The sequence below is a fragment of the Paenibacillus sp. FSL H8-0537 genome, assembly GCF_038051995.1.
Lineage (GTDB): Bacteria > Bacillota > Bacilli > Paenibacillales > Paenibacillaceae > Pristimantibacillus.
In genome coordinates this window covers 4,407,280-4,522,622 of record NZ_CP150290.1, presented here as the reverse complement: position 1 = coordinate 4,522,622, position 115,343 = coordinate 4,407,280, and the positions used below count along the sequence as shown (strand labels likewise).

General features: G+C 49.0%; 92 protein-coding genes and 1 other RNA gene (2 of these 93 only partly in view). 81 read left to right on the top strand and 12 right to left on the bottom strand.

The annotated features are described in order from the left end of the window. From MHB80_RS18995 to MHB80_RS18925, 15 genes are all read left to right on the top strand, one after another. Positions 1 to 733, top strand: partial view of a stage II sporulation protein P gene (locus MHB80_RS18995; protein ID WP_341278436.1) — the 3' portion only. The gene continues 494 nt to the left of window position 1, outside the view; 733 of the gene's 1,227 nt are visible here — the last part of the coding sequence; its start codon lies beyond the left edge, outside the window; the stop codon is at positions 731 to 733. A 34-nt stretch (positions 734 to 767) separates the two neighbouring features. Continuing rightward, positions 768 to 1,223 (top strand): hypothetical protein, encoded by a 456-nt coding sequence (locus tag MHB80_RS18990; protein ID WP_341278435.1) that lies wholly within the window; start codon positions 768 to 770, stop codon positions 1,221 to 1,223. Between the two features lie 104 nt (positions 1,224 to 1,327). Continuing rightward, positions 1,328 to 3,145 (top strand): translation elongation factor 4, encoded by a 1,818-nt coding sequence (gene lepA, locus MHB80_RS18985; RefSeq protein WP_341278434.1) that lies wholly within the window; start codon positions 1,328 to 1,330, stop codon positions 3,143 to 3,145. A gap of 115 nt (positions 3,146 to 3,260) precedes the next feature. Next, the gene (gene hemW, locus MHB80_RS18980; RefSeq protein WP_341278433.1) at positions 3,261 to 4,430 is read left to right on the top strand and encodes a radical SAM family heme chaperone HemW; all 1,170 of its coding nucleotides are present in this window, start codon (positions 3,261 to 3,263) and stop codon (positions 4,428 to 4,430) included. A 143-nt stretch (positions 4,431 to 4,573) separates the two neighbouring features. Beyond that, positions 4,574 to 5,044 carry an N-acetyltransferase gene (locus MHB80_RS18975; RefSeq protein ID WP_046230305.1) on the top strand — a complete coding sequence of 157 codons (471 nt, stop codon included), beginning with the start codon at positions 4,574 to 4,576 and terminating at the stop codon, positions 5,042 to 5,044. An 838-nt stretch (positions 5,045 to 5,882) separates the two neighbouring features. Next, entirely contained in the window at positions 5,883 to 6,908 is a 1,026-nt protein-coding gene (hrcA, locus tag MHB80_RS18970) for a heat-inducible transcriptional repressor HrcA (protein ID WP_341278432.1), read from the top strand. 39 nt (positions 6,909 to 6,947) lie between these two features. Next, positions 6,948 to 7,502 carry a nucleotide exchange factor GrpE gene (grpE, locus tag MHB80_RS18965; protein ID WP_341278431.1) on the top strand — a complete coding sequence of 185 codons (555 nt, stop codon included), beginning with the start codon at positions 6,948 to 6,950 and terminating at the stop codon, positions 7,500 to 7,502. A gap of 64 nt (positions 7,503 to 7,566) precedes the next feature. Next, positions 7,567 to 9,393: a molecular chaperone DnaK gene (gene dnaK, locus MHB80_RS18960; RefSeq protein WP_341278430.1), complete on the top strand. Its 1,827-nt coding sequence runs from the start codon at positions 7,567 to 7,569 to the stop codon at positions 9,391 to 9,393. Between the two features lie 357 nt (positions 9,394 to 9,750). After that, entirely contained in the window at positions 9,751 to 10,878 is a 1,128-nt protein-coding gene (dnaJ, locus tag MHB80_RS18955; protein ID WP_341278429.1) for a molecular chaperone DnaJ, read from the top strand. Between the two features lie 133 nt (positions 10,879 to 11,011). Continuing rightward, the gene (locus MHB80_RS18950; protein WP_341278428.1) at positions 11,012 to 11,200 is read left to right on the top strand and encodes a hypothetical protein; all 189 of its coding nucleotides are present in this window, start codon (positions 11,012 to 11,014) and stop codon (positions 11,198 to 11,200) included. A 218-nt stretch (positions 11,201 to 11,418) separates the two neighbouring features. Next, a complete protein-coding gene (gene prmA / locus MHB80_RS18945) occupies positions 11,419 to 12,417 on the top strand; it encodes a 50S ribosomal protein L11 methyltransferase (protein ID WP_341278427.1) in 999 nt (332 codons plus the stop codon). Continuing rightward, a complete protein-coding gene (locus tag MHB80_RS18940; RefSeq protein WP_341278426.1) occupies positions 12,414 to 13,088 on the top strand; it encodes a site-2 protease family protein in 675 nt (224 codons plus the stop codon). Before prmA ends, MHB80_RS18940 begins: the two co-directional genes overlap by 4 nt. A 231-nt stretch (positions 13,089 to 13,319) precedes the next feature. Continuing rightward, positions 13,320 to 14,099, top strand: coding sequence for an RsmE family RNA methyltransferase (locus tag MHB80_RS18935; protein ID WP_341283028.1), 780 nt, complete (start codon positions 13,320 to 13,322; stop codon positions 14,097 to 14,099). A 4-nt stretch (positions 14,100 to 14,103) separates the two neighbouring features. Beyond that, positions 14,104 to 15,534: a tRNA (N(6)-L-threonylcarbamoyladenosine(37)-C(2))-methylthiotransferase MtaB gene (gene mtaB / locus MHB80_RS18930; RefSeq protein ID WP_341278425.1), complete on the top strand. Its 1,431-nt coding sequence runs from the start codon at positions 14,104 to 14,106 to the stop codon at positions 15,532 to 15,534. A gap of 110 nt (positions 15,535 to 15,644) precedes the next feature. After that, positions 15,645 to 16,076 (top strand): NUDIX domain-containing protein, encoded by a 432-nt coding sequence (locus MHB80_RS18925; RefSeq protein ID WP_341278424.1) that lies wholly within the window; start codon positions 15,645 to 15,647, stop codon positions 16,074 to 16,076. A gap of 22 nt (positions 16,077 to 16,098) precedes the next feature. Here the strand turns inward: MHB80_RS18925 and MHB80_RS18920 are convergent, their stop codons facing one another. After that, positions 16,099 to 17,073: a Na/Pi symporter gene (locus tag MHB80_RS18920; protein ID WP_341278423.1), complete on the bottom strand. Its 975-nt coding sequence runs from the start codon at positions 17,071 to 17,073 to the stop codon at positions 16,099 to 16,101. A gap of 103 nt (positions 17,074 to 17,176) precedes the next feature. Between MHB80_RS18920 and MHB80_RS18915 the strand changes: the two genes are divergently transcribed. The 40 genes from MHB80_RS18915 to MHB80_RS18720 all read left to right on the top strand — a co-directional run bounded on the left by MHB80_RS18915 (position 17,177) and on the right by MHB80_RS18720 (position 63,897). After that, the gene (locus MHB80_RS18915) at positions 17,177 to 18,556 is read left to right on the top strand and encodes a class I SAM-dependent rRNA methyltransferase (RefSeq protein WP_341278422.1); all 1,380 of its coding nucleotides are present in this window, start codon (positions 17,177 to 17,179) and stop codon (positions 18,554 to 18,556) included. Between the two features lie 152 nt (positions 18,557 to 18,708). Continuing rightward, on the top strand, positions 18,709 to 22,296 hold the full coding sequence (addB, locus tag MHB80_RS18910; RefSeq protein ID WP_341278421.1) for a helicase-exonuclease AddAB subunit AddB: 3,588 nt from the start codon (positions 18,709 to 18,711) through the stop codon (positions 22,294 to 22,296). Further along, positions 22,271 to 26,263 carry a helicase-exonuclease AddAB subunit AddA gene (gene addA / locus MHB80_RS18905; RefSeq protein ID WP_341278420.1) on the top strand — a complete coding sequence of 1,331 codons (3,993 nt, stop codon included), beginning with the start codon at positions 22,271 to 22,273 and terminating at the stop codon, positions 26,261 to 26,263. Before addB ends, addA begins: the two co-directional genes overlap by 26 nt. Before the next feature lie 86 nt (positions 26,264 to 26,349). Beyond that, a complete protein-coding gene (locus tag MHB80_RS18900; RefSeq protein WP_341278419.1) occupies positions 26,350 to 26,967 on the top strand; it encodes a hypothetical protein in 618 nt (205 codons plus the stop codon). A 132-nt stretch (positions 26,968 to 27,099) separates the two neighbouring features. Continuing rightward, the gene (locus MHB80_RS18895) at positions 27,100 to 27,444 is read left to right on the top strand and encodes a histidine triad nucleotide-binding protein (protein WP_341278418.1); all 345 of its coding nucleotides are present in this window, start codon (positions 27,100 to 27,102) and stop codon (positions 27,442 to 27,444) included. Positions 27,445 to 27,487: 43 nt separating this feature from the next. Further along, a complete protein-coding gene (locus MHB80_RS18890) occupies positions 27,488 to 28,417 on the top strand; it encodes a polysaccharide deacetylase family protein (RefSeq protein ID WP_341278417.1) in 930 nt (309 codons plus the stop codon). 143 nt (positions 28,418 to 28,560) lie between these two features. Continuing rightward, complete coding sequence (locus MHB80_RS18885; protein WP_341278416.1) at positions 28,561 to 30,495, top strand: FAD-dependent oxidoreductase; 1,935 nt, start codon at positions 28,561 to 28,563, stop codon at positions 30,493 to 30,495. A 100-nt stretch (positions 30,496 to 30,595) separates the two neighbouring features. Further along, positions 30,596 to 30,769, top strand: a complete 174-nt coding sequence (gene rpsU / locus MHB80_RS18880) for a 30S ribosomal protein S21 (protein WP_046230300.1) — start codon at positions 30,596 to 30,598, stop codon at positions 30,767 to 30,769. Positions 30,770 to 30,784: 15 nt separating this feature from the next. Then, positions 30,785 to 31,228 (top strand): GatB/YqeY domain-containing protein, encoded by a 444-nt coding sequence (locus MHB80_RS18875; protein WP_046229920.1) that lies wholly within the window; start codon positions 30,785 to 30,787, stop codon positions 31,226 to 31,228. Between the two features lie 314 nt (positions 31,229 to 31,542). Beyond that, a complete protein-coding gene (locus MHB80_RS18870) occupies positions 31,543 to 32,931 on the top strand; it encodes a nodulation protein NfeD (protein WP_341278415.1) in 1,389 nt (462 codons plus the stop codon). A 47-nt stretch (positions 32,932 to 32,978) separates the two neighbouring features. Then, positions 32,979 to 33,971 (top strand): flotillin-like protein FloA, encoded by a 993-nt coding sequence (floA, locus tag MHB80_RS18865; protein WP_341278414.1) that lies wholly within the window; start codon positions 32,979 to 32,981, stop codon positions 33,969 to 33,971. A gap of 55 nt (positions 33,972 to 34,026) precedes the next feature. Next, positions 34,027 to 34,566: a hypothetical protein gene (locus tag MHB80_RS18860; RefSeq protein ID WP_341278413.1), complete on the top strand. Its 540-nt coding sequence runs from the start codon at positions 34,027 to 34,029 to the stop codon at positions 34,564 to 34,566. A gap of 173 nt (positions 34,567 to 34,739) precedes the next feature. Then, a complete protein-coding gene (yqfC, locus tag MHB80_RS18855) occupies positions 34,740 to 35,018 on the top strand; it encodes a sporulation protein YqfC (RefSeq protein ID WP_341278412.1) in 279 nt (92 codons plus the stop codon). A 12-nt stretch (positions 35,019 to 35,030) separates the two neighbouring features. After that, positions 35,031 to 36,224, top strand: a complete 1,194-nt coding sequence (gene yqfD, locus MHB80_RS18850) for a sporulation protein YqfD (protein WP_341278411.1) — start codon at positions 35,031 to 35,033, stop codon at positions 36,222 to 36,224. A 6-nt stretch (positions 36,225 to 36,230) separates the two neighbouring features. Continuing rightward, the gene (locus MHB80_RS18845) at positions 36,231 to 37,202 is read left to right on the top strand and encodes a PhoH family protein (RefSeq protein ID WP_338551966.1); all 972 of its coding nucleotides are present in this window, start codon (positions 36,231 to 36,233) and stop codon (positions 37,200 to 37,202) included. 17 nt (positions 37,203 to 37,219) lie between these two features. Next, positions 37,220 to 39,478, top strand: coding sequence for an HDIG domain-containing metalloprotein (locus MHB80_RS18840; RefSeq protein WP_341278410.1), 2,259 nt, complete (start codon positions 37,220 to 37,222; stop codon positions 39,476 to 39,478). Further along, a complete protein-coding gene (gene ybeY / locus MHB80_RS18835) occupies positions 39,475 to 39,972 on the top strand; it encodes an rRNA maturation RNase YbeY (protein ID WP_341278409.1) in 498 nt (165 codons plus the stop codon). The genes MHB80_RS18840 and ybeY overlap by 4 nt, the downstream gene beginning before the upstream one ends. After that, positions 39,972 to 40,343 (top strand): diacylglycerol kinase family protein, encoded by a 372-nt coding sequence (locus MHB80_RS18830; protein ID WP_341278408.1) that lies wholly within the window; start codon positions 39,972 to 39,974, stop codon positions 40,341 to 40,343. Before ybeY ends, MHB80_RS18830 begins: the two co-directional genes overlap by 1 nt. Before the next feature lie 21 nt (positions 40,344 to 40,364). Beyond that, positions 40,365 to 40,811: a cytidine deaminase gene (gene cdd, locus MHB80_RS18825; RefSeq protein ID WP_341278407.1), complete on the top strand. Its 447-nt coding sequence runs from the start codon at positions 40,365 to 40,367 to the stop codon at positions 40,809 to 40,811. Next, positions 40,811 to 41,734, top strand: coding sequence for a GTPase Era (era, locus tag MHB80_RS18820; RefSeq protein WP_341278406.1), 924 nt, complete (start codon positions 40,811 to 40,813; stop codon positions 41,732 to 41,734). Before cdd ends, era begins: the two co-directional genes overlap by 1 nt. 107 nt (positions 41,735 to 41,841) lie before the next feature. Next, on the top strand, positions 41,842 to 42,000 hold the full coding sequence (locus MHB80_RS18815; RefSeq protein WP_338556873.1) for a YqzL family protein: 159 nt from the start codon (positions 41,842 to 41,844) through the stop codon (positions 41,998 to 42,000). A 53-nt stretch (positions 42,001 to 42,053) separates the two neighbouring features. Further along, positions 42,054 to 42,800 (top strand): DNA repair protein RecO, encoded by a 747-nt coding sequence (recO, locus tag MHB80_RS18810; protein WP_341278405.1) that lies wholly within the window; start codon positions 42,054 to 42,056, stop codon positions 42,798 to 42,800. Between the two features lie 160 nt (positions 42,801 to 42,960). Continuing rightward, positions 42,961 to 44,499, top strand: a complete 1,539-nt coding sequence (locus tag MHB80_RS18805; RefSeq protein WP_341278404.1) for an MDR family MFS transporter — start codon at positions 42,961 to 42,963, stop codon at positions 44,497 to 44,499. 372 nt (positions 44,500 to 44,871) lie between these two features. Beyond that, on the top strand, positions 44,872 to 46,032 hold the full coding sequence (locus tag MHB80_RS18800) for a hypothetical protein (RefSeq protein ID WP_341278403.1): 1,161 nt from the start codon (positions 44,872 to 44,874) through the stop codon (positions 46,030 to 46,032). Positions 46,033 to 46,298: 266 nt separating this feature from the next. Further along, complete coding sequence (locus MHB80_RS18795; protein ID WP_341278402.1) at positions 46,299 to 47,216, top strand: ABC transporter permease subunit; 918 nt, start codon at positions 46,299 to 46,301, stop codon at positions 47,214 to 47,216. A 40-nt stretch (positions 47,217 to 47,256) separates the two neighbouring features. Then, entirely contained in the window at positions 47,257 to 48,138 is an 882-nt protein-coding gene (locus MHB80_RS18790; protein WP_341278401.1) for a carbohydrate ABC transporter permease, read from the top strand. 44 nt (positions 48,139 to 48,182) lie between these two features. Then, a complete protein-coding gene (locus MHB80_RS18785) occupies positions 48,183 to 49,796 on the top strand; it encodes an extracellular solute-binding protein (protein WP_341278400.1) in 1,614 nt (537 codons plus the stop codon). Between the two features lie 60 nt (positions 49,797 to 49,856). Then, positions 49,857 to 50,831 carry a LacI family DNA-binding transcriptional regulator gene (locus MHB80_RS18780; RefSeq protein ID WP_341278399.1) on the top strand — a complete coding sequence of 325 codons (975 nt, stop codon included), beginning with the start codon at positions 49,857 to 49,859 and terminating at the stop codon, positions 50,829 to 50,831. Positions 50,832 to 50,960: 129 nt separating this feature from the next. Further along, on the top strand, positions 50,961 to 51,989 hold the full coding sequence (locus MHB80_RS18775) for a pectinesterase family protein (protein WP_341278398.1): 1,029 nt from the start codon (positions 50,961 to 50,963) through the stop codon (positions 51,987 to 51,989). A 390-nt stretch (positions 51,990 to 52,379) separates the two neighbouring features. Continuing rightward, positions 52,380 to 53,261: a glycine--tRNA ligase subunit alpha gene (gene glyQ / locus MHB80_RS18770; protein WP_341278397.1), complete on the top strand. Its 882-nt coding sequence runs from the start codon at positions 52,380 to 52,382 to the stop codon at positions 53,259 to 53,261. After that, the gene (gene glyS / locus MHB80_RS18765; RefSeq protein WP_341278396.1) at positions 53,261 to 55,345 is read left to right on the top strand and encodes a glycine--tRNA ligase subunit beta; all 2,085 of its coding nucleotides are present in this window, start codon (positions 53,261 to 53,263) and stop codon (positions 55,343 to 55,345) included. Before glyQ ends, glyS begins: the two co-directional genes overlap by 1 nt. Positions 55,346 to 55,429: 84 nt before the next feature. After that, positions 55,430 to 56,245 carry a pyruvate, water dikinase regulatory protein gene (locus MHB80_RS18760; RefSeq protein ID WP_341278395.1) on the top strand — a complete coding sequence of 272 codons (816 nt, stop codon included), beginning with the start codon at positions 55,430 to 55,432 and terminating at the stop codon, positions 56,243 to 56,245. Positions 56,246 to 56,282: 37 nt separating this feature from the next. Next, the gene (locus MHB80_RS18755) at positions 56,283 to 56,753 is read left to right on the top strand and encodes a YaiI/YqxD family protein (RefSeq protein WP_341283027.1); all 471 of its coding nucleotides are present in this window, start codon (positions 56,283 to 56,285) and stop codon (positions 56,751 to 56,753) included. 42 nt (positions 56,754 to 56,795) lie between these two features. Next, positions 56,796 to 58,631: a DNA primase gene (gene dnaG, locus MHB80_RS18750; RefSeq protein ID WP_341278394.1), complete on the top strand. Its 1,836-nt coding sequence runs from the start codon at positions 56,796 to 56,798 to the stop codon at positions 58,629 to 58,631. A 34-nt stretch (positions 58,632 to 58,665) separates the two neighbouring features. Next, on the top strand, positions 58,666 to 59,802 hold the full coding sequence (gene rpoD, locus MHB80_RS18745; protein ID WP_341278393.1) for an RNA polymerase sigma factor RpoD: 1,137 nt from the start codon (positions 58,666 to 58,668) through the stop codon (positions 59,800 to 59,802). A 149-nt stretch (positions 59,803 to 59,951) separates the two neighbouring features. After that, complete coding sequence (locus MHB80_RS18740; protein WP_341278392.1) at positions 59,952 to 60,797, top strand: hypothetical protein; 846 nt, start codon at positions 59,952 to 59,954, stop codon at positions 60,795 to 60,797. Beyond that, positions 60,797 to 61,585: a tRNA (adenine(22)-N(1))-methyltransferase TrmK gene (locus MHB80_RS18735; RefSeq protein WP_341278391.1), complete on the top strand. Its 789-nt coding sequence runs from the start codon at positions 60,797 to 60,799 to the stop codon at positions 61,583 to 61,585. The genes MHB80_RS18740 and MHB80_RS18735 overlap by 1 nt, the downstream gene beginning before the upstream one ends. Then, on the top strand, positions 61,552 to 62,673 hold the full coding sequence (locus MHB80_RS18730; protein WP_341278390.1) for a Nif3-like dinuclear metal center hexameric protein: 1,122 nt from the start codon (positions 61,552 to 61,554) through the stop codon (positions 62,671 to 62,673). Before MHB80_RS18735 ends, MHB80_RS18730 begins: the two co-directional genes overlap by 34 nt. Before the next feature lie 75 nt (positions 62,674 to 62,748). Then, an RNA gene (rnpB, locus tag MHB80_RS18725) (RNase P RNA component class A) lies at positions 62,749 to 63,155 on the top strand. 316 nt (positions 63,156 to 63,471) lie between these two features. After that, positions 63,472 to 63,897 carry a DUF488 domain-containing protein gene (locus tag MHB80_RS18720; protein ID WP_341278389.1) on the top strand — a complete coding sequence of 142 codons (426 nt, stop codon included), beginning with the start codon at positions 63,472 to 63,474 and terminating at the stop codon, positions 63,895 to 63,897. A gap of 111 nt (positions 63,898 to 64,008) precedes the next feature. Here the strand turns inward: MHB80_RS18720 and MHB80_RS18715 are convergent, their stop codons facing one another. Further along, positions 64,009 to 65,889: a S8 family peptidase gene (locus MHB80_RS18715; protein WP_341278388.1), complete on the bottom strand. Its 1,881-nt coding sequence runs from the start codon at positions 65,887 to 65,889 to the stop codon at positions 64,009 to 64,011. 207 nt (positions 65,890 to 66,096) lie between these two features. Here MHB80_RS18715 and MHB80_RS18710 point away from each other — a divergent pair, with 207 nt between their 5' ends. The 3 genes from MHB80_RS18710 to MHB80_RS18700 all read left to right on the top strand — a co-directional run bounded on the left by MHB80_RS18710 (position 66,097) and on the right by MHB80_RS18700 (position 67,399). Beyond that, a complete protein-coding gene (locus tag MHB80_RS18710) occupies positions 66,097 to 66,597 on the top strand; it encodes a YpuI family protein (RefSeq protein ID WP_338551943.1) in 501 nt (166 codons plus the stop codon). 54 nt (positions 66,598 to 66,651) lie between these two features. Then, positions 66,652 to 66,861, top strand: a complete 210-nt coding sequence (locus tag MHB80_RS18705; protein ID WP_056029269.1) for a DUF1540 domain-containing protein — start codon at positions 66,652 to 66,654, stop codon at positions 66,859 to 66,861. Between the two features lie 88 nt (positions 66,862 to 66,949). After that, a complete protein-coding gene (locus MHB80_RS18700) occupies positions 66,950 to 67,399 on the top strand; it encodes a hypothetical protein (protein ID WP_341278387.1) in 450 nt (149 codons plus the stop codon). 59 nt (positions 67,400 to 67,458) lie between these two features. On the opposite strand, the gene MHB80_RS18695 is transcribed toward MHB80_RS18700, so the two are convergent. Further along, on the bottom strand, positions 67,459 to 68,088 hold the full coding sequence (locus MHB80_RS18695; RefSeq protein WP_341278386.1) for a GTP pyrophosphokinase family protein: 630 nt from the start codon (positions 68,086 to 68,088) through the stop codon (positions 67,459 to 67,461). Positions 68,089 to 68,262: 174 nt separating this feature from the next. On the opposite strand from MHB80_RS18695, the gene MHB80_RS18690 reads away from it, so the two are divergent. Continuing rightward, positions 68,263 to 69,051, top strand: a complete 789-nt coding sequence (locus MHB80_RS18690; protein WP_341278385.1) for an ABC transporter ATP-binding protein — start codon at positions 68,263 to 68,265, stop codon at positions 69,049 to 69,051. A 59-nt stretch (positions 69,052 to 69,110) separates the two neighbouring features. Beyond that, a complete protein-coding gene (locus MHB80_RS18685) occupies positions 69,111 to 71,354 on the top strand; it encodes an alpha/beta hydrolase (RefSeq protein ID WP_341278384.1) in 2,244 nt (747 codons plus the stop codon). A 154-nt stretch (positions 71,355 to 71,508) separates the two neighbouring features. Here the strand turns inward: MHB80_RS18685 and MHB80_RS18680 are convergent, their stop codons facing one another. Further along, on the bottom strand, positions 71,509 to 72,210 hold the full coding sequence (locus MHB80_RS18680) for a queuosine precursor transporter (RefSeq protein ID WP_341278383.1): 702 nt from the start codon (positions 72,208 to 72,210) through the stop codon (positions 71,509 to 71,511). Between the two features lie 286 nt (positions 72,211 to 72,496). Here MHB80_RS18680 and helD point away from each other — a divergent pair, with 286 nt between their 5' ends. Next, positions 72,497 to 74,839 carry an RNA polymerase recycling motor HelD gene (helD, locus tag MHB80_RS18675; protein WP_341278382.1) on the top strand — a complete coding sequence of 781 codons (2,343 nt, stop codon included), beginning with the start codon at positions 72,497 to 72,499 and terminating at the stop codon, positions 74,837 to 74,839. A gap of 37 nt (positions 74,840 to 74,876) precedes the next feature. Here helD and MHB80_RS18670 read toward each other — a convergent pair whose 3' ends face one another. Further along, the gene (locus tag MHB80_RS18670; RefSeq protein WP_341278381.1) at positions 74,877 to 75,773 is read right to left on the bottom strand and encodes a PAS domain-containing protein; all 897 of its coding nucleotides are present in this window, start codon (positions 75,771 to 75,773) and stop codon (positions 74,877 to 74,879) included. Positions 75,774 to 76,915: 1,142 nt separating this feature from the next. Here MHB80_RS18670 and MHB80_RS18665 point away from each other — a divergent pair. The 10 genes from MHB80_RS18665 (at position 76,916) to MHB80_RS18620 (ending at position 92,240) form a co-directional block, all read left to right on the top strand. Further along, positions 76,916 to 78,082: a glucose-1-phosphate adenylyltransferase gene (locus MHB80_RS18665; RefSeq protein ID WP_341283026.1), complete on the top strand. Its 1,167-nt coding sequence runs from the start codon at positions 76,916 to 76,918 to the stop codon at positions 78,080 to 78,082. Next, the gene (gene glgD / locus MHB80_RS18660) at positions 78,079 to 79,188 is read left to right on the top strand and encodes a glucose-1-phosphate adenylyltransferase subunit GlgD (RefSeq protein WP_341278380.1); all 1,110 of its coding nucleotides are present in this window, start codon (positions 78,079 to 78,081) and stop codon (positions 79,186 to 79,188) included. The genes MHB80_RS18665 and glgD overlap by 4 nt, the downstream gene beginning before the upstream one ends. Before the next feature lie 104 nt (positions 79,189 to 79,292). Then, positions 79,293 to 80,750, top strand: a complete 1,458-nt coding sequence (glgA, locus tag MHB80_RS18655) for a glycogen synthase GlgA (RefSeq protein ID WP_341278379.1) — start codon at positions 79,293 to 79,295, stop codon at positions 80,748 to 80,750. After that, on the top strand, positions 80,732 to 82,693 hold the full coding sequence (locus MHB80_RS18650; RefSeq protein ID WP_341278378.1) for a glycoside hydrolase family 15 protein: 1,962 nt from the start codon (positions 80,732 to 80,734) through the stop codon (positions 82,691 to 82,693). The genes glgA and MHB80_RS18650 overlap by 19 nt, the downstream gene beginning before the upstream one ends. A gap of 534 nt (positions 82,694 to 83,227) precedes the next feature. Next, a complete protein-coding gene (locus MHB80_RS18645; RefSeq protein WP_341278377.1) occupies positions 83,228 to 84,181 on the top strand; it encodes an ABC transporter permease subunit in 954 nt (317 codons plus the stop codon). 27 nt (positions 84,182 to 84,208) lie between these two features. Continuing rightward, positions 84,209 to 85,108, top strand: a complete 900-nt coding sequence (locus MHB80_RS18640) for a carbohydrate ABC transporter permease (protein WP_341278376.1) — start codon at positions 84,209 to 84,211, stop codon at positions 85,106 to 85,108. A 207-nt stretch (positions 85,109 to 85,315) separates the two neighbouring features. Then, on the top strand, positions 85,316 to 87,103 hold the full coding sequence (locus MHB80_RS18635; RefSeq protein WP_341278375.1) for an ABC transporter substrate-binding protein: 1,788 nt from the start codon (positions 85,316 to 85,318) through the stop codon (positions 87,101 to 87,103). 261 nt (positions 87,104 to 87,364) lie between these two features. Beyond that, positions 87,365 to 89,119 (top strand): histidine kinase, encoded by a 1,755-nt coding sequence (locus tag MHB80_RS18630; RefSeq protein WP_341278374.1) that lies wholly within the window; start codon positions 87,365 to 87,367, stop codon positions 89,117 to 89,119. Further along, on the top strand, positions 89,112 to 90,527 hold the full coding sequence (locus tag MHB80_RS18625; protein WP_341278373.1) for a response regulator: 1,416 nt from the start codon (positions 89,112 to 89,114) through the stop codon (positions 90,525 to 90,527). Before MHB80_RS18630 ends, MHB80_RS18625 begins: the two co-directional genes overlap by 8 nt. A gap of 36 nt (positions 90,528 to 90,563) precedes the next feature. Next, complete coding sequence (locus MHB80_RS18620) at positions 90,564 to 92,240, top strand: extracellular solute-binding protein (RefSeq protein ID WP_341278372.1); 1,677 nt, start codon at positions 90,564 to 90,566, stop codon at positions 92,238 to 92,240. 160 nt (positions 92,241 to 92,400) lie between these two features. Here the strand turns inward: MHB80_RS18620 and MHB80_RS18615 are convergent, their stop codons facing one another. From MHB80_RS18615 to MHB80_RS18590, 6 genes are all read right to left on the bottom strand, one after another. Next, positions 92,401 to 92,493: a dihydroorotate dehydrogenase gene (locus MHB80_RS18615; protein WP_099521728.1), complete on the bottom strand. Its 93-nt coding sequence runs from the start codon at positions 92,491 to 92,493 to the stop codon at positions 92,401 to 92,403. A 244-nt stretch (positions 92,494 to 92,737) separates the two neighbouring features. Then, positions 92,738 to 93,196: a spore germination protein GerPE gene (locus MHB80_RS18610; RefSeq protein WP_341278371.1), complete on the bottom strand. Its 459-nt coding sequence runs from the start codon at positions 93,194 to 93,196 to the stop codon at positions 92,738 to 92,740. Beyond that, positions 93,193 to 93,408, bottom strand: a complete 216-nt coding sequence (locus MHB80_RS18605; RefSeq protein WP_341278370.1) for a hypothetical protein — start codon at positions 93,406 to 93,408, stop codon at positions 93,193 to 93,195. Before MHB80_RS18605 ends, MHB80_RS18610 begins: the two co-directional genes overlap by 4 nt. Continuing rightward, positions 93,401 to 94,060 (bottom strand): spore germination protein GerPC, encoded by a 660-nt coding sequence (gerPC, locus tag MHB80_RS18600; RefSeq protein ID WP_341278369.1) that lies wholly within the window; start codon positions 94,058 to 94,060, stop codon positions 93,401 to 93,403. The genes MHB80_RS18605 and gerPC overlap by 8 nt, the downstream gene beginning before the upstream one ends. Positions 94,061 to 94,077: 17 nt before the next feature. Further along, positions 94,078 to 94,281, bottom strand: a complete 204-nt coding sequence (locus tag MHB80_RS18595; protein WP_046229874.1) for a spore germination protein GerPB — start codon at positions 94,279 to 94,281, stop codon at positions 94,078 to 94,080. Then, positions 94,278 to 94,517 carry a spore germination protein gene (locus MHB80_RS18590; protein ID WP_046229873.1) on the bottom strand — a complete coding sequence of 80 codons (240 nt, stop codon included), beginning with the start codon at positions 94,515 to 94,517 and terminating at the stop codon, positions 94,278 to 94,280. Before MHB80_RS18590 ends, MHB80_RS18595 begins: the two co-directional genes overlap by 4 nt. 210 nt (positions 94,518 to 94,727) lie before the next feature. Here MHB80_RS18590 and MHB80_RS18585 point away from each other — a divergent pair, with 210 nt between their 5' ends. The 9 genes from MHB80_RS18585 (at position 94,728) to MHB80_RS18545 (ending at position 113,950) form a co-directional block, all read left to right on the top strand. Continuing rightward, positions 94,728 to 95,162, top strand: a complete 435-nt coding sequence (locus MHB80_RS18585) for an Hsp20/alpha crystallin family protein (RefSeq protein ID WP_338551915.1) — start codon at positions 94,728 to 94,730, stop codon at positions 95,160 to 95,162. A gap of 425 nt (positions 95,163 to 95,587) precedes the next feature. Further along, the gene (locus MHB80_RS18580) at positions 95,588 to 101,845 is read left to right on the top strand and encodes a family 43 glycosylhydrolase (RefSeq protein ID WP_341278368.1); all 6,258 of its coding nucleotides are present in this window, start codon (positions 95,588 to 95,590) and stop codon (positions 101,843 to 101,845) included. A 188-nt stretch (positions 101,846 to 102,033) separates the two neighbouring features. Further along, entirely contained in the window at positions 102,034 to 103,707 is a 1,674-nt protein-coding gene (locus tag MHB80_RS18575; RefSeq protein ID WP_341283025.1) for an extracellular solute-binding protein, read from the top strand. Positions 103,708 to 103,788: 81 nt separating this feature from the next. Then, on the top strand, positions 103,789 to 105,531 hold the full coding sequence (locus MHB80_RS18570) for a histidine kinase (RefSeq protein ID WP_341278367.1): 1,743 nt from the start codon (positions 103,789 to 103,791) through the stop codon (positions 105,529 to 105,531). After that, the gene (locus MHB80_RS18565) at positions 105,524 to 107,185 is read left to right on the top strand and encodes a response regulator (RefSeq protein ID WP_341278366.1); all 1,662 of its coding nucleotides are present in this window, start codon (positions 105,524 to 105,526) and stop codon (positions 107,183 to 107,185) included. Before MHB80_RS18570 ends, MHB80_RS18565 begins: the two co-directional genes overlap by 8 nt. Position 107,186: 1 nt before the next feature. Further along, complete coding sequence (locus tag MHB80_RS18560) at positions 107,187 to 108,626, top strand: glycoside hydrolase family 43 protein (protein ID WP_341278365.1); 1,440 nt, start codon at positions 107,187 to 107,189, stop codon at positions 108,624 to 108,626. A gap of 45 nt (positions 108,627 to 108,671) precedes the next feature. Continuing rightward, positions 108,672 to 109,661, top strand: coding sequence for a glycoside hydrolase family 43 protein (locus tag MHB80_RS18555; protein WP_341278364.1), 990 nt, complete (start codon positions 108,672 to 108,674; stop codon positions 109,659 to 109,661). Between the two features lie 519 nt (positions 109,662 to 110,180). After that, positions 110,181 to 112,880 carry an endo-1,4-beta-xylanase gene (locus MHB80_RS18550; RefSeq protein ID WP_341278363.1) on the top strand — a complete coding sequence of 900 codons (2,700 nt, stop codon included), beginning with the start codon at positions 110,181 to 110,183 and terminating at the stop codon, positions 112,878 to 112,880. Between the two features lie 53 nt (positions 112,881 to 112,933). Continuing rightward, positions 112,934 to 113,950 carry an endo-1,4-beta-xylanase gene (locus tag MHB80_RS18545; protein ID WP_341283024.1) on the top strand — a complete coding sequence of 339 codons (1,017 nt, stop codon included), beginning with the start codon at positions 112,934 to 112,936 and terminating at the stop codon, positions 113,948 to 113,950. 121 nt (positions 113,951 to 114,071) lie between these two features. Here the strand turns inward: MHB80_RS18545 and MHB80_RS18540 are convergent, their stop codons facing one another. Then, complete coding sequence (locus tag MHB80_RS18540) at positions 114,072 to 114,824, bottom strand: helix-turn-helix domain-containing protein (RefSeq protein ID WP_341278362.1); 753 nt, start codon at positions 114,822 to 114,824, stop codon at positions 114,072 to 114,074. 283 nt (positions 114,825 to 115,107) lie between these two features. Here MHB80_RS18540 and MHB80_RS18535 point away from each other — a divergent pair, with 283 nt between their 5' ends. Continuing rightward, a protein-coding gene (locus MHB80_RS18535; RefSeq protein ID WP_341278361.1) for an extracellular solute-binding protein crosses the window boundary here: on the top strand, positions 115,108 to 115,343 show its 5' portion. The gene runs 1,177 nt beyond the window's last position; 236 of the gene's 1,413 nt are visible here — the first part of the coding sequence; it begins with the start codon at positions 115,108 to 115,110; the stop codon falls past the right edge of the window.

The window sequence follows — 115,343 nt, the reverse complement described above, 5'->3', positions numbered from 1 at the left end:
GCCGCCGCCATCGCTGCCGCCAAGCGCTGTTGACCCAGCGGACAAGCCAGGGCAAAGCGGCAGCGGAAATACGAAGCCATCGACGGGAGAAGCCAAGGTCGCATTCATCTATCATTCCCATAATCGGGAATCGTGGTACCCGGAATTGAAGGATGGCGCCAAGGACCCGAATTCCAGCACAACGAATATTACGCTGGTTGGCAAGCGGCTCGCAGAGCAGCTGGAGAAGCGCGGGGTAGGCGCCTTGCATTCAGAAACGGATTATCCGACCGCCATGAAAAATTACAAATGGGAGCTGTCCTATAAATATTCTATGAAGACGGTAAAAGAGGCGCTGGCGAGCAGCATGGATTTGAAATTATTATTCGATCTGCATCGCGATTCGCAGAAGCGCAAATATACGACGACCGAGATTAAGGGCAAAAGCTATGCACAGGTTTATTTTATAATCGGCCATAAAAATCCGAACTGGAAGGAAAACGAGGCATTTGCTACTAAAATTCACGAAGCGCTGGAGAAGCAGTATCCGGGCATTTCAAGGGGAATATGGGGCAAAACAGCTGCCACAGGCAATGGGGAATACAATCAATCACTCGCCTCAGACAGCGTGCTGATCGAGGTAGGCGGTGTAGACAATACGCTGGTAGAGTCGTATCGCACCGCAGATGTGCTTGCTAAGGTGATCGCGGATATTTATTGGCAGGATGAGAAGGTTACAGCTCCACAAAGCTAATTGGCGAATCTAGTGCAGAAAGGATAGGGTCGGTATGAGAAAGCGGCGTGATGCGTTTAAATGGGCGATCATCGGCGGGGTACTCGTTTTTGTTATCTTGTATGGCATAGAAATGTCCTCCTCGGGCATTGAACGGATTTATGGGCCGATTGAGGAGACCGGAGCGTCCTCTGTCATGCCGGCAGATGCAATCATTAGGCAAGGTGCGGAAACGGGAGTCAGCGGAACAGCTGTACCTGAAACACAGTCGATTGCCGGCATGTCGGATGCCGCTTCGCGCAAAATATCCGAGCTTGAGAGGGAGCTGGCAGAGGTGCGGGAGCTTGCCGAGCAAAATGCGCTCTATGGCGACCGGCTGCCGGGCATGCCCTATGAAAATCAGGAGCCTTCGGTCAATAAGCTGGCTGATGGCACGGCAGGCTTGCTGCAATCTTTTTCGACCGGAAGCATGGAGTTTATTGTGGATTTGTTTGAAAAGGTGACGAAATAACAAAGGTGCTCTGCCGGAATTTCGGCAACCGCATTGCTGGCGCTCTCCATTGCTGATATAATGGAAAGAATGATTAGCAATAATGGATGGTGTGGGGGTTAGGCATGGCTGACGTACGTGACCGACAAAAGAAAATTAGAAACTTCTCGATTATCGCGCATATTGACCACGGGAAGTCTACGCTTGCGGATCGCATTTTGGAATACACAGGAGCGCTTTCTTCGCGAGAAATGCAAGCTCAAGTGCTGGACCAAATGGATTTGGAGCGGGAGCGCGGAATTACAATTAAGCTGCAGGCTGTTCGTCTGACCTATAAGGCTGATGACGGTGTGGAATATTTGCTCAATTTGATTGATACGCCTGGACACGTCGATTTTACATATGAAGTTTCCCGCAGCCTTGCTGCTTGCGAAGGCGCGCTGCTCGTTGTAGACGCTGCGCAAGGGATTGAGGCGCAGACGCTTGCCAATGTTTATTTGGCACTCGACAACAACCTCGAAATTCTTCCGGTCATTAATAAAATCGACTTGCCAAGCGCAGAGCCAGATCGCGTCAAGCAGGAGATTGAAGATGTTATCGGGCTGGATGCAAGCGAGGCGGTTCATGCTTCGGCGAAGGCAGGCATTGGCATTAAGGAGATTTTGGAGCAGGTCGTTGCAAAGGTTCCAGCTCCTACAGGAGATCCTGATATGCCGCTTAAGGCACTGATTTTTGACTCTCACTACGATGCATACAAAGGCGTTATCGTTTACGTCCGAGTTATGGACGGCAGCATTAAAGCGGGCAAGAAAATTCGTTTTATGGCGACTGGTGCTGAATTTGAGGTTATTGAGGTTGGAGCGTTCATGCCGCGTATGGGCATTGTGGACGAGCTGGCTGTTGGTGACGTAGGTTTTGTCGTTGCTGGCATCAAAAATGTAAAAGACACGCGTGTCGGTGATACCGTAACCGATGCGAAGCGTCCAGCACCGGAAGCACTTCCGGGCTACCGCCGAATTAATCCGATGGTATTTTGCGGACTTTATCCGATCGAAACACAGGATTATAACGATCTGCGCGAAGCGCTTGAGAAGCTGGAGCTGAATGATGCTTCGCTGCGCTACGAGCCGGAAACGTCGACAGCATTAGGCTTCGGCTTCCGCTGCGGGTTCCTGGGACTCCTGCATATGGAAATTATTCAGGAGCGTATTGAACGCGAGTTCAACATTCCGCTTATTACGACGGCGCCAAGCGTTATTTATCAGGTGACGCTGACGGATGGAACGGTCATGAGCATCGACAATCCGTCCAACCTGCCAGAGCAGGGCAAGCTTGATTTTATCGAGGAGCCTTATGTTAAAGCAGGCATTATCGTACCGAATGATTATGTCGGCGCGATTATGGAGCTGTGCCAGAATAAACGCGGCGAATTCGTTAATATGGAATATTTGGATACGAACCGCGTCACGATTACGTATGAAATTCCGCTTTCGGAAATTGTATATGATTTCTTCGACCAGTTGAAATCAAGCACGAAGGGTTATGCTTCGTTCGACTATGAAGTGTCCGGCTATCGGAAGTCCAATCTTGTGAAGATGGATATTATGTTGAACAGCGAGCAGGTCGATGCGCTGTCCGTCATCGTTCACCGCGACCGGGCGTTCTTCCGTGGACGGATTATTTGCCAGAAGATGAAGGAGCTTATCCCGCGTCAAATGTTCGAGGTTCCGATACAGGCATCGATTGGCACCAAGGTTATTGCTCGTGAGACCGTTAAGGCGATGCGTAAAAACGTACTTGCCAAATGTTACGGCGGTGACATTAGCCGGAAGCGCAAGCTGCTTGAGAAGCAAAAAGAAGGCAAGAAGCGCATGAAGCAGGTCGGCAGCGTTGAGGTGCCGCAGGAAGCGTTCATGGCTGTGCTCAAGATCGACGAAAGCTAGAGGGAGAAGGAGAGCCGGAGGCTCTCCTTTTTATCATGAGAGAGGCAAGAAGCCGGCCGCACTATGACGGACTGGCGCTTGAAGAGAGCTTGCCACAGGAAAGCAGGTATACAGCATGACGATTCATTACGCGCCGCGGGCGCTTTATATTCATATCCCTTTTTGTACGAATAAGTGCCATTACTGCGATTTTACGTCCTATGTGCTGAAAGGACAGCCGGTGGACGATTATTTGGATGCGCTGGAGCGCGAAATGGAGCGGACAATCAGCGTGCTGCCGCCTGAGCAAATCGATACGGTATTCGTAGGCGGAGGTACGCCGACGGTGCTTACACCGCCGCAGATGGAGCGATTTCTCGCAGCTGTTCGCAAGCATTTTCCGCTGTCTCCAGATGTCGAGTTTTCGATGGAGGCAAATCCGGGCACGACGGATGCTGATAAGCTGGCGGCGATGTATGCTGGTGGGGTGAACCGGATCAGTTTTGGCGTGCAATCGTTTAATAATACGCTGCTGGAGCGTATTGGGCGCATTCACAATGTGGAGGATGTGTATCGCAGCCTGGAGAACGCTAGAGCCGCAGGATTTACGAATTTGTCGATCGACCTGATGTTTGGCCTGCCAGGGCAGACGGTTGAGCTGCTCGCGGACAGCGTGCAGAAGGCGCTTGCGCTTGAGCTGCCGCATTATTCGCTGTACAGCCTTAAAGTGGAGGAAAACACGCTGTTCCACAAGCTGTATGAGCGCAATGAGCTACCGCTGCCGACAGAGGATGAGGATTTAAATATGTATTTGCTGCTAATTGAGCAGCTTAAGGCTGGCGGCTATCAGCACTATGAAATAAGTAATTTTGCCCGCCCCGGCTATGAAAGCAAGCATAATTCAACGTACTGGCGCAATGAGCCTTATTATGGTCTTGGAGCCGGTGCCCATGGGTACGCAAATCGCGAGCGCCATGTTAATATCAAGGGGGTACAGCCTTATATTGACGCTACGCTGTCGCGCTTGCCTCGGCTTGATGCGGAGACGATTTCCGAGCTTGAGGCGATGGAGGACTTTATGATGGTTGGCCTGCGTCTGCTGGATGGCATTCGTACAGCTGATTTTACCCGCCAGTTTGACGGGAAGATGCTCGGCAGCTATTTTGGCCCGATTATTGACAAGCATTTGAATGACGGCTTGATGGAGCGTCTGGAGGATGAGCGTGGCGCAGGCTATCGGCTGACGGATAAAGGCGTGTTGCTCGGCAACGAAGTGTTTGGTTCGTTTATTGGTTTGGAAGTTTAGCTGGAGCTGGGCAGTTTTGAAAATTTATATGAAGCGTTTTTTAAATTGCCTATTGAGAAAACATGCGTGATGTTGTATATTTATTCAATGATATGAATAGGGTGATGAAACAAGCACCGGATGGGGGGAGCAGCATGAAACTAATGGACAGCTTGCAGGCAGTGTGCAGAAAAGCAACCAAAGATGATGTTGACGTATTGTTTGATTTAATTCAAGGCTATGCAGAGAAAGGGATCATGCTGCCCCGTACCCGGTATATGCTTGAGTATTCGATAAATTCTTTTATTGTAGCGGAAGTAGGCGACCAGGTTGTTGGCTGCGGCTCGCTGACGAAGCTCGGCGATAATTTGGTGGAGATCCGGTCACTTGGCATGTCGGATGGCTACAAGGGTCTGGGCATAGGCAGCAAGCTCGTTGACGGCTTGCTTGCTGCGGCGAAGGAACAGGGCATTACGAAGGTAATGGCGCTGACGTACGAGGTCGCTTTTTTTCTGCGGAATGGGTTTACGGTCGTAGATAAAGAAATCTTTCCAGAAAAGGTATGGACCGATTGCGTCAACTGTCCGAAGCAGAATGCTTGCGATGAAATTGCCGTTTTGAAAGTGCTGGAGTAAAGGTTTTTAAATCATATTAATGCTTTCATGCAAGCCTGATGAAAAAGAATATTTCCAAAATGGGAATATTCTTTTTTTATCGGGTTTTTTTACGAGTTATGAAGGAACTAGGACGTGTATGCAAACGCAAGCGAGTTGGATTCCGATGGAAGCCAGTGTTCAAAGGCCTTCCATCTACTACCGGGAATGGCACAACTCATAAATGTGAATAATATGAACCTACTTACCAAAAGGCAGCTTATTGCTGCTCGTTTTAGGGGTTTGCTCCCTTCGCGAAGACACAAACATAGATTTGGAGGACACAGCAGTCGCTATTTCAACTGAATCGCAGGTTTTGGCAAAGGTTGCGGACTCAGGAGCCGCTAATGCGCTGCCCATCGTCATTTTGAGAGGATTATGAAGGCAATAGCGGATCTCCTGTCCGCTTAAGGCCCGAAATGGGAGCGAAATCCAGAATAGCGGAACCTCAGTCCACAAAAAAGGAATCCGAATACGCACTAAGCAGGGAGCAGCAGGGGCTCTCGTTTGCATACACATCCTAACAGATAATAGTGTAGTGGGAACTGCGGCAGGTACAGTAGAATTAACTTTGGTACCTAACTACGGTGATTGGGACAATGCAAAGGTATTGATTATAAAAGTGACTAAGTAATCCTTTTTTTAACGTATCAATAGATGGATACTTAGTGTTAACAAGTGGCTGAAAATAAAATAGGCTAACTAAAAATGCCAAACTCACTTGACAATGCTCAAGCGGGTTTGGTATTTTTGTATTAACGATTAGCACTCAATCAAGACGAGTGCTAATGACAAAGCCGATGACTTGGAGGGAATGCGCATGTTGACGGATAGACAGCGAATGATTTTAACAGCTATCGTAGATGATTATATCCGCTCGGCCGAGCCGGTCGGTTCACGCAGTATTTCTAAGCGCGGTGATGTTGGCTTCAGCCCAGCTACCATTCGTAATGAAATGGCGGATTTGGAGGAGCTTGGTTTTCTGGAGCAGCCACATACGTCGGCAGGTCGGATTCCTTCTACTAAAGGCTATCGCTATTACGTCGATCATCTGATGCGGATGGAAGAATTGAACGATGCCGATATGACGAAGGTTCGTTCTTTTTTCAGCGAGCAGATGAGCCAGATGGAGCAGGCTATTCAGCATGCAGCATCGATATTGTCCAGCCTGACGAACTACACGTCGATTTTGCTGGGCCCGGAGCTGTTCAATACATCGCTGAAGCATTTCAGCCTCGTGCCGCTGGATGAGCGTTCTGCGGTCGCCATCATTGTCACCAATACAGGGCGCGTCGAGAATCGCACGATTACGCTGCCGTCTGAGGTGAAGATGGAGGAGCTGGAGAAGGTCGTTCATATTTTGAATACGAAGCTTGTCGGCATTCCGTTAGTCCGCTTGAAATCCAAGCTTTATCTGGAGGTCGGTCAGGAGCTTGAGCGTTACGTCGATCATTGCGAGGAAGTGCTGAGCGTACTGGATCAGGCGCTGCAGCCTGATAACGATCATCGCCTGTTCCTAAGTGGAACGACGAACATGCTGACGCAGCCGGAATTCAAAGATGTTGACAAGGTAAAAACGATTTTGGATTTGCTGGAAGAAACGCCAGCCGTGATGAAAATGTTTTCCTCCTTGCCTTCAGGCATACAAGTGCGCATCGGGACGGAAAATGATAATCTGGCGATTGCCAGCTGCAGCTTGATTACTGCTTCTTATTCGGTTGACGGGCAGCCGCTCGGAACAATCGGCATCCTTGGTCCCACGCGGATGGAGTATGGCAAGGTAATGAGTTTGGTAGATATGATTTCTAAAGATATGGCTGCATTTTTGGCCCGTTGGTATAAATGATGAAGCCATGTTTAGCGGCATTTGAAGGAGGTGAATAGGGTGAGTAAAGAGCAACAAAATGATGTGGTTGAGGAGCTAGTGGCAGACGAGACTGTCGAATCGCAAGAAACGGCTGAAGCTGGGCAAAATGAAGCTGAAGTAGTTGATGCGCGTTATGCAGAGCTTGAGAAGCAGCTTGAAGAGAGCCAGCAGCGCTACCTTCGCACACAAGCGGACTTTGACAATTTCCGTCGTCGTTCCACTAAGGAAAGAGAAGAGCTGGCGCGTTATGCGTCGATGAAGCTCGTTACAGAGCTGCTGCCGGTTGTCGACAACTTCGATCGGGCTACAGCTGCTGTTTCCGTTAATGGTGACGTAGAGGCGCTTGCGAAAGGCGTAGACATGATTTTCCGCCAATTGACACAAACGCTTGAGCAGGAAGGTCTCACGGCGATGAATGTCGTTGGAGAAGCTTTTAACCCTGACTTCCATCAGGCGATTATGACGGTGGAATCCGATGAATATGAAGAAGGAATTATTGTGGAGGAAGTTCAAAAAGGCTACATGCTGAAGGAGAAGGTTCTCCGTCCGGCAATGGTTAAAGTGAGCGGCTAACCGATATTTTCCTTTGATAATAGAATGTATGGAATGAAGAACCATTATAAGGAGGAAATTCACGATGAGTAAAGTAATCGGTATCGACCTTGGTACAACAAACTCTTGCGTTGCAGTAATGGAGGGCGGCGAAGCTGTCGTTATTCCTAACCCGGAAGGCAGCCGTACAACCCCTTCGGTCGTTGGTTTCAAAAAAGACGGCGAGCGTATCGTTGGCGAAAGCGCGAAGCGCCAAGCGATCACTAACCCTGACCGCACGATTATTTCGATCAAGCGCCACATTGGTACAAACCATAAGGAAAGCATTGATGGCAAAGATTATTCGCCACAAGAAATTTCCGCAATCATTTTGCAAAAGCTGAAGTCTGATGCAGAAGCTTATTTAGGCCAAACCGTAACGCAAGCCGTTATTACGGTTCCTGCCTACTTCAATGACAGCCAGCGTCAAGCGACGAAAGATGCTGGTAAAATCGCAGGTCTGGAAGTTCTTCGTATCGTCAACGAGCCGACAGCAGCAGCTCTTGCTTACGGCCTTGAGAAAACAGAAGATCAAACGATCCTCGTTTATGACCTTGGCGGCGGTACATTTGACGTATCGATCCTTGAGCTTGGCGATGGCTTCTTCGAAGTTAAAGCAACAAGCGGCGACAACAAGCTGGGCGGCGACGATTTTGACCAAGTCATTATCGATCACCTTGTAGCTGAATTCAAAAAAGAGCAAGGCGCAGACCTTTCCAAAGATAAAGCGGCTGTACAACGTCTGAAAGATGCTGCTGAAAAAGCGAAAAAAGAACTGTCCGGCGTTATGTCGACAACGATTTCGCTGCCGTTTATTACGATGGTAGATGGCGTTCCTCAGCATATGGAAACGAACCTGACTCGTGCAAAATTTGAAGAACTGGCAGCTGACCTCGTAGAGCGTACGCTGAAACCAACTCGTCAAGCGCTGAGCGATTCCGGCCTGTCCGCAAGCCAAATCGACAAGGTTGTTCTTGTTGGTGGTTCAACGCGTATTCCTGCCGTACAAGAAGCCGTTAAAAAGCTGATCGGCAAAGATCCGCACAAAGGCGTTAACCCGGATGAGGTTGTTGCCTTGGGCGCAGCCGTTCAAGCAGGCGTATTGACTGGCGACGTTAAAGACGTTGTATTGCTTGACGTTACTCCGCTTTCCCTTGGTATTGAAACAGCAGGCGGCGTCTTCACGAAGATGATTGACCGCAACACAACGATTCCAACAAGCAAATCGCAAGTGTATTCGACGTATGCTGACAATCAGCCTGGCGTTGAAATTCACGTCCTGCAAGGCGAGCGCGAAATGGCAGCGGGCAACAAAACGCTGGGCCGTTTCACCCTGAGCGATATTCCTCTTGCACCGCGCGGCGTACCGCAAATTGAAGTTACTTTTGACATCGATGCGAACGGTATCGTTAACGTATCTGCACTGGATAAAGGCACAGGCAAAAGCCAAAAAATCACAATCACTTCTTCCAGCGGCCTAAGCGACGCGGAAATTGAACAAATGATGAAGGATGCCGAGCTGAATGCGGAAGAAGACCGCAAACGCCGTGAGCTGGTAGAAGCGAAAAACAACGCTGACCAACTCGTATACTCGGTAGACAAAACGATTAAAGATCTTGGCGATAAAGTAGCTCCAGAAGAAATCGAAAAAGCAAACGTTGCGAAAGAAAAAGTAACGGCTTCGCTTGCAACCGACAATCTGGAGGAAATCAAAGCAGCTTCTGATGAGCTGACTGAAATTGTACAGCAGCTATCCGTGAAGCTGTATGAGCAAGCGGCTGGACAGCCAGGCGCAGAAGGCGAGCAGCCGGAAGCAAAAGGCAAAGACAATGTGGTTGACGCTGACTACGAAGTAGTTGACGACAAAAACTAAGCTTGTAGCGCGGAAGAGGTCAAAGACAGGGCTTCCCCTGTCTTTGACCTTGTTCCATGATTATGTCATCATAAAAGCTTCGACGAATAATTGAGGCGAAGCTATACTTTCTTTAAAGGATAAGTTGAACAAAAGAGATATATGTAGCATGGGAGTAACGGAGAGAAAGGGTGGAACTGTAGGAGCGGCAGCGTCCGCCTTTGTTTTCGGATTTTTTCCTCAAGAGGAATAATTCAAGAAATCAGAAAACAACAGCGGCCGAAAGTCCACCCTTTCTCGCAGTTACGACCTTGGCGCACATACCCAATTGTTTTGTCCCAGCTTATCCAACACATTTATGGGCGGAGGTGATACCGTTTGTCAAAAAGAGATTATTATGAGGTTCTGGGTGTAGGTAAAGACGCTTCAGCGGATGACATTAAGAAATCGTATCGTCAGCTCGCGCGAAAGTATCATCCGGACGTCAATAAGGCAGCTGATGCCGAAACGCAATTTAAGGAAGTTAAGGAAGCTTACGACGTGCTGAGTGACGATGGCAAACGCTCAACCTACGACCGATACGGACATGTTGACCCGAATCAAGGCATGGGCGGCGGAGCTGGCGGTTTCGACGGCGGTGGCTTTGGCGATATTTTCGATATGTTCTTTGGCGGCGGCGGTGGCCGTCGTGATCCGAATGCGCCACAGCGCGGCAGCGATTTGCAATATACGATGACGATTGATTTCAAGGAAGCGGTATTCGGCAAGGAAACGGAAATTACGATTCCCCGTACCGAGACATGTGATACTTGCACAGGCTCTGGAGCGAAACCAGGAACGAAGCCGGACACTTGCTCCGTATGTAGCGGTACTGGTCAGCAGGAGGTTGTGCAAAATACGCCGTTCGGCCGAATGGTCAATCGTCGTGCTTGCTCCAACTGTAGCGGAACAGGCCGCGTAATCAAAGACAAATGCGGAACTTGTCATGGCGCAGGCAAAGTGAAGAAGCAGCGCAAAATTACTGTGAAAATCCCAGCTGGCGTTGATGAAGGCGCACAAATCCGTTTGTCCGGCGAAGGTGAAGCTGGCCAACGCGGCGGTCCTGCGGGCGATTTATACATCGTTATTCGCGTAAGAGCACATGAGTTTTTCGAGCGTGAAAACGACGATATTTATTGTGAGGTTCCTCTTTCCTTCGTACAGGCGGCACTCGGTGATGAAATCGAAATTCCGACGCTGACGGAGAAAATCAAGCTGAAAATCCCAGCCGGCACACAGACGGGCACGTATTTCCGCCTAAAAGGCAAAGGTGTACCAAAGCTGCGCGGATATGGACAGGGCGACCAGCATGTTAAAGTAACGATCGTTACGCCACAGAAGCTGACGGATGAACAGAAAGAGCTGCTTCGCCAGTTTGGCGGCGTTACAGGCTCAGTTCCGACAGAAACGGCAGAAAATCATGAATCGATTTTTGATCGGATGAAAAAGGCGTTCCGCGGCGAATAAGCGCGGATCGTCTTTTTTTCTGAAAGCTTGCGAAAAAATGAATAATAATGGCGCTGGTTTTCCATTCTATCGAAGTAGGAAGCGGGGCGGTGGAATGCCGCTTATCTATACGAAGAGGGAGGCTTGGCCCATAATGGCTGATCAACACGTACGTGCTGTCTTTGAACATTCTGAGGCGGCACAGGGAGCGCTGCGCAAGCTGCAGGCGCTTCGTGTAGATGGACAGGCAGACAGTACAGCACTTACCGCGACGCTTGAAGAGCATGTCAAGGACAGGGTACTGCGCCTAATTGAGGATGCAGGCGGAAGTATTAGCTATTGATGTAAACGGGCCATGTAAAGCCAGCACTGGCATTTGCAGGCGGAGAGGACAGGGGAAAGCAGCCTGCCCTCTCTTTTTGCTATGCGCAAAAGATGATTTAATGGCTGGAAAGGCTGTAAAATAGCAGGTTTATCACATTTTCAAATACATATTTTGTGCATCAATGCGGATTGGTGTACAATAGATGTTAGTTTTTCACACTGGAGGCGTAGAAGCAAATGAAATGGCATGAACTTACAATCTCGACGACGGAGCAAGCGATTGAGATGATTTCTAACTTTTTGCATGAACGGGATGCGGACGGGGTTTCCATTGAAGAATCCGGTACGCTGAACAAAGAACGGGACACGTCCCTCGGTCAGTGGTATGAGACACCGCTGAATGATATTCCGGAAGGACATGCGGTTATAAAGGGGTATTTTTCGGAAGGAACAGATATCGCCGCTTTGAAAGCAGAGCTTGTAGCACCGATCGAACAGCTGCGTGAATTCGGCATTGATCCAGGCGATTATGAAATTACTTCGCAAATGGTAGATGAAGAGGACTGGGCAACGGCTTGGAAGCAATATTTTAAGCCGCTTAAAGTATCGGAAACACTGACTATAAAGCCGACGTGGGAAGAGTACGAAGCTGCGCCGAATGAGAAAATTATTGAGCTTGATCCTGGCATGGCTTTTGGGACAGGTACACATCCAACAACCTCCCTCTGCCTGCAGACGCTGGAATCCGTCATTAAGGGCGGCGAGGAAATCATTGATGTTGGTACAGGCTCAGGCATTTTGGCGATTGGGGCTTGCAGATTGGGTGCCAGCCGTGTGCTTGCGCTTGATCTGGATCCAATTGCTGTCACAAGTGCGACGGAAAATGTGCGTCTGAACGGTCTGGAGGAGCAAGTCGAGGTTAAGCTCAGCGATCTGCTTGGCGTATTAGGCGGCAAAGGGGCACGCGGAGCTGTTGGTTCTAATGAGTCCACGACGGTCTCGGTGCCAGTCGATCTGGTCGTTGCAAATATTTTAGCGGAAATTATTTTGCTATTTATTGATGAGGTTTATCAGGCGCTGAAGCCGGGCGGGCTGTATATTTCCTCCGGCATTTATAAAAACAAGGAAGAGCTTGTGGAGCAAGGGCTTGTGAAAGCCGGCTTTAACGTGGAGGAAATACGCCGCGATGAAGACTGGGTTGTATTCGTAGCACGCAAGCCGCAGGTAACCCAATGAGTATGGAAGGTTGGTTTGCTTATCCGACCGCTGAATTGCCGTTTGCTGTGCTTGTGCTTATTATTGCTTTCACCGTTCACGAGTTTGCGCATGCTTACACGGCGTACAAGTTCGGTGACAATACAGCTTATGATGCCGGCAGGGTAACGCTGAATCCGCGCGTTCATTTGGATGTGCTAGGGATGATTTTAATTTTGCTTGCAGGCTTTGGCTGGGCCAAGCCTGTACCGGTAAACCAAAATCGCTTTAAGCATCCGCGCTTAATGGGCGTTATTGTGACGGCGGCAGGTCCGCTTAGCAACTTTGTGCTCGGACTGCTTGGCATTATTCTTTATTATATCAGCATCAAGTCGGGACTGTACCATATGGGCTCCATTGGCGTACAGGATGCTTTGCAAGTATTTTTCTCTTATTTCATTTCGCTTAACTTTTTGCTGTTTATTTTCAATTTGATTCCATTGCCGCCGCTTGACGGTTACCGGATCATTCAAAATCTCGTACCGCTTAAAGTCGGGTATAAAATGGAGCAGAACATGCAATGGGGCATTATTATTTTCCTGCTGCTGTTGTTCATTCCACCGCTTCGCGCGGTGACCATTAGCCCGATTCTTAATTTTTCGCAGGAATTGGCAGCCAATTTTATGAGCCTGATCGGCGGACTGTTTATTTAATATTTCTCGGATTGAAACGCGCTGCGCCGCCAAAGGGCGAAGGGCAGCCGTTTCACCTTGAAATATAAGAATTTATAAGTTTGACACATATAAATAGGCTTATATTTCTCGGATTGAAACGCGCTGCGCCGCCAAAGGATGGCGCCTGCCGTTTCACCTTGTTTGGCACGGTTTGGTCGTGGATTTTCGACATGAAAACATGCTATTATGAAGGATGGTTATGTAGACAATATGCAGCGGTATTTTATAGCGAAAGAGCAGTTTGCAGATGATAAGGTCCGCTTGCTTGGCGAGGATGCTTTCCACGCTGTGCGCGTCATGCGGATGAAGGCAGGCGATACGTTTATAGCAAGCGACGGCGAGCAGCGGGTCGTGCTTGCTTCGGTGCGTGAAGCGGCGTCCACTGAAGTTGTGGCGGATATTGCAGAGGAGCTTCCCCAAAATAGCGAGCCGAGCTGGCTCGTTACGATTGCCCAAAGCTTGCCGAAGGGCGACAAGATGGAGCTGGTCATCCAGAAGGGCACCGAAATTGGCGCCTATTCGTTTGTCCCGTTCCAGTCGGAGCGCATGATTGTGCAATATGACGGCAAGAAGGAAGCAAAGCGTCTGGAGCGCTGGGGCAAAATCGCCAAGGAAGCGGCGGAGCAGTCACATCGCTGCCGCGTACCGGCTGTAGAGCCGGTACGAAGCTGGCGCGAGCTGGTCAAATCGATTGCTTCCTATGATTTAGTTTTGTTTTGTTACGAACGAGAAGGCGATGCAGCGGAAGGCGTGGGCATTAGGCAGGCGCTATCTAGCTGGCGCTCTAACAGGGGAAACGATACTTCCGCTCCGAGCGTATTGCTTATGGTGGGGCCGGAGGGCGGCTTTACCGAGCGTGAAGCAGATGAGGCAGAAGCAGCAGGAGCCATTATTGTCGGCCTCGGCAAAAGGATATTGCGGACGGAAACCGCAGGTATCGTCGGATTGACATGCTTGCTGTATGAAGCTGGAGAAATGGGAGGAGTATAACAACATGCCATCGGTTGCATTTTATACATTAGGCTGCAAAGTGAATTTTTATGACACGGAAGCGATATGGCAGCTTTTCAAAAATGAAGGCTACGAGCAGGTCGATTTCGAAGCGACCGCTGATGTTTATTTAATCAACACCTGTACGGTGACCAATACAGGCGACAAGAAGAGCCGCCAAATCATTCGCCGCGCAGTGCGCCGCAATCCGGATGCCGTTATAGCGGTAACAGGCTGCTACGCACAGACGTCCCCAGCCGAAATTATGGCGATTCCCGGCGTCGATCTTGTTATCGGTACGCAGGATCGCGAGAAAATCATGACATTTGTCGATCAAATTCATGCGGACCGCCAGCCAGTCAACGCTGTTCGCAACATTATGAAGACGCGCGAATTCGAGGAGCTGGATGTGCCGGATTTTGCCGAGCGCACGCGGGCATTTCTGAAAATTCAGGAGGGCTGCAACAACTTCTGTACCTTCTGTATCATTCCATGGTCGCGCGGCTTGTCCCGCAGCCGGGATGCGCATAGCGTCGTTGAGCAGGCGAAGCAGCTGGTTACGGCAGGCTACAAGGAAATCGTGCTTACGGGCATTCACACTGGCGGCTATGGCGACGATTTGGATAACTACCGTCTGAGCGATCTGCTGTGGGATCTGGATCATATCGAAGGGCTGGAGCGTATCCGTATCAGCTCGATTGAAGCAAGCCAGATCGATGAGGCGATGATTGATGTGCTGAATCGTTCTACGAAAATGTGCCGTCATCTCCATATTCCACTGCAGGCCGGCGAAAACTCCGTGCTGAAGCGGATGCGCCGCAAATATACGACCGAGGAATTCGCGGCGAAAATCAAGCGTATCCGCGAGGTTATGCCGGGTGTTGCCATTACCACGGACGTTATCGTTGGATTCCCTGGCGAAACGAATGAAATGTTCGAGGAAGGCTTCCGCTTTATGGAGGAGCTGGGCTTCTCGGAAATGCACGTGTTCCCTTACTCCAAACGGACGGGTACACCGGCAGCGCGCATGGAAGATCAAGTGGATGATGAAATTAAAAATGAGCGCGTCCACAAGCTGATCGACTTGTCCGAGCGCATGCAGCTTGCTTATGCAGAAAAGTATGTAGGCGCTGTGCTTGATATTATTCCAGAGCGCGACTACAAGGGAGCTCCAGGAACGGGACTCGTTATGGGCTATTCCGACAACTACATTCAAGTTGTATTCAACGGCTCCGAAGAATTAATCGGGAAGCTGTGCCGCGTTAAGGTTACCGAAGCTGGCGTCAATGAATGCCGTGGCCAGCTCGTGCGAGTGCTGGAAGGCGAAGCGCCGGCACTTCGCGGCTCTGAGACACATAGCTTTGTGCTGGAGCTGGGTAGTGAGCAGGATCAGGAAGCTGCTGTTCATACAAAAGCAGAAGCATTAAGAGCATAACAAAAGGCCATTCAATGTGTGCGAATTTCGGCCGCTGGCTTCACTAGGAGGCAGCGGCTGCAATTTTCGCTATTGCGATATGATGTCAATCAGGCAAGGGGGAAACAGGTGTGAAGGAAATATCAGCAGGAGGCGTCGTCTACCGCCGCACGGAAGAAGGCAAGCTGCAAATTCAGCTTATTCAAGATCGTTATGGCAAAGTATCGCTTCCCAAAGGCAAGATGGAGGCAGGCGAAACCGTTGAGCAGACCGCATTGCGGGAAATTGCTGAGGAAACGGGGCTTCGGGGCAATATCATAGCACCTATTGACCAAATTAAATATCAGTACCAGCATGATACCTATGGTACGGTCGATAAAGAGGTTCACTATTACCTGGTTGAAGCCATCGGCGGCGATTTGCAAGCTCAAGTAGAAGAAATTCGCGGAGTGGATTGGTTCGAGCCGCTTGATGCATGGAGACGCCAGAAGCAATCCGGCTATGACAACAACAATCGGATTGTCTCCGGCGCATTAGAGCTCCTCGGCATACCATTTACATAGCTTATAGTGCAGGGTTGGAAGTTTAGTTTGGGTGCGGTGCCCGACGCAGAGCTGGCAAATAGCAAAGCGGCAGGGCAAGCAGCGAGCTGAAAATATTAAACAGCGTTTGCGCATGAGCAATTTGCGCTGCTGGAGCTGCGGTCAGCCAAGCAGATATTTCAGCGAGCAGGCCAACAAACGGCATGAAAAGCAGCGCGCCACCGACATTCAGTGTGATATGAGCGAGCGCAACGAATTGTCCCGCGCGCGATCCGCCAATGGAGGCGAGCAGTGCTGTGACGCAGGTGCCAACGTTTGCGCCTAGTACAACGGCAATGCCAACCTCTAGCGGCACCGCTCCGATTGCCGCAAAACCCATAATAATGGCAATGACAGCCGTGCTGCTATGCACGGCTGCGGTTAGCACCGCACCGGCGGCCAGCCCCCACCAGAGGCTGTCCGCCGTTTTGCTCATAAACCAGTCAAACATGGCGCTTTGCTGAATGTCTGGGCCGACGCTTTGCATCATCGCCATGCCGGCGAGCAAAATGCTAAAACCGAGCGTAGCAACGGAGGCGGAACGAATCGTGTTTAGCCAGCCGCCCGTCCTTAAGGCGGGAATAAGCTGCAGCTCGCCGAGCAGTGCGGTCAGCAGCCAGGCGGAGACGGAGAGAATGAGCAGCGGCATTGTGAGACGCTCAAGGCTCAGCCCAAGCAGCTCCGTCGTCAGGCAGGTGCCGATGTTGGTGCCAAGAATGATGCCGAGCGTTCGCCGAAAGGTGAGCAGCCCGGCATTGACGAGGCCTATAGAGATGACGGTAACGGCTGTGCTGCTCTGAAGAAAAGCAGTAGAGATGGCGCCAGCCGCCAGTCCGTGAATGGGCGTAGCGGTAAACCGCTGCAAAATACGATTCAATTGTGTGCCGGCAAGGCGATGCAGCGCCAGCTCCATCAGCTTCATGCCGCTCAAGAATAATGCAAAGCCGATTACAATCGGCAAAATAATAGAATGAAGCATGGGCTGAATCTCCTTTTCTAAAAACGAGTGACAGATGTACCCATACATATATGCAGCAAACAAGACAAGCATGACAAGCATGAGAGAGGTTGGTTTTGCCATAATGACGAGAGCAAGGATAGCGCTGCAGCGCGGGCGCAAAAAACGGTTGGAGCAGGGCCACCCATGGGTATATGCAAGCGAGATTGATAAAATGGAAGGCACCGCGGAGCCGGGCGGCTTGGTTGACGTAGTCAGTCACCAAGGACGTTATCTGGCAACGGGCTATTGGAATCCTAAATCGCAAATTACGGTGCGTATTATTTCGTATAAACCGCTGGAGGCGATGGATGCTGCGTTTTTCCACGAGCGTTTCCAGCAGGCGAAGGAGCACCGCAGCCGTTTTGTGCCGGATCAGGATTGCAGGCTCGTATACGGAGAAGCTGATTTTTTGCCAGGCCTGACCGTTGACCGCTTTAATGATGTGCTAGTCATCCAATTGCTTACACTCGGCATGGACATTCACCGCGATGCGATCATTGAAGCGCTTATCCAGGTGTTTGAGCCTCGCGGCATCTATGAGCGCAGCGATGTCGGCGTTAGACAGCTGGAGGGCTTAGAGAAGCGTACAGGCGTGCTGTACGGGGAATGCCCGGCGATTTTGGAAATCGAAGAAAATGGGCTTAAGCTTGAGGTTGATATTGTGGAGGGCCAGAAGACAGGCTATTTCTATGATCAGCGTGAAAATCGCGCCTCCATCGCTCCGCTGATGAAGGGCTGGGGCCTGCGCAGCGGCATTAAGCTAATGCCGAAGCCTGCCGAGGACAGCAGCGCGAGTGCAGAGACAACAGGGGAACTCGTTCCAGTCAATGCAAATGGCAAAGAGGTCACCTTCCCCTACTGGGACGGTGCTACGGTGCTGGAATGCTTTGCGCATACGGGCAGCTTTACGTTGCACGCTTGTAAATACGGGGCGAAGAAAGTGACCTGCTTGGACATTTCCGAGCATGCCATTGATACGGCGCGCCGCAATGTGGAACGCAACGGTTTTACCGATCGCGTACAATTTGTTGTAACCGATGCTTTTGATTACTTGAGACTGCAAACGAAGGGGCTGGAGGAGCGTCTGGAGCGCAGCCGTGCAGGCACGGATACGTCTAAGCCGATCAGCGGCGGAGGCCAAACCTGGGACGTTGTCATTTTGGACCCTCCGGCGTTCGCCAAAACAAAAAATGCGGTAGCAGGTGCTGTCCGCGGCTATAAAGATATTAACTTGCATGGCATGAAGCTGGTGAATGAAGGCGGCTATCTGGTAACGGCGAGCTGCTCCTACCATATGCGTCCTGATTTGTTTCTGGAGACGATCCAGGAGGCCGCAGCTGATGCAGGCAAGCTGCTTAGGCTTGTGGAATGGCGGGCGGCAGGCAAGGATCATCCGCAGCTGCTTGGCGTAACAGAAGGGCATTACTTGAAATTTGCCATCTTTGAGGTGCGCAGCAAATAACGGAAACCTCTTGAACGGCGAGTATGCTTTTTGCTCGTTCAAGAGGTTTTTTTGCCAAATATTTAAGAACGTATGTTTGAAGAGCTCGTGAAAAGTGGCTGCGGGTATGGTAGTATGGTTGATAATAGAACCGTAACGGAAGGTAGGGCTGCATGATGCCGCTTCAATTAGTGCTGGGCCGCTCGGGAGCGGGAAAAACGACATATTGCCTGGATGCGATTCGCGGCAGGCTGAGCGCAGACCCGGACGGGGCTCCGCTTATTTTGCTTGTGCCTGAACAGGCGACCTTTCAGTCCGAGTATACGCTGCTTCGAGGCAGCGGCTTGCAGGGAATGATTCGGGCGCAGGTGCTGAGCCTGCGCAGGCTTGCTCTTCGCGTCATGCAGGAAACCGGAGGAACAGCGCTTATTCCAATTGGCGACGAGGGCAAGAATATGCTGCTCTACAAAATCGTACAGCGGCTGGGCAATCAGCTGGAGCTATTCGAGCATGGAGCGGGAAAGCCGGGCTTCATTGAGCGACTTGGGGAGCTGTTGACCGAATGGAAGCGTTATGGCATTAATTCGGCGATGATTGCAGAGCGCAGGGAAGAGGCAGCTTCTGCCCTGCAGGACTCAGCCTTGCTGAAGCGCAAGCTGCATGACCTGCAGCTTGTATACGAGAAGCTGGAGACCGAGCTCGCTGGGCAATATTTGGATTCGGAGGATTATTTGGCTCATCTGTCAACAGGGCTGTCCGAATTTTCAACGATTCGAGACACGGAAATTTGGATAGACGGGTTTAATGGCTTTACGCCAAAAGAATATGTCGCGCTTAGCTCGCTTATTAGCACGGCGAAGAAAGTGACGATTACACTTAAGCTGAATCGAACCTATGCGGATGGAGAGCGGCCAGGAGAGCTGGATTTGTTTCATCCTACAGCGGATGCTTATGTATTGCTGAGGGAGCTGGCGGAGGGCTTAGGCGTTGAAATGCTGGAGCCTATTATGCTCGGCATGCATGGGCGTACAGTAAACGATGGCGGTGAAGCGGCGGGCAGGTTCAGCAGCAGCCCTATGCTGGCTCATTTGGAGCGCCACTACGGGGGCCGGACGCAAATGGCGCTTTCTAATCCGGCTATGCTGGATGCAGCCAGTCCATTATGCGGCTTGTCGCTGCATGCGGCAGCAAACCGGCGAACCGAGGTGGAGCTGCTGGCGCGCGATATGCTGCGCCGGGTAAGGGAAGATAGAACGAACTGGCGCGATATGACGGTTATGGTGCGGAATACGGGAGATTATAGCGACTATATCGAAGCTGTTTTTCAAGAATACAATATCCCCTATTTCCTTGATCAGAGGCACACGACCGTTCATCATCCGCTGGTCGAGTTCATCCGCTCCGCGCTGGAGACGGTGCTGCATAATTGGAGCTATGAAGCGGTGTTCCGCTGCATTAAGACGGAGCTGCTGTTTCCGCTTGACGGAAGCATTCCCCGTGATCAATTTGATTGGCTGGAAAACTTCGTTTTGGCGGCGGGCATTGATGGCTGGAAGTGGCTGGATGAAAAAAGATGGCGTCCATTCATTGTCGAGTCGCTTGAGGAAGAACAGGATGCTGCGGTCAATGCGCCATCCATGCGTGCGAAGGCGGAGTTCGAAGCAGTCATGGCGGCGCGCGGCGTAATCGTCCCGCCATTGCAGCAGTTTGGCAAAGAGCTGGAGAAGGCTTCAAATGTCACTATGATGTGTGAAGCTTTATACCGCTTGCTTGAGCATACGGGGGCGGCGGATCGGCTGGAGCGCTGGAGCCGCGAGGACAGCGAGGCTGGGCGTGTGCAGCGCTCACGCGGTCATCGCCAGCTGTGGGATGGGGTCATGAATTTGCTTGACCAATTGGTCGAGCTCGTCGGAAATGAACCGCTGCCTCCCGATATATTCGTTGGCATGCTTGAGACAGGACTGGAAAGCCTGAAATTAGGAGCCATTCCGCCTGCTCTCGATCAGGTGCTGGTAGGCAGCATGGACCGGACGCGTTCCGGACAGGTACAGATCTGTTATGTGTTGGGAGCCAATGATGGCGTCATGCCGATGCGTTTTCAGGAGGATGGCGTACTGACGGACCAGGAGCGGGAGCGGCTGGCTGAGGAAGGCTTGGTCATGGCACCTGGCGTCAAGCGAAGGCTGCTCGATGAGCGCTTTCTGATTTATAGTGCGCTCACAACGCCGAGCCAACATTTGTGGATGAGCTGGTCAGAGGCAGATGAAGAAGGGAAAAGCCTGCTCCCATCCGAAATTATCAGGCAGGTAAGACAGCTGTTTCATGGGCTGCCGATACAGCAAGTGCAGGCGGAGCCTACGCCGGCTATGTCTGTAAAGGAGCAAAGGGAATATATCCAGCATCCAGAGCGAGCCTTGTCTTACTTAATAACGGAGCTGCGCTCTTGGAAGCAGGGGAGCGAGATTGCTCCTTTTTGGTGGGAGCTTTACAATTGGTTCGCAGTACGTCCAGAATGGCAGGCGAAGCTTGCGTTGCTTACGAAATCGCTTGGATATGTGAATCAGGAGGAGCTGTTGACCGCTGATACGGCACAGCAGCTTTATGGCGTTCGCTTGAGGGCGAGTGTCTCGAGAATGGAGCGCTTCGTGTCCTGCCCTTTTCAGCATTTTGCCATTCATGGGCTGAAGCTGCGCGAGCGTAAAATGAACCGGCTGGAAGCGCCGGATGTGGGACAACTATTTCACGCCGCGCTCAGCCGATTGGCCGGAGAAGAAGGGCTTGGCCACGCTTTCGGCTCGGCTTCCGAGCGTGAAATCCGCGCGGCGGCGGTTCATACGGTGGACGAGCTAGCACCAAGGCTGCAATCGCAAATATTGCTGAGCAGCGGCCGCTATCGCTATATTGCCCGCAAGCTTAAGGAAATTGTAGCGCAGGCGGCCATTATGCTCAGTGAGCATGCCCGCCGGGCGGCGTTCCAGCCAGTCGGTCTGGAGGTTGATTTTGGGCCTGGAGGAACGCTGCCGCCGCTTATCATTCCCTTGCAGGATGGACAGTCCATGGAAATAATCGGGCGGATCGACCGGGTTGATGCTGCGGATACGGAGCAGGGCCTGCTGCTGCGCGTGCTGGATTACAAGTCTAGCGTGACCCAGCTGCGTCTTGAGGAAGTGGCCTTTGGACTTTCCCTGCAAATGCTGACGTATTTGGACGTATTGGTGACGCATTCTTCCGGCTGGCTTGGAAAGCAGGCATCGCCCGCGGGGGTGCTTTATTTTCACGTGCATAATCCTCTGCTTGCGCTGTCGAATCAAATGCCGGAAGCGAAAATCAAGGCAGAGCTGCGCAAGCGCTTCAAGCTGAGAGGGCTCGTTACGGCGGAAGCAGAGGCGGTGCGCCTCATGGATAATCAGCTGGAAACGGGCCACTCCGAACTATTGCCTGTAGCGCTTAAGAAGGATGGAGCTTTCTATAGCAGCTCTTCCGTCGTGACGGACAAGCAGTGGGACATTTTGCGGGATTCCGTCAGGAGGACGATTAGCGGAATTGGCTCGGAAATCAGCTGTGGCAAGGTATCGATTGAGCCTTACAAGCTTGGGACAAAAATACCATGCCAATATTGTGATTATAAAGCGGTTTGCCAGTTCGATCCGCTGTTTGACGGCAATGAATATGTGCGGCTTCGCAAGCCTTCAACGGAAGAGCTATGGCAGCGGCTGGAGAAAGGAGAAAGCATCGATGATGGAAATGATAAAGGCCATTAAGCCAGAAGGCAGCACCTGGACCGATGAGCAGTGGAGCGCCATTGTAACGGAAGGATCCAACATCCTTGTAGCTGCTGCTGCTGGCTCTGGCAAAACGGCTGTGCTGGTGGAGCGCATCATTCGCAAAATTTCATCCTCGACCGATGTGGACCGCTTGCTCGTTGCGACTTTTACGAAAGCGGCAGCTGCGGAAATGAAGGAGCGGATTCGCCTTGCGCTGGAGAAGGAGCTGGACCGCCAGCCTGAATCTGAGCATTTGCGGCGCCAGCTTGCGCTGATGAACAGATCGTCGATCACGACACTTCATTCTTTTTGTCTCGATGTTATTCGCCGTTATTATCCGCTGATTGGGCTTGATCCCGGCTTTCGCATCGCCAATGAGACAGAGAGCGAGCTGCTGCGGATGGAGGTGCTGGATCAGCTTTTTGAGGAAAAATATGACGAGGCTGATGCCGATTCTGGCGCCGGTGGCGCTTTTCTGGCGCTTGCGGACCGGCTGGGCGGAGAACGCGGCGATGAGCCGCTGTACAAGCTTGTACAGGATTTGTATGCTTTCGCACAAAGTCATCCGTGGCCCAAAGAATGGCTGCGTGAAACGGCTCAAAGCTTTAATGTGCAAAATGCAGCCGAGCTTCAGCACAGCAAATGGGTTGCCAGCTTGCGGGCCGATGTGGAGCTGGCGCTTGCCGGAGCGGAGGCGCTGCTGCGGAAGGGGCTTGATTTAACGCGCGAGCCTGCTGGGCCAGCGCCTTATGCTGCCAATTTCGAGAACGATCTGGCACTTGTCCTTATGCTCAAGACTGCCGTACAGGAAAGCCCTTGGGAGCAATGGTTTGAGCCGTTCCATACGGTGGGGTTTGGAAAATTAAAGGCGATGCGCGGCGACGAATATGACAAATCGCTGCAGGAGCAGGCGAAAGATTTGCGGGACGGTGCCAAAAAGCTGCTCGCCACATTAGCCGATGAGCTGTTCGGGCGTACGCCGGAACAGTTTTTGGAGGAGCTGCAGGAGCTGGCTCCATTAATGGCGGCGCTGAGCGAGCTCATTATTGATTTTGGCAAAAGGTATGAAGCAGCGAAACGGGAGAAGGGGCTGCTGGATTTTGGCGATCTGGAGCATTATTGCCTGCGCATATTGCGCACGGAAGACTCGTCCGTAGAGCAGACACTGCCTTCGAATGCGGCGCTGGAATACCAGAACCAATTCGATGAAATTTTGCTTGATGAATATCAGGACATGAATATGGTGCAGGAAGCGATTGTAACGCTAATATCAAGACCGGGAGCGGGGAACCGTTTTATGGTTGGCGATGTGAAGCAAAGCATTTACCGCTTCCGGCTTGCGGAGCCAAATCTATTTATGCATAAATACAAAAGCTACGCAGTACAGATTGCCCTACACGACATGGACGAAGCGGATAAAGAAGCTGCCACTCATGCATCTTCAATAGCTCAAGCTGCTTCTTCCGATGAACAATCAGCAGGCTTGCGCATTGATCTGGCGCGCAACTTCCGCAGCCGTCAAGAGGTAGTTGACGGCGTGAATGATGTATTTCGCGGCATTATGCGGGAATCCGTAGCCGAAATGGATTATGATCAGCGCGCAGAGCTTGTGTGCGGCGCTTCTTATCCAGCAGCAGAGGAAACGGGCGCATACGAAGTAGAGCTGATTGTCATCGATAAGGCCGGCTCTGTCATCGCGGACGATAAAGTGCAGCCAGAGGATGAGGATGAGGAGCAAGACGCTGCTGAGTCGGCGGAGGATTTGCAGACAGCGCAGCTGGAAGGCCGGCTGATTGCGCGTAAAATCCAATCGCTTATGGACAGCGGCTACCGCGTTTATGATGGCAAAAATAAACGGAGCCGTCCGTTGGAATGGCGTGATATCGTTATTTTGCTGCGCGCGACATCGCAGTGGGCACCTATTATCATCGAGGAGCTGCAGGCTGATGGGGTACCCGCTTATGCCGAGCTGAGCAGCGGCTATTTTGATGCCATTGAAGTGCAGACGATATTGTCCCTGCTTCGTGTCATTGACAATCCGTATCAGGATATCCCGCTCGCAGGTACGCTGCGATCTCCTATTTTCGGCTTGGACGCCGAGGAACTGGCGCTCATAAGGATAGAAAAGTCCGGCGTCAGCTATTTTGAAGCGCTGCTAGCTGCCGAAGGCAGCCTAACGCTTCCAGAGGCGCTGCGCCAGAAGCTGACCCATTTTCTCGCGCAGCTTGAGCGCTGGCGCAGTGAGGCCAGACAGGGCGCTTTGGCTGACCTCATTTGGCGTATATACCGTGAAACCGCTTATTATGATTTTGCCGGCGGTCTTCCTGGCGGCACGCAGCGCCAAGCGAATTTACGCGCTTTGCATGACCGCGCTCGCGGTTACGAGGCAACCTCTTTCCGGGGCTTGTTCCGGTTTTTGCGTTTTGTAGAGCGAATGCGCGATAGCGGAGGGGATCTTGGAACGGCACGGGCGCTCGGCGAGCAGGAAAATGTCGTCCGTATTATGTCGATCCACAAGAGCAAAGGGCTGGAGTTTCCTGTCGTGTTCACGGCAGGTCTTGGCAAGTCATTTAACCAGCAGGATTTGCGGAGTGCTTTTCTGCGCCATAAGCAGCTCGGATTCGGACCGCGGTTTGTGGACCCACAGCAGCGTGTCAGCTATCCGACATTGCCATTTCTAGCGATTCGCCGCAGGCTGCGCATGGAAATGCTGGCCGAGGAAATGCGGATTTTATATGTGGCTCTCACCCGCCCAAAGGAAAAAATGTTTCTGGTCGGTACGGTTTCAGATGCAGCTAAGAAGCTGCCGGGCTGGCTGGCAGCTGTTGATGCAAGCGGCAGCATACCGGATTTTAAACTGGCATCGGCATCGACTTTTTTAGATTGGCTTGGACCGCTCGCTGCATCAAGCTTTGAGCAGCAGGATGCAGAGGAAATAGATCAGCTATCCGGCATGAGAAGGCTGGAATGGCGATCAGGCTTCGTTGCAGCGGCGGTATTCAGCAGTGAAGCAGCAGCAGCGCTCCAGCCAAATGAGGGCCTTGAGGAGAGGGAGCTGCGGCTGCAAGGCATTCTTTCGCTGGCGCAGCTTGAGCTGCAGCCAGAGGAGCAGGACAGCGAGCTGCGCGAGCGATTGGATTTTCATTATTCTCATCAAGCTGCAACTCTTTTGCCGGCCAAAACGTCTGTTACTGAGATTAAACGTCTTCATGGGGAAGCTCTTGCTGACCGCGAAGCCGCTCCTTTGTTTGACACTGGAGCCGCAGTGATGAAAGATGTTAATGCAAGCGGCAGTTACTCATCGTCGGAGCCGTTAGAACATCCGAAGCAGTCGGGTGTCGCAAGGGAGCATGGAGAAGCGAATAATAGCAATGACAGCCAGCCAGCGCCTATAGGCTCCTTCCGCTTGCGCCGTCCGCGGTTTATGGAGCAGATTTCACTTACAGCGGCGGAGAAAGGCTCTGTCAATCACCTTGTCATGCAGCATATACCGCTTAATGGCACAGTTGACGAGGACGTCGTTATTAAGACGGTCCACGGCATGGTAGAACGCAAGCTCTTGACACCGCGTCAGGCGGAGGTTATCGATGCCATGAACATTGCTGCTTTTTTCGCAAGCCCTCTCGGCTTGCGTCTGCTGGCAGCCGGTGAGGTCAAACGCGAGGTGCCATTCAGCTGCATGCTGTCTGCCTCGCGGGTGCACCCTTTCGTTGCTGACGATGCAAAGGACGAGCAGATTTTAATTCAAGGCGTGGTGGACTGTGTGTTCGAGGATCAGCATGGATTGGTGCTGGTCGATTATAAAACGGACCGGATCATTAATCAGCAATGGGAGCAGGCAGCAGAGCGCCATCGGTTTCAGCTAGAGCTTTATGCGGAAGCGATCGAAGCCGTTTTGCTGCGTAAAGTAGCGCAGTGCCACGTATTCTTTTTTGATGGCGGGCAGTCGGTGCGACTTCGTTGAAGCTGGAGCAGCACCTTTATGGCGAAGAGTAAGCAATAGCTGTAATTATATACAGTAAGGCGATTTAATTTTAGGGGGAAGAAAGCGTGTCAGTAGAGCAACAACCGCCGAAGAAAAAACCGATTGCATTGGCAATCACTATCGTGCTGCTGGTGTGCAGCCTTAATGGAAATATGTTTTTATATTCGCAATATTTGTCCAACATTCAAGAGAAGAAATATGAGACTGGACAGCGTGTCGCTTCCGATGCCATCGGCGCCGCAGCATTTTATAATGCGGTATTGCCTGAGCTTGAGAAGCTGGGGAAATCAGCGGAGCTTTTGGAACGCAATGAGGCCAAATTCAGTGCTGGCGCGGCTTTCCGTCACGTTGATCATGTGATGGGTTATCTGAAAGAAGCGCATCAATATAAGGGCACGGAGTTTGCTAGCGGCAAGCTGGAAGCTTATTTTAACGCGGTGCAGCAGTCGCTGGCCAAAGTCGGCGGCCATGAGGGTGCCCTAACGGCAGCCGAGCAGGCATACCTAACGAAGCTTCAGCAGGCATTCAGCAAGCAGCTGGAAGCTGTAATGGCTTTTAATACAGATGCATTGGAAAGCAGAAGCTTATCCATTCAAATCGGCAATGGCTACAACAATTGGCTGGAAATTGCGGATAAGCTGGAGCAGGCGATAGACGAACACACAGATGCCCGGTTGCACTAGCAGCTGCGAGCCGTCAAAAACCTATGCCGATCCATCTTTTAACCTATAGGAAGACTGATGGGATTGGACGAGCTTTGCTCATTCCGTTATGATGGAATAAGGTTGTATAACATAATTTAGGGGGAGTTTTGAATGGATTGCATTTTTTGTAAAATTGTCGAAGGTACATTGCCGTCAACTAAAGTGTATGAGTCGGATACAGTCATTGCTTTTAAAGATATTAAGCCGGAAGCTTCCGTACATATTTTAATCATTCCTAAAAAGCATATTGCCACAATGAATGATGTGACCGCAGACGACGATGCTGTAATGGCTGAGCTGTTCACAGCAGCACGTCAAATTGCGATCGAGCAGGGCATTGCCGAATCTGGCTACCGTTTAATTAACAATGTGAATAGCGATGGCGGTCAATTGGTGTATCATTTGCATTTCCATTTGCTCGGAGGCGAGAAGCTGGGCCCGCTAAATGCGTTATAAGGCAAAGCTGAACATGCAATAAAGGTTTTTGAAAGGAGTTTGTATGTCCCGTTCCAAAAAAAATATCGCTGCCGGTCTATTGTCAATCGTCCTTCTAATCGCTGTCTATGCTACAGCAGTAGCCCATCCAGGGACGGTTGTTACGAAAAAAATCTGCACCTCTTGGGAATTAGCCAAAAATAGAGCGTTTATTATGACGCACAAACAAGCAAATCAACCGCAGCTGGATTCAAAAGCGTTGACGCTGGCGGACAATGCTGATCGGGTACCTGTATTGATGTACCACTACATTGCTCCAAAAGCTGACATTAGCGAGCCGGACAACAATTCCATGATTAGTTTGGAATCGTTTGAGCAGGGGATGGAATATTTGCACACGAATGGCTACAAGACAGCGACGATGGAGCAGCTTGAGAAATATATTAATGGCGAAGGTGCTTTGCCGGATAAGTCGGTCGTTATTACGTTCGATGATGGGTATCAAAACAATATTATTTATGCTTATCCTATTTTGAAAAAATATGGCTTTCACGCGACGATGTTTGTTGTTGGAATACATATTCAACAAAAGACGGCAGCATTCGATTCGAAAAAAACAAGCTTTCTTTCCACTGAGGAAATGAAAGCGTCGAGCGACGTATTTGAATATCACAGCCACACCTATGATTTGCACAAAAAAGGGACAGCGGTTTGCGGCATTGCCTATTCTTCGCTTGCAGACGCCAGCCTGATTACGAATGATATTCACCAAATAAAAGAGCTTGGCATTGACTCGCCTTATTTTGCTTACCCGTACGGCGAGGCGAACACACAGATTATTTATCATTTGCGTGAAAATGGTTATCGGATGGCGTTCTCCGTACGCAGTGGTTTTGCTGTGCCGGGAACCGATCCAATGCTGGTTCCGAGGTTGACCGTTACTTCTTCTACGGATATGCATACGCTGCTTCATCCGGAAGCTATTGTGCATTGATGCAGTTTAGGCGCAGCATTCGCATGATACGCTGGCTCCTAATGAGAAGCGGGAGCCTGCCCTTTTTCGGCCAATGAAGTCTATTAATCTAGTAATGAAAGCTTTGCTGCTTGGCGGCATTCATAATTCGGAGGTTATTTTAGTTGTTGAAGAAGAAATATAAAATGTTGACGATCGTTGCTCTCGCTTTTTTGATGCTGGTCGGTTGCTATTATTTATATAAATTTAAAGCAGCTTCTATCGATCGTTTGTCCATTGACCGTGTTCAAGCTCCCTTTACGAAGGTCGAATCGGTTGAGGCCGTAAAGTCGAGCTATGATTTAATTGTTGTCGGTACCGATCCGGAAGGAATAATGGCTGCTGTGTCTGGAGCTAGAAATGGGCTGAGCGTGCTGCTGCTTGAAGGCAGAGACCGCGATATTTTGGGCGGTTTAATGACGCTGGGCGGGCTGAATACGCTCGATTTGAATTATTCCCCAAATCAGCCGTGGTATTATCGCTATTTGCACAAATCGAAGTTTTTGAATGAAGGGTTATTTCAGGAGTGGTTTGATCAGGTAGAAGGCAGCTCGGTTGATACACATACGGCGGCCAACGTCTTTTACAAAATGATTAAACAGGAGCAAAACATTGATTTGCTCATGCATGTGCAGAAGATGGAGCCGATTTTGCAGCAGTCCGGCGAGAATATGCAGCTAACGGGGCTGTCGATTATTAAACCGGATGGCAGGGCCGAGAAGGTTGCGGCAAAAGTAGTCATTGATGCTTCGCAGGATGCTGATATCGCTGCCGCCTCTGGCGTTCCTTACTCTATTGGACGCCAAGATATTGGCGAAGGCAAGGCGAAGATGGCAGCAACGCTCGTGTTTAGAATGGACAATGTGACGAACGAGGCTTGGCGGAATTTCAAAGGGCTGGAAGGCTTAGGCTTAGACAGCACGAGCATATGGGGATTTGGCGATGCCAGAAAATATCCGCCAAGCGATCCCGAGAAGGTGAAAATTCGCAGTCTTAATATAGGCAGGGAAAACAATGAAACGATGTTGTTTAACACGATGCAGATTTATGGAGTTGACCCGCTAGATCCGAAATCCGTGGCTCGCGGCATGGAAGTCGGCAAAAAAGAGTCGCCGCTCATCGTCGACTATTTAAAAAAGACATACCCACAGTTCGCCAATATGAACTACGCGGGTACTGCATCAGAGCTGTATATAAGAGAATCACGGCATATATATGGCGAGTACAGGCTGACGCTGGCCGATGTGCTGGAAAATCGGGATAAATGGGATGCAATCGCTTATGGCTCTTACGATATTGATATTCAAAGCATCAACTACAGCGATGTGGGAACAATTATGCTAAGCCCGATGCAATATGGCGTTCCGTTCCGCAGCTTGGTTCCACTTAAAGTCGATGGGCTGCTCGTAGTAGGACGCTCAGCCAGCTTTGACACCATTCCTCATGGCAGTGCAAGGGTCATTCCGCTAGGCATGGCGACGGCAGAAGCTGCAGGAGCGGCGGCGAGCCTTGCCATTAGCAACGACATCACGGTCAGAGAGCTGTCCCAATCGACGGAGCTCATCAGCAAGCTGCGCAAGAAGCTCGTTAAGCAGGGCATGGACTTGACCTATGAAAAGTTCGAACAGCCTGCTTACATGAAACACAAGGACTATAAGGGCCTTGTGGCAGCAGCCAGCATGTATATGACGTCTGGAAGCTATTCGAATGAGGCATGGGACCTTGATGGCTCGATGAGCATTGGGCGCTATTTGAACAAGCTTAGAACGCTCAAAAAAGCGCATCCTGACCAGTTCCCCGGTTTTCCTGACGGTGCGGTCAAGGATATGAAGGATTTATTGACTGGACCATTGACATTGGAGCAGTCGGCCTATATGCTGGCACTGACGGCTGGACTCGATACGACGAGAGAAACGGCGCTTAAGGATCTCATTTCCCGCGGCTGGATCAGCGAGGAAATCATTGGTCAAATGCTCAATGTAAAAGAGCTGACGAATGGGGATACTTACATGATGTTCTACGATATTTTGAAAAATGGCTTTGGCATTGTTTACGAGTGAAATTAGTGAGTTGACACTGTATTTTGTTTTGACTTATAATGGAGTTTGATAAACCGTGTTTAATGCTCTGGACGGTCTGTTTCGGAGGGAGGGAAAACTTGTGTCTGAAACTAAGGTTAAGAAAAATGAAACCATTGACTCTGCACTTCGCCGCTTTAAACGTTCTATCGCTAAAGATGGCGTGTTGGCTGAGGTTAAGAAACGCAAACATTATGAAAAGCCGAGTGTAAAGCGTAAGAAGAAGTCCGAGGCTGCTCGTAAGAGAAAGTTTTAGGAGGCTCTTAGTATAATGAACCTGAGCGAAAGATTGAACGACGATATGAAGCAGGCCATGAGGAATCAGGACAAGTTCCGGCTTACAACCATTCGTATGATGCGTGCGTCAGCTAAAAACTTGGAAATTGATTTGAAGCGTCCTCTGGACGACAGTGAAATGCTTGATATCCTAAGTCGTGAGATCAAACAACGTAAAGATTCCCTCCAAGAATTTAGCAAAGCCGGCCGTGAGGACCTGGTAACAGGTCTTAACGCAGAAATTGAAATTATTAGTCAATACCTTCCCACGCAGCTGACCGAAGAAGAGATAAAAGCGATAGTAACGCAGACCATCCATGAACTCGGTGCTTCTTCCAAAGCCGAGATGGGGAAAGTCATGGGCGCCTTGTTGCCTAAAACAAAAGGGCGCGCTGACGGTAAACTAGTAAATCAGCTCGTACAACAATTTCTGCAATAACGATATGTTCGGACGAAAACATCCCTTCCGAGGGGTGTTTTTTGCTTTTTAAAATATAAGAATTTATAAGTTTCACACTTATAAATTCTTATATTTCACCCTTGAAACGGTAGCTTGGCGCCAGAGGACGGCGACAGCCGTTTACACTTGATTCAGTTATTCATAGGTGGATGCGTATAAAAAAAGGACTCTGTTTTCTTATCAAATAGGTCAGTTGGCGTAAGTTGGTGTAAGCTATTTAAGCTTATTTTGCAACGTTTCAGGGTAATCCTTCGTAATAACGAATATAATGGCTATAGAGGAGGGGTGGAAGGTTGAATATAAAAAAATGGCGCCAAACCGCTTTCTGGGCGAGATTAGCTGTTTTTTCATCATTGGTTGTCGCCTTAGGCAGCGGCCTGCTGGTCGGTATGCAGCCTGTAAAGGCACAGCAGCTTGCCGCGGATGAAGCTGGTGGAGCGGTCTACATTGTTCCAGTCAAACAGACGATTGAGAGCGGGCTTAAATCATTTTTGGAGCGCGCTTACAAAGAAGCGGCCGAAGCAAAGGCGGAACGTGTAGTTCTCGTTATTAACACGTTCGGCGGAGAAGTAACCAGCGCAGAGGAGATCGGGGAGGTCATCCGCAAAAGCGCAATTCCTACAACTGCCTATATTGAAGGCAAAGCGGTGTCGGCAGGTACTTACATTGCGCTCAATGCGCAAAATATTGTAATGGAGCCGGGAAGTACAATTGGCGCAGCAGCTGTCGTTGATGGCGGAGGCCAATTGATTGATAACCCGAAAATCGTCTCCTATTGGACGAAGACGATGATGGAGGCTGCAAAGCTGAATGGCCGGGATGCGAATATAGCAGCTGCTATGGTTGATACGACAGTGGCGGTTAGCTTGCCGAAAGCAGGCATAGAGAAGCCGGCAGGGGAAATATTATCCCTATCCGCCGACGAGGCGCTGGCTAGCGGCTACGCGGAGCATATCGCAGCCTCTGTAGGGGAAGCTATTACATGGCTGAAGCTTGATCATAAGCAGCTCATTTCGTTTGAGCCGTCGCTGGCTGAGAAAGTATCACGCTGGCTCGTTAATCCGTATGTGATGACCGTGCTGCTCATCCTTGGTATTGCGGGCATCGTAGTTGAGCTTCTGATGCCAGGCTTTGGTGTGCCGGGCATTCTGGGAATAATTTCTTTCAGCTTGTATTTCTTCGGTCATTATGTTGCCGGATTTGCAGGCATGGAATCGATTGTTCTCTTCGTTATAGGCTTGGCTTTGCTCATTATCGAGGTATTCGTTCCAAGCTTCGGCATTTTGGGACTGTTAGGCGGCGCAGCACTCGTTGCTGGTGTAGTTACCGCAGCATCCGATCCGATGACGGCGTTTATCTCGCTCGTCACAGCGCTCGTTGTGGCTGTTCTTGTGATGTATTATATTTTCAGAAAATATAGACATAGAGGCATTTGGAATAAATTCATTCTTCGCGATAAGCTGACGAAGGAAGAAGGTTATGTATCCGCAGATGAGAAAGACAGCCTATTGGGACTTGAGGGGATTACGCTTACTCCGCTAAGACCTTCCGGAACGGTACAAATCGGCGATGAGCGGATTGATGTCGTAACGTCAGGTGAGTTTATTTCAACTGGGGCAAGCGTTGTCGTCGTCAAAGCGGAAGGTACTTGGGTAGTTGTGAAAGAGACAATGAAAGCATAACATAAGCGCGAATCAGCGCTTAACTAAAGCAATGGAGGTATTTATAAATGGGTCTGGATCCGATAGTTTCTATATTGATTATTGCGGTTATTGTTATTATTGCACTGTCTGTCTTCCTGAGCTTTTTTCCAATTATGCTCTGGATTTCCGCACTTGCGTCGGGTGTTCGTATCGGTATTATTACACTTGTTGCCATGCGCTTGCGCCGAGTTGTCCCGAGCCGGATTGTTAATCCACTCATTAAAGCTACGAAAGCCGGCCTTGGGCTGAATATTAATCAGCTGGAAAGCCATTTTCTCGCTGGCGGTAACGTTGACCGCGTTGTCAATGCATTGATTGCGGCACAGCGTGCCAATATCCCGCTCGTGTTCGAGCGTGCGGCTGCCATTGATCTTGCTGGCCGTGATGTGCTTCAAGCGGTGCAAATGAGCGTTAATCCACGCGTCATTGAGACACCAACGGTTGCAGCAGTAGCGAAGGACGGTATTGAGGTTAAAGTTAAAGCGCGTGTTACTGTACGTGCCAACATTGAGCGACTTGTCGGTGGTGCCGGTGAAGAGACCATTATCGCCCGGGTCGGCGAAGGTATCGTTACGACGGTTGGTTCGGCAAATTCCCATAAAGACGTTCTTGAAAATCCAGACATGATTTCCCGTACAGTTCTCGGCAAAGGGCTTGATGCCGGTACAGCTTTCGAAATCTTGTCCATTGATATCGCGGACGTAGACGTAGGCAAAAACATTGGTGCCCATCTCCAAACGGAGCAAGCTGAGGCCGACAAACGGATTGCCCAAGCGAAAGCAGAGGAACGCCGTGCAATGGCAGTAGCGCAGGAGCAGGAGATGAAGGCGCGCGTTATTGAAATGCGGGCGAAAGTTGTGGAATCCGAATCGCAAGTGCCAGTTGCTATGGCTGAAGCGCTCAAAAACGGAAAAATCGGCGTCATGGATTATTTGAACCTGAAAAACCTGGAGTCGGATACACAAATGCGTAATTCCATTGGCAAGAGCGACGCCCCAACCGAAAAAAATGACAATTAATAATGGAGAATAAAGTGCGGGCGTAGCTGCTTACCCTGGAGGTGAATCTGAACCAGTGGAACATGTATTTGAGTTTATTACAAAAAATATTTATTTCGTCGTTATTGTCGGCGGCTTTCTCCTGTCGATCTTCAATCGGGTCAGTGCAAAAAAACGGAACAATCCGCGGATGCCGGACTTTAACGGTCAAAGCGCTTCTGATACTGCCTATCCGCAGCAAGGAACAGCTGTGCAGCAGCAGTCTGGCCGTTATGATCAGGAAGAGGCTTACCAGGAATGGGATGACGACGCTGATTATGAGGAACGGTCAATTTCCTATCGCCAAGCGGAGGAGGAGGCTGAGCGTGAGAAGCAACACCACCTGTCAGAGCTCGCCAGAGCGCTTGAGCGCACGCAGCAGCAGCAAGCAGCTGTAACAGCGTCACAGCAGCGTGAAGCTGCCTCAAGGCGCAGCAATCGGGCTAGCAGCGAGGCTGAGGTTGTTCCTGACACGCGTTTAGCGCCTTTGAGCGCTGATGAGCTTCGCAAGGCGGTTATCTGGTCAGAAATATTGGGCCCGCCGAAATCGAAGCGGCCTTATGGCAAGGTCAGATAATATTAGCTTTACTTTTAAATAGCGCAGCTTTCAGAAATCCATTACGGATGACTGAAGGCTGCGCTATTTTTCATAAAACCAGCACCCCGCGCATAGCTTGATATAGTACGATAATGGGCCTTGTGTCATATTTAACGTCTGGCGAGCGTGATAAGGGGGACGATCCTTTACCTATGAACCGTTTAAAACGCAAACTTCGCAAAATGACAGCGGATATTCTGGATTTGCCCCAGGATGTCGTCTATGATCTTCCCCGGCTGACGATGATCGGCGATCGCCAGTTATATATTGAGAACCATCGCGGTGTCATACATTTTTCCAGCGAGCAGCTTAGGCTTGCGCTCAGCAAGGGCGAGCTTGAGGTGACGGGAAACTCGCTCGTTATTCGAACGATTTGGACAGAAGAGGTTTTTATTGAAGGTCAAATTACAGGCATAGCCTTGCGGGAGTAGGAGGGGAGCGGCTTGAAGCTGAAATGGTCGGACTGGGTACTCGGCGTCGTTACGGTTAATATCAGGGGCGGACAACCTGAGCGGCTTGTGAATCGTGCATTGGAAGGGGGGCTGCAGCTTGCGTCCATCGGTTGGACGGGCGATGGCAAGCTGCAGTTTGATGTGTCTGTGAGCGATTATTTTCGCTTAAAGCCTTTTTTAAAGGAGACAGGCTGTAGGGCGCATGTCGTAAAGCGGCAAGGGATGCCGTTTTGGTTGGTAAGGCTGGAAAAACGTAAATTTTTCATCGCAGGCATTGCGTTATTTTTCATTGGCATCTACTTGCTTTCCTCGCTTATATGGTCGGTTGAGGTTAAGGGCAACTTGAAATTAACGGAAGAGGAAATTATAGAGGCGGCAAGGCAGGAGGGGATTTTTCCGCTCCAATGGTCGTTCCGTTTGGAGGATACGGATATTATATCCAAGAGGCTCGTCAACAAGCTGCCGAAAGCAACGTGGATTGGGGTGGAGAAGAAAGGAACGAGAATCATCATTCAAGTGGCGGAAACGACAGAACCGGATCATCGGGAATTGGAAAATCCCCGCCACCTCATTGCGTCAGCCGATGCGGTCATTACGGAAATTTATACGGAACGCGGTCGTGCTGTCGTAAAGAAAAATGCGAAGGTCAAAAAAGGGCAAACGTTGATTTCGGGCACGCTGGGCGGCGGCGCTTATACGCAAACGGTTGTGGCAAAGGGCTCGGTACGTGGGCTAGTCTGGTATGAGTTTAATATTGCTTCACCGATGTCGCAGCAGGTAAAAGTATATACGGGGGAAAAAAAGCAGAAGTGGTACGTCGTCATTGGCGGCAGAGCGCTGCAGGTGAGCGGCTACGGCAAAAATCCGTACGAGCAGTCGGAGACAATCGTGGAGGAGGATAAAGCGAACTTTAAAAGCATAAGCCTGCCCTTCGGTCGGATGAAGCAGACGGTAATGGAAGTACATACGGAAGAGCTGAAACTATCAGCGGATGAAGCGCGCGAGGGTGGAATTTTGCAGGCGAAAGCGAATGTTATGACGAAAGCGGGCAGCGATGCGGTCATCCGGGATGAAATTGTTTTGCATGAAAAGACGGAGAATGGTAAAGTTTATATGAAAGTTCTTTTTGAAGTAGAGCAATCGATTGTGAAAGAGATGCCCCTAGTCCAGATGCAAGGAGATTGAGGTTGTTTGCAAAATGAAACAATAGTCGTCAGAATTCCGCTGGAAAACGCGGGAGAAGGATTAGCGGTATTTGGTCCACAGGACAAGTTCCTAAGACTGGTAGAGGCGCAGTGCGAGTCCTCAATCACATCTCGTGAGGCAGAAATCGTCATTTCTGGTGCTGTGCAGGAGGTACGCTCGCTTGAGCAGTTGTTCAGCGTCATGCTGCAGCTTGTAAGAGGCGGCTACATGCCTTCAGAGCGGGACATGATGTATGCGCTTGATTTGGCCCGTACGATGCAGGCAGAAGAGCTTCTTGATTTATTCAAGGCTGAAATTACAACTACGTTTCGCGGCAAGCCCATCCGGGTGAAGACAATCGGCCAGCGCCATTATGTAAAGACCATTCACAAGCATGATGTCGTATTCGGTATTGGCCCAGCCGGCACAGGAAAAACCTACTTGGCTGTCGTGCTCGCTGTAGCCGCCTTAAAGCAGGGCTTGGTGAAGCGAATCATACTGACAAGGCCAGCTGTCGAGGCAGGCGAAAATCTCGGCTTTCTGCCTGGCGATTTACAGGAGAAGGTCGATCCTTACTTGCGTCCGCTTTATGATGCCCTGCATGATGTGCTGGGACCTGAGCAGACGGTAAAGGCTTTTGAACGCGGCACCATTGAGGTTGCCCCGCTTGCTTACATGCGTGGACGAACCCTTGATGATTCCTTTATTATTTTGGATGAAGCCCAGAACACGACGCCGGAGCAAATGAAGATGTTTTTGACACGGCTAGGCTTTGGCTCCAAGATGGTTATTACCGGCGACGTGACACAGATTGATTTGCCAAGAGGGAAAAACTCAGGTTTAATAGAGGCACAGCGGATTTTGCAAAATATAGACGAACTTGGCTTTATCTTTTTTTCCGAGCAGGATGTTGTCCGTCACTCCTTAGTGCAGAAAATCATTGTCGCCTACAATCAGGACGCTGAGAACAAAGCATAGAGAGGAATGTCCGCTCCATGAACCAGAACCAGAATCATTCCGGTAAACAGGGGAACCTGCAGAGCACCAAGGCTGCGGGGTGGAAACAGAGCGTAGCTGTCCGCTTCGTGCTCATGTTATTATTTGTGTTGCTGTTTTATTTCAGTCTCGCTCCGCATCTCGTTCCCGAAACCTATGATATTCAAGAGGGCGTTGCCAGCGAGAAGGATATCGTCGCTCCCCATCAAATACCGGATAGCAAGGCGACGCTGCAGGCGCAGGAGGAAGCGGCTAACCGCGTAGATGCGATCTATTCGAACGTTGCGCTGCGCAGCGAGCTGCTGCTGGGCGAGATATTTTCGCGCATGGAGCAGTTGAACCAGGACGATCAGGTAACGACGCAAAATAAAATCGATATATACCGCAATGAAATTCCTGGTCGGTATCCCGATTTTGTCGATAATTACGTCAAGGTGAACAAAGGCAATGGCACTTATAGCGATACGCTGCTCGATGAGATGGCGGTCGTTATTAAAGAGCAGGAATATGCGATTCCAGAGGAAACGTTTTATAAAATGCCACGGATGTCGGTAGAGTCAATCACGGAAATGCGCCAGGTTGCGCAGGAGATCGTGCGCAAGCTAATGAGCGAGCAGCTCCGCAGCGCCGATGCTGCGCGTACCCGTGTGGCGGAGCTGGTGAACGCAAGCTCCCTCTCCGACCGGACTAGCCGTGAAATCGTGCAGGAGCTGGCACGTTTCTCGATTATGCCGAACCGCTTTCTGGATAAGGAAGCAACGGATGAAGCGAAAATCCAAGCGAAGAAGAACACGCCTCAGGTTGTCATCAAGGAAGGCGATGTTCTCGTCAAGCGGGGCCAAGTCATTACGCCGGAAATGTATGAGCTGCTGAAGGATTCGGCGCTGCTGCAGGATAAACGCAATTATTGGCCGCAGCTCGGCTTGCTTATTTTGTCCATTTTGTTCATCGCGGCAATGTACAGCTATTTACATCAGTCGGGCGGCATTTCCGGCTTGAAGCCGAAATATAATAATGCGCAAATTTTAATGCTGTGGCTCATTTATTTGATCAACATCGTTGTGATGATCATTATTTCATTGATCCAGACGGATGAGATCCCGTATGTCGGCTTCCTCGCTCCTGCGGCGCTGGGGACGATGCTGATTACGCTGCTGCTGGATATGCATTTGGCGTTGATTAGCTCGATTCTGTTTGCGATTATCGGCAGCATTGTGCTGAATTCGGGCACGGGGCAAAATCAAATTTTCGATTTCCAATACGGCTTTGTTATTATCGTCGTATCTGTCGCGGCTATCTTCTCGATTCATCGAGCGAGCCAGCGGTCGACGATTTTAAAGGCGGGCATTATGGTCAGCCTGTTCGGCACGTTTTCCGTTCTTACGCTTATGCTGCTGACGGAGCGGCTGGATCAAGGGCCACTTGTGTATTCGCTTTGCTTTGCCTTTGCGAGCGGCTTGCTTACAGCTGTGCTTGTTATTGGCCTTATGCCGTTTTTTGAAGTGACATTTGGCATTTTATCGGCGCTCAAGCTAGTCGAGCTGTCTAACCCGAACCATCCGCTGCTGCGCAAGCTGCTCACGGAGACGCCGGGAACGTATCATCACAGCGTCATGGTTGGCAATTTGTCGGAGGCTGCGGCTGAGTCCATCGGGGCGGACGGGCTGCTCTGCCGTGTAGGCTCGTTCTACCATGACATAGGGAAGACGAAGCGGCCGAATTATTTTATTGAAAATCAGACGAATATGGAAAATCCGCATGATTCGATTGATCCAAAGCTTAGCCGGTCGATCATTTGCGCCCATGCGCGGGACGGCGTCGATATGCTCAAGGCGCATAATATACCTAAGCCTATTCGTGATATTGCCGAGCAGCATCATGGCACGACGTCGCTGAAATTCTTTTATTACAAGGCGCTTAAGCAGGCTGAGGAGCAGGGGGAGGAGCCTTCATTTACGGAGGATGACTTCCGCTATCCTGGCCCGAAAGCGCAGTCGAAGGAAGCCGCCGTTGTCGGCATCGCCGATTGCGTGGAAGCGGCTGTCCGCAGCCTGCGCAGCCCTACGGTTGAGCAGGTGGAAGCGATGATCAACAAAATCATCAAAAGCAGGTTGGATGACAACCAATACAACGAATGCGATTTGACGCTCAAGGAGCTGGATAAGATCGCACAGTCGCTCAAGGAAAGCGTCATCGGGATTTTTCATTCCCGCATTGAGTACCCTGAGGATGTTAAGTCAAAGGAGCGTTTAGCATGAGTTTGCAGCTGGATTATAGCAATGAGCAGAATAAGGTAGACATTCCCGAGGCTTGGATCGCCCGCTTGGAGCAGCTGCTTGAGCTGGCTGGCGAAGCGGAAGGGATGACAACGGGCGAAGTGACGCTGACTTTTACCGATAATGAGCAAATTCATCAGTTGAATCGCGACTACCGCAATATAGATCGTCCTACTGATGTTCTGTCGTTTGCAATGCAGGATGACGGCACGGATGAGCTGGATATCATTTTTGAAGTGGAAAGCGAAGATGAGCTTGATCCTATATCGGGTATGCTGGGCGATATCGTCATTTCCGTTGAGAAAGCGGTTGAGCAAAGCGAGGAGTATGGCCACTCGCTGGAGCGGGAAATCGGCTTCCTGTTCGTTCATGGCTTTCTGCATTTAATCGGTTATGATCACGAGACGGAAAGCGATGAGGCCGTGATGACGAGCAAGCAGGAAGCTGTGCTTTCGAAGGCAGGCTTGTCGCGTTAATGAAGAAATTCATACGCAGTTTAGGATTTGCGTGGGCGGGCATAGCATTTGGCGTGCAAAATGAGCGCCATATGCGCATTCATGTGCTGGTCGCTGCTGCCGTCACTCTGCTCGGTGCTTTTCTATCGCTTTCAGGTATGGAATGGGCACTGCTGCTGCTCACGATGGCACTCGTAATCGTAGCAGAAATGATTAATACTGCAGTGGAAAAGGTTGTAGATCTTGCAAGCCCGGAGCGCCATGCGCTCGCTAAGACGGCAAAAGATGTTGCTGCTGGCGCTGTACTGCTGGCAGCATGCTTTGCCGTCTTCATTGGTTTTATTATTCTTGGCCCGCCATTATGGCAGGTAATAACGGCGGGAAGCCAGTAATTTTAAGGGAGCTAATAATAAATGACAGTTACTTATGAAGGTTTACAGGAGAATTATGCTGCGCTGCTTAATCAGGCAGGTGAGGCGATGACGCGGGCATACACCCCGTATTCCAAGTTTAATGTTGGAGCTGCTCTGCTGGATAACGACGGGCATGTCCACTTTGGCTGCAATGTTGAAAATGCCGCTTATGGTCCTGGCAACTGCGCGGAGCGCACAGCTATGTTTCGGGCCATCGCCGACGGCAAGCAGCCAGGTCAATTTCAGGCAATAGCGGTTATTGGAAATACGGAAGAACCTATTACGCCATGCGGAATTTGCCGCCAGGTGCTCGTTGAGCTGCTTTACCCGGATACGCCAGTCATTATGGGCAATCTGCGGGGCAACTGGTCGATTTCGACCGTCTCGGACTTGCTGCCTGGAGCATTTACACCAATGGTATTGAAAAAGGGGCAAGCTGAAGCCTAATGAGTACACCTACAACTGACAACCGTACAAACGGCAAATTTCGTTCCGGCTTTGTAGCCATCATCGGCCGACCTAATGTGGGCAAGTCTACGCTGATGAATCATCTGATCGGGCAAAAAATTGCCATTATGTCGGACAAGCCGCAAACGACACGCAACAAAATCCATGGCGTATACACGAAAGACAATACGCAAATCGTATTTCTAGACACGCCTGGCATTCACAAGCCGCAGTCCAAGCTTGGCGATTACATGATGAAAACCGCGCAAAGCGCGCTTCAGGAAGTCGAAGCTGCCCTGTTTCTTGTTGATGCAGCCGATGGCATTGGCGGCGGCGACCGTTTTATTATCGAGCAGTTGAAAAAGGTTAAGACGCCGATTTTTCTCGTGCTGAACAAAATCGACAAAATCGATCCAGAGCAGCTGCTGCCGATTATTACGAAATATAAAGATTTATATGATTTTGCGGAAATCATTCCAATTTCTGCGCTGCAGGGCAATAATGTGGAGACACTAATGAATCAGCTGATCCGCTATTTGCCAGAAGGGCCGCAATATTACCCTGCCGATCAAATTACGGATCATCCGGAGCAGTTCGTTGTAACGGAGCTGGTGCGCGAGAAGATTTTGCATATGACGCGTGAGGAGATTCCACATTCCATTGCGGTTGCGATTGAGGACATGAAGGTGCAGGAGAATGGCGTTGTCTACATTGGCTGTGTCATCTATGTCGAGCGCGACTCCCAGAAGGGCATTATTATCGGCAAGAAGGGTGCCTTGCTCAAGGAAGTTGGCAAGCTTGCGCGCCGCGATATTGAAGCGCTTCTTGGCTCCCGTACGTTCCTTGAGCTATGGGTTAAGGTCAAGAAGGATTGGCGCAACCAAGAGAGAGTGCTTAAAGATTTAGGCTTTAGAAACGACTAACGGGCCGCTTCTAATTTGACGGAAATTGCTAAGGATAACATTCATTCGATCAACGCAATCTAATACCGTCTGGAGCAGCATTTCCGAGGCGGAAAGGGTTGATACGATTGCGGAATTTTTCGTGGAAGTATTTTACATTGACCGGTGATGTGGAGTCTTATATGCTCTACAAGGAAATGGATCAGCTTGGAGAAGCGGATCATCCTAATGCATTGCTCGGTGATGACCAGCAGTGGGCATCCGAGCTAGAAGAAGCTTCTCCTTAGTACAGTGGGCGCGCAGCCTGACTGTCTTAAGCAGGTTATGGGGGAGTTTCATTATGCTGTATCGTGTGGAAGGCATCGTTATTCGAAGCATGGATTACGGGGAAAATAATAAAATAATTAATGTGCTGACGAATACGAATGGCAAGGTAGGGATATTGATACGCGGCGCGAAGAAGGCTCGGAGCAGGCATGCTTCTCTCGCGCAGCCCTTTACATATGCGGAATTCACTTTTTTTCGCACAAGCGGACTTGGTACGCTGAATCATGGCGAGATTTTAGCATCCAACCATCTACTTCGCGAACAGCTGGAGCTGACTGCTTATGCATCCTATGCGGCAGAATTAACGGATAGGGCCATGCAGGAGGAGGATACCAGTTCTTTTCTATTCGAGCAGCTGAAAGCTTATTTAAGCGGCTTAGTAGAAGGGAAGGACCCGCAAATTGTGTCTCATCTTTACGAGATGAGAGTACTGGATATGTCGGGCTATGCGCCTGTACTGGATCATTGTGTAGAATGCGGCGGAGAGGATACTCCCTTCCGCATTAGTGCGGCCGCAGGCGGTGTATTATGCCGTCGCTGTGGTCACAAAGACCCCCAAGGCATCGTATTGTCTGAAGCAGCGTATAAGCTGCTGCGGTTATTTGTCCGAATGGATTTGCGCAGGCTTGGTTCTATACAAGTCAAGCCAGAAACGAAGCAAGAGCTTAAGAAGGTAATGCGTATGCTGATGGATCTGCATATTGGCATTCCACTGAAGTCGCGCGGCTTTCTGGATCAGCTTGATAAATATAGCTTATAAGGAATAGCGTTCGGTCCCAGGACCGAGCGTTTATTCGTTCTCTCGTCTAATAGGACGCTAGGACGAGATTGTTTATAATAACAAAGCTAAGCTGCGCAAGGCAATACGCTACAACTAGAGCTTTTCAAGTACAACACATCACTTCAAGGGGGGATTTTTCATGTCTGCGAGTCAAAGTAGACTTGGCTTCGTCGTAGCAGGGTTATTGCTGGCCATCTTCGTTGCATCGATCGATAATACGATTGTTTCAACGGCTATGGCAACGATTGTGAGCGATCTAGGCGGTATGGACAAATTTGTATGGGTCACCTCTGCATATTTGGTAACGGAGATGGCGGGAATGCCGATTTTCGGCAAGCTGTCCGACATGTACGGCAGGAAACGTTTTTTTATATTAGGCATTTTCTTATTTTTACTTGGATCGGTACTTTGCGGAACCGCAGAGTCCATCACACAGCTCAGTATTTACCGGGCTATTCAAGGTATCGGTGGCGGCGCCATGTTGCCGATTGCCTTCACGATTGTCTTTGATGTGTTTCCAGCTGAAAAACGGGGCAAAATGGGCGGCTTGTTTGGAGCCGTATTCGGCACATCGAGCTTATTCGGTCCGCTGGTTGGCGCCTATTTTACCGACTACATCAACTGGCGCTGGATTTTTTATATTAATATTCCGTTTGGAATTGTAGCTTTGCTGTTTATTTTATTGTTTTACAAGGAATCGATGGAGCACTCTAAGCAGAAAATTGACTGGTGGGGAGCCGCAACACTTGTGGGCTCGATTGTCAGCTTAATGTTCGCTCTTGAGCTTGGCGGTAATGAATACGCTTGGGATTCGGCCCAAATTTTAGGGCTGTTCGCGACTTTCGCTATTTTGTTTATTATTTTCATTTTTGTTGAACGCAAGGCGGCTGAGCCGATTATTTCGTTCAAGATGTTCCGTGTGCGCCTGTATGGCGCAAGCACGGGAGCTGCCCTATTTTATGGCGCAGCCTTTATTACAGCGGCTTTGTACATTCCGATTTTTGTACAGGGAGTATACGGAGGTACGGCTACTAGCTCTGGCCTGATGCTGCTGCCGATGACGTTAGGCTCGGTATTTGCAGCGCAAATGGGCGGTGTTCTCGCTAATAAAATGCCATATCGCAATGTTATGGTGCTGTCCGCCATTATTTTTATTGCAGGCATTGTATTGCTCTCAACGATCAGTCCGGAAACGACTAAATGGACGCTTGCCTTCTATATGTTCATTACCGGCTTTGGGATTGGCTTCTCGTTCTCGGTGCTTGGAATGTCCACCATCCACAGCTTCGATATGAGGCAGCGTGGTTCAGCGAATGCCACGATGTCGTTTATACGTTCGTTCGGGATGACAGTGGGCATTACCGTGTTTGGGATTATTCAGCGCAACAGCTTTACGAATGGCATGACCGACGCTTTTTCAGGCGGCAGTGGCGGAGCGGCGCTTCCTACTGAAAATGTCCGGCAAATTTTAACCCCTGAAAAAAGGGAGTCGATTCCCGCGGAAATAATGGATAATATCATTGGCGCGCTGTCGCATTCGATTTCTACAACGTTTATGTGGTCGATTGTGCCGGCTGTGCTGGCGCTTGCTTGTGTACTGCTGATGGGTAATTCCTCGATGAAAGAACTGATCGAGAGGGAACGGATGCAGGCGGGAAAATTGGCAAAGGGAAAATAAGGAATGGTGAGGGAAGGGAGCAGGCCGTGAGCCCGCTCCCTTTTTTTTGCAGTAAAAGTCGGTTGCCTCAAAAGGGCCCCAGCGCACTGCTTGGCTTTTTCTTCGATAACCGCTATCCTCAGCACTCCCTTGGTCATTGGTAACTAGAAATGTCGCTGCATGGGCTGCTTTTTGTATGACCCCTGTTACGAAGCTGCTTCTCACAGCTTGCAAAAAATAAAGTACTATCCAAAATTTGCAAAAGGATGTATAATCAATTCCATCTTGTAAGCGCTTACTATTAGATTATTAGATTGCTAGCTTTCAGGATAGAAAGGAGGATTCGATTGTTCAGCAGCACCGCTTCACCAAAACCCAAGAGGAGGTAAGGCAATGCTTTTGAAAAAATGGTCTATGGTTTTACTTAGTACGTTAATGGTGAGTGCTTGTTTAGTATCAGCGCCCGTTTCCGATTTTGGTGTGTCTCGAGCAGAGGCGGCTTCGACAGGCGGATATGGCACGACAAACGGCTCTACGGCTGCAGCGGTTACGGTGACCAACCTAGCTGAGCTGCAAGCTGCCTTTAACAGCGGGAAGCATCACATTATTGTTAGAGGAAACATTTACGGCGGTTCGCAATTAACGACGCTGACATTTGCAAGCACCAGCTGGAACAATGTTACGATTGAAGGGGCGGCGGGTGGACAAGCGGTTCTGCAAAATATTCAGCTCAAGTTCAGCGGCGAGCTGCTTGCAGCAGGAACGAATATTGAAAATATCGTCATTAAGAACATTACCTTTTACGGAAAAATTCAGGATTTGCAAAATCTTTCGGGCGCAGCGACACAGCCAGGCGGCAGCGGCACCAACTATTTGGGCGTATCCTTCCGCCGGGTGACGAACGCACTCGTTGACCATTGCACCTTCTACAACATTAGTGACGATTTGCTGCTCGTTTCGCAAAAGTCGGATAATGTAACGCTCTCCTACAACCATTTCTACTTCACAGATAGCTGGGTAAATATGAATCCGAATCCGCTTTGGAATTGGGTGGGCGTTAATCAGGATCTCGCCTCCGAGCGTCTCGCGCTCATTATTGGCTCGAATGCCAGCGATTCATACACCTATGGCGGCGGCAAGCTGCATGTCACGATGCATCACAACTGGTTCGGCCCGAACATGAAAGGCCGTCCGCTGATGAGAGGCTTTGTTCATCTGTACAACAATTATTTTGATAACAGCACAACGCCGAGCGGCAACAATTCAGCTGGATTTAACCAGCAGCAATACAATGCGAACCAGATTGGCAGCGGCAGCGTCATTTTTTCCGAACGCAATTATTTTTACAAAACGAATCAAAGCAACCAGGTTGGACTAGACAGCTCATCACATGCCTATACGTTTTATGAGCGCAACAATGTTTATAACCAGACAACTGGAACATCGGCTACTGGAGCTGCATTCCCAACATCGCTGCCGTTCCCATACAGCTATTCGCTTGATGCGGTTCAGAATGTTCCCAATATCGTGCAAGCGAATGCGGGACCCCATTGATCTGACGAATCAAACGAACGTTGAAACCGAGTGCTGGCGGGACTTAAAAATTTTCTAAATCGTTTTCATTGCCAAAACGAAAATAAACTGCTAGAATGATAAAAACGTAATGAAAACGCATTCATTTATTTTAAAATTACAACGTTGTAAATTTTGGTTAGGGGGAATGATGAGTAGATAATTTGCCTGTTTATGGTCGATTGGAGTCAGCGTCATATTCAATTTTTCAAACGTTGTAAATTTAAACCTGAGGGGAGTGGATTTAATTGAATAGCCGCACTGCGACTCTGATTAGGCTAATCAAACGGGACAAATATTTACTGCTCATGTTTTCCCCTATTTTTATTTATTATTTAGTCATTATGTACTTTCCAATGCCGGGCGTCATCATGGCTTTCAAAAACTTTACGCCGGGAAATGGCATCTTCAGCGGGGATTGGGTGGGGTTTAAATGGTTCATCCAATTTTATGACTCGATATATTTTTGGAGATTGCTGCGCAACACCTTCTTGCTTGCTTTTCTGCCGTTGCTGTTCGGATTTCCGATTCCGATTTTGTTCGCGATTTGCGTAGTCGAAATTAAAAACAGGGCATTTAAGCGCTTCGCCCAAACGATTACGTATTTGCCGCATTTTATTTCAACCGTTGTCATCGCCGGCATGCTGATTAACTTCCTGTCGCCGACGGATGGCATCATCAACATTTTGCTAGGGAAGATAGGGATTGAGCCAATTAATTTCATGATGGAGCCGGGATGGTTCCGAACGATTTTCACCAGCTCGGACATTTGGCAAAGCTTCGGCTTTAGCTCCATCATCTACATTGCAGCGATCATGAGTATTGATCCGGAAATGTATGATTCAGGAAAAATCGACGGGGTCAACAAATTTCAAGAATTATGGCATTTAACGCTTCCGAGCATTAAACCTACAATAATTATTTTACTGCTGCTTTCACTTGGCGGCATTATGAGCGTAGGCTTCGAGAAAGTATATCTGCTTTATAACGCAGCAACATATGAAACAGGAGATGTGCTTTCGACCTATGTGTACCGGATGGGTATCATCGGGCAAAACTACAGCTTCGCAACAGCCATTGGCGTATTCAATTCCATCATTACTTTTATTCTCGTTTTTGCGGCGAATCAATTGACCCGGCGGGCAACGAACATGTCGCTATGGTAAAAGCGCACACCTATACAAGTCGCTGGAAAAGGAGTCTGGAATGAAAAAATCTAGTACAGATCTGATTTTTTATGGCCTCGTGTATTTCATAACTTGTGTGGCCATTCTTGTAACCTTATATCCTTTCCTTTATGTCGTCAGCGTATCATTCAGCTCCGTTAGCGCGATTGACAAGCAGCAGGTGTTTTTATATCCAGTCGATTTCACGATTTCGGGGTATAAAATGGTGCTTCAATACAAGGAAATGTGGGTTTCCTTTTACAATACGGTATGGTACACCGTTGTCGGTACGACGCTGAACATTGTCGCCACCTGCCTGGCAGCGTTCCCGCTGTCCAGAGCACAATTTTTTCTAAGACGAAAGCTGAATTTCTTCATTGCCTTTACGATGTATTTTTCCGGCGGATTAATTCCGCTCTACATGCTGCTGACGACACTTGGCCTATACAATACGCGATGGGTTATGGTTGTTCCAGTGCTCGTCATTACGTTCAACGTCATGATTTGCCGTTCGGCCTTTGAAGGCATCCCGAAGGAAATATTCGAGAGCGCCTCCATCGACGGAGCGAATGATATTACAATGCTGTTCCGGCTCGCCGTACCGATTGTCAAGCCAACGCTTGCGGTGCTGACCTTGTATTACGCGGTGTTTCACTGGAACAATTTTTTCTCGGCGCTGCTTTATTTAGGCAATCAGGAGCTGCAGCCGCTGCAAATTTTTCTGCGAAGGGTGCTCATTATGGCATCACCGGAAATTATGCAGCGTATGGGAGGTGCGACGTCGACAGCCTCGCTTGCGGTATCCTCTCTGCAGGTCAGATATGTATCTATCGTCGTAAGCATCTTACCTATTATTATGATTTACCCCTTTATCCAGCGTTATTTCGTTAAAGGCATTACGCTTGGAGCAGTAAAAGGCTAGTGACCGCTTTTAAACTCGGCATCTACTAATGGAGGGAACATTAAATGGCACAACAGTTAACAGGGACGAAAAAAGTATTGTCGGTCATGATTTTGGCAACAGCTTTGGCGGGATGCAGCAATAGTGGGGCGCCGGCGGCAACAGATGGCAATGCCGCACCAGCGGCAAGCGCAGCAGTAGAGACAGGACCAGCCTACAATGGATCAGGGCCAATAACCGACCAAGCTAATCAGGAGCTGTCCTTTCTAGGAACGAATGCATGGACGACGAATGTGGACCTGGCAACGGCGGAAATCGTCAAGGAAATTGAGAAAAATGCCAACGTTAAAGTAAATTGGCAGCTGCTGCCTCCGCAAAACTACTCGGATTCTGTAGGGCCGAGGCTTGCAGCGGGTACGGATTTGCCTGACATTGTATATTTGCCTGACAAGGATCAGACGATGAAATACTTGAGCAGCGGCATGTTTTTGCCTCTTAATGAGCTGTATGAGAAATATGGCGTCAATATGAAGAAGCTTTATGAAAAATCGCCTGATATTAAGGCCAGCCTGACAACCCCAGATGGTAAAATATATTATGTCCCACAACAAACGCTGACGAAAAATTACATGCCGGAGTTTATGGTAAATGAAAGATGGCTGAAAAAGCTAGGCCTAGAGGAGCCGACCACGCTCGACGAATTTACAGAAATGCTTAAAAAATTCAAAACGGATGATCCGAATGGCAATGGCAAGCAGGATGAAATTCCAATGTCTATGGATCCGAAGTTTATACCGATGGCTTTTGGACCGGTGTTTGGCATGGATTTGTCGAGTAATTTTTACGCCGATGACAGCGGTAAAGTGCATTATGGCTACTACGAGCCGGTATACAAGGAGTATTTGACTTATCTGAACGGCTTGTACAACGAAGGTTTGCTGGGCGTTGATTTTGCCAGTACGACAGCGGATCAAGTGACATCGAGATTTTCACAAAATGTAACCGGAACGACGTTCAACTTCAGCTGGTATACATCCATGGTTTACAGCCCGCTGTTCGCGGACTACAATCCGGAGGAGCCGCTCATCCAAGGCATTTTACCGCTGAAGGGGCCGCATGGTGACCAGTTTTATGTAGGCCGTACGCCAGTAAGCGGAATTTTCGGCATTTCCAAAAATGCAAAAAACCCTGAGCTGGCCTTCAAATTTCTGGACTATGCTATTGGCGAAGAAGCTCAAACGTACTACACTTGGGGTATTAAAGGCGTTACGTATGAAGAGAAGGACGGCAAGAAGCAGTTCACCGAAAAGGGCAAGGACAATGACTTCATTCAAAAATACGGCATTGGCCCAGTTAACCTGCCTAGCGCGCAATCGACGGATTCTGCAGATTCCATTGTAGCGCCTTGGCACAAGGAGCGTGACAAGGAGCTTGAGCAATACATCCGTCCTCCATTCCCGAACGTATATGCGCTGCCAGAAGAAGCAAGCGTTGAGAATATGTCGATGCCGGACATCCAAACGTATGTAGATGAAATGAATTTGAAATTCATTACAGGAAAAGAAAGTCTTGATCAATTCGATGCTTATATTGCAAACTTGAAAAATATGAATATTGAACAAATCATTGCGGGCAGGCAGGCTCAGTATGACCGGTACTTGGCTGCCTCGAAATCCTAGCTTTCACAGCATAGGGCAAGAGGGCCGCAAGCGGTTGACGGGAAAGGTGTGGGCTTAGGAATGGTTACTATAAAGGACATCGCCAAGCTTGCAGGAGTAAGCTACAGCACAGTTTCCAAGGCATTGAACAATGATCCGCTAATTAAACCGGCAACTAGACAGAAGGTGCTGGAGATCGCGGAAAAATATCAATACCGAAAAAATATTATGGCGCAGCAGCTTTCTTCGGGCAAAAGCAATATTATTGGCTTTGTTCTGGATGAACTCAGCAACCCGCTCTTTTCCAATATCTCGAAAAATTTGCATAGCGAGCTGAAAAGCCGCGGCTATCAAATGATTTTGGTCATAGCGGGCGATGGAGTAGACATCTTTAGTCAGCTGCGAGTGGATGGATGTATTTTTTGGGAGTATATGCTGGATGATCGGGAGGCGTTCTGGAAGCTCGTCTCCTCGATGCCAATGCCATGCTTCGTACTCGGCGCTGATGAAAACCCGAATTCGCCTTATATTAAAATCGACCGCAAAGAAGGTATCTTCAAAGCGGTCGAGCATTTGAAAGCGCATGGCCATGAGCGTATTGGGTTTATCGGTAACTCCCAGAACATTAAAATTGAAGGATATAAGGAAGCGCTGCAGCGGACGGGCTTGGAATTTTGTCCAGAAAGCGTGCTTCCGGCTTATTCCTCTTGGGAAGACGGTTATTTTGCCGTACGCAATTATACGTTCACGAGCAGCTCGCCAACCGCATTCATCGGCCTCAACAACTTGGTCACACGCGGGGCGCTGCGTGCTTTCATTGAAGCGGGCTTCCAAGTGCCGCAGGACATCTCCTTAATCGGTTACGATGATTTGCCGGATATGCAGTATGCCGAGGTCGCATTGACGACGATCGGCCCACCGCTTGGCGAGCTGGCTGTTCAGGCGGCTGAGCTGATCGTTGCGCTTATACGGGGTGAAGACGCTAAATATCCGGTCGTCATCCAGCCGCAGCTGTATTTGCGGAATTCGGTAGCAGCGTGCAAGGAGAGAATGTAGCTTGAAGGAGGACATTGCAATGCAACAGATAAAGAAGCTTGCCTGGACGCTACGGACAGCGGAAGCGATTTTTCAGGAGACGGACGAAAGCAGGCAGCAGGCTTTTCCGGCGGAGGTGTAGCGGCTAGAATGAAAGCAGAAGAAGCTAAGGTTGTCCCTATAGTAGTAGCCGCTGACGGAAGCGGCGATTTTACTTCTATTCAAGCTGCTGTTGATACCGTTCCAGCAACGAACCAAAAGCGGGTTGTCATTTATGTTCGCAATGGGTTTTATAAGGAAAAGCTTCATATCGAAAAGCCAATGATCAGCTTAATCGGCGAAAATGTGAACGAGACGATTATCAGCTTTGACGACCATGCCACAAAAGCATTTCCGGACGGCGAGCTCTATCATACGTTTTACTCGTATACTGTGTTCGTAGGAGCGGATAATTTTATAGGAGAAAATATGACGTTGATCAATTCGGCAGGTCCCGGAGAAAAAGTGGGTCAAGCGCTCGCGCTTTACGCCGATGGCGATCGCGCCTGCTTCCGCAACTGCCGGTTAATTGGCCATCAGGATACGCTGTTTACGGGGCCGCTGCCGGAAGTTCCAATTGACCGCAGTTTTTTTGGTGGTCCGCGGGAGGGAGCTCCTAGAAGGCAGTCCCGGCAATATTACGACAACTGTTATATAGAGGGCGATGTTGATTTTATATTTGGATCGGCGACGGTGCTGTTCAACCGCTGCGAGATTTTCGCTAAAAATCGCGGCGCGACTGAGCCCGAGGCGATTAACGGATGGATTGCCGCTGCGTCTACCCCGGAGCATGTTCCTCACGGATATGTATTCAACGAATGCCGTTTGACAGGCGATGCTCCTGCCGGAAGCGTATATTTAGGCAGGCCATGGCGCAATCATGCCAAAACGATTTTTATTAGCTGCTGGATGGGCGAGCATATTGCTCCTGCCGGATGGGATGATTGGAACAAGCTTGATGCCCAACTGACGGTTTATTATGCGGAATATGCAAGTACAGGACCAGGCGGCTCCAGAGACAAGCGAATTAGCTGGTCGCAGCAGCTTACAGCCGACCAGGCGGCGGAGTATACTCTGGTTCAGATTTTGGCTGGTGCCGATGGCTGGTCTCCGCATCCAGCTGAGCGGCTGCTGGATTAGACGGCTTTCAGCCTGTAAGTTTGACAATTGCATGCAAAATGTTTATGATAAACAGATATAAATATCGGACAATGATGGAGAAAGTAGTTGTGACGGTTGCAGCTTTAGCGATTCGGGGATAGTGAGAGCCCGGAGCGAACCAGCAGCGAAAGGGCACTCCGGAGTCGCGTTTAAGAAAGCGGGTTTTCTTGCGCAGCAAGTAGAGAAGAACTAGTGTACGACTAACTGGTTATTGTTGCTGCAGTCAAGAAAGCCAAGTAGGGTGGAACCGCGGGAGATCAGCTCTCGTCCCTATGTCTGGCGGCAGACGTAGAGGCGAGAGTTTTTGCGTTCCCTTGAGACTGCCGCCGCTGGTGAAATTGCAAAAGCAAAAAAAGGAGCGGAATAGGTATGAACTTTCAGAGCATGATATTAACGCTGCAGCAGTTCTGGGCCGAGCAAAATTGTATTTTGGTGCAGCCTTACGATGTGGAAAAAGGCGCAGGCACGATGAACCCGATGACGTTTTTGCGCTCTATTGGGCCAGAGCCTTGGAATGTAGCTTATGTGGAGCCTTCTCGCCGTCCGAACGATGGCCGTTATGGTGAAAATCCGAACAGGCTGTACCAGCATCACCAGTTTCAAGTTATTTTAAAGCCGTCGCCGGACAATATTCAGGAGCTTTATTTGGAAAGCCTTACTCGGCTCGGTATTGATCCGAGGGACCACGATATCCGCTTCGTTGAGGACAACTGGGAAGCCCCGACGCTTGGCGCATGGGGACTTGGCTGGGAAGTATGGCTCGATGGCATGGAAATTACGCAGTTTACTTATTTCCAGCAGGTGGGCGGTCTTGATGCAAGCCCAGTAGCCGTGGAAATTACATATGGAATGGAGCGTCTTGCTTCCTATATTCAGGACAAAGAAAATGTGTTTGATCTTGAATGGGTTGACGGCGTAACGTACGGCGATGTGTTCAAGCAGCCGGAATATGAGCATTCCAAATATACGTTTGAGACGTCTGATACGGCCATGCTGTTCTCTTTGTTCAATATGTACGAAGAAGAAGCAAAGAAGACGATGGAGCATAATCTCGTGTTCCCGGCCTATGACTATGTGCTGAAATGCTCGCATGCGTTCAATCAGCTTGATGCGCGCGGCGCGATCAGCGTGACGGAACGGACGGGCTACATTATGCGCGTGAGAAATTTGGCACGCCAAGTGGCTGCGACTTATTTGGAAGAGCGCGAGCGCCTTGGATTCCCGATGCTGAAAGAAAGGAGCGAGGCGTAATGGCTAAGGATTTATTGCTGGAAATTGGTTTGGAGGAAGTTCCTGCGAGGTTCGTAAGAGGTGCTATGAATCAGCTTAAGGAGAAGCTGGTAAAATGGCTTGCAGAATCGCGTATTGCTCATCAGGATGTACAAGCGTATGCTACGCCGCGCCGGCTTGCCGTTTTGGTGCAGGGTGTTGAAGAGAAGCAGGCGGATGTCAATGAGCAGGTAAAAGGCCCATCCCGCAAAATTGCCCAGGATGATCAGGGCAACTGGAGCAAAGCGGCGCTCGGCTTTGCACGCAGTCAAGGCGCGGAGCCGGAGCAGCTTTATTTTCAAGAGCTTGCAGGAGTTGAATATGTATATGCGAACAAAAGCAGCATCGGTATTGATACGGCGGCTGTATTGTCCGAAGGTTTGACGAATTTGATTACTTCCATGTCGTTCCCAAAAAATATGCGTTGGGGAAGCTACGATTTGAGGTTCATTCGACCGATAAAATGGTTAATGGCTCTTTATGGCCAAGATGTAGTTCCGTTTGAAATTACAGGTGTGCGCAGTGGAAACAGCAGCAGAGGACATCGTTTCCTCGGGGCAGAAACAACAGTAACTGAGCCTTCGGCGTACAAAGAACGTTTGCGTGAGCAGCATGTTGTCGTCGATGTAGAAGAGCGGGAACAAATCATCGTCGCTCAAATTGAGCAGCTGGCGAAGGAGCAAAACTGGGAAATCGCCATCAATCAGGATTTGCTGGAGGAAGTGCTGTTCCTTGTCGAGATTCCGAATGTGCTGTATGGTACATTTGATCCCGAATTCCTCAAAATTCCGCAGGATGTGCTGATTACGTCGATGCGTGAGCATCAGCGGTATTTCCCGGTGCTGGATGGCAAAGGTCAGCTGCTTCCATTCTTTGTAACGGTTCGCAACGGCGACCGGAACAAAATTGACGTTGTAGCAAAAGGCAATGAAAAGGTGCTTCGCGCCCGTCTTTCTGATGCTAAGTTCTTCTATGAGGAAGATCAGAAGCTGGCGATCGGGGACGCGCTTGCGAAGCTTGAAAACATTGTTTATCACGAGGAGCTGGGAACGGTTGCTAATAAAGTCGGCCGTATCAGCGCTTTGGCTGATTTGCTTGCAGCAAAACTTCAGGTGGATGCGGCTACTGCAGCGCATATTAGCCGTACAGCTGATATTTGCAAGTTCGACCTGGTAACCCAAATGGTCGGCGAGTTTCCAGAGCTGCAAGGCATTATGGGCGAGGATTATGCCCGTAAAGCAGGCGAGAACGAGACGGTTGCTGCTGCCATTAATGAGCATTACCAGCCGCGTTTTGCTGGAGATCGCGCTCCTGCCTCGATCACTGGCGCAGTTGTGAGCCTTGCAGATAAGCTGGATACGATTGTCGGCTGCTTCTCGATCGGCATTATTCCAACTGGGTCGCAGGATCCTTACGCTCTTCGTCGTCAAGCGGCTGGTGTCGTGCAAATTATTTTGGCACAGCGTTTGAATTTGCAGCTTAGCGACTTGTTTGATGCGGCGCTTGACGTTCATGAGGCAAGAGGCATGAAGCGCAGTGCGGATGAAGTACGCAAGGATTTAACGGAATTTTTCGCGCTTCGTGTGAAAAATGTGTTGTCTGAGCAAGCGATTCGTTATGACGTTGTAGATGCTGTAATGGGTGCAGGCTTCAACAATCTGCTGCTGACAGTGGAGCGTGCAGCTCTATTGAATGCACAAGCTTCGGGCGAAGACCGCGCAGCGTTCAAGCTGATTGTGGATGCTTTCAATCGCGTCAGCAATTTGGCTGCCAAAGCAACGACTAAAGCTGTAGACGAAGCTATGTTTGTGGAGCCAGCTGAATCGGCTCTGTACAAGGAATGGCAGGCGGTTCATGCATGGTTCCAGCAAGCTGTTGCCGGAGGAGAAATTGCTGATGCTGCAGCGAAGCTTGCTGCGCTGAAAGCACCAATTAATACGTATTTTGATGCTGTAATGGTTATGGCAGAAGATGAGAAGGTACGCGCTAACCGTTTGGCGACCTTGGCTTTAATTGCAGAAGATATAGCGGTTGTGGCGGATTATTCGAAGCTTGTCTGGTCATAGGATCACGCAGAAAATAACCGCGGCAATCGATGAATCGCTCATCTTCGAAACAACTTCTAACTAAGAAGGGGAGGATGATAAAATATGACAAAATCGATGACAGATGTCATTATTTATGTCGTTTCGGATGCAGCTGGCGATACGGGCGAACTTGTTGTAAGAGCTGCCGTCGCACAGTTTCATCCGATTCAGACGGATATCCGGAGAGCGCCTTTCATTACGGATGTAGCGTCGCTTGAGCGGGTAGTCCGCCAGGCTCAGGAAGCGGGAGCGATCGTGTTGTTTACGCTCGTCATCCCGCATTTGCGCGAGGCGATGGGCAAGCTGGCAGAGCAGTATGATACCGTGTCGATTGATCTGCTCGGCCCGCTCATCCAAAGTCTTGAAGTGAAGACGGGACAGCAATCGCGGCAGGAGCCGGGGCTAAACCATGTGCTGGATGAAAACTATTTCCGCAAGGTGGACGCTGTTGAATTTGCTGTCCGTTACGATGACGCGAAAGATCCTTCGGGTGTGCTGAAAGCCGATATTGTGCTCATAGGCGTATCCCGAACGTCTAAGACGCCGCTATCGATGTATTTGGCTCACCAGAAATACAAGGTGGCGAATATCCCGCTCGTACCGGAGCTTAAGCCGCCCGCAGAGCTGTTTCATGTACCGAAGGCGAAAATTATAGGGCTGACGATTGGCGTGCCCTATTTGAACATTATTCGCAAGGAACGGCTCAAGGCGCTTGGGCTGCCGAACAGCGCATCTTACGCGGCGACGGACCGCATCGAGAAGGAGCTGCTTTATGCGGAGTCCATCATGAAGCAGTTGGGCTGTGTCATTATTGACGTATCCCATCGTGCGGTCGAAGAAACGGCAAGCCTGATTATGGAGCATATCCGCTTCACTTAGGGTGCTATTCTAGAGAAGAAACGAGCGGTGAGTCGTTATTTCTATAAAAAAACCTACCATAATCGTTGATGGAGATGCTTGTCCCGTCAAAGTGGAAATTAAGCAAATTGCCCGCAGCTTCTCGTTGCCAGTGCTAATGGTTTCTTCCTATGATCATCACCTTGCAGCAGAAGAGGGCGTTGCGGTTGTACAGGTGGAGGCGGGGAAAGATTCCGTAGACATGTATATCGTCAATCATTTGCTGAAGGGCGATGTCGTTGTTACTCAGGATTTCGGCCTCGCTTGCATTGCGCTTGGCAAGGGGGCACTTGTCCTTTCGCCGCGCGGCGAGCAATATACGGATGACAACATCGATTATTTGATGGAACGCCGCCATGAACAAGCCAAACGCAGGCGCAGCGGCGGCAAATCCAAGGGTCCGAAAGCCATGACAACGGAAGATCGAGATCGATTTCAACAAAAGATGACAAAAGTTTTGCAAAGCGAGCAGGAGAAACATGACATTTAGCGAATATTATTTACGTGTTACTTAGGATGAAGGTGATGAACGATGACATACGGTAATAAAATACCGGAGGAGGTCATAGATGCGGTACGCCGTCATTATGACATCGTAGAGACAGTCGGGAAGTATGTTCATCTCACGAAGCACGGCAAATACATGAAAGGGTTATGCCCTTTCCACTCTGAGAAGACCCCATCGTTTACGGTCACGCCGGAGCTGCAGATTTTCCATTGTTACGGTTGCGGTAAGACCGGACATGTCATACGATTCGTGGAAGAGATCGAAGGCTACTCTTTTCCAGAGGCGGTCAGAGTGCTTGCCGAGGAAGCAGGGATGCCTGTAACCTGGACTGGCGCCGAGGGTAGTCAGCGCGAAGAAGTTGACTTAGACCGTTTAGCCATTATTGAAGCTCATCAGTTGACAGCGAAATTGTATAACTATCTATTGAATAACACACAGCATGGCAAAATTGCTAAAGACTATTTGCTTGATAGGGGTCTCAGGGAAAAGCAGATCGACCACTTTATGATAGGGTATGCGCCGGACCAATGGGACACGCTTAACCGATTTTTAACAGCAAGAAATTTTGACCCAGCTTTAATGGAAAAGGGCGGTTTGTTATCGGCTAAAAATGACGGCAGCGGTCATGTCGACCGTTTCAGAAGCCGAATCATGTTCCCGATATGGGATCGTGACGGCAAAGTGATTGCTTTCGGCGGAAGGGTAATTGGTGACGGTGGGCCCAAGTATTTGAACTCTCCGGAAACGATGCTGTTTACGAAGAGCCGAGTTTTTTACAATCTGCATCATGCAAGGCCAGCTATTCGCAAGAGCAAGCAGGTTGTTCTGTTTGAAGGGTATATGGATGTTATTAAATCTTGGAGTGCAGGCGTAAATAATGGTGTTGCCACGATGGGTACAGCATTGACTGAGGAGCATTGTGCCATACTCGGAAGGCAGGCGGAGGAGATTATCCTGTGCTATGACGGCGATGATGCCGGACAAGCAGCTGCTTTGAAATCCATTCCGATGCTCGAGAAGGCCAAACTTAGAGTCAGAGTGTCCATCCTGCCAAAGGGAAAGGATCCCGATGAGTATATTGAGGAATACGGTCCCGATACCTTCCTTAGGGAAGCAATCGACGGAGCGGCAACCACCACAAAATTTAAGCTTATATATTCAAGGAAAAACCATATACTGCTAACAGAAGAGGGCCGGAAAAACTATTTGCTCGAAGCAGCTGCCATTGTTGCAGATCTTGATTCCGCTATTGAACGCGAAGTTTACTTACAGGAGTTGTCCCGCGAGTTTAATTTCCCCCTTGACGTTTTGAAGCAGGACTGCCAAGCTAAAGTGCTGGAGCTGCAAAAAAAGAAGCCGCAAGGGGATAATAACGATAATTCGTGGAATAATGGTAGGAATGAAAATCGCCGTAGTTCGGGCCCTCCATCCTTGCTGCCCGCATACATCAAGGCGGAAAGGCGTCTGCTCCATGTCATGATGCGTGACCGGGAAGCGGCGCTCGCGGTGCACGACAGGCTTGGCGAAGCGTTCAATGTGGAGGATCATGCAGCGCTTGCTGCTTATTTGTACGCATTTTATGCGCAGGATCATGATCCAGATGTCGGACGCTTTATTGGTTCGCTTCAGGATGAACGCCTGGAGAGAGCAGCGGCAGCCATTTCAATGATGGAGGATGTTCCTTTTGACGAGGACATATTAGCCGCTGATATCGAGGATATTAGCAAGGTGCCCGCATTCAGGGAACTTGAGCTTAAGAAGGAAGAAGCGGTACAGGCAGAACGTGCCGGGGATTATATGTTAGCCGCGCAAATGCACACTGAGATTAATGCCCTAGAGAGACAGCTTAAAGGACGATAGAGGCTTGGGTTTCTAGGGAGGAGGGAGTCGGAATATGGCGAATGATCAGCATACTGGATTGGAAGCTGAACAAAAGCTGGATCAAGTCAAAGACCAGCTGATTGAACAGGGTAAGAAGAGATCCTCCCTAACTTATAAAGAGATTATGGAGAAATTGTCGCCTTTCGACCAGGATCCGGAGCAGATTGACGAGTTTTTCGAGCAGCTGGATGATCAAGGGATTGAGGTTCTCAACGAAAATGATGAGGAGCGTCATAATCCGCTTGATAATCGTGAAGGAGAACAGGAAAGAGAGCAGGACGACTTTAATTTTGATGATGATTTGGCGCTTCCGCCGGGCATCAAGATTAATGACCCTGTTCGGATGTACTTAAAAGAAATCGGACGCGTGCCGCTGCTTTCTGCTGACGATGAAATTGAACTCGCACGCAGAATCGAGAATGGCGACGAGGAAGCTAAGCGCAGACTGGCTGAAGCGAATCTTCGTCTCGTGGTCAGTATTGCCAAGCGCTATGTTGGACGCGGCATGCTGTTTCTCGACTTGATTCAAGAGGGCAATATGGGTCTGATTAAAGCGGTTGAGAAGTTTGATCATCTGAAGGGCTTTAAATTCAGTACGTATGCGACATGGTGGATTCGCCAAGCGATTACACGGGCGATTGCCGATCAGGCGCGGACGATCCGGATTCCTGTTCATATGGTGGAAACGATCAACAAGCTGATCAGAGTATCGCGTCAATTGCTGCAAGAATTGGGACGCGAGCCATCACCGGAAGAAATTGCTGCCGAGATGGAGCTGAGCACGGAAAAGGTTCGGGAAATTATGAAGATTGCACAGGAACCCGTATCGCTGGAGACGCCGATTGGCGAAGAAGACGATTCCCATCTTGGCGATTTCATTGAAGATCAGGAGGCGCTTGCTCCTGCGGATGCAGCTGCTTATGAGCTGCTGAAGGAACAGCTTGAGGATGTGCTCGATACGCTTACCGAGCGTGAAGAGAACGTATTGCGCTTGCGCTTCGGTCTTGATGACGGACGTACAAGAACGCTGGAAGAAGTGGGCAAGGTGTTTGGCGTAACCCGCGAGCGGATACGGCAAATTGAGGCGAAGGCGCTTCGCAAATTGCGTCATCCGAGCCGCAGCAAACGCTTGAAGGATTTTCTCGAATAAATCGTGTGTTAGAACGGTAGGCAGGTTTTATAACGCGATATAGTTATAACGTTTTACCAGATCAGACCTTTCTGCATGAACGAGCAGCAAGGTCTTTTTTTTCAAAATACAAGTTGGTATAAAGTTCCCTCGAAAGGAATAAGCCCGGGATGAATGAAGAGCGTCGGCAGACCATTGTTAAAGAGATCGATTATTGGAGCAGAAGCAAGCTTCTGCCGCAGCAGTATTGTGATTTCCTGCTTAATTTATATGTGGATCCCGATCAAGAGGAAGATCCTAAAAAAAGGCAAGCTTCTTCACGCGGAATCGGTAAGGCGGTCATGGCCGCTTCGCAGGCATCAGGGAAACAATGGCTCCTTACTTTTGGGTTTTTTACCTTAATTTCCTTGGTTGTGCTTTATTTTAACGCTTTTCATCCTTTATTGCAAATAGGGGTCGTCGCTTCGGCAGTCGTCATTTCACTCATTATTTCGCAGCGGGTACGCAAACGAAATGAAGCCACTGGTCTTGTAATCGGCGGGGTAGGCATGCTGCTTATGCTTGGGGCAGGAATGTACATACTAAATTTCCATGGGGTTGAGGAATGGTACTGGCAGGCTAGCTTGCTGGGCTTCTGTTCTGTTTTTTGGATCGTTTATGGCATTAGCGCTCGCATTCATATTTTGCATTTATGCGGCTGGGTTGCTTCCCTGCTCGTATATGCATGGTTGTTGTCACGTTTGACCGATTCTCCAGCATGGTACGGCATTCAGCTTTATTGGCTGCCGCTGTCGGGTTTGTTCGGATGGGCTAGCTGGTTTGTGCATCAATGGTCGAAGCCGGTTTCGGCTGTATTGTTCGTAACCTGTGCTTTAGTATGGTTTATGCCTGAGCTGTATGCAATGCTGTTTGCTTTGGAAACGGATTGGCTGCAATTGCAGCTGCTCATTAAAATCGCTTTAGGCGGCATATTATTGTTTGCAATGAGAAAAAAATGGATAGTGTGGGTTGCTTAATGTTGAAACTTTCTAACCGATTACAAACGATTGCGGGATATGTAACAGCGGGCTCGCGTATAGCTGATATTGGCTCAGATCATGCGCAGCTGCCTGTTTATTTGCTGCAAGCGGAAATAGTGCCTTCGGCGATTGCCGGAGAATTAAATAAAGGGCCGTTTGATGCGGCTCGCAGGCAGGGAGCAGCCGTTGGGCTGCTCCATAAGCTCGATGTTCGCCAAGGAGATGGCTTATCCGTCATTCAGCCGCTGGAGGTTGACACGGTAACGATTGCGGGCATGGGCGGCGCCTTAATGAGCGATATTTTGGAGGCTGGCTATCAGGCTGGCAAGCTCGAAGGCGTTAAAGAACTGGTGCTTCAGCCCAATGTTGGCGAGGACCGGGTCAGAAGCTGGCTGCTTGAGCACGGCTGGTCGCTGCTTGCTGAGACGATCATGGAGGAGGACGGAAAGATTTACGAGGTTCTCCATGCTCAGAAGCAAGATGGCCAAGAGAGCAAGGAGCATAACGCTAAAGTTTATGATACGTCCTTATTGCCAGACTCCTTGCCTGAGGAAATTCGCTTAGCTCTGCTCGTGCGGATGGGGCCTTTTTTGCTGCGTAAGCCGATTCCCGTATTTCATCAAAAATGGCAGGCGGAGCTTGAAAAGCTGGAACGCGTATGCCAAAGCTTGTCCCTTTCAGAGCAGCCGGAAGCAGCTGGAAAGCTGGCGCAGCTGCGTCATGAAATGACGATTATGAAGGAGGTGCTCGCATGCTTGCCAATGGACACACCGTCGTCCAAATAATGGAGCAGCTGGCTCCAAAGCATTATGCGGTAGAAAATGATAAAATCGGTCTGCAGCTAGGAACGCTGGCTAAGCCCATTAGCCATATTCTCGTGGCTCTCGACGTAACGGATGAGGTCGTGGACGAAGCGATTGCTGCTGGGGCAGAACTGATTATTGCCCACCATGCGATTATTTTCCGCCCGCTCTCAAAGCTTGATACGTCTACGCCAGCAGGCAAGCTGTATGAGAAGCTGATCAAAAATGATATAGCGGTGTACATCTCCCACACCAATCTGGACGTAACAGATGGCGGCATTAACGATTGGATGGCGGATTTGGTCGGTATTAAGCCGGAAGGGCGTGTGTGCCTGGAGGAAGTGCATACGGACCAATGGAATAAGCTCGTCGTGTTCGTCCCTAAAGGGCATGAGGAAAAGGTGCTGGAGGCGATCTGGAGCGCAGGAGGCGGTCAAATCGGCGATTACAGCCGCTGCAGCTTTATAACCGAAGGAACGGGAACGTTTTTGCCTGGGGAAGGAACGACGCCGTACATTGGCGCTCCTGGCAAGCTGGAAAAAACAGCAGAGGTCCGTCTTGAGGTCGTTGTCCCTGACAGCTTAAAGCGCAAAGCCTTACAAGCGATGCTGAAAGCCCATCCTTACGATGAGGTTGCTTATGACTTGTACGAAATCGATTTAACCGGCCGTTCAGTTGGACTAGGCAGAGCGGGTAAGCTGAGCGAGCCTGTAACGCTTGCTGAGCTTACAGAGCGCGTGAAGCAGGCATTCGAGGTACCCGTTGTTCGAGTAGTTGGTGAAGCAGGTCGTGAAGTGCGCAAGGTCGCTGTACTGGGCGGCTCAGGGGCGCGCTACGTTCGCCATGCGATTTTTGCCGGAGCCGATGTGCTCATTACGGGTGATATTGACTATCATACCGCTCATGATGCACTCGCTGTGGGCATTGCGATTATTGATCCTGGCCATAATGTGGAAAAAATAATGAAGCAGCGCACAGCCGATTGGCTTAATGTGCAGCTGCAGTCGCGCAAATCGGACACGAAGGCGCTCGCCTCTGCGATCCATACAGAGCCTTTTACATTTGTATAAAGCCAAGCGGTAGCTTGGAAAAAGATTAAAGCTTGAGCTTTACGCCAATACCTTGTATACTGGTTGATGCACCGGAAAGTTTGACAGACAATCGCTGGCGGCCTTGTTGCCGCGAGAGGAAAGTCCGGGCTCCGCAAGGCAGGATGCTGGATAACGTCCAGTCAGCGCGAGCTGAAGGATAGTGCCACAGAAATGGACCGCCGATGGCTGGCTTCGTGCCAGCACAGGCAAGGGTGGAACCGTGGTGTAAGAGACCACGAGGAGTACAGGTGACTGTATTCCTGGTAAACCCCATCTGGAGCAAGACCGAGAGGACGTTGCAGCTTCGAGCTGCGGCCTTAGCCTGAGGCACGTCCGGGTTGGTTGCTGGAGCCGCTTAGCAATAGGCGGCGTAGATAGATGATTGTCGCTTTCTTAGTGGGAGGGTCGTCACCGTTTGGACCACTGAAAGTACAGAACCCGGCTTACGGCAAACTTTCCGTAACGAACTTAAACAAGCAAAAACGACTTCGTTGTCCTTCTGGGATGCGAAGAGCTTTGTCGGAGAAATATAAGCCTAATTTATACGTGAAAAACTTATAAATTCTTATATTTCAAGGTGAAACGGCTATCGCCGTCCTTTGGCGACAAGGCACGTTTCAATCCGAGAAATATAAGCCTAATGATAAGTGTGAAACTTATAAATTCTTATATTTTGAACCATTCGTCATTTGCGATTATAGAGATGTTAGTGGACGTTCCTTCGGGAGCTAACGGCCCTGCATCTCTTTTTTGCATTTTCGTAGGAGGTTGATTCATATGCTGCCTTCAGGCAAGCTGTATACGAGCAATTTAAATGGCTTGAAAAAAATAAATTTCGCAGCGAAAAAGCTGATGATTACGCGAGCGGAGATGGATATTGCGGATGTGATCATGTGCCATGCCTTGGCGCCTTCGCAGGATTTATTCCAGTTTTCGCTTGATGGGCGAAAAGAAGATGCTGATTTCGCATGGTGGCCGAAATATGAAGAGCGCTTTGTAGCGGAGCTGCAATTCGATCGCAAGCTTGAGGCGCTTCGCCAGGTTTACCGCATGCTGCTGGAGGGCAGCCATGTGGTGCTGCTCTGTTTTTGCCATGACCATCGTTATTGCCATCGCCGCCTGGTCGGCGAATTTTTTGCGCCATACGGGGTGAAGTCCGAGGAGCTTAATCCGATATTAATCGAGCAGATAAAGCTGTTTTAAAAAAAGCATGACAGGAAGCTAGTGAGCTGCTTCAATGCCATGCTTTTCATGTCTTATGCAGACTCGCTGCCAAGCAGCGCAAACGCCATGCCCGCTCAGCCTCCCATCAGTTTATTTCTCGTATTTGCGCGTGATGGAATTGAGACGGTTTTTCGTCTTGTCCGGGTACGTCTGGAGTGCCGTATTAAAGTTCATTGCGGCTTTGAGAGCACGATCAATGTCTATTTCTCCGTAACCAAAATAAACATCCTTACCAGGATCGCCCAGATCAACGGCCGATTTGCGCATAATTTCCATCACTTCCTCATTCGTCAAATCCGGATTGACGGACCGAATGAGACCAGCTAGCGCCGCTACATGCGGACTTGCCATTGAGGTGCCGGAGAGCGCCGCATATTGGCCTCCAGGGTACGTGCTGGCAATGCTGTCTCCCGGTGCAGCCACATCAATATAGTCGCCGTAGTTGGAGAAAGAGGCTTTTTTCTGCGCGGAATCTGTTGCCGCAACAGCGAATACTTCCGGATAAGCGGCTGGATAGCCTGGGCGATCCGTATTGTCATTGCCGCTGGCGGCGATGAGGACTACGTCATGATCATACGCATATTTGATTGCATCATGCAGGAAATCAGCCTGAGCATAATTGCCGAGACTCATATTAATCACCTTGGCGCCATGGTCAGTTGCCCAGATCAGCCCTTGAGCGACCGAGTAGGTTGAGCCCGCACCGCTGCTGTCGAGCACCTTGACTGGCATCACCTTGTTGTACCAGGATAAGCCGGCGACACCCTCGCCATTGTTGACGGATGCACCAATGATGCCAGCTACATGCGTACCGTGACCGACATCATCATCCGGCTCAGCCTCGCTGTCGACAATGTTGGTGCCATCCAGCAGCTTGCCCTGCAAATCGGGATGATCCAATTGTACGCCAGTGTCCAGTACCGCTACAATGACCTGATCACTGCCCCTCGACAGCTTCCAGCCTTTCTCCGTTTCAATGGAGGGTAAATTCCATTGATATTTGGCATACAGCGCGTCATTGGGAATGACGTCCCCGCTGTCGCCGTCATTATTTGTTTCATTCGTCATATATAAATAGTGAGGCTCGACATATTCCGTTTTCCAGGAGCGGCTGAAATATTCCTTCATTTGCTTCGCTTCCATATTTTTGGAACGGAACACATAGGTATTGTCGATCTGATTAATTTGGTTGACGGAAACAGCGTTAACGGATTGCTTCATTTTTTCAAGCTGCTCATCGGTTACCTTCTCGGCAAAATGGACCACAACATCCTTCACATGGTAATGGCTGGAATTTCCATTGTCTTCCCCGGTCTGTACCGTTGTATCACGGTTCGTATTCGGAATAACCGACTCAATTCGGTAGTTGCCTTCGCTTGGATAGGGGACAAGCCGCAAATTGCGCTTCTGATGGCGCTCCACCTGGGTGACAATATCCTGCTTAATGACGCCAACGACGCCCATGCCGCGGTATTTCTGATGGGGAACCCCGAGCACGATGAAACGGCTGCCACTCTCATTTACAAATGGCTTGGATTCATAGGTTTTGCCCTGCTTGACGGCTGCCGCAGCTGCTTCTACTTCGCTTTTGCCGGAGTTAGAAGGAATGGCACCGCGCTGTACGCTTCGCTCTCCGTTCATCAAGCGGATGTAGGACATATGCTTATGCATGTTCATCATGCTGGTAACGTGCTTGGTCGACAATGTTTTTCCTGTTTTCCGGGTTTTCCCGGCCTGGCTCGTGTCCATCAGCTTATAAAATTCTTTGGTGCATTCAGAGACGCACAGAAAAGAAGTGGCCTCCATATCCCGATTAAGCGTGCGCAGCTTATGCTGCTTCTCCTGGTCGGCAGACAAGCTTTTGACAGGGGCAGTCGGTCTATTGCCTTGAGGAAGAAACAAAGGTGCAGTCGGAATCAGCAGCGTCGCCGCAACAAGCACGGTAAAGACGCCGATCCATTTCTTTTTCATTTGCGCAAACCTCCATTAAATGACAGCTGGAATAACAGCATGAGCCTGTTTGATGTATAGGTTCGCTTTAAAATCCAGAAAATATGCGGCACAATCAACGTTTCTCCAGTACCATCTGCAAGTAATTTGTGGTACTATGTTGATGCCTAGAGTTTTATGATCTTGCAACGTTTAAGCTTGTTTGGATTGAAGAAAGGGGAACTACCTATGCCAGCGACTAATGTCAAACCACTTAGTGAGACAACCCGTATTAAACTAAAAGAAGCCGTGAATCAATTGGAGCCATTTTTGAATCACTATTCGCTCGTACAATTGAATGGGGAGCAAAGCAGTGACGAGGCGCAAAATTTTTACAAAGGCCTGCTATCCGATTTGAGACATTTGTTGGTGTTTTCTGAAGTCTCGGTTGAAAAGCTGGGAGTACTGCTCAGACGCCCCAATTTTGATAACGATTTTGCAGAACGTGCCTTGTACGAAGTGTACCATCAATGTGTAAATGCCTTCTTCTATCCTAAAAATGAATGTTATTCCGAAGATGGCCGCTACGCATACACGGGTCAAGACGCGATTCGCTTCTTGTTCAAGCCTGTTCGTGAAGCCCGCGATATCGTATTGTCTTTATCCAAAATTTACGAAGAGCTGCGCGATGAGCTTGCCTACTACGAAACAGACTACATGACCCAGCGTCGGATGCAGGGGCAAAAATAAGGCAGAATGAATCACCTCCGTTCAGGGAAACTTGATAGCGGAGGTGATTTTTTTATGCCAAAGGGCGTATCATGCAGCGTATCGAATTGCACGTTTTGGTCAGAAGGTAATAACTGTGGCGCCGATTCCATTGCGATTGATATTGATCAGCATGCAAGTGCCGATTTTGGATCAGAATTTGCCGCTGAAGAGCTTGGCTTGCAGCATCAGGACCAGGCGGCGAAGTCGTCTGCAACATGCTGCCATACCTTTAAAGCGCGCTAAGCAGCTGGGGATGGCTGTCAGGTGGAGAAGGACAGGCTAAGATGGTTTGAATCGAAAGGCAAAGCTTATGAAGTGGAGGTGAGCCCAAATGGAACGCTGGGATGAAACAGAGGGCAGCAGTCATGGGGAGAAGGAGCAAAACGACGAGGCAGCGTTGGAAGAGCGTCATCATAGAGCATTGTTATCCGATGAAGAAATAAACGGTGCAAGCCGTAATATCAATGAAGAAATGGCGGGGGAATTTGCCGCTGGTGTACCCGTTCCCGTATCTTATGTACCGCGCAGCGAAAGCAAAAGCGAAGGCGAGGATACGGTGAGGGAAAGCGCGGGAGGCACCGCGCTGGGCTGGGTCGGTTTGGTGTTTGCGATCGTCTCATGGTTTTTATGGCCCGCGCTAATGGGGGCAGCCGCAGCAGTGCTTGGCTTTGTTGCGTACAGACAAGGGGCGAAGGGACTTGGATCATGGGCAGTCACAATTGGCCTCATTGCCTTTGTGCTCGCTGTTGTCATTATTCCATTGTACCGCGCGATAACCTGACCTTGAAAAAAAAGCCTCCGGCCATCCGCTTATACAGCGGTGCCGGAGGCTTTTTGCGATTATTCTATCGCGAATTCGCGGTGCTTAAGTACCTCTTGATTCAGAGCGAGCATGCGTTTATCGAGCAAATTGATCATGTCGGCGGATTCCTTCAGCTGCTGCTGAATTTCCGGAGGAATGCCTTCATTATATTTGTAATAAATTTTATGCTCCAGACTAGCCCAGAAATCCATCGCGCTCGTGCGGATTTGAATTTCAACAAGCACATTTTCAATGCGGTTCGTCAGGAAGACAGGGATTTCTACGATGAGATGCAGGCTCTTGTAGCCGTTAGGCTTCGGATTGAGGACATAATCCTTCACTTCAATCACTTTAACATCGGTTTGCTGGCTGATCATTTCCAGTATTTGATAAATGTCAGTGGAGAAAGAACAGATGACCCGAACGCCAGCAATATCGCGAATATGTTCTTTTGCATTTTCCAAGTTAATATCCATATTTTTGCGGCGGAGCTTGTCCATGACGCTTTCGGGGTTTTTAATCCGCGTTTTGACATGCTCAATCGGGTTGTAGTCATGAATAAATTGAAATTCCTCGTTTAAAATATTCAGCTTCGTCTCTACTTCATCCAAGGCAAATTTATACGTTAAAAAAAAGTGCGCCCATTGCTTCATCATATCTCGCTGCATGCGATCCCTCACTCCTAATATCATTATTGCTGCTATTATTGTACCATGTTCGCGTCCACATTGCTCATTTCGGGGGTGGAGGCACAACGTCGCCCCACTAGGCGGGTGGTGTTGAAGGATTGAATGTTACGGTCACTTTACATATAATTTAGACTACATGGGAGGATGAGAGCAATGATTATAGACATTCAAAACGTAACTTGGGAACGGGAAGAAAAGATCGTCCTTCAAGGGATTGATTGGCAGGTTGAAGCGGGTCAGCACTGGTGTTTGTTAGGGCTTAACGGCTCCGGGAAGACGACGCTTTTAAATATGATTAACGGCTATATTTGGCCAACGATTGGGTCTGTATCGGTGCTGGGACATAAATTTGGCGAATACGATTTGCGTGAGCTGCGCAAAAGCATAGGCTGGGTCAGCACATCGCTCCAGCAGAAGCTGCATGGTCAGGATACCGCCTTCAAAATTGTCTTAAGCGGAAAATTCGCTACGATTGGGCTGTATGATCAAGCGCTGCAGGAGGATGAAGAGCAGGCAATCTCGTTGATGCGCAGCCTCGGCTGTGAAGTATTGCTGAACCGGACGTACAGCACGCTCTCGCAGGGCGAGCGCCAGCGGGTGCTCATTGCAAGAGCGCTGATGGCTGCGCCTAAGCTGCTCATTTTGGACGAGCCTTGTACCGGGCTCGATGTGTTTGCGAGAGAACAGCTGCTGGAGATGATCAATCAGGTGGCACAGCAGCCGGATGCGCCGACTATTATTTATGTAACCCATCATGTAGAGGAAATTTTGCCTTGCTTTAATCAAACGCTGCTGATTAAGGATGGCCGGGTTTTTGAAGCCGGTGATACAAGCAAGGTGCTCTCATCAGCGCGAATGAGCGATTTTTTTGGCGTGCCTGTAGAGGTCGAACAGCGTGAGAACCGCAATTGGCTCTTTATAAAGGCAGCTGAGAGCAAGTGAATACAGCATTAGGGCCATTAGGCTTTGTTCCGCCACCGAAGCTTCCTAAGAGGCAGCGGTTGGCCCAGTGGTTAAAGGCGCGGATGCAGCAGCGGCTCGCCTATGACAGGACGCTGTTCTACCATGGCTCCGCAGGGCTGCTGATGGCGGGAACGCTGGCGATGGTGCTGGTAGCGCTGGGCATGCCGACGGGATTTGGGACGCTTGTGGATATCGGCGGTTTTGTGTCGTTAAATACCGTGGCCTTGTATGCAGCCGCGCAGCTGTGCTCAGTGCTGCTAACGCTTGTTTTTGTGCCTGTTCCTCGCTTGTTTGCCGGTTTTTTCTTATACGTAGGATTTGAAGCTTATTTCATTTTGTATTATTCGGAATTTGGCATGCTCATGGCGGCGCTGTTTGCAGCGGCGTATGCGATTTGTGGCGCGGTGGCAGGCATGCTGCTCGGTCAAATAGTGAAGCTGCCTGGCAGAGGGCTCGCCATAGCAGGCATTATTTTGGCAGGAGCACTATTTGTAAACGTTGCAGCGAATCAATTGCGCGGAGCTTCTGATGATGCAGCACCTGCCGCCGATATGGATTCCAACTATTCATCTGCAGATGGGGCCTCGGATATGAGCCTAGGGGACGGCGTGCCGTTTGCTTCCATTGAAGCTGACAATCCGGCATTGCCCGGCGATTACAGCTATAAGGCCTTTACCTATGGCAGCGGGAGCGACAAGCAGCGCAGCGAATACGGCGAGCAGACGGAGCTGCTCGCGACCTCCGTAGACGCATCGGCTTACATTAAAAAGTGGGCGTGGCTCAAGAAGCAATTTTGGGGCTTTGATCAACGCGAGCTTCCGTTAAACGCGAGAGTGTGGATGCCGGAAGGCGATGGAGCGTTCCCGCTTGTGCTCATGGTGCATGGCAATCATTTAATGGAGGAGTTTTCGGACGCAGGCTATGCCTACTTGGGCGAGCTGCTTGCGAGCCGGGGCTTTATCGCGATATCGGTAGATGAAAACTTTCTTAATTATTCAGTCTGGTCGAGCATTCCTGAGCAGGATATGAAAATGCGGGCATGGATCATGCTCAAGCACATTCAGCAAATCCAGTCGTTCAGTACGCTGACGGATAATCCCTTTTACAGCAAAGTTGATTTTTCCAAGGTATCTTTAATTGGACATTCACGTGGTGGTCAAGCGGTAGCGATGGCCGTGGATTACAAACGATGGTTTGCCGAGGATGAAGGGCTTTCCAGCATCGCCCAGGTCAATTTTGCTTCCGTAGTGGCTTTGGCTCCGACGGATAAGCAGGTGGACAATGCATCGGCGCGGATTAAAGATGTGAGCTATTTGACGCTGCAAGGCGCAAGGGATGGCGACGTCAACAGCTTTTACGGAGACAGGCAGTACATTCGCACCAGCTTTACACTAGGCTCGCCGTATTTTAAAGCGTCGCTTTATATGTCCGAGGCGAACCACAGCCGCTTTAATTCGGATTGGGGCATGATGGATGAACGGGTTCCCGGCGGGCTGTTTCTTAATCAGCAGAACATGATGACGCAGGCGGAGCAGCAGCAGGCGGCCAAAGTGTATGTCTCGGCTTTTCTGGAATCTACTCTGCACGGCAACGATGCTTATAAGCCTTTGTTCGAAAATAACAAAACGGCGCCGGATTGGCTCCCCTCCTCCAGCAATTATGTAAGCAGATACGAGGATGCTTCCTTCCTCGCGGCAGCGCGTTATGAAGAAGACGTGAACAAGCTGACGCTGCCGAGCGGAGGCAAGCTGAGTGCCGAAGGCTTCAAGGTATGGGAGGAGTCGGAGGCGAAGGACCGGGACAATCGGAATAAGGGCTCGCGCGGTGCTGTGCTGGAATGGGACGCTGCTGCGTCCTATACGTTGGAGCTTGCAGGGACGTATAGCGAGGCCATCGTTTCCAAGGGACTTAATACGTTCAGCTTTTCTATGGAAAATATGGGAGTGGAAAATAGGGATGATGATGCGGCAGCTGCGCCGCAAATCGAGCTGGAGCTTGTGCCTTCACAGGGGCAGGCGGTGCGCTTGCCATTATCCAGCTTTAACGATATTCCGCTGCCCTTCGAAACGCAGTTTACCATTGCCCCTTGGCTGGAGAAGCGGATTAAGAAGGGAAAATATAAAGAGAGCATTGAATCGGTGTTTCAGACCTACAGCTTGCCGCTAGCACGGTTTGCGGAAGCAGGGGGCTGGCCATCCGGGGCGAAAATTACGCAGATAACGTTTTATTTTTCCGGAGCGGCTGGCCGGGTGATGCTGGATGACATCGGCTTTTATCAATAAAATGCGGCTGTAAACAAATAACCTCCCGGCAGAAGGGAGGTTATTTGTACAAATATAGGAAAGGATATCATTTCGTTATCCTGTCTCTATATTTCTCGGATTGAAACGCGCCGCCAAAGGACGGCGACAGCCGTTTCACCTTGAATTTATGAATTTAGATGGATTCTTTTTTGAACGTGAAGCTTCGCGCTGCATATAGAAACGGCGTCGAGCAGACGGACACCAGAAACTTAATGACATAGGTAGACAGGAAGATCGACATCCATACATCAAGCTCATATTCGGTCGCAAAGGCGATCGTACAAAAAATGAGCGTATCGACGAATTGGCTGACAATCGTACTGCCGTTATTGCGAATCCACAGCTGATTGCGGGCTGGAAACAGCCGCTTGAGCAGCGTGTAAATTTTCACATCAAGAAACTGGCTTACAAAATAGGCGCATAGGCTGCCAAGTGCAATTTGCGGCAGCATGCCAAATATGCTTTGAAGCGCTGCTTGCGCCTCCAGACCGGGCTCGGCTGGATTAAATAGAAGCGCCATCTGCATAATAATGGTTGAGGCAATTAAGGTGAAAAACCCGAACCATACCGCTTTTTTTGCATCGGCTTCGCCATATTTCTCGTTAAGCAGGTCGGAAGCCAAATAAATGGTGCCATACATCGTATTGCCGAGCGTAATGACGATGGCTAATGTTCCGATTTGCAAATCAACGGTTTTGACGACCTGAATATTGGCGATAACGGTTGCCATGCCGATCCAGGCATAGACGCCGACCTTGCCGAATAAACGGTAGGAAATGAGAAACAGCGTGAAGTGGGCGAGCATAAAAAGAACGCCGAACCACAAGTTGAACATGTGAAAAAAACCTCCTAGTTTTGATAACGCGGGAGTTTACGAACCGCGGCTTGCTTTGCTGCGATGCAGCATGTATGATTATATTTCTGCCTTTGCCATTATAATCGCTTGTTTTAGGGCGAGCAATGTTTATTTGAAATATAGGAAAGGTTATGATATCGCCATCCTTTCTCTATATTTCTCGGACTGAAACGCATTGCGCCACCAGAGGACGGCACGCGGTCGTTTCACCTTGTGATTTGAAACTTTGGGGAAGTACTACTTTTATATATAAGGAGCGTGACCTATGATGCCGAATTCTGAGCTTGAACGAGAACAGCTGCGAGTTAATCGGGTAACGAAGTGGGTCAAAGAGCAAATCGAAGGCTTGCAGGATCAGGCTGGAGAGCTGCGCGAGGACATTGTAGACATTCGTAAAAACTTCTGGGATGACGTAACCGTCAATTTTGAGGATTCCGCCGAATCTGCGGAGACTCATGCAAGCTTGAAGCAGCAGGCGGAATTGCTGTCGGAGCGGGAGCGGACGCGCCGCGTAGCGATGGAGCAGTTGGGACTGCTGAAGAAGCTGGCGCAATCGCCCTATTTTGGACGCATTGATTTTGTAGAGGATGGCGAGAGCCGCGAGGCAATTGAACCGATTTATTTGGGGGTAGGCTCACTGCTCGACGAAAGCGGGGCCACCTATTTAATTTATGACTGGCGTGCGCCTATATCCGGCCTGTATTACGATTATTCTCCGGGACCTGCTAAGTATGAGACGCCTAGTGGACAAATTTCAGGTGAAATGACACTGAAACGTCAATATATCATTCGCCAGGGCGAAATTGAAGGGATGTTCGACACGGGAGTAACGATTGGCGATGAAATTCTGCAAGCGGTGCTGGGCAAGCAGTCGGATTCGCAAATGAAAAGCATTGTGGCGACGATTCAGCGCGAGCAAAATCAAATTATCCGCAATGAGCAGGCTCGCCTGCTGCTCGTTCAGGGAGCGGCGGGAAGCGGCAAAACTTCAGCCGCCTTGCAGCGGGTGGCGTATTTGCTTTATCGCTATCGCGGTACATTGAATGCCGATCAAATCGTCCTCTTTTCACCAAATCCGATGTTTAACAGCTACGTCGCAACCGTACTGCCAGAGCTTGGCGAGCAAAATATGCAGCAGACGACGTATCAGCAGTATTTGGAGCATCGCCTAGTTCAAACCTTTGATCTGGAGGACCCTTTCTCCCAATTGGAGTATACGCTCTCTGCCGCGCATGGCAGTGAATATGATGCTCGCATTGAAGGAATCCGCTATAAATCAAGCCTTTCCTTTATTGGGGTTATTGACCGGTATGCCGCTTCGCTCGGCGAGAAGGGACTGCGCTTCCGTGCGTTGAAATTCCGCGGCCGCACCTTAATTACTGCCGAGGCGATACATGAGCATTTTTACAGTCAAAATCGATCTCATCCGGTTCCAAACCGTCTGCGAATGACTGCGGAGTGGCTGCTCAAGGAGCTGACCCGCCTTGGGCGCGAGGAGCGGGGCAAGCGCTGGGTAGAAGAAGAGATGGAGCTGCTCGATAACGAAACGTATAATACGGTTTACAGCGAGCTGCTGGATAAGGAAGGGTTTACGCAAAATTCCTTCGATGATCATAAGCGGGAGAGCGACCGTCTGGCGGCGATTATTGTTCAGGAGCGCTTTAAGCGCCTGCGCAGCAGGGTTAAACGGCTCAAGTTTCTGGATATGCCGGAGGTGTATCGCCAGCTGTTTCATGAAGCAAACGAGCAGGAAGGCGAATATCCGCAGCTTTGGGCTGCGATCTGCGAAGGCACGGCTGAGAAGCTGGCGCGGAAGGAATTATTTTATGAGGATGCCACGCCTTATTTATATTTAAAGGAGCTGCTTGAGGGCTTCCAGACGAATACGTCGGTTAAGCATTTGTTCGTCGATGAAGCGCAGGATTATTCGCCGTTCCAATTCCATTATTTAAAGAAAATTTTCCCGAGCTGCAAAATTACAGCGCTTGGCGATTTGAACCAGTCGATTTTCGCCCATGCCGTAGTCGGTGACAGCTTTCATGCATTAGCGGGCATGTATGAGGAGCAGGAAACCGAGCGCGTCATACTTACGCGGAGCTATCGCTCTACCCGCCAAATTTCCGAGTTTACAAGCAGCTTTATCGCGGGCGGAGAGCGGATTATTCCATTCAATCGCAGCGGCCCATGGCCAACGATTACAGCTATTGCTGGCGAGGAAGAGCTGAAGCAGCAAATTGCCCAGCGGATCGAAGCGCTCAAGCAGCAGGGCAATAGCTCGATCGCCGTTATAGGCAAGACAGCGGAGGAGAGCAGGCTTGCTTTTGAAGCCTTGTCCGCCATCGTGCCGGATATTCATTTGATTGCCAAAGAAACGTCGACGTTCGAGCAGGGGGTTGTCGTCATTCCTTCCTATTTGGCAAAAGGCGTGGAGTTTGACGCTGTTATTTTGTATAATGCTTCAAGCCTAATATATGGACGGGAAGACGAGCGCAAGCTGTTTTATACGGCCTGTACGAGAGCAATGCATGAGCTGCACCTTTATTACATGGGCGAGCCAACATGCTTTCTGGACAAAGCGCAGTTAGCCGAGCCGCTTAATAACATATAGAATGCAAATAAGGGATGGTCCTGAAGGGGACCATCCCTTATTTGCGTATTTTTTGCCAAATCTCTAAACAGTCAACCTTAAGCTCCGAGGCAATCAGTTCAGCCGTAAGCCGCTGGGGCATTTTTATTTTTCCATTGCGCAGCTTAGAAATCGTCTGGATGGAAATTCCTGTGGCAGCTGCGAGCTGGCCTGCGCTTATGTCGCGTTTTGCCATCCAAATTTTCAGCCGCATGCTGGAATCAATATACTCATGCGTATTAATAGGCTGCAAATCAAGCACGATAAAGGCATATTCCTTAATTCGTCCAAATCCGTCAAAGATGGGAGTGAACGTTATCTTTACTTCAAGCTCTACGCCGTTCACTTTAGTTGTTTTTACAGTAATATGGTTTGTTTTCTTGAATTTTCGAGTTTCCTCCAAAATATGAAGCAGGCGAAGATGCTCGCTTTCGGCCACAATTTCCAGAAAAGACTCTCCATTCAAATGGCCGTCAACTAACAAATAGGCGGGGAAGGGATCCTTCAAAAGTTGCACCTGATAGTTGGCATCGAGAATACCGCTAAACAGCACCGTATTCGTCTCGAATTGCTGTTCAATCCAATGATGGGAGCTCAAATCACTCAGTACAATGAGCGATAATGCCTGGCGCTCTTCGTTTAGCATGCTCAGGGTATTATGCTCCACCATGACAGGCGTTCCTCCGGGCTTGCAGGTGTGGAGCAGTCCTTCCCGCTTTGTGCTGGTCTTATAGTGCTTGAGCGACCAGTTCTCAAGCAGTTCGCCTATCGGCTTGTCTATCAAATATTCATATTCCAGACCGGTTAAGCGAATAAAAGATTCATTGACATCCATGATGAAGCCATAATGCTTTACAGATCGGATAATAGCAGCAGGACTGTCCATCATTTGAAACACTCTTTCAAAAACCGTCAATCGTTTTCGCTCCTTTGAGCCAGCTGTGCGGCATTTATGTAAAGTATATTAAGGTTTAATTAATTAAACTTGAAAGCTTAGCGGGCATATAGCTAGCGGATGTATGGATATCTGTCCGATTTTTACAGCTTATTGGGCGCTCAGCGCGCTTTCTAACTGGTCACTATCCTTGTTAAAATAATCAATAAATAGGGATATATATTAGAAGGCTTGATTCCGGAGGAGATACACCATGAATAATGAATGCAACATTGAGAACTGCACCAAACCCGTCAAAGCCAGAGAATTATGCTCCATGCACCATCAACGTCTTATGCGTCATGGAGACCCTCTTACTATCCGGCCCCGTAGAACAAAAATTGTAACGAACTGTAAATGGATTAATTGTACAAAAAGCGCCAGCACGAAGGGATACTGCTCTAAACATTATTACATTCATCGGGTAAGCCGTACAGTATAAAAATAAATGCATATTCATCTGCTATCAGTCAGTAAATCAGCAATTTAAGGTTTCATTTGGCTATGAAAGATGTATAATATAACTAGCTGCAAGATGGGGCCCTTGGCCCCATTTACCTCAAAATAATCAGGCAACCGTCGCTTTTGTCCAATTTAGAAGGAAGGAGCAGACCTTGTCAATCGTAGCTTTCCAAGCTTGCAGGATGATTATCCCCACTACAGCTATTTTTCACTCAATGGCAAGAACACCGCTAAGTTTAGAACTCTCGTATACGAATTTATCACAATTAAGCTGCTCTGTGCTTCACTTTCATTTTAGCTCCATAGTTTTCTGCTTACGGACGGAAGCACTTTTCCAGTTCTATTCTGGCATATATTCATATTGCCGGACAATCTGTCATATCATGATTATGATGTGGCAAGGGTTTGTTGTTAAAGCCAACTACTCCAAAATGCTGCTCCAACTATCAAATCGGAGTGCCAGAGCCGGGTTGTTACCGCTCTTTCATAGACGACAAATCATTTGACCCGGGACTCGGGGATAAGGCAGAAGCCTTATTTCGTCAGCGATACGATTGCTGGGCACGGCTGCTAATGTTGCATCTCATCACATTTTCCCCCGCTATCGCCTTGCTCTCTCAACCAGGTTCTGGGGGACACTCATGAATAAGGAGTTGGTGTCCATGGCTCGTAAAGAAATGTTGGCAATGCTGCTTGCAGGGGGTGAAGGAAAACGTCTTGGAGTACTGACGAAGGATTTGGCCAAGCCTGCCGTTTATTTTGGCGGGAAATATCGGATTATTGATTTTACATTAAGCAATTGCACGCATTCAGGTATCGATACAGTAGGTGTATTGACGCAGTACCAGCCGTTTGAGCTCAATCGTTATTTGGGCATTGGAACGCCTTGGGGTCTGGATCGCAGCGATGGAGGCATGGCTATTCTTCCTCCGCATGTGAAACAGAAGGGCGGCGTCTGGTACAAGGGCACGGCCAACGCGATCTATCAGAATATGGAGTTTATTGAGCGATATAATCCAAGCTATGTCTTGGTCATTTCAGGAGATCATATTTATACGATGGACTACGATCTGATGCTTCAGCATCATAAGCGGTGCGGGGCGGATGTAACGATAGCAGGTATAGAAGTAGATTGGAAGGAAGCCAGCCGCTTCGGTGTCATGCATGTCGATGATGAAGACCGCATAACTGCATTTGAGGAAAAGCCTGCAAAGCCTACCAGCAATATCGCTTCGATGGGCGTCTACATTTTTACATGGTCGGTATTGCAAAAATATTTAATTTATGACGAGGCGAACCGCCAGTCCAGCAATGATTTTGGTAAGGACATTATTCCGGCTATGATGCGGGATGGCCTCATCGTCAGCGCTTATTCTTTCCGCGGCTACTGGAAAGATGTCGGCACGATTGAAAGCCTGTGGGAGGCGAATATGGATTTGCTCGCAGAGGAGCCTTCTCTAGATTTATCGGATAAAGACTGGCGCATCTACTCTGTCAATCCTAATCGGCCAGCACAATACGTAGCGGCAGGCGCCGAGGTGATATCATCTATGGTGACGGAGGGCTGCGTTGTGGAAGGGCGGGTAGATCGCTCGGTTCTCTTCTATGGCGTCCAGATGGAGAAGGACAGTGAGGTTAGCGAGTCCGTCATTATGCCGAATGTGCGGATTGGCGAAGGGGCGCGCGTTTACCGGGCAATTATCGGCGAAGGCGCTGTAATCGAAGACGGCGTGCAGATTGGCGATCCGGAGGATGATGCGATTACCGTCGTAGCTGTCGGACAGTTTGTTGCGAATGATCACGTATTGCTGGAGGTGGAGCCATCATGAGCAACCGGATAATGGGCGTTATCAATTTAATCCACGAGACGGACGAGTTGGAGCATTTAACGCAAAACCGCTGCCTTGCGACCGTGCCGTTTGGAGCACGCTACAGGCTCATTGATTTTATTTTGTCCAGCATGGTGAACTCTGGCATTAACAAGGTAGCGGTGTTTGCGCATACGAAATATCGCTCGCTGATGGATCATCTTGGATCAGGTAAATATTGGGATTTGAATAATCGCCAGAGCGGCTTGTTTATTTTGCCGCCGGCCACGGATGATTTGCAGGAAATCAGCCGTGGTGATTTATACCATTTTTATCAAAATCGCGATTATTTCAACCGTTCAACGGCGGAGTATGTTGTCATTACGCGCAGCCATATGGTTTGCAATATTGATTTCAATCCGATTATTGATGAACATGAGGCACGCGGGGCGGATATTACAATCGTGTGCAAGAAGCAGCATGATCTGCCTGGCAAGGCGCGCAAGGTCAAGATGAGCAGCGATGGCCGAGTTACATCGATTCAGGAAAACTATGGGCGAATGCTGAGCGATGTTTCCTCAATGGAAATGTATGTGATGAAAAAAGATTTGCTCATGGAACTCGTAGAAACCTCGCTTGCTCAGGGGCAGGATCATCTCGTACGCCATGCGATTTTCTCCCGCTTGAACAAGCTGCGGGTTTATGGACATTTATACGATGGCTATTTGGGCGTAGTCAATACGCTTGAAAGCTATTTTACCAATAGCATGAATCTGCTTTGTCCTGAAGTGTGGAAGGAGCTGTTTTTCCAGCCGGGCACGATCTTCACGAAGGTCAAGGATGAACCACCTGCGCGATATTTGGAATCCTCCAAGGTTAATAATTCATTAATCGCCAATGGCTGCCGTATTGAAGGAACCGTGGAGAACAGCATTTTGTTTCGGGGTGTCCATATTGGCAAAGGGGCAGTCATACGCAATAGCATCATCATGCAAAATGGCATCATTGGCGAAAATAGCCTGATTCAGCATAGTATTTTGGATAAGGATGTACGAGTCGATTGCAACCGGGATATAAGAGGAGCAGAGAAGCTGCCCTTTCTGGCGGGCAAGCGCAAGACGATCTAACTAAATGAATAGCAGGCATGAGGCTGGGGGTAAAGCTGGGACTTGTCTACAGCGTGTCGCAGCCTCTGCTGGCTACATTTTTGAGCGAAACAGGAGGAGAAAAAATGAATATTTTGTTTGCAACTTCGGAGGCCGCGCCACTCGCAAAAACCGGCGGCTTGGGCGACGTTGCAGGCGCTCTTCCCAAAGCACTGGTTAAACGTCAAATCGGCACGAGCGTTATTTTGCCAAAATATGAGGACATTCCAGCAGAATATTTGGAATATTTCGAACAAATTGCATCCTTCAATGTTTCCTTTAGCTGGCGCAACCAATATTGCGGGCTATTTCGCGGAGAAATCGATGGCGTTTGCTATTATTTGATCGATAATGAGTTTTATTTTAAGCGGGAAGGGTTATATGGGTATGGAGACGATCCTGAGCGCTTTGTGTTTTTTAGCTTTGCTGTGTTGGCGGCGCTAAGCTTTGTTGATGTGCTTCCTGATGTCATCCATTGCCATGATTGGCAAACTGCGCTCATTCCGTTTCTGCTCAAGACGAAATATGCGGCAGAATGGGCGGATATCCGCACCGTTTTCACTATCCATAACCTGAAATATCAGGGCGTACTAGGCATCAAGCAGCTTCAGGATTTAACGGGTGCGGGTGATGAGGCTTTTGGCCCGGAGGGGCTGGAGTTTCATGGCGCAGCCAACTGTTTGAAGGGCGGCCTCGTGTACGCAGACAAGCTGACGACAGTCAGCCATACTTATGCGGAAGAAATCAAGGACAGTGAATATGGCGAGCGTCTGGAGGAGCTGCTGCGGCATCGCGAAGGCGATCTTCTAGGCATTGTAAACGGCATTGATGATGAGTCCTATGATCCGATGAAGGATTCCTCGCTGCATACGCCATACCGTAATTCCATTAGCCGAAAAAGGAAAAATAAGCTCGATTTGCAGCAGGAGCTTGGACTGCCGGAATCGGAGGAAATTCCGCTCATTGGCATGGTTAACCGGCTTGTTGAGCAGAAAGGGCTGGATCTCATCACGGCTAGGCTTGAGGAACTGCTGCAACAAGATGTCCAGCTCGTCATTCTTGGTTCGGGCGAGTGGCATTATGAGCAGCTGCTGCAGCAGTATGCGCAGCGTTATCCTGACAAAATTGCGGTAAGGCTTGGCTATAATGAGAGGCTTGCTCGCCGCATCTACGCAGGAGCTGATTTATATTTGCTGCCTTCACGCTTCGAGCCTTGCGGAATCAGCCAGCTCCTTGCGCTGCGCTACCGTGCTGTCCCGATCGTTAGGGAGACCGGGGGGTTAAAGGATACCGTCCAGTCTTATGATGAATATACTGGAGAAGGAAATGGCTTCAGCTTTGTGGGCTATAATGCCGATGAATATTGGAGTACGGTTAGCAGAGCGCTTCGCCTATACCGGAATCCAGAGGCCTGGAAACAAATTATAGACAATGTCTCCAAGGAGAACTATAGCTGGAATCGCTCCGCCAAAGCCTATGTAGCCGTATATCATCAACTTTTGTTACAGCGAGAGGAGAACAAACAATGCCCCGTCACCTTGTAATTGGCAATGGCAAGCTGCTAGTGAATTTAGATCAAACCTGTTACATCCGCGATATTTATTATCCTTATGTGGGACAGCTCAATCATGTGGGCGGCCACTATTGCCGCTTCGGCATTTGGATTGGTGGCGTCTTCTCCTGGCTGGATGAACCAGAGTGGAATATTGAGCTTGGCTACATTGATGATTCGCTCGTTACGAATATTATAGCAAGGCATGAGGGGCTTGGCGTTGAGCTGCAAATGAATGACGGCATTCATCAGCGCGAATGCATTTATATTAAACGAGTCGTCGTACGTAATTTACGGAATGATGCCCGCGAGGCAAGGCTGTTTTTTCATCAGGATTTGATGATCGACGGCTCGGAGGTTGGTGATACAGCTGCTTATTACCCGGAAAATAATACGCTGTTTCATTACAAGCGCTCGAATTATTTTATGTTCAGCGGCTCGAGCGATGAAGGCGGCTTAATGCAATATTCGACGGGCATCAAGCGTTTCCACTCTGCGGAAGGCACCTGGCGTGATGCAGAGGATGGCGTGCTAATGGGCAATACGATTGCCCAAGGTTCCGTGGACAGCACGATTGGCCTTAGCGCCAATGTGCCGGGGGGCGGCGAAAAAACCTTTTATTATTGGATGTCAATTGGTAAAAACCTGGAGGAGGTCAAGGAGCTTAATCAATACGTCCTCGATAATAGTCCAGAAAAGCTGCTTAGCCGTGTCGTTATTTATTGGAATCATTGGCTGAGAAGAGCGGAGAGCGATCTGGGCGATTTAAATGAGAGCATCAGCCGGATGTTCCGTCACAGCCTGCTCATAGTCCGCACACAGGTGGATGAGCGCGGCGCGATTTTGGCGGCCAATGACACCGATATTTTGCAATACAATCGTGACCATTACAGCTACATGTGGCCGCGTGACGGCGCATTGATTGCCGAATCGATGTCGCTTGCCGGTTACCAGAGCGTAATCGCCCCATTTTTCAATTTTTGCGCAGCAGCGCTTGCACCAGACGGCTATTTGTATCACAAATACAATCCGGACGGAACGGTCGGCTCCAGCTGGCATCCGTACATCGTGCAGGGCAGCCAAAGGCTTCCGATTCAGGAAGACGAGACAGCGCTCGTCCTGTTCGCATTATGGCAGGATTATTTGCGGAATCAAGTTATTGAGCTGCCTCAGTCCTTATACAGCAACTTAATCCGCAAGGCAGCTACGTTCCTCAGCAGCTATATAGAGCCTGAGCTATCTCTGCCTAAGCCAAGCTATGACCTATGGGAAGAGCGCTACGGCATCTGGACCTATACCGTCGCTTCTGTATATGGCGGCTTAATGGCAGCAGCCTTCTTCACCGAGCTGTTCGGCGATTACGAGCGCAGCGACCATTATCGCAATACAGCCCAGACGATCAAGCATGGCATGCTGACACAGCTGTGGGATGAGGAAAGCGGACGGTTTGCGCGCGGTCTCATTCAGAAGGACAATGGCTGGGTGAAGGATATGACGCTGGAGAGCAGCGTATTCGGCATTTGGGAGTTTGGCGTGCTGCCGGTCGATGATGATAAAGTCGTTCGGACGATGAATGCGATTAGGGACGGTTTAAGAATCCAGACCGATGTTGGCGGACATGCGCGGTATACAAACGATTATTATTTCCAGCAAACCGGCGACATTGACAAAATTCCGGGCAATCCATGGATTATTTGTACGCTGTGGGTCGCCAATTACCAAATTGCTTCTGCACAGAAGCTCGAGGATCTGGAAGGGCCAAAGCAGACGCTGCAATGGGTCGTAGACCATGCTTTATCCAGCGGACTGCTGGCGGAGCAGCTCAATCCGTTCGATGGCAGCCCGCTCTCGGTCGCACCGCTCACTTGGTCGCATGCGACATTCATTCAAAGCGTAAGCAAATACGCAGAGAAGTATAAGCAGCTCAAGGGCTGAATCTCTCATTTATTTGAATGAAATAGGCAGTATTAAGGATCATTCATAAAGAAGCTTTAGCAGGGAAAAGAACGCGGCAAGCGCTCTTTTCCCTGCTATTTTTTTGCGCTAATCGCAGCATGCTCTGCCAAAAATAGCTTCCAAAAGGGGAAAGTGATTACGATAAAAGCGGACGGGATACGCTGCTGTTATATACAAGAAAGTTTGTCTGTATCATAAGTATAAATGTTTTGCAAAAATATTGTTTTTAAAATTTCCAAGCCGCATGGGATGTAAACGCCATGCGGCTTTTATTTTGTCGGCAGGCAAGAAGGAGAAGGTAGGAATTTGGTTCACTAATGGGAGAATTTCGTTCAAATATACCAAACGACATTCTTTCGAGCTGAAACAGCTGTCACTCTCTGCTGAAGGGCTATTCAGGCTAAACTAAAGGCAAGATCAACCGCTGGGTGCTGGTGAACTCATTTTTAGTAAGCGCTTACTGAAAACGAAAAGCCTGGCAGGCGGTTGCGACATCTTTACAGGAGGGATTACATGAAGGCGGCTATCCGTCCGCAAAGCTCGATGTCTCGGCGCAGCGGCAGCTTAATACCGGACAAATTCCGTTTGTTTTTATTTGCTTCTCCGTTCCTCGTGCTGATTTTATTGTTTAGCTACTTTCCGCTGTACGGCTGGTTATATTCCTTCTACAATTATCGGCCAGGGTTTCCGCTATCGGAGACGCCATTCGTCGGCCTGCAGTGGTTTAAGGCGATTTTCTCCAATCCGACTCAGACGCAAGAGGTCATGCGGGTGATGCGCAATACGCTTGCGATGAGTACACTCGGCATTTTAACATCGGTGTTCCCCGTTATTTTTGCCATAATGCTCACTGAAATTCGCACGACCTGGTATAAGAAAACGGTACAGGTGCTCACGACGCTGCCCAATTTCATCAGCTGGGTGCTTGTTTATTCGATAGCCTTCATGATGTTTTCGGTAGATAGCGGCGTCGTCAATAAATGGATGATTGCCCTCGGATTTCAGGAGATGGGCGTTAACTATTTGGCTCAGGACGACCATACTTGGCTGGCGATGACGCTGTGGGGCTTGTGGAAAGGGCTGGGCTGGGGCGCCATTATGTATATCGCGGCCATTTCCTCCATTGATCAGGAGCAATACGATGCGGCAAAGGTAGATGGCGCGGGCCGTTTCCGAATGATCTGGCATATTACCGTTCCGGGGCTGATGCCGACGTATTTTGTCCTGCTGCTGCTTTCCATCGCTAATTTCATTAACAACGGCATGGAACAATTTTTCGTCTTCCAAAATGCGATTAACAAAGATCATATCGAGGTGCTTGACCTGTATGTGTACAACACGGGAATGCTCGGCTTTAATTTCTCGTTTGCAACGGCGATCAGCATGCTCAAATCGATTATAAGCATCGTCTTGCTGTTCTTTGCTAATCAGCTGTCCAAAATCGTCCGCGGGGAATCGATCATCTAACTTAAGCGAGAGGAAAGGAGGAGGCGCATGCACACGCAACGCCGTCTTGGGGACTGGCTGTTCCATATTTGCAACTACGGATTTTTCACCTTGTTTACGCTGCTTTGCCTGTTTCCTTTTTATTATCTGTTTATTAATACGATCAGCAGCAATGATCTCAGCGCCAGGGGACTCGTTACCTTGTACCCGAAAATGATTCATTTTGACAACTACATTCAGGTGCTGCAATTAAAGGGATTGGCGCAAGCGGCGCTTGTCTCGGGCGGCAGAACGATTATTGGCACGCTGCTCACCGTCGCGGCTTCGGCCTTTCTCGGTTATTTATTTACGAAGCGCAAAATGTGGGCCAGAAGCTTCTGGTACCGTTTTGTCATCATTACGATGTATTTTAATGCGGGCATCATTCCGTGGTACATCATTATGATGAAGCTGAATATGACGAACAACTTTTGGGCGTATATTTTGCCAGCAGTCGTCTCGCCGTTTTATGTCATTCTCGTCAAAACGTTCGTGGAATCCATACCGGATGTGCTGGAGGAGTCGGCGGAAATGGACGGGGCGGGCTACTTCGTTATTTTCAGCAAAATCATTATGCCGCTCATTACGCCGATTGCGGCGACAATCGCGATTTTTTCGGCAGTCAGCCAGTGGAACTCCTTTATCGACACCGTGTTCCTAATGACAAACAGCAAGCTGTTTACGCTGCAATTTGTGCTCTACAAGTATTTGAACGAGTCGACATCGCTTGCCGCGATTATTCGCAATTCCCAGGGCGCGGTAGGCAATATCGACCTGACAAACAAGCAGACCGCGACCTCCATACGAACGACGGTTTCGATGATTGTCATCCTTCCAATTTTGTTCGTTTATCCGTTTTTTCAGCGGTATTTTGTCAAAGGCATTATGATTGGCGCTGTTAAAGGGTAAGGGCGAGCTGGCTCTGAGCAATCAGTCATCCGTTATGTGCATGCATGGAAAGGGGGTGGCCTGCCGAAGTCGGAGGTCGAGCATAAGCATGAAACAAGGTGAAATGGCTGTCGCCGTCCTTTGGTGGCGCTGCGCATTTCAGTCCGAGAAATTTATAGGTGTAAAACTTATAAATGCTTATATTTTAAAAAAAGGGAGGCAACTGCATTGAAATCATTTCGTAAAACATTTTCCTTGCTGTTACTGGCGGCGATGCTGATCGTATCGACAGCAGCCTGTACATCGAACACAAACAATGGGCCGGCCAGCACGGCTAGCACAGCTCCAGCTGCGGGTGGAGCAACCGAGACGGCAGGCAGCAGCCAGCGAGAAGAAATAACACTAGATGTGTTCTCGATGCTGTCCAATTTCTCGGGCGAGCAGACAGGCTGGTTTGCTAAAGTCATTAAAGATAAATTCAATATTAATTTGAATATTATTGCTTCCAACCTTGAAGGCGGCGCTGACGTTAAATTCGCTACGATGATGGCGGCAGGCAATCTTGGCGATTTGATTATTTTCGGCGATGACGGCCAGAAGTATTTGGATTCGATTAAAGCAGGCATGCTTGTGGACTGGACGAAGGAAGGCTTGCTGGACAGCAAAGGCCAAAATATTTTGAAATATGCACCGAAGGCGATTGAGAAAAATAAAGCAAACTTTGGCGGCGGCTCCAGCGTCTACGGCATCGGCTTCGATGTTGGCGACGACAAGCCTGGTCCGTCCGAAGCGAAGGATTTGACCTACAATCCGAATTTGCGCTGGGACTTGTATGAGAAGCTGGGCAGACCGGAAATCAATACGATGGAGGATTATTTGCCGGTGCTCAAGCAAATGCAGGAGCTGGAGCCGAAGAGTGAATCTGGCCGTCCGACGTATGCATTCTCTATGTGGGCAGATTGGGATGGCAATATGATGGTGCTGACGAAAGCATGGGCTGGTATTCATGGCTTTGATGAAGGCGACGGCTTTAATTCTGGCGGCTTCACGCTCGTTTCGGGGGACAAGGACGAATATCAAGGTGTGCTGGATGAAGACGGCTATTACATGCGCGGACTCAAGCTTTATTTTGACGCGAATCAAATGGGGCTAGTCGATCCGGATTCCATGACGCAGAAGTTTGAGGATGTAGTAAATAAAATGAAGGATGGCCAGCTGCTGTTCACATTCTTCCCATGGCTCGATGACACGTACAATACAGCTGAGCATATGGCAGAAGGAAAAGGTTTTGCACTCGTTCCGTTCAAGGAAGAGCGGACATTCTCTTATGGCTATGACCCTTATGGAGGCAACCGCGTTTGGGCGATCGGTTCAAAAACGAAGCACCCTGATCGCGTGCTTGAGTTCATTGATTGGCTTTACAGCCCAGAAGGCAATATGATTTCTTCCAACGGGCCAGAGGGACTTAACTGGGAGCTGAAGGATGGCAAGCCGGTATTGACTGCTTTTGGCGAGCAGGTGCTTCCGGCAAATGACACAGCCTTGCCAGAAGAGTTTGGCGGTGGGACGTGGAAGGACGGCATGAGCCAGCTGAACAATACGACCTTTAAAACGACCAATATTAACCCAGACAATGGCGAGCCTTACGATTACAATCTATGGCAGTCAACGCTGGAGAAATCACCTACGAAGCTGGATCAAGACTGGAGAGCTGCGATGGGTGGCGCTCTGACGGCTAAGGATTATTTAGAAAAAAATAATCAGCTGACGATTATGCGTCCATTGTTCACGGGAACGCCACCTTCCGTTATTAGCGATGAGCTGGAGCAGAAGCGCGGTCAAGTGGCGCAGGTAATCAGGCAATTTTCTTGGAAAATGATTTATGCGAAAAATGAAGCCGAGTTCAATAAGCTGCGGCAGGAAATGCTCGATAAGGCGAAGGGCCTTGGCTATGATGAGGTGCTGGCGTGGAACGTCGAGCAAAATAAGAAAGTATTCGGCTACCGCAAGCAGTAGGCAGTAGGTAATAGGCAGTAGGTAATAGCAGCATAGGATCTAAAGGTTTTAGAATCTAATCGTTGCATCGTTTATAGCCCCGCCAACTGGCGGGGCTAATTACGTCTTGAGGCAGGGGAAATCGCGAAAAGCGTCCATTCCCCCCTTGCATTAATGGCAAGCCAATCGTAAGATAATAACAAGATTTTCTAACTCTAGTAAATAATCGTCAATCATACAAGTCTGTCAGTGATAGGCCTGAAAGAGAGGGATCAGCCCGCGATGTCAGCACAACATCCTGTGCTTCACAACCGCTTTGCGGCCCGTTCCTTGCGGCGCACATTAATATTTTATGTGATGCTGGGCTGCCTGCTGCCGCTCGTTCTGGTCGGCTTTCTGACGTATTCCTCCATCTATGCGATTTTCTCCAATAAAATTCAAAGCGGAATTAGCGCCAGCCTGGGCCAAGAGGCGGTTAATCTTGAAAACGCTATCAACAATCTTGATTTTGCCTCCAAGCAATTTGCGCTCGATGGTCAAATTGTAGACGAGGTTTCCGATTTTTTGCAGGAGCGGCAAATTTCTCGAAAATCACAAATGATGACCGCTATCGATCAGAAAATCAATCTCTTTAATTTTACGAATCCCTATTTGGGCTTGACCGCTTACATTATGCCAGGAGAAGAAAATCCGGTGCTGTTTTCCAATTTGGCCATGAACCCGAACTTTGACAGCAACATGCTGCCCTTGTTTATTCATTATAATGGCGCGGATTATTATGGGCCGCATCAAACGCAGTACAGCTCCAGCAGCAATATGGTGTTTTCTGAGCAGCGGATCGTTCGCGTAGACGGCGGGCAGAAGCTGTATATTTACTTGGAAACTAATTACAATTTATTTCGCAGCATTTTGCAGCAGCAGACCTACGGCATGAAGGTTACGCATGTGCTTGTCAATGAGCAGGGCAGCATGACGTATATGGAGGATGAAAGCATGCCGGTGCAGGTACGGGAGGCGGTAGATGCCGGGTTTCCCGAGCTGCATAAGGAGGTAGCGGATTATCATTTGTTCCGTTATCCGAGCGCCCAAGGCTGGCAGCTTATCGCCGTTGTCAGCAAATCAGCTTTCAACAGCGAAATGTATGCCTGGCTTAGCAAAATGCTTGTACTGGGTTGTTCCACGCTCGTCTTCGCGCTGCTGCTGGCGCTGTTTATTTGGAAGCAAATTTATCGCCCGCTGCGCAAGGTCAATGTAGAAATTGTGCGCATGGCGGAAAACCGCACAAGCCCGGTTTCTTTTACCAATGTCGAGGAGTTTGACTTCGTGCTTAATAATTTTCAAAATATGAAAACGACGGTTAATGATTTGATTGCCGAGGTCGCCTACAAGGAAAAGCAAAAAGGGCAATTTGAAATTGAAAAGCTGCTGAGCCAAATCAATCCGCATTTTTTGCATAATACGCTCAATACCGTGCAGTGGCTGGCCCGGATGAATGGGCAGAAGGAAATTGATAAGCTGGTCACGCTGCTCGTCAAGGTGCTGCATTATAATTTGGGCAAGCAAAGCCTGATCGTAACCGTTAATGAAGAGATAGAAGCGATGACGAATTATATGGAGCTGCAGCGCATTCGTTATGATTATGAATTCGAATTTCAGCTTAACGTTGCTGATGAGGTGCTGCAGGTTGCGGTTCCGCGTTTTCTGCTGCAGCCGCTCGTCGAAAATGCTATTTACCATGGGATGAGCGACCGTACAGGGCGCATCGTTATTACGATAGAGCCTGTCGGCTTTGCGGAGATGCTGCTGCGGGTAGAGGACAATGGCTCCGGTATTAAGCCGGAGACGATTGCAAAGCTATTGTCCGGTGATGACAGCAAGGAGAAGCGAGGTCTTGGCATCGGACTGTCCTATGTGAACCGGATGCTGCGGCAATTTTATAATGGGCAGATGCAGTTTTGCATTGAGAGCGAGCTGGGTCAAGGAACGGTAGTAACCATCGTGATTCCGCGTAAAGCGAAGGAGGAGTTCGATGATTAAAGCGATTGTAGTCGATGATGAGCGGCTGGTGCGAAAAGGCTTTATATCGTTATTTGACTGGTCGATGTTTGGCATTTCAATCGTTGGCGAGGCGGCGGATGGAAAAGCAGCGCTGGAGCTACTCACGCATACGGAGGTCGATCTTGTATTCACCGATATAACGATGCCACAGCTATCCGGCTTTGAGCTTATTGAGCAAATCAAGCAGCGTTTTCCCGCTATTCGCAGCGTCGTGCTGACCTGCCATCATGAGTTTGATTATGTCCAGGAGGCGCTGCGGCTTGGAGCGATTGATTATATTGTGAAGACGCTGCTGGAGCCCGATAAAGCGGATGAAGTGATGCACAGAATTGCCCAGCGCTTTCGGTGGGAAAGCAGCTTTCGAGCAGGAGCGGAGCTGAGCGGAGCAGCGGAACGGTTGAAGGCGGATGCTGCGCTGGTGTGCTATCCCTTAACGGAAGGTGCAGGGAAAGACGAGCTGTGTCGGCATCCAGCCTTGAAGAATTTTTCGCTGGTTGAGCTGAATGGACTATCGCTGATCCCGCTGCTGCATCTGACCCCAGAGCCGGACTGGCAGCGGGAGCTGGCTCAGCTGTTAAAGGGCAGGTTTCATTATGCTATCGTTACGGGGCTTCAAGAGAAGGAGCTGGCAGATGTGAAGCGTTTGCTGGAGGAGCGCTTTGCTGCCGTGATGTTTTATATGGCGACCGGCCAGCATGACAGAATTCAATTGAGTTTTTCCGAGCTGCAGCGGATTACGGCATCAACTGATCAAGAGGGGCAGCTTCAACTGCTTGATGCTGACATGGCTGATCTGCGCTGGGCGCTTTACCCTACTGCTTGGGAAACGCTCATATGCCGCTTGGAGCAGCTGCGGGCGAGCAAGGAGCAGCTCATGCAATTTGGCCAAAACTTATGCCAGACCTGGTCCGCGCTGCTGATGCAGCCAAGTGAGGCGGAAGGGCTTCGCGCAGAGCTCATTCGTTCGCGCTGCTGGCAGGACTTTAAAAGCTGGCTGCGCCGCTTCTCGGATTATGCCCAGCGCAGAATGCTGGAACTGTCGCTTTCCAAAGAGGTGTTTCAGTGCATGCTGCGGGCAACGGTCTACATTCGCCGTGAAGCGGCCGGCAAGCTTAATCAGGTGGATGTGGCGGATTATGTGAAAATGAGCCGGAGCTATTTTAGCGGCTGCTTTGCCCGTTTTGCTGGGATGCCCTTTGGCGTCATGCTTCGCGGCATAAGAATGGAGCGCGCGAAGGAACTGCTGCTCACGACAGAAATGCCAGTCTACGAAATTGCTTGCGCGGTAGGCTTTGAGGATGATAAATATTTCAGCAAGCTGTTTCGGGAGCTGGTAGGCAGCTTGCCTAGCGAGTTTCGAGCCGAGCGAATGCGTACGGGCGGTTGAGCAAGCGGCAATCCAGGGGGAATGGAGGGGTGATTAATGAGAGCGAGAGTAGCTTTGCTTATAATGGCTGTGCTGCTGCTGACGGGAGCTTGTACAGGCAATAATAGCCCAGCGCAGACGGCTGGCTTGCAGGAAGAAGCACTGGCGGACAGCAGCGCAGAGCCGCTCGCTTATGGGAGCATGCCAGAGCGGGTCAGCGTTCGGGTAGGGTTTAAAATTCCTGAATCCCGCTTGTCCGGCAGCGACACCAATGACAACAACCCCATTTCCCGCTACTTGGATCAATTGACGAATATAAAGGTGGTTCATGCTTGGGAAGCGAAGGGCGAAGAGGCTTTTGAGCAAAAAATCAGCTTTGCTATTGGGAGCAATGATATGCCTGATGCGATGGTCGTTGACCGCGCTCAGCTGCGGAAGCTTATCGACAATGATATGATTCAGGATTTAACGGGTACGTACGCGGCCTACAGCTCCAAGCTGGTACGCGATATTTATGCCTCTTCGGGCGGCAAGGCGCTGGAGGAGGCTTCGCGTGATGGTAAGCTTTACGGACTGCCTAATGTGGCGATTGAGATGGACGCAGTTACCCTTCTCTGGGTCCGCCAGGATTGGCTCGATCGTCTGGGGCTGGAGCCGCCGAGGACGCTGCGTGATATTGAGGAGATCGCCCGTGCCTTCGTAGAGCGTGATCCTGATGGCGACGGCAAGGCGGATACCGTTGGTATAGCCGGTGACAAAATTGTCGTATTTGGACAGAAGCCGAACCCAAGCGGTTTTGATTCTATTTTTCATGCGTTCCATGCCTTCCCGAAAAATTGGACGCGGGATTCGGGCGGCAATGTCGTGTACGGTTCAATTACGCCCGAGAGCAAAGCTGCGCTCGGCCAGCTGGCAGATTGGTACAAGCAGGGACTGATAGATAATCAGTTTGTGCTGTACAAACAGTCGGAGGAGCCAATTGTGAACGGCAGGGCAGGGATGTTTTTTGGACCGTGGTGGGTGCCTTATTGGCCGCTCTCAGAAGCAGTAGCACAGGATACGAAAGCAGAATGGCGCGCTTATGCGGCTCCGCTGGATGCGAATGGGGAGTATGTCACACATACCGCACCGGTAACGGATCGTTATCTCGTGGTGCGTAAAGGCTACGAATATCCTGAGGCGGTCGTTAAGCTGCTCAATGTATTTACCCGACTGGAACGGCGGCTGGACCCGAACATTCAAGAAATCCAGTGGCTGGATGAATATGCGTCCCAGTCCGGTGTGCAGCTGCGCCATTATTATCCGTTCGATCTGCTGCTTGATTATTCGGATGCGGTAGACAAGCGATATGACAATCTGCAGAGCGTGCTGGAAGGCCGGCGTGACCCCGCGACGCTTGATCCTGACACTTACCAGCTGTATGAAATGACGGAGACTGAGCATCAAAACTCGAAGAAAAATTTGGATGCATGGAAGCCCGCAGCGGCTTATGAATATGGCGTCGGTGTCATCCGAAAAACGCCCATGATTAAAGTGAACAGTGTTTTCTACGGCTCCACCCCGGCAATGGGCGCGAAATGGGCGGCACTTGAGCAGCTGGAGAATGAGACCTATTTGAAAATAATTGTTGGCGACCAAAGCTTGGACAGCTTTGATGAATTCGTCAAGCAGTGGCGCATGCAGGGCGGGGATGAGATTACGAAGGAAATAGCAGAGCTTGCTTCCGAGCAATAGTTAGGCACGCACAGCAATAACCGGCAGGGGCCCATGCCCCCCGCCGGTTATTGCTGTGTCTGTATCCGCCTACCCTTTTACTAGCGAATGCTGCTGAGATAAAGCTGGATTAAAAGCAAGCCGTTTCATTATGCGCTAATGTGCAGTGGTGTGACTAGGCTTAGAAGCAGAAGGTACGCAAGATGATAACAAGCAAAATGAAGAGAACGAGAATTGTGCCCGTATTTGTCCAACAGCTGTTGGCACCGGCGATTGGACCGCAACCTACGTTAGCGCCTGCTACAGGGTATCCCACTATTAACAACCTCCTGAATGTTTGTGTTAGTGTGAAGCTTTCGTTCACAAGGTTAATATATGCCGGAGGTGTGTGGGGAAATTGGACGTTTGTACCGTCACAGCTGCTTTTCAGCTAATGCCTAGTTGAGAGAACATAAGCTTAGCAAGGGCATTTTGCCTTGCGGGTAATTCGTACCGCACAGCTGTTGTCTATGCTCCATTCACCTATACAGCGCAGGCTTGACCGGAGGGAGCGGGCAGCCGATGCCTGGTACTGGAATGGGACGCTTAAACTGGCGAATATGTTTAATCCGCGATTCGGCGATCGTTTCCATCGCATTCCCCGCCTGCACGCTCGATGATGAGCCAATGGCAATAATATATACGCAGCCAACCACAATGCGCGGGCAATGATTGGTGCGCTTTGTATGGATGATGTCTTTAGCCGAGCCGTCGAAATTATCAAAGCTTGGAAACGACTGGGTGTATAGATCATATGATTCAAAATAAACATCGCCTGCCTGGTCATGGCCTATTTCCCGCTGCAGGGCAAGCGCGCGAAGCTTTGGCGTCGATTGCCCGCGATCTCCAAGCTGGACGATGGCGGCTCCTGAGGCACTTACAATCGTCAAAACGCCGACCTCAGCTGTGCGAATAGGATAATCGAGTGGAAAGGTCATTCCGCGCCTTCTCCCTCAGCGCTGCTGGCGCCGCCCGGCTCGGGAAAAGGCGCGAGTGGGCCAATGATTACGGATTCGGGCGGTGTATCAAAAATGGAATACAACGTAACATAATCGCTATCGCCGATCTGGAAATGCGATGCGCTGGATACGCCGAGTATGTCAACTTTACCAACGCTCAGGCAATCATTGTGAACAATAAATTTAATCATGGGTTTCCCTTACGCCTCCCTTCTGTAATTGCTGCATATATTGAAGCATGGCCGCGTCGGCATCGCGAGCTGTTTTGGCGAACACCTCGGCTCTGTTCTGCTGGGCAGCGGTTTCCTCGCTAACGCCATCCTGGCGCGGCAGCGACCTTGCATAATATTGGATGCGAGCAGGCATTTGGCTGCGGATATCGGACAGAATGAGTCTGCGGTGATGGGGATCGAGCGGCATGCAAAATTGCTTTTCCATCTGCATCAGCTTCTGCGCGCCTTCGGTATCAATATACTGGTTCAAATCATTTTGTATCGGGGCATAGGGATCCGATGGCTGAGCTGCGCCATTAGGCGGAGCAGGATAGACGAGCGGCTTGGATACGGCCAACTGCTCAATATCGCCATTCATATCCGGCGATCCCTGTGGCGTCATGCCGATATTGAGCGTGCCTTCAAGCTTTTCTACCTTTAATTGGTCAAAATGGTACTGCAAATTTTCCACATTATAAGTAGGCTTCGCTTCAAGCTTTTTGAGCTGCTCGCAGATGGCCGCAAGCTGTTGCTCAAGCGAAGCGATGCTTTCCTGCTGGGATTGGAGCTGCCTTGCGACGTCAAGCGACCAGGCTTGCCATGGAGACAGCTGATTCGGCTGCTGCTGCATCGTTGAAACCTCCTGTCTTAGGTCGGATTAGGCAGCGGAACGAAGGAAAGCGGATTTTCTCCACCCAGCTGGGCGGCTGGACCGGTGAAGCCGCCCGTATTATAAAGCTGGGATAAGGAGCGAATGGAGCCTGCGCTGCCAATTTGCAGGACAGAGCTGTTCGAGACGCTGTCCACGCGGAGCTGATGGATCGTAATCGTCTGATGAACGGTCCAATTCATACGATATTGACCCCGTTTGCTACTTCATTTTGCGTGCCGTCCTGTACGTCTGGATCAAGCGTATTTGTGGCGCTTACGGCGTTGTTGGAATTCGTCAGGCTTCCGGTAAGGAAGGAGCCTGAGCCAGCATAGGTTTTGGAAGTGCTGGAGGGCGACATTTGCACGGCGTCGCCAAACTGGACGATGGAGCTGGAGCCGACGCTAACGATTTTCACAAAGCCGACTATAGCGGGCATAGCAAAGACCTCCTTGCTGCTAAGCGTATGGTTGTAATATCGTATGCGGCATTCGCCCAGAGGTTCCCTGCTTGATAGGGTGTTGAAACCTTGCGCAAACTGAAAAGCCATGTCTTCTTACTTTTGTTTTGATGCAGGAGCAGCTAAGAAGTATCCGCCTAGCTGGGTGACGCATATAGTGGAGAGAGGCTGGGAGGTGGGAGGTAAACGATGGATTCTAAATGGGATGAGCTCGAACGCTGGGTAGAGGGGCAGAAGCTGCCTAAAGGGTTTGATGTGCTGCGTGAGCCAGATTGGGTGGAGCAATTTGTGCGCAAAATGATGACCAAAGCGCTGCCAGAAGCTGCCGGAGCAATTGCGGAGCAGGCTTCGCCGTACTCTTTTTCCCAGAGTGAGCAATTTATCATCGTCAAATACCCGCTTCCCGCACATGTGCGCTCGGAAGAGCTTCGTTTATGGGTAAAGGAAGACCGCCTTCGTGTGGAAGGGCTGCCCGGCAATAGGAAAGAAATCATAAAGCTGCCTGTTGGCGTGCGCGCCCGTGTGTGCAGAGCAATTGTGAAGGACGGCGAGCTGCGTGTAAAGCTGCGCAAGCGGCCGGTGAGCCGGAAGTATTATGAGGCGGATATTCGGTGGCGGGAATAGTGTAGAAGCAGGGTGTAAGACGATGAGACCTTAGAGAACAACAAACTTAAAAAGAAATAAGTAGAGCCTGTCTACTTCTTGCCGAGGCTTCCTTGTGGGCGTCCTGAAGCTCAAGAAGAGAAGGAATGTAGGTGATGTAAAAATATGAACGTTGTTTTTTGTTTTGTGGATATCCCATAATAAGAGGAGTAAATGAAAGCGATTACATATGCGTCATACATTTTTCTATCAGATAGTTTAAAAGATTGGAGAGCAGATTAGCTATTGAGCTGCTCTTTATTTTGCGTTTATTTTTATTAAATAATGGTAAATAAATAATTTATAATAATAATTTTAACCTTTTGAATAAAAAAATACATCGATTAGTGAGCATGATTATTTTAAGATATACAAAGAAATAATCATTTTCAGGAGGAGACGAAAAAATGTATAGAAAGTCATTTGTATTGTTGTTAGCGTTTACATTGTTAATGAGCCTTGTGCCCAGCACCATCATATTCGCTAAACAGGAGGAGGCTGAGTTTCAGAATCCAATCATATGGGCAGACGTTCCGGACCCCGATGTTATTCGGGTAAACGACGTCTACTATATGACCAGCACGACTATGCATATGAATCCAGGTGTGCCGATTATGAAATCCTATGATCTTGTACACTGGGAAATCGTCAATTATGTGTATGATATTTTGGCTGACAATGACGAGCAGACGTTTCGAAACGAAAAAAACGATTATAGCAAAGGCTCGTGGGCCAGCAGCTTAAGGTATCATGATGGCAAATATTACGTGGCCTTTGCTTCATACAGTACCGGTAAAACCTATATCTATCAAACAGCTAATATTGAAAAAGGGCCTTGGACGCGTTCCGAGCTTGATGGGGTTTATCACGACATGTCCTTACTGTTTGATGATGATGGACGGGTATACATGGTGTACGGCGGAGGTGATATAAAAATCATTGAGCTTACCGCAGATGCGACAGCGATTAAAGCAGGCGGCCTTAACAAAATAGTTATCCCCGACGCAAGTTTAGCAGCAAGCACAATAGAGAATGTTGGCTTGCCTGCCGAGGGCTCTCACATTCAAAAAATAAACGGCTACTATTATATATTCAATATCGCATGGCCTAAAAATTCACCTCGTGTTCAGATTGTGCATCGCGCGTCTACTATCGACGGCACATACGAGGGGAAACTCGTTTTAAGTGAAGGTGCTGCACAAGGTGGCATTATTGATACACAAGACGGCAAGTGGTATGGCTTGCTGTTCAAAGATCATGGAGCGGTTGGCCGCATACCGTTTCTTGTACCCGTTGCTTGGGAAAATAATTGGCCGGTGTTCGGCGTCAACGGTACAATTCCGGAAAACATCAAAATTCCTGTAAGTGGAGTAAGCGCCAACAGCTATTTTGCAGCTTCTGACGAGTTCTATCAGAACACAGAGAGAGTGGGGGCTTCATCATTCAATGCATTAGGTGATTCATCAGCGAATGCGGCTGCTAGGCAGCAAATTTCAGACCCAGATGCAGAGCTTTACGAAGCTTCTAACGAAATGCTATACACTGCTGCTAGTGTTGGGCAAACGGAGCTTGCGGAGGAAGGAGAAGAGCTTCTGGTCAACGGCAGCTTTGAAGAAGGTCAAGACCCATGGACAGCTCATGATCAGGCCATTGTTACAGTAACAGACAGCGTATATAACAGCGGCGAAAGCAGCATTCACGTCAGCAGCAGACAGGCTACAGGTGCAGGTGTTCAGCAACGGCTTGCCGGTAAAGTAAAAGCAGGCGGCACTTATAAATTTTCCGCTAAAGTAAAATATGAAGGCGACGATACACTGCCTGCCTCAAGGCCATTTAATTTCGCGATTCAGGATGGAGATTGGACAACAATCAAGGTAATTGGAACGGCTGCGGTCAATAAAGGGGAGTGGGGAACCATTGAAGGAACCTACACTATCCCGGCAGACGCTGCGCTCCATGAACCGATTATTTTCATTGAGACTTCCTGGACAGCTGCGCAGGATCCGATTAAGGATTTGATGGATTTTTATGTAGATGACGTTTCTCTTCTTGATGTATCGCTGGATCCCAATCTTCTCATCAACGGCGGGTTCGAAAAAGGACAAGCCCCATGGACGGCCCATGATCAGGCAACGGTTACAGTAACAACGGATGAAGCATTCAGAGGAACACATAGCCTGCAGATTACGGACAGACAGGCTACAGGTGCAGGCGTTCAGCAACGGATTGCCGGTAAAGTAAAGGCTGGAGGCATTTATAAATTTTCTGCAAAAGTAAAGTATGAAGGTGACGACACACTGCCTACTAGAAGGCAATTTAACTTTGCAATGCAGGATGGAGATTGGACAACGATCAAGGTAATTGGATCGGCTGTGGCAAATAAAGGGGAATGGGTAACGATTGAAGGGACTTACACCATCCCGGCAGATGCCGCGCTCCATGAACCGATTATTTTCATCGAGACTTCCTGGACAGCTCAGCAGGACCCGGTTAAGGATTTGATGGATTTCTATGTGGATGACCTTTCTCTTATTGACGTTACACCGCCCGGAGGGTTGGACAAAACAAACAACGGAGAATATGACTACAATGGCTCTAACCTTGCCTTGGCATGGCAGTGGAATCATAACCCGGACCAAAATAATTGGTCTTTGACGCAGCGTCCTGGTTATTTGCGACTTACGAACGGAAGAAAGAGCACAAGCATTGAAAATGCTAGAAATACGCTTACCCAACGAACGTTTGGACCAGAAAGCTCAGGAAAAGTGGCCGTGGATATCAGCAAAATGAAAAATGGAGATGTTGCGGGTCTCGCTGCTTTCCAGAAGGACTATGGATTCGTAGGTGTGAAAATGGAGGGGAATACGAAATCCCTCATTATGGTAAATGCAAGCTCAGGGACAGCAGAAGAGCTTGCAAGCGTTCCGCTAACTCAGGACAGAGTCTATTTAAAAGTCGAATTTGATTATCGGAATTTAACCGATAAAGCCTATTTCTATTATAGTCTTAATGGAGTTGAATGGCATGCGATAGGCAATCCCCTTCAAATGAGCTACAAGCTTGATCATTTTATGGGCTATCGATTTGCATTGTTTAATTTTGCTACCAAGACTACAGGCGGATATGTAGATTTTGATTACTTTAGAATAGCTGACAAAATGACGGGAACCGATTCACTCGCAACCGTCCTGCAAGCAGATCTGGGAGATGTGCCTGATGTGATTGGCGTTCAGAATATGGAGCTTACCGTACCCGTAAAGATGGAAGCGCTCCCGAGTGGGAATTATACGTCGATTTCAGCGTCCTATAGCATACCCGAATATTTAACAGTAACCGGTGTAGAGTTTAATGCTGACAATCTAGTTGGAAATGGGACTTATACGTATGAGAACCATCGTCTTCAGCTGCATGTATCTGGGGAAAATGTGAAGTTTACGCATGCATCCTCCGACCTCTTAGCGACGATAAAACTGAAGGTCGATGGATTTGTGCCATCTGATCGCACCGTTGCCATTCGAACGGATTACATTGATGTTGAAGGCGGCGATGTCGTTTACAACGTGCATGATGCCGTAGCGAGCATTGGATTAAAGCTGCTGGATACGAAAGCGCTTGCGAAAATCCCAGGCTACTCCAATCCTTTGATAAGTCACAAGCTGGGGGCTGATCCGTATGCGTTAGCTTACGATGGAAGAGTCTACATCTATATGTCGAGTGATTCCTTCGAATATGACAGCAACGGGAATATTAAAGACAATTCATTCGCTAATTTGAATAAAGTACATGTGATCTCCTCGGCAGATATGGTGAACTGGACGGACCATGGCGCAATTCCAGTGGCGGGCTCGGGTGGCATCGCTGGCTGGGCGACATTCTCGTGGGCGCCGGCAGCTGCACATAAGCAAATTAATGGCGAGGACAAGTTCTTTCTTTATTTTGCTAACGGTGCAGGAGGCATTGGCGTACTAACTGCGGACAGCCCGCTCGGACCGTGGGTCGATCCGCTCGGAAAAGCTTTAATTACCGGAAATACGCCCGGCGTTCCCGGCGTAATCTGGCTGTTTGACCCGGCGGTATTGGTTGATGACGATGGCAAAGGTTATTTGTACTTTGGCGGAGGCATTCCTGGGGAACCTAACTCGACTGCTGAACAAATAGCTAACCCCAAAACCGCCAGAGTGATTGAGCTGGGCGAGGATTTGATCAGCACAGTAGGGGCGGCGGTTATGATCGATGCGCCTTACATTTTCGAGGATTCCGGCATTCATAAATATAACGGAAAATATTATTATACCTATTGTTCCAATTTCTCGGGTACCCATCCGGAAGGCACACCGCCTCCAGGTGAAATTGCCTACATGATGAGTGACAGTCCAATGGGGCCGTTTACTTATGTTGCACCGATTTTGAAAAATCCGTATACATTCTTCGGAGTTGGGGGCAATAACCATCATGCTATTTTCGAGTTTAATGGAGAGTGGTATGTTACCTACCATGCGCAGACCGTCAGCAAAGCGGCTATTGGTGATGGAAAAGGCTATCGTTCCACTCATATTAACAAGGTTGAATTTTATGAGAATGGATTAATGAAAGAGATTCAAGCTGATATGGAGGGTATCGCTCAACTGAAAACGCTCAATCCCTATCAAAGGGTTGAAGCGGAAACCATTGCGTGGAATGCAGGTATTTTGACAGAATTATCTGTTGCTCCAGGCAGTACAAAATCAGCGTTTAATCTGAATGTCACGAATATTCATAACGGAGATTGGCTGGCGGTTGCGAATGTGGATTTCGGCAATGACGGGGCCGGGTCATTCGAAGCCAATATTGCCTCAGATGTAGGCGGAAAAATCGAGATTCGTGTAGATAGCCCTATTGGTGAGGTTATAGGTACGCTTGATGCGGCTTCTACAGGTGGGGAGCAAGCTTGGAAGCTGATGAAAACCGATGTAAGCCCTGTTAAAGGGGTCCACAATGTTTTCTTTATATTTAATGGAGAAGGCAAGAGTAATCTATTCAATATGGATTATTGGAAATTCACTGCACTTGAAGCGGAGGAAACCATTCCCTTGCAATCCGTTAGCATTTCAGATGGGGCACAGCTGCTTAAGGTGAACGAGCAATTAACTTTCAGCTCGGCGCTCAATCCAATTGATGCAACCAACCCTGCTTATCAATGGGAGGCAGGCGGTCATATCAGCATCGTAGGAGACAGCAACAAAGCAGCCGTTACAGTCAAAGGCTTATCAGCTGGAGCAGGCACGCTGACATTGACAGTCGCTGCCGGAGGCACAGAGAAGAAGGCTGTAACGCAAATTACGGTAGCTGGCGAAAACAACGGAGGCAGCAATCCTGGCAACAATGGCGGAAGCAATGGTGGAGGTACATCGACAACTGCACCAGAGACGGGCAGCAGCCGCATCGACATCCTAATCAACGGCAAGGCGGTAAGTACGGGAGAGGCAATAACAATTGAAAAAAATGGAAAAACCGTTACAACGGTTGTGTTTGACGAGCAGAAGCTGGGTCAACTGCTTGCCGTGCAAGGGGATAGTGCCGTCGTTACCATTCCCGTTCATAACGGCTCCGACATTGTCATCGGACAGTTGAATGCCCAAATGCTTAAAGTCTTAGGAGAGAAGAAAGCTGTAATCGAGCTCCAAACGGATCGGGCAACCTATACGGTGCCTGTGCAGAAAATCGATATGAATGCGGTGAACAGCCAGCTAGGAGACTCGGTCCATTTACAAGATATTACGATTCAATTTGAGATCGCTGCAACGTCTGAGGAAATGACAAAGGTGGTAGAGCGTGCGGCTGCACTAGAGGAATTCACCTTGGTAGTACCGCCAATCGATTTTGCAATTAGGGTTATGAATAAAGATTCAGTCATTCAGCTAACGAAGTTCAACGCTTATGTAGAACGGACAATTGCTCTTCCAGAAGGTGTTGTTCCTAGCAAAATAACAACAGGTGTTGTCGTTGAGCCGGATGGAGAGGTTCGTCATGTGCCAACTAAAATCGTTCAGTTGGACGGCAAGTATTTTGCGGTGCTGAACAGCTTGTCTAACAGCACCTACTCGATTATCTACCATCCGACAGCATTCAAGGATGTCGAAAATCATTGGGCAAAGGATGCCGTGAACGACATGGGGGCACGAATGGTCATCAATGGTATCGGCAAAAATTTATTTAACCCGAGTGCAGCCATTACACGTGCCGAATTTGCGGCGATCTTGGTGCGGGGACTGGGCTTGAAGCTGGAAAGCGGGACACCGGCATACTCGGATGTGCTGGCGGGGGATTGGTACAGCAGCGCGGTCAAGACGGCCGAGGCCTACGGACTTATCCAAGGGTTCGAGGATGGTACATTCCGGCCGAAAGAAAAGATTAATCGCGAACAGGCAATGACGATTTTAGCCAAGGCGATGGTTGTTACTGGTCAGAAGGCGAAGCTTCCGAACCAATCCGCAAGCGAGCTGTTACAGCCTTACACCGATGCATCGGAGGCGGCTGGCTGGGCGAAAGACGGAATAGCAGACACGATTCAAGGAGGCATCGTAAGCGGGAGAGGCGTAGGCACGCTAGCTCCGAAAGCACAGGTGACAAGAGCCGAGGTGGCCAAGATGATTCAGCTGCTGCTGCAGAAGTCAGATTTAATCTAACAAATATATCCGTCCATCATCCAAAGCAGGGGATGGGCGGATTTTTTATTTGCTTTTAAAGTAAAGGATGGGTAACAATATAAAGAGATGTGTATTGTGTTTCTTCTCATTATTTGGATAATTAGAGTAATAGACTGGGTCGATATTTTCTAATGTGAAATGGGGCACACCTGTTGAGAATACCAATAATGAACAAGGTCAAGCTTTTGCTTGCTGCATTATTGTCTGTTCAACTCCTAACGTCATGCGATTATAGCAGCGGCACTAATAAAGAAAGCTCGAACAGGCTTGAAGGAGGGACTATTTATGAAGAGCCCGCGCTAAGCCCATATAATCCAGCTATTGAACTAACCTTTGCAAGAGAAAGCGACGATAGCTTAGAGGATTTAATCAGCCAATTGCCGGGAGAAACATTCGAGAATAATAGGTGGATTCGTCTATATGAACAGGTGCTTGGCATTAAAATCAATTATGAATGGATCGCCAAGGGTGACCTTTATCATCAGAAGCTAAGCGGGGCCTTTGCTTCAGGAAATATTCCCGATGTCGTCAAAGTCAATGCGCAGCAGCTGAGGATGCTCAGCAATGCTGGACTGATTCAGGATTTGTCTGAAGCTTATGAGCAATATGGCTCATCGTTTACGAGGGAAATTTTAAGCCAAGAGGGGACAGGGCCTTTTGAAGCAGCAACGGTTGAAGGGAAGCTGATGGGAATACCAGAGACCAGCTCTTCTATTGAAGGGGCGATGTTTATATGGCTGCGTACAGATTGGTTAAACAAAGTGGGATTAGAACCGCCGAAAACCATGGACGACGTGTTAGCTATTTCGAAAGCGTTTACAGAAAATGACCCTGACCAAAACGGCATTCATGATACGTTTGGCCTAGCAGTGACTCAGTATTTATTTGATCCCGTTATGGGATTGACAGGCTTTATGGCTGGCTATAAGGCTTATCCTAATATATGGATGAAGGACGCGTCGGGAAAACTCTTATATGGCGGGATTCAACCAGAAGTGAAAGAGGCGTTAAAGGTTCTTCAAAATATGTATCGGGATGGTCAAATTGATAGCGAATTTGCTCTTAAGGATGGCTTGAAAGAAGAAAAGCTAATTGCTGAGGGGAAAGTTGGCATGCTTTATGGAGAGCAATGGGGGTCTTTTACGGTTCAATCAAGCCGTGCTAATGAACCAAATGCGGAGTGGCAGGCCTTTCCGATCGTTTCTGTATCAGGAGAAGCACCAAAGGTTCCGCTGCGGTTCAACACCAGCCATTTTTTTGCCGTCAGAAAAGGGTATCCGCATCCTGAAGCAATCGTTAAGCTTTTTAATTTGCATCTGGAGAAGAACTGGGGTGGGACAGCGGAATATGAAACCTATTACAGCTCCCCGTTTCCGGTCTGGAAGCTTTCTCCAGTGACGCCGTTCCCGGCAATGAAGAATCTGGAGGCGTATCGCCAAATAGCTGAGGCTGGCGGAAACGGCGATCATTCGGTCTTAAAGGATGAAGCCAGTTTCATCTATAAAAATATCGAAATTTCCCGTTCCGGAAATGCGAATAAAGAGTCAAGCTGGGGCTGGGAGCGGACCTATGGGCCATCTGGTGCTTTTTCCATCCTTGACCAATATATGAAGAAAGACCAGCTATTATACGAAAGCTTTGTAGGACCACCAACGGAAACGATGCTTGTGAAGCAAGCGATTTTGTATAATCTTCAAATCGACACCTTCATTAATATTATACTTGGCAGTTCTATCGACGAATTTGACCGGTTTGTAGACGATTGGAATAAGCTGGGCGGGAGCAGCACAACAGCGGAGGTAAACCAGTGGTATGCGGAAAGAGGTAGTAATCTGAAGTAGGGAGAGGTTTCTTCGACTTTTGTCTGCTGGAAGACACAATACTTGCTCACAACTTATAAAAGCAGCATCGGAGGATTTTGTTTGCTTAAATTTCCCGCTCATTCTTGGCGTAATACGATATTCCTGCGACAGGTCATTATTTATCTCATCGTGATTCTTCCTATTATCCTGCTAGGCGTATATTTGTATAATTGGAGCTATAAAAATGCCAGCGAAGGCCTGTCGAGAACTTCTGAAGCGCAATTGACCAATTATTTGGAAGCCCTTAATCGGGAAATCGAATGGATGGAGCTGCAGGAGTTCGACTTGTTGGAAGATACTGAATTAAATAGGCTCGTTGTCACTTGGGAGATGATGGACAATGTTGAAAAAAGAGCGAGCTTAAATTACTTAATCCGTCGCTTAACTTCCTTTAAAAATAGTAGTGTATACATTAAGGATGTTTATGTGCATATCCGTCCTGTTAACAAAACAATCTCGTTTAGCAATGCGATCTCTGATCTTGACGTTGATAAGTACAATTTCTTTCGCTTCAGTATTGGAAGGAGCGAGCAGCGACTTGTAAAGTGGGAGAACACCCTTCATCTTAGCACCTCCAAGTATAGCGGTAAGAAGGGAGAAGAGCCGCTATTCGTCATACAAATTGAATTGGATAGGGAAAAGCTGAGATACGCGTTGGACCAAGTCAATATTTATCCAGAAAGCGGATCTTTTCTTATTTCGGATACGACGGGATTTGTATTGATGAGCGACGAGGAATTAAGTGGAAGGCTTCAAGGCGATATAAGAGAAGTAGAAGAGGCCAGCACGACCAAGCTGGTTATAGATGGCAAAAAGTATCATATTGATAAAGCACATTCCGATAAATTGGGTGTTACCGTTGCTTCGTATTTGCCCGAGGAAACGGTACGCAAACCGCTGGGCAAATTCGTAATCTGGGCATGGCTATTCGCGATCATGACCTTCATTGCCATCGCTATCTATTCTTATTCAACTTATAAATTCGTTCATAAACCATTGCTGCTTCTCGTTCAGAGCTTTAGGAGAATGGAAGGAGGTGCATTGGATATTCATATTGAGCACGAGGAGAAGGATGAGTTCGGCTATTTGTATAATCGGTTCAACCAAATGCTGAATAAATTGCAGGCACTTATTGATCAGGATTTTAAGCAAAAGCTGATGATGCAGCGGGCGGAGCTCAAGCAGCTTCAATCTCAAATCAATCCCCATTTTCTTTATAACAGCTTTTTCATTCTCAATTCATTGGCCAGAACGGGAGATACGGAGCGCATTGAAGAATTTACGAATATGCTAGGGGAATATTTTAGATTCATTACCCGTAATGGGGAGGATAATGTGCTGCTGGCTGAGGAAACGAGGCACTCTCGCATGTACACCGAAATTCAGAAGCTTCGGTTTTCAAGACGGATTCGTGTGGAGTTTGATGACTTGCCAAAGGAAATGGAGAATATCCGTGTGCCCAGGCTCATCATTCAGCCTATTATCGAAAACGCATATGAGCATAGTCTGGAGAAAATGACGGAAGATGGACTGCTTCGCGTTGCTTTTGAGCTGGATCAGACTGAGGCCCGGATTATAGTGGAAAATAACGGGAATCGATTGAGCGATACCGAGATCGAAGCCTTACAGAATCGCCTAGACAGTACTACAGAATCTTATGAAATGACGGGCATGATGAACATTCATAGGCGCATTATTTTAACGTATGGAAGAAATAGCGGTTTGCTTCTGTCTAGAGGCGAGCTGAATAGTCTCAAGGTCGTCATTCGCATCAAGCTGAAGGAGGAGAATGAGATTGCTTAGACTGTTAGTCGTGGATGATGAAGACATCATTACGGATGGGTTATATGAAGTATTTCAGCGATGGATGCCAGATAAGCTGGATGTCTGTAAAGCATACTCTGGTAAAGAAGCGCTCAATTGGCTGCAACGTACCCGTATTGACATCGTTATCACTGACATTAGCATGCCAGGCATGAGCGGCTTGGAATTGTCTGATGAAATCCAGATGTATTGGCCACGGTGCAAAATCATCTTCCTAACGGGCTATAGCGAGTTTCAGTATGCCTATAAGGCGATTCAAATGTCGAATGTCCGTTATTTATTGAAGACGGAAGGTTATACGAAAGTTACGGAAGTTGTACAAGAAGTGATTCAAGAGATCCATCAAAACAATCAATTGAGCGCATTAGTCGAGCGATCCCGTGAACAGATGTATGCGCTTGAATTTATGGCACAAGGAGAGTATATCAGACATCTTTTGCAAAAAAGCCATCTTCTTTGCCATGATCAAGAGGTGTTGGTTAAGGAATTTGGCAAACTGAACATCGATCTGAGTCCTTTGATTCCGGTTGTGATGGTAGTTGGTCATTTGTCATATCCAGCTGAGACCCCTTACTCCGATAGAAGCGAGATTGTTAATTCCGCCAGAATGATCGGGCATTCCTATTTGTCAGAGCAGACACGGCATATTGGAATTGTTGATAAGCACGGCAATTTGTTATGGCTGCTTCAGCCATCTGAACGTGTCGAGGAAAGGTTTTATAGTCATTTAATTCGCTATTTGGAAGGAACGCTCGAGCTCATTCAGGAGACATGTTTGGAATCGCTAGGCTTAACGATTGCCTTCACTATAAGTGGTGCTTCTTGTGAATGGGAAGCGATATCGCAGCAATATGAAAGACTGCGTCAGCTGCATCAAATGACCATTGCCGATGGGCTATCGATTATTTTAACGGATCGCACGGAGCAGCTTGAGCCTTCAAACAGGAAAGAAGACAGTATGATTGCTCAAAGAACGGAGTTAATGGAAGCATATCTTGAAGCTGGGAGAAGAGAGAAGTTTTATGAGGTAGTGGAGGAAATGACGACTGGCATGCTGCATCCAACGGGCAATGTTCACCGAACGATAGAGAGCTATTATTCTATCGCGCTTGTGCTGCTTTCTTCCATTAATCGCTGGGGGCTTTACCACCAGATTGGTGATTATGGAAAACTGATGCGACTAGATGAGCATTCATCCATGAAGGAGGGGATTGCCTATTTGCATGTCATTGCCGACCGCCTATTCAAAGTTAAGCATAACGGCGAGCTGGAGCGGACAACCAGTGTAATCGACCGTATATGCCGATATATTGAAGAACATTTAAGCGAGGACTTATCCTTAGTGCGGCTGGCGGAAATTAATTATTTTAATCCATCCTACTTATCCCGGTTTTTTAAGCAGGAGCGGGGGGTGAATTTATCCGAATATATAGATAGCTGCCGTTTGAAAAAAGCTAGAGAGCTGCTAAGAAACGGGGAGCTTAAAATTCGAGAAGTATCATCCGCCGTCGGCTACGAAGCGGCACATTCATTTACGCGCTTTTTTAAGAAGGCGACGGGAATAACGCCGCAAGAATATCGGGATACCTTTCCTACCGTTATAAACGAAAACGAACGTACAAGGAGGATATGAAATGAATGACCAACTGCCCGCCACTGCAATCGGGAAGTTGCCTCCACAAGGCAATCCGCTTGTCTCCCACAAATTTGGTGCAGATCCGTATGCCTTAGTTGTAGAGGATCGCGTCTATCTCTATATGACGAACGATGTTTTGGAATATGACGAAGATGGAAATATGAAAGAAAATACGTATGGAACCATTAATAAAATCACGGTTATTTCCTCGGATGATTTGAGGAACTGGACGGATCATGGCGAAATTCAGGTTGCAGGCCCGCAGGGCGCAGCCAAATGGGCCACGCAGTCGTGGGCGCCGGCAGCAGCGCATAAAATAATCGACGGCAAGGATAAATATTTCCTTTACTTTGCCAACAATGCCAGCGGAATTGGCGTATTGTCAAGCGATAGCCCGGTAGGTCCATGGGTTGATCCCATAGGGCAGCCCTTGATTTCGAGATCAATGCCAGGCGTGGAGGATGTGACGTGGCTTTTTGATCCTGCCGTATTGGTCGATGATGATGGAAAGGGCTATATCTATTTTGGCGGTGGTGTTCCTAAGGGGAAGCATGAGATGCCCAATACTGCGCGCGTCATGCAGTTGGGTGATGATATGACGAGCGTTGTTGGCGAGGTAGCCGTCATTCCTGCTCCGTATATGTTCGAGGATGCCGGTATCAATAAGCGGGATGGCATTTATTACTATACCTATTGCTCGAATTTCTATAATGGCGCTCGCCCGGCGGGGAGCCCGCCCGCAGGCGAAATTGCCTATATGACAAGCGACAAACCGATGGGGCCATGGACTTATCGTGGAACGATCCTCAAAAATCCAGTGCACTTCTTCGGTATTGGGGGAAACAACCATCATGCCATTTTTCAGTTTCATGAAGCCTGGTATATCGCTTATCATGCCCAGACATTATCCCAAAGGCTAGACGTTCCGAACGGTTATCGCTCCACGCACCTGAACCAGCTTACGTTTCAGGATGGTTTAATTCAAGAGATCCATGCTGATTATGAAGGTGCCCGGCAAGTAAAGGCATTTAATCCCTATGTCCGTGTTGACGCGGTGACGATGGGGTGGAGTGCTGGTGTTGCTGTGGTCGCCATCGCAAGCGAGAGCGATCCGCAAAGCCCGCTAACGGTCGTAGCTGACATGGATAGCGGGGCTTGGCTCGCTTTATCCAAGGTACAATTCGGGGATAAAGGAGCCGCGACTTTTAAGGCTTCCATCTTAAATGCGGGTGCGGATAGCAGAATAGAGCTCCGCTTGAATGCCCCGGACGGAAAGCAGATTGGGACACTTCCGGTTCCGAACATGAACGGACAAGGCTGGATGGACTTGCAAACAGAAGTAGCGGGTGCATACGGTGTGCACGATCTGTACTTTGTGTTCTGTGGAGAGCATGGCACTAAAGGAATTAAATTTTACGAGTGGCAGTTTAGCGAATAAGCGATACGCAAGTTAGAAATGACCCTGAATTGGAGGAGATTTCATATGTCTAATGCACCAGTACCTAATCAACCGCTTGTTACCCATCTTTTTACAGCAGATCCTTCTGCCCATGTATTTGAAGGCAAAATCTATATTTACCCGTCTCATGACCTTGACCACGATGGTCCTGACAACGATAATGGGGATCAATACGCGATGGAGGATTATCATGTGCTGTCGATAGACAGTTTTGACGCTGCTGTTGTAGACCATGGCGAGGTATTGCATCTAAAGGATGTCCGTTGGGCTTCTAAGCAGCTATGGGCGCCGGATGCTGCCTATAAGAACAATATGTATTATTTGTTTTTCCCCGCTCGGGATCATGAAGGAATCTTTCGGATTGGCGTAGCCACAAGCACGACACCAGCGGGTACCTTTACCCCAGAGCCTGACTACATTGCGGGCAGCTTCAGTATTGATCCGGCTGTATTCGTGGATGAAGACGATAAGTCCTACATTTATTTCGGAGGTCTTTGGGGAGGACAACTGGAAAAATGGCAGAACGGCGTCTTTGAGCCGGGCGCAGAAGGTCCGAATGCGGGGGAGGCAGCGCTGGGTCCGCGGGTCGCATTGCTGAGCGAGGATATGCTGTCTTTTCAAGGTGAGCTACAGGAGATTTCGATTCTCGACGAAAACGGCAGCCCGATTCTAGCTGGTGATGAGGATCGAAGATATTTCGAGGGACCTTGGGTGCATAAATATAACGGCTGGTACTATTTGTCGTACTCAACAGGGACTACCCATAAGCTGGTTTACGCGGTTAGCCGTAACCCGATGGGTCCCTATACGTTCAAAGGGACCATTCTTACACCAGTAATCGGCTGGACGACCCATCATTCTATCGTTCAGTTTGAAGACAAATGGTATTTGTTCTATCACGACAGCTCCCTCTCCGAAGGTGTCAATCATAAGCGCTGTGTTAAATTCACGGAATTGCATTACAATGATGATGGAACGATTCAAATAATCGATCCTTATGCGATGGAAAGCTAGCTAGACCGCTATGATTAAATAACAAATAGTAGATATGCATAATAAAGCACAAAGATCGCAACCCCTTCCACTTGGTTGGGAATTGCGGTCTTTTTGTTATTTAGACAGCTGCTTTGATAGCAGCTGACAAGAATAAACCTATAATATGACGGGTAATTGAACACAAGATAGACAGGTTGTTGTCCAAAAATGTAAGCGCTACACTTTTAAGTGTAGTAACGATCTACGGTTCATGGACGAGGGATGCAGCCTGACCGTGTGAAGGAGCTGGATCGAATTTCCCAACGTTTGGCCCGATTTCGCAAAAGGATCTATGATTTATCGGGTGAATTCACAAAGATCAACGGGTAGTTAGCTCAAAATGAAAACGCTATACTTGCAAGGAATGCAAGATTAGGTATAAATGAACCAAGATGCAGCGGTATCCGCCGAGTTCATTTTGCTAGAAAGCAAATGATGCCATGACACGCCCCAAAAGGGAGCTTTATGGAATATAAGTTGAAAGGCAAGGTGTTTTAAATGAAGAAGAATCGACTGAAACGCTCTATTTCGTTGTTACTGGTTGCTATTTTGATGGTAACGTCCTTATCGCTTAGCGTGCTGCCAAAGCAGACGAATGCGGAAGCTAGCACAGCGCCGCCAAGCGAAGCTGAACAAATCACGACGGATTTCGAAGACGGCACTACACAAGGCTGGTATGGACGCGGCGGCAACGAAAGCCTGACGGCTGCTGCTTCGGCTGCCCATTCGGGTAAATTTGGTCTTCAGGTTACAGGAAGAACGGAAGGCTGGAACGGCCCAATGCTCAATCTAGCCTCGTTTATGGAGGTCGGCAAATCCTATGAGCTCTCAGCTTGGGTTCGCCTGCCTGCGGGAACGCCTGATTCGTCCGTCTCGATGCTGATCGAGCGGAAAACGAATGGGGATATGTTTTATGAGTCAGTTGCTGCCAAAACAGTAACGGAAAGCGGCTGGGTGAAGCTAACTGGCGCGTACAGCTTGCTCCATCCGATTGAGACCCTAGGTGTTTATTTTGAATCCATAGATAATGCGAAGCTTGACTTCAATGTGGATGATGTTGTTATTGCGCGCATTCCAGATGCGTTGCCTATTGAAATTCAAAAGGATATTCCATCTCTAAAAGATGTATTTGCCGATGATTTTTTACTGGGCACTTCCTTGCTCGTAAGTGAAATTGAAGATGCCACCGGCCCAGATGCACAGCTGCTACAGAAGCATTTCAACAGTCTGACCGCAGGCAATGAGCTGAAGTGGGATGCTACCGAGCCGAAGGAAGGCCAATTTGATTTTACACGCTCGGATAAAATCGTTGATTTTGCTGTAGACAATGACATTGCTGTACGCGGCCATACGCTCATCTGGCATTCCCAAACGCCAAATTGGGTGTTCTACGATGAGAAAGGCAATCTTGCCAGCAAGGAATTGCTGTATGCAAGGATGAAGCGGCATATTGAGACGGTAGTAGGCCGATACAAGGGCAAAATCTATGCTTGGGACGTTGTGAATGAGGTTCTTGATTCCGGTGACCAGAAGCCGAATGGTTTGCGCAACAGCCTATGGTACCAAATAGCAGGCGAGGAATTTATCGAGAAGGCGTTCGAATATGCACATGCTGCAGATCCACAGGCCAAGCTGTTTATTAACGACTACAACACGGATATTCCTCAAAAACGACAAGATTTGCATGATTTAATCAAGCGCCTACAGGACAAGGGTATTCCTGTGGATGGCGTCGGCCATCAAACACATATTGGCATTGCGTCCCCGTCCGTTCAGTCACTTGATGATATGCTTCAGGCGTTCCGGGATCTTGGCATAGAGCAGCAGGTCACGGAGCTTGATATGAGTGCTTATACGAATGACACTGACACCTATGATGCGTTTCCGCTTGAATTGCAAATTAAGCAGGCAAATCGGTACAAGGAAGTTTTCGATGTGTTTAAAAAGCATAAGGATCAGCTCAATGCAGTAATCTTCTGGGGCAAGGACGATCTTAATTCATGGCTCCGTACTTTCCCTGTCACGCGCAATAATTGGCCGCTATTGTTCGATGAGCGGCTTCAGGCGAAATTTGCGTACTGGGCGCTCGTCGATCCGAGCAAGGTGCCAGTCGAAACGATGCAAGCAACGGCAGCGGAGGGAACTGCGAAGATCGATGGCAAACTGGAAGAGGTTTGGAATAGAGCGCCGCTCGTATCCATCTCGAAGGATGGCAGTGCAATTGCCAAGGTGAAGACGCTTTGGGATAAGAAGCATCTTTATGTAACGGTTGATGTGATGGATAAGACGGCGAATGGCAGTGATGCAATTGAGCTTTATATAGACAGCAACAATGGCAAGACAACGTCTTACGAGGCGGACGATAAAAAATATACATTCCAGCGCAGTGGAGCGAATAAGGATAAAACCGTGAATTATAAAGCGGTTAAGACGGAAGGCGGCTACCGTATTGAAGCTGCGGTTCCTATTAAAGGGCAGCTAGGAAAACAGCTTGGGTTCGATGTGCGAATGGTTGATAAATCCGGCAGTACAGTGACGAAGTCATCCTGGAATGACAAGACGAATTCGCAGGATAAGGATACGTCCAAATTCGGCATTTTAAAGCTGGTTGAAGGACCTCAACATACTAAAGCTGTAAAAGGTACGCCAGTCATTGATGGCAGCATTGATGCGGTATGGGCAAATGCAAAATCAATCATGACCGACCGCTGGGTAAATGGATCAAGCGGATCGAAGGCCAAGGTCAGAACGTTATGGGACGGCCAACGTTTGTATGTGCTGGCCGAGGTGACTGACTCGCTGTTGTCGAAAAAGAGCGCGAATGCGTGGGAGCAGGATTCGGTGGAAATTTTCATCGACCAGAATAATGCAGCGAGCAGCAGCTATGATGCCGATGACGGACAGTACCGGATCAACTTCGATAATGAACAAACTGTCAGCCCGGCTTCATTAAGCAAAAATCTAATCTCAGCTACGAAGCGGACGGCGAATGGTTATGTAGTGGAAGCATCTATCGCATGGATTGGCAAGGCGCCAAAAGCTGGAGATCTAATCGGCTTTGACGTGCAAATCAATAATGACGAGGATGGCGACGGAGGCCGCGATAGTGTGGCCATGTGGAATGATCGGTCCGGACAGTCGTACCAGAACACATTCGGCTTTGGGGTATTGCAGCTGACGGGCTCGAAGGGAAAGTAGCATCGTCATAGAAAAAAGCGAGAGGCGGTAGAAGAATGACAGAGAAGAAGCATATGAATTCAGCGGATAGTCTGGCGGGAAGCTTCAAAAATGATTTTCTGATTGGTGCTGCGGTTAATGGTCACACCATCGTTAGTCAACGTGAATTGCTGATCAAGCATTACAACAGCTTGACGGCGGAAAACGAAATGAAATTTGAAAGCCTTCACCCTGCCGAGGATACGTATACATTCGAGGCGGCTGATCAGATTGCCCAGTTTGCCAGAGAGCATGGCATGAAGCTGCGCGGGCATACGCTCGTGTGGCATAATCAGACACCAGATTGGGTATTCGACGATGGAAACGGCGGAACAGCATCTCGGGAAACGCTGCTTGCCCGGATGAAGGCGCATATCATGGCGGTTATGCAGCGTTACCAAGATACTAGCTATTGCTGGGATGTCGTCAACGAAGCGGTCAGCGACGAAGGGGATGAATGGTTGAGGCCCTCGAGGTGGCTGGAGGGCATTGGCGAGGATTACATGGTAAAAGCCTTCCAATTTGCCCATGAAGCCGATCCAGCGGCGCTGTTGTTCTACAACGATTACAATGAGTGCAATCCGGCGAAGCGCGAGAAAATTTATCGGCTCGTCAAGACGCTTCTTGAACAGGGAGCTCCGGTACACGGTATTGGGTTGCAGGGACATTGGAATTTAACAGAACCATCTCTGGATGACATCCGCGCGGCAATCGAGCGTTATGCATCGCTTGGCTTGAAGCTGCAAATTACTGAGATGGATGTGTCGGTCTTCGCCTTTGAAGACCGACGTACGGATATAGTGATACCGACAGTTGAAATGCTGCGTCAGCAGGAACAACGTTACCGCCAGTTTTTTGAGCTGTTTCGCGAATATAGGGATGTGCTGACAGGTGTTACGTTTTGGGGAGCGGCAGACGACTATACTTGGCTGGATTATTTCCCGGTAAGTGGCCGCAAAAATTGGCCGCTATTGTTTGATACGGAGCAGCAGCCGAAAGGTGCCTATTACGAGGTTGTCCATTTGTCTGCAAGTAGAGCAACAGAACAATAGAGCGGAATCAGTAAATGTTACAGGTAATGGCTCTATAAGGTTAATTGACATGCAGCAGGCCAGCTTCCTCATCCAAGGGAAGCTGGCCTGTATGTTTGTGCTCGCAATTACAGCTATGAATTTAAGAGATTTGCTTTCTATATTCGTTCGCACTGGCTCCTGTATACGCTTTGAATTTTTTATAAAACCAATCGATTTCAGTGTAACCAACCTCATTCGCAATTTCATAGATGCGCATATCCGTTTTTTCGAGCAGCAGCTTTGCTTTTTCCATCCGTTGCTGAAGGAGGTATTCATTAAACGACATGTTTTCGTGATCCTTGAACTTTTGACCCAGATAAGCGCAGTTGAAGTGCAAAAGGGAGGATATTTTTTTCAGCGTAATGTTAAGGTGCAATTCTTCCTCCACGTATTTTTTTACGATATCGATAATCGACTTGCCCTGCTTGCTCCGCTTAAAGGGGACAGGCGATGCATGTAATGGCTGTTGATCATCAGCGATGGATTCCAGTTCTTTTTTTACAGCAAGTATGCTTGCCGTTAAATCGCTTGCTTGAACAGGCTGCGCAATGTAATCGCTTACTTGAAAGGACAAAGCTTTCCTAGCCAACTGGAAATCATCGCCCCCTTCCAAGAGGATGATCGAAACGCGGCTTTGCTGGCGGATATGCTCGCAAAGCAGCATGCCATCTGCTTGAGCGTTTTTAATATTAATTAGAACAAGGGAAAAGGGCTCCCTGTCCATTAAAGCCAGGGCGTCCGAGGAATTGCCCGCATACGCTTGTATGATAAAACCTAAATGTCTCCAGTCAAGCAAGTTCAGCGTCTTTTCCCTCGAATGAATCATTGGATCAACAAGCAATACCTTATACACGGTTAGAACCTCACTTTCATTTTCGATAATAGGCTTCGGATGAATTTCCGTACGAATGAAGTAATTATGTTTCCATTATGTTCAACGCACGGCTTCTCCACAACGTGCATTTCTTTATCCCTCAACCATTTGTTTACCATTTGTAAATTGGTGTAACATGGAAAGAAAGCGATTTTACTGGAATCTATAATTTATAGGGTGATTGATCTAAATACAGGCAGGTTGTTACTCAGAAATGTAAGCGCTACAATTTTTATGTAATCCATTTTCAGGGGGGATCCATATGCAAGTGAGAAAACTGTCAGTCTTTTTATTAAGTTTAATGTTGATATTTACACTAGCAGCATGCAGCGGTAATGCAGGCACTAATGCCAGTGGAAGCAGTAATGGTAACAGCAATAAGGAACCGGTAGAGGCAAGCGTTAACGAAGGCTCGGAAACGACTGAGCCTGCTGAAGCTAATAATGCCGGTGAGGCAACTGGAGATGAACAATCGACGCCAGAGATGGATTTTGACAT

Excerpts from the sequence above, each read along its gene's own strand:
- MHB80_RS18990 (WP_341278435.1), top strand. The coding sequence starts at position 768 with ATGAGAAAGCGGCGTGATGCGTTTAAATGGGCGATCATCGGCGGGGTA.
- lepA (WP_341278434.1), top strand. The coding sequence starts at position 1,328 with ATGGCTGACGTACGTGACCGACAAAAGAAAATTAGAAACTTCTCGATT.
- hemW (WP_341278433.1), top strand. The coding sequence starts at position 3,261 with ATGACGATTCATTACGCGCCGCGGGCGCTTTATATTCATATCCCTTTT.
- MHB80_RS18975 (WP_046230305.1), top strand. The coding sequence starts at position 4,574 with ATGGACAGCTTGCAGGCAGTGTGCAGAAAAGCAACCAAAGATGATGTT.
- hrcA (WP_341278432.1), top strand. The coding sequence starts at position 5,883 with ATGTTGACGGATAGACAGCGAATGATTTTAACAGCTATCGTAGATGAT.
- dnaK (WP_341278430.1), top strand. The coding sequence starts at position 7,567 with ATGAGTAAAGTAATCGGTATCGACCTTGGTACAACAAACTCTTGCGTT.
- MHB80_RS18950 (WP_341278428.1), top strand. The coding sequence starts at position 11,012 with ATGGCTGATCAACACGTACGTGCTGTCTTTGAACATTCTGAGGCGGCA.
- prmA (WP_341278427.1), top strand. The coding sequence starts at position 11,419 with ATGAAATGGCATGAACTTACAATCTCGACGACGGAGCAAGCGATTGAG.
- MHB80_RS18940 (WP_341278426.1), top strand. The coding sequence starts at position 12,414 with ATGAGTATGGAAGGTTGGTTTGCTTATCCGACCGCTGAATTGCCGTTT.
- MHB80_RS18935 (WP_341283028.1), top strand. The coding sequence starts at position 13,320 with ATGCAGCGGTATTTTATAGCGAAAGAGCAGTTTGCAGATGATAAGGTC.
- mtaB (WP_341278425.1), top strand. The coding sequence starts at position 14,104 with ATGCCATCGGTTGCATTTTATACATTAGGCTGCAAAGTGAATTTTTAT.
- MHB80_RS18920 (WP_341278423.1), bottom strand. The coding sequence starts at position 17,073 with ATGCTTCATTCTATTATTTTGCCGATTGTAATCGGCTTTGCATTATTC.
- MHB80_RS18915 (WP_341278422.1), top strand. The coding sequence starts at position 17,177 with ATGACGAGAGCAAGGATAGCGCTGCAGCGCGGGCGCAAAAAACGGTTG.
- addB (WP_341278421.1), top strand. The coding sequence starts at position 18,709 with ATGATGCCGCTTCAATTAGTGCTGGGCCGCTCGGGAGCGGGAAAAACG.
- addA (WP_341278420.1), top strand. The coding sequence starts at position 22,271 with ATGATGGAAATGATAAAGGCCATTAAGCCAGAAGGCAGCACCTGGACC.
- MHB80_RS18895 (WP_341278418.1), top strand. The coding sequence starts at position 27,100 with ATGGATTGCATTTTTTGTAAAATTGTCGAAGGTACATTGCCGTCAACT.
- MHB80_RS18890 (WP_341278417.1), top strand. The coding sequence starts at position 27,488 with ATGTCCCGTTCCAAAAAAAATATCGCTGCCGGTCTATTGTCAATCGTC.
- MHB80_RS18875 (WP_046229920.1), top strand. The coding sequence starts at position 30,785 with ATGAACCTGAGCGAAAGATTGAACGACGATATGAAGCAGGCCATGAGG.
- floA (WP_341278414.1), top strand. The coding sequence starts at position 32,979 with ATGGGTCTGGATCCGATAGTTTCTATATTGATTATTGCGGTTATTGTT.
- yqfC (WP_341278412.1), top strand. The coding sequence starts at position 34,740 with ATGAACCGTTTAAAACGCAAACTTCGCAAAATGACAGCGGATATTCTG.
- MHB80_RS18840 (WP_341278410.1), top strand. The coding sequence starts at position 37,220 with ATGAACCAGAACCAGAATCATTCCGGTAAACAGGGGAACCTGCAGAGC.
- ybeY (WP_341278409.1), top strand. The coding sequence starts at position 39,475 with ATGAGTTTGCAGCTGGATTATAGCAATGAGCAGAATAAGGTAGACATT.
- MHB80_RS18830 (WP_341278408.1), top strand. The coding sequence starts at position 39,972 with ATGAAGAAATTCATACGCAGTTTAGGATTTGCGTGGGCGGGCATAGCA.
- cdd (WP_341278407.1), top strand. The coding sequence starts at position 40,365 with ATGACAGTTACTTATGAAGGTTTACAGGAGAATTATGCTGCGCTGCTT.
- era (WP_341278406.1), top strand. The coding sequence starts at position 40,811 with ATGAGTACACCTACAACTGACAACCGTACAAACGGCAAATTTCGTTCC.
- recO (WP_341278405.1), top strand. The coding sequence starts at position 42,054 with ATGCTGTATCGTGTGGAAGGCATCGTTATTCGAAGCATGGATTACGGG.
- MHB80_RS18805 (WP_341278404.1), top strand. The coding sequence starts at position 42,961 with ATGTCTGCGAGTCAAAGTAGACTTGGCTTCGTCGTAGCAGGGTTATTG.
- MHB80_RS18800 (WP_341278403.1), top strand. The coding sequence starts at position 44,872 with ATGCTTTTGAAAAAATGGTCTATGGTTTTACTTAGTACGTTAATGGTG.
- MHB80_RS18790 (WP_341278401.1), top strand. The coding sequence starts at position 47,257 with ATGAAAAAATCTAGTACAGATCTGATTTTTTATGGCCTCGTGTATTTC.
- MHB80_RS18785 (WP_341278400.1), top strand. The coding sequence starts at position 48,183 with ATGGCACAACAGTTAACAGGGACGAAAAAAGTATTGTCGGTCATGATT.
- MHB80_RS18780 (WP_341278399.1), top strand. The coding sequence starts at position 49,857 with ATGGTTACTATAAAGGACATCGCCAAGCTTGCAGGAGTAAGCTACAGC.
- MHB80_RS18775 (WP_341278398.1), top strand. The coding sequence starts at position 50,961 with ATGAAAGCAGAAGAAGCTAAGGTTGTCCCTATAGTAGTAGCCGCTGAC.
- glyQ (WP_341278397.1), top strand. The coding sequence starts at position 52,380 with ATGAACTTTCAGAGCATGATATTAACGCTGCAGCAGTTCTGGGCCGAG.
- glyS (WP_341278396.1), top strand. The coding sequence starts at position 53,261 with ATGGCTAAGGATTTATTGCTGGAAATTGGTTTGGAGGAAGTTCCTGCG.
- MHB80_RS18760 (WP_341278395.1), top strand. The coding sequence starts at position 55,430 with ATGACAAAATCGATGACAGATGTCATTATTTATGTCGTTTCGGATGCA.
- dnaG (WP_341278394.1), top strand. The coding sequence starts at position 56,796 with ATGACATACGGTAATAAAATACCGGAGGAGGTCATAGATGCGGTACGC.
- rpoD (WP_341278393.1), top strand. The coding sequence starts at position 58,666 with ATGGCGAATGATCAGCATACTGGATTGGAAGCTGAACAAAAGCTGGAT.
- MHB80_RS18740 (WP_341278392.1), top strand. The coding sequence starts at position 59,952 with ATGAATGAAGAGCGTCGGCAGACCATTGTTAAAGAGATCGATTATTGG.
- MHB80_RS18735 (WP_341278391.1), top strand. The coding sequence starts at position 60,797 with ATGTTGAAACTTTCTAACCGATTACAAACGATTGCGGGATATGTAACA.
- MHB80_RS18730 (WP_341278390.1), top strand. The coding sequence starts at position 61,552 with ATGCTTGCCAATGGACACACCGTCGTCCAAATAATGGAGCAGCTGGCT.
- MHB80_RS18720 (WP_341278389.1), top strand. The coding sequence starts at position 63,472 with ATGCTGCCTTCAGGCAAGCTGTATACGAGCAATTTAAATGGCTTGAAA.
- MHB80_RS18715 (WP_341278388.1), bottom strand. The coding sequence starts at position 65,889 with ATGAAAAAGAAATGGATCGGCGTCTTTACCGTGCTTGTTGCGGCGACG.
- MHB80_RS18710 (WP_338551943.1), top strand. The coding sequence starts at position 66,097 with ATGCCAGCGACTAATGTCAAACCACTTAGTGAGACAACCCGTATTAAA.
- MHB80_RS18705 (WP_056029269.1), top strand. The coding sequence starts at position 66,652 with ATGCCAAAGGGCGTATCATGCAGCGTATCGAATTGCACGTTTTGGTCA.
- MHB80_RS18700 (WP_341278387.1), top strand. The coding sequence starts at position 66,950 with ATGGAACGCTGGGATGAAACAGAGGGCAGCAGTCATGGGGAGAAGGAG.
- MHB80_RS18695 (WP_341278386.1), bottom strand. The coding sequence starts at position 68,088 with ATGCAGCGAGATATGATGAAGCAATGGGCGCACTTTTTTTTAACGTAT.
- MHB80_RS18690 (WP_341278385.1), top strand. The coding sequence starts at position 68,263 with ATGATTATAGACATTCAAAACGTAACTTGGGAACGGGAAGAAAAGATC.
- MHB80_RS18680 (WP_341278383.1), bottom strand. The coding sequence starts at position 72,210 with ATGTTCAACTTGTGGTTCGGCGTTCTTTTTATGCTCGCCCACTTCACG.
- helD (WP_341278382.1), top strand. The coding sequence starts at position 72,497 with ATGATGCCGAATTCTGAGCTTGAACGAGAACAGCTGCGAGTTAATCGG.
- MHB80_RS18665 (WP_341283026.1), top strand. The coding sequence starts at position 76,916 with ATGGCTCGTAAAGAAATGTTGGCAATGCTGCTTGCAGGGGGTGAAGGA.
- glgD (WP_341278380.1), top strand. The coding sequence starts at position 78,079 with ATGAGCAACCGGATAATGGGCGTTATCAATTTAATCCACGAGACGGAC.
- glgA (WP_341278379.1), top strand. The coding sequence starts at position 79,293 with ATGAATATTTTGTTTGCAACTTCGGAGGCCGCGCCACTCGCAAAAACC.
- MHB80_RS18650 (WP_341278378.1), top strand. The coding sequence starts at position 80,732 with ATGCCCCGTCACCTTGTAATTGGCAATGGCAAGCTGCTAGTGAATTTA.
- MHB80_RS18645 (WP_341278377.1), top strand. The coding sequence starts at position 83,228 with ATGAAGGCGGCTATCCGTCCGCAAAGCTCGATGTCTCGGCGCAGCGGC.
- MHB80_RS18640 (WP_341278376.1), top strand. The coding sequence starts at position 84,209 with ATGCACACGCAACGCCGTCTTGGGGACTGGCTGTTCCATATTTGCAAC.
- MHB80_RS18630 (WP_341278374.1), top strand. The coding sequence starts at position 87,365 with ATGTCAGCACAACATCCTGTGCTTCACAACCGCTTTGCGGCCCGTTCC.
- MHB80_RS18625 (WP_341278373.1), top strand. The coding sequence starts at position 89,112 with ATGATTAAAGCGATTGTAGTCGATGATGAGCGGCTGGTGCGAAAAGGC.
- MHB80_RS18620 (WP_341278372.1), top strand. The coding sequence starts at position 90,564 with ATGAGAGCGAGAGTAGCTTTGCTTATAATGGCTGTGCTGCTGCTGACG.
- MHB80_RS18610 (WP_341278371.1), bottom strand. The coding sequence starts at position 93,196 with ATGACCTTTCCACTCGATTATCCTATTCGCACAGCTGAGGTCGGCGTT.
- MHB80_RS18605 (WP_341278370.1), bottom strand. The coding sequence starts at position 93,408 with ATGATTAAATTTATTGTTCACAATGATTGCCTGAGCGTTGGTAAAGTT.
- gerPC (WP_341278369.1), bottom strand. The coding sequence starts at position 94,060 with ATGCAGCAGCAGCCGAATCAGCTGTCTCCATGGCAAGCCTGGTCGCTT.
- MHB80_RS18595 (WP_046229874.1), bottom strand. The coding sequence starts at position 94,281 with ATGAATTGGACCGTTCATCAGACGATTACGATCCATCAGCTCCGCGTG.
- MHB80_RS18590 (WP_046229873.1), bottom strand. The coding sequence starts at position 94,517 with ATGCCCGCTATAGTCGGCTTTGTGAAAATCGTTAGCGTCGGCTCCAGC.
- MHB80_RS18585 (WP_338551915.1), top strand. The coding sequence starts at position 94,728 with ATGGATTCTAAATGGGATGAGCTCGAACGCTGGGTAGAGGGGCAGAAG.
- MHB80_RS18580 (WP_341278368.1), top strand. The coding sequence starts at position 95,588 with ATGTATAGAAAGTCATTTGTATTGTTGTTAGCGTTTACATTGTTAATG.
- MHB80_RS18575 (WP_341283025.1), top strand. The coding sequence starts at position 102,034 with ATGAACAAGGTCAAGCTTTTGCTTGCTGCATTATTGTCTGTTCAACTC.
- MHB80_RS18560 (WP_341278365.1), top strand. The coding sequence starts at position 107,187 with ATGAATGACCAACTGCCCGCCACTGCAATCGGGAAGTTGCCTCCACAA.
- MHB80_RS18555 (WP_341278364.1), top strand. The coding sequence starts at position 108,672 with ATGTCTAATGCACCAGTACCTAATCAACCGCTTGTTACCCATCTTTTT.
- MHB80_RS18550 (WP_341278363.1), top strand. The coding sequence starts at position 110,181 with ATGAAGAAGAATCGACTGAAACGCTCTATTTCGTTGTTACTGGTTGCT.
- MHB80_RS18545 (WP_341283024.1), top strand. The coding sequence starts at position 112,934 with ATGAATTCAGCGGATAGTCTGGCGGGAAGCTTCAAAAATGATTTTCTG.